This window comes from Pseudomonas oplopanacis, assembly GCF_057128725.1.
Window position 1 is genome coordinate 1 of the sequence record NZ_JBSKHV010000012.1, and the last position, 114,277, is coordinate 114,277.

At 59.3% G+C, this 114,277-nt stretch carries 105 protein-coding genes, 4 tRNA genes and 2 pseudogenes (1 of these 111 cut by a window edge); 53 read left to right on the forward strand and 58 right to left on the reverse strand.

Going from position 1 to position 114,277, the window contains the following annotated elements; genetic code table 11:
• Window positions 1-84 precede the first annotated feature (84 nt).
• From msrQ to ACWKV5_RS21660, 6 genes are all read right to left on the reverse strand, one after another.
• A complete protein-coding gene (gene msrQ, locus ACWKV5_RS21635; RefSeq protein WP_483842924.1) occupies window positions 85-705 on the reverse strand; it encodes a protein-methionine-sulfoxide reductase heme-binding subunit MsrQ in 621 nt (206 codons plus the stop codon).
• Window positions 705-1,718: a protein-methionine-sulfoxide reductase catalytic subunit MsrP gene (msrP, locus tag ACWKV5_RS21640; RefSeq protein WP_483842925.1), complete on the reverse strand. Its 1,014-nt coding sequence runs from the start codon at window positions 1,716-1,718 to the stop codon at window positions 705-707. Before msrP ends, msrQ begins: the two co-directional genes overlap by 1 nt.
• Before the next feature lie 63 nt (window positions 1,719-1,781).
• Window positions 1,782-2,639, reverse strand: coding sequence for a CDP-diacylglycerol--serine O-phosphatidyltransferase (pssA, locus tag ACWKV5_RS21645; RefSeq protein WP_007948646.1), 858 nt, complete (start codon window positions 2,637-2,639; stop codon window positions 1,782-1,784).
• A 145-nt stretch (window positions 2,640-2,784) separates the two neighbouring features.
• On the reverse strand, window positions 2,785-3,801 hold the full coding sequence (gene ilvC, locus ACWKV5_RS21650; protein WP_007948647.1) for a ketol-acid reductoisomerase: 1,017 nt from the start codon (window positions 3,799-3,801) through the stop codon (window positions 2,785-2,787).
• Between the two features lie 48 nt (window positions 3,802-3,849).
• Window positions 3,850-4,341 carry an acetolactate synthase small subunit gene (gene ilvN, locus ACWKV5_RS21655; protein ID WP_003176102.1) on the reverse strand — a complete coding sequence of 164 codons (492 nt, stop codon included), beginning with the start codon at window positions 4,339-4,341 and terminating at the stop codon, window positions 3,850-3,852.
• 2 nt (window positions 4,342-4,343) lie between these two features.
• Window positions 4,344-6,068: an acetolactate synthase 3 large subunit gene (locus tag ACWKV5_RS21660; RefSeq protein WP_483842926.1), complete on the reverse strand. Its 1,725-nt coding sequence runs from the start codon at window positions 6,066-6,068 to the stop codon at window positions 4,344-4,346.
• A 400-nt stretch (window positions 6,069-6,468) separates the two neighbouring features.
• Here ACWKV5_RS21660 and ACWKV5_RS21665 point away from each other — a divergent pair, with 400 nt between their 5' ends.
• On the forward strand, window positions 6,469-6,885 hold the full coding sequence (locus ACWKV5_RS21665) for a DUF4124 domain-containing protein (protein ID WP_483842927.1): 417 nt from the start codon (window positions 6,469-6,471) through the stop codon (window positions 6,883-6,885).
• An 18-nt stretch (window positions 6,886-6,903) separates the two neighbouring features.
• Here ACWKV5_RS21665 and ACWKV5_RS21670 read toward each other — a convergent pair whose 3' ends face one another.
• The 3 genes from ACWKV5_RS21670 to mrcB are packed head-to-tail and all read right to left on the reverse strand — an operon-like array spanning window position 6,904 to window position 10,320.
• Window positions 6,904-7,239 carry a YqcC family protein gene (locus ACWKV5_RS21670; RefSeq protein WP_483842928.1) on the reverse strand — a complete coding sequence of 112 codons (336 nt, stop codon included), beginning with the start codon at window positions 7,237-7,239 and terminating at the stop codon, window positions 6,904-6,906.
• Window positions 7,239-7,979 (reverse strand): tetratricopeptide repeat protein, encoded by a 741-nt coding sequence (locus ACWKV5_RS21675; protein WP_483842929.1) that lies wholly within the window; start codon window positions 7,977-7,979, stop codon window positions 7,239-7,241. Before ACWKV5_RS21675 ends, ACWKV5_RS21670 begins: the two co-directional genes overlap by 1 nt.
• A 16-nt stretch (window positions 7,980-7,995) precedes the next feature.
• Window positions 7,996-10,320, reverse strand: a complete 2,325-nt coding sequence (gene mrcB / locus ACWKV5_RS21680) for a penicillin-binding protein 1B (RefSeq protein ID WP_483842930.1) — start codon at window positions 10,318-10,320, stop codon at window positions 7,996-7,998.
• Between the two features lie 118 nt (window positions 10,321-10,438).
• Between mrcB and ACWKV5_RS21685 the strand changes: the two genes are divergently transcribed.
• From ACWKV5_RS21685 to ACWKV5_RS21695, 3 genes are all read left to right on the forward strand, one after another.
• Window positions 10,439-11,995 (forward strand): bifunctional aminoglycoside phosphotransferase/ATP-binding protein, encoded by a 1,557-nt coding sequence (locus tag ACWKV5_RS21685; protein ID WP_483842931.1) that lies wholly within the window; start codon window positions 10,439-10,441, stop codon window positions 11,993-11,995.
• Window positions 11,996-12,085: 90 nt separating this feature from the next.
• Window positions 12,086-12,430 carry a pentapeptide repeat-containing protein gene (locus ACWKV5_RS21690; RefSeq protein WP_483842932.1) on the forward strand — a complete coding sequence of 115 codons (345 nt, stop codon included), beginning with the start codon at window positions 12,086-12,088 and terminating at the stop codon, window positions 12,428-12,430.
• A 220-nt stretch (window positions 12,431-12,650) separates the two neighbouring features.
• The gene (locus ACWKV5_RS21695) at window positions 12,651-12,923 is read left to right on the forward strand and encodes a TfoX/Sxy family protein (protein ID WP_007948654.1); all 273 of its coding nucleotides are present in this window, start codon (window positions 12,651-12,653) and stop codon (window positions 12,921-12,923) included.
• Between the two features lie 238 nt (window positions 12,924-13,161).
• On the opposite strand, the gene ACWKV5_RS21700 is transcribed toward ACWKV5_RS21695, so the two are convergent.
• The 4 genes from ACWKV5_RS21700 to ACWKV5_RS21715 are packed head-to-tail and all read right to left on the reverse strand — an operon-like array spanning window position 13,162 to window position 16,706.
• Window positions 13,162-14,013 (reverse strand): ChaN family lipoprotein, encoded by an 852-nt coding sequence (locus ACWKV5_RS21700; protein WP_483842933.1) that lies wholly within the window; start codon window positions 14,011-14,013, stop codon window positions 13,162-13,164.
• 19 nt (window positions 14,014-14,032) lie between these two features.
• Window positions 14,033-14,800, reverse strand: coding sequence for a heme ABC transporter ATP-binding protein (locus ACWKV5_RS21705; protein ID WP_483842934.1), 768 nt, complete (start codon window positions 14,798-14,800; stop codon window positions 14,033-14,035).
• Entirely contained in the window at window positions 14,800-15,783 is a 984-nt protein-coding gene (locus ACWKV5_RS21710) for a FecCD family ABC transporter permease (protein ID WP_483843064.1), read from the reverse strand. The genes ACWKV5_RS21705 and ACWKV5_RS21710 overlap by 1 nt, the downstream gene beginning before the upstream one ends.
• Window positions 15,784-15,833: 50 nt before the next feature.
• Window positions 15,834-16,706 (reverse strand): heme/hemin ABC transporter substrate-binding protein, encoded by an 873-nt coding sequence (locus ACWKV5_RS21715; RefSeq protein ID WP_483842935.1) that lies wholly within the window; start codon window positions 16,704-16,706, stop codon window positions 15,834-15,836.
• Between the two features lie 165 nt (window positions 16,707-16,871).
• On the opposite strand from ACWKV5_RS21715, the gene ACWKV5_RS21720 reads away from it, so the two are divergent.
• The gene (locus ACWKV5_RS21720) at window positions 16,872-17,189 is read left to right on the forward strand and encodes a Rieske (2Fe-2S) protein (protein WP_194940741.1); all 318 of its coding nucleotides are present in this window, start codon (window positions 16,872-16,874) and stop codon (window positions 17,187-17,189) included.
• On the opposite strand, the gene sfsA is transcribed toward ACWKV5_RS21720, so the two are convergent.
• Together sfsA and ACWKV5_RS21730 are read right to left on the reverse strand one after the other, a co-directional pair.
• Window positions 17,186-17,899, reverse strand: coding sequence for a DNA/RNA nuclease SfsA (sfsA, locus tag ACWKV5_RS21725; RefSeq protein WP_483842936.1), 714 nt, complete (start codon window positions 17,897-17,899; stop codon window positions 17,186-17,188). The genes ACWKV5_RS21720 and sfsA overlap by 4 nt on opposite strands.
• Window positions 17,899-19,071: a pyridoxal phosphate-dependent aminotransferase gene (locus tag ACWKV5_RS21730; RefSeq protein WP_483842937.1), complete on the reverse strand. Its 1,173-nt coding sequence runs from the start codon at window positions 19,069-19,071 to the stop codon at window positions 17,899-17,901. Before ACWKV5_RS21730 ends, sfsA begins: the two co-directional genes overlap by 1 nt.
• Before the next feature lie 332 nt (window positions 19,072-19,403).
• Here ACWKV5_RS21730 and dksA point away from each other — a divergent pair, with 332 nt between their 5' ends.
• The 16 genes from dksA to ACWKV5_RS21810 all read left to right on the forward strand — a co-directional run bounded on the left by dksA (window position 19,404) and on the right by ACWKV5_RS21810 (window position 40,222).
• Window positions 19,404-19,844: an RNA polymerase-binding protein DksA gene (gene dksA / locus ACWKV5_RS21735; protein WP_027924150.1), complete on the forward strand. Its 441-nt coding sequence runs from the start codon at window positions 19,404-19,406 to the stop codon at window positions 19,842-19,844.
• Between the two features lie 198 nt (window positions 19,845-20,042).
• Window positions 20,043-20,939: a tRNA glutamyl-Q(34) synthetase GluQRS gene (gene gluQRS, locus ACWKV5_RS21740; protein WP_483842938.1), complete on the forward strand. Its 897-nt coding sequence runs from the start codon at window positions 20,043-20,045 to the stop codon at window positions 20,937-20,939.
• 77 nt (window positions 20,940-21,016) lie between these two features.
• The gene (locus ACWKV5_RS21745) at window positions 21,017-21,193 is read left to right on the forward strand and encodes a hypothetical protein (RefSeq protein ID WP_003176118.1); all 177 of its coding nucleotides are present in this window, start codon (window positions 21,017-21,019) and stop codon (window positions 21,191-21,193) included.
• The gene (locus ACWKV5_RS21750; protein WP_027924152.1) at window positions 21,177-24,131 is read left to right on the forward strand and encodes a sensor histidine kinase; all 2,955 of its coding nucleotides are present in this window, start codon (window positions 21,177-21,179) and stop codon (window positions 24,129-24,131) included. Before ACWKV5_RS21745 ends, ACWKV5_RS21750 begins: the two co-directional genes overlap by 17 nt.
• A gap of 22 nt (window positions 24,132-24,153) precedes the next feature.
• Window positions 24,154-25,590, forward strand: a complete 1,437-nt coding sequence (locus ACWKV5_RS21755; protein ID WP_483842939.1) for a sigma-54-dependent transcriptional regulator — start codon at window positions 24,154-24,156, stop codon at window positions 25,588-25,590.
• A gap of 711 nt (window positions 25,591-26,301) precedes the next feature.
• The gene (locus tag ACWKV5_RS21760) at window positions 26,302-27,702 is read left to right on the forward strand and encodes a polynucleotide adenylyltransferase PcnB (protein WP_170219149.1); all 1,401 of its coding nucleotides are present in this window, start codon (window positions 26,302-26,304) and stop codon (window positions 27,700-27,702) included.
• 3 nt (window positions 27,703-27,705) lie between these two features.
• On the forward strand, window positions 27,706-28,191 hold the full coding sequence (folK, locus tag ACWKV5_RS21765) for a 2-amino-4-hydroxy-6-hydroxymethyldihydropteridine diphosphokinase (protein ID WP_483842940.1): 486 nt from the start codon (window positions 27,706-27,708) through the stop codon (window positions 28,189-28,191).
• A 363-nt stretch (window positions 28,192-28,554) separates the two neighbouring features.
• The gene (gene panB, locus ACWKV5_RS21770; protein WP_483842941.1) at window positions 28,555-29,355 is read left to right on the forward strand and encodes a 3-methyl-2-oxobutanoate hydroxymethyltransferase; all 801 of its coding nucleotides are present in this window, start codon (window positions 28,555-28,557) and stop codon (window positions 29,353-29,355) included.
• On the forward strand, window positions 29,352-30,212 hold the full coding sequence (gene panC, locus ACWKV5_RS21775) for a pantoate--beta-alanine ligase (RefSeq protein ID WP_483842942.1): 861 nt from the start codon (window positions 29,352-29,354) through the stop codon (window positions 30,210-30,212). Before panB ends, panC begins: the two co-directional genes overlap by 4 nt.
• A 194-nt stretch (window positions 30,213-30,406) precedes the next feature.
• The gene (panD, locus tag ACWKV5_RS21780; protein ID WP_003228271.1) at window positions 30,407-30,787 is read left to right on the forward strand and encodes an aspartate 1-decarboxylase; all 381 of its coding nucleotides are present in this window, start codon (window positions 30,407-30,409) and stop codon (window positions 30,785-30,787) included.
• Between the two features lie 230 nt (window positions 30,788-31,017).
• The gene (pgi, locus tag ACWKV5_RS21785; RefSeq protein WP_483842943.1) at window positions 31,018-32,682 is read left to right on the forward strand and encodes a glucose-6-phosphate isomerase; all 1,665 of its coding nucleotides are present in this window, start codon (window positions 31,018-31,020) and stop codon (window positions 32,680-32,682) included.
• Window positions 32,683-32,852: 170 nt separating this feature from the next.
• Window positions 32,853-34,790, forward strand: a complete 1,938-nt coding sequence (gene acs, locus ACWKV5_RS21790) for an acetate--CoA ligase (protein WP_483842944.1) — start codon at window positions 32,853-32,855, stop codon at window positions 34,788-34,790.
• 50 nt (window positions 34,791-34,840) lie between these two features.
• A complete protein-coding gene (locus ACWKV5_RS21795) occupies window positions 34,841-35,713 on the forward strand; it encodes an oxygenase MpaB family protein (RefSeq protein WP_483842945.1) in 873 nt (290 codons plus the stop codon).
• A gap of 151 nt (window positions 35,714-35,864) precedes the next feature.
• The gene (locus ACWKV5_RS21800) at window positions 35,865-36,881 is read left to right on the forward strand and encodes a class I SAM-dependent rRNA methyltransferase (RefSeq protein WP_483842946.1); all 1,017 of its coding nucleotides are present in this window, start codon (window positions 35,865-35,867) and stop codon (window positions 36,879-36,881) included.
• A 93-nt stretch (window positions 36,882-36,974) separates the two neighbouring features.
• Window positions 36,975-39,926 (forward strand): DUF748 domain-containing protein, encoded by a 2,952-nt coding sequence (locus ACWKV5_RS21805; RefSeq protein ID WP_483842947.1) that lies wholly within the window; start codon window positions 36,975-36,977, stop codon window positions 39,924-39,926.
• Entirely contained in the window at window positions 39,926-40,222 is a 297-nt protein-coding gene (locus ACWKV5_RS21810) for a DUF2845 domain-containing protein (protein ID WP_483843065.1), read from the forward strand. The genes ACWKV5_RS21805 and ACWKV5_RS21810 overlap by 1 nt, the downstream gene beginning before the upstream one ends.
• Before the next feature lie 288 nt (window positions 40,223-40,510).
• Here ACWKV5_RS21810 and ACWKV5_RS21815 read toward each other — a convergent pair whose 3' ends face one another.
• Both ACWKV5_RS21815 and ACWKV5_RS21820 read right to left on the reverse strand, forming a co-directional pair.
• On the reverse strand, window positions 40,511-40,864 hold the full coding sequence (locus ACWKV5_RS21815; RefSeq protein WP_483842948.1) for a BON domain-containing protein: 354 nt from the start codon (window positions 40,862-40,864) through the stop codon (window positions 40,511-40,513).
• A 312-nt stretch (window positions 40,865-41,176) separates the two neighbouring features.
• Entirely contained in the window at window positions 41,177-41,599 is a 423-nt protein-coding gene (locus ACWKV5_RS21820) for a pilin (protein ID WP_483842949.1), read from the reverse strand.
• Window positions 41,600-41,824: 225 nt separating this feature from the next.
• Here ACWKV5_RS21820 and pilB point away from each other — a divergent pair, with 225 nt between their 5' ends.
• From pilB to yacG, 5 genes are read left to right on the forward strand one after another with little or no spacing between them, the layout of a single operon-like run.
• Window positions 41,825-43,525 (forward strand): type IV-A pilus assembly ATPase PilB, encoded by a 1,701-nt coding sequence (pilB, locus tag ACWKV5_RS21825; protein WP_483842950.1) that lies wholly within the window; start codon window positions 41,825-41,827, stop codon window positions 43,523-43,525.
• 2 nt (window positions 43,526-43,527) lie between these two features.
• Window positions 43,528-44,745, forward strand: a complete 1,218-nt coding sequence (locus tag ACWKV5_RS21830; RefSeq protein ID WP_483842951.1) for a type II secretion system F family protein — start codon at window positions 43,528-43,530, stop codon at window positions 44,743-44,745.
• Window position 44,746: 1 nt separating this feature from the next.
• Entirely contained in the window at window positions 44,747-45,619 is an 873-nt protein-coding gene (locus tag ACWKV5_RS21835; protein ID WP_483842952.1) for a prepilin peptidase, read from the forward strand.
• A complete protein-coding gene (coaE, locus tag ACWKV5_RS21840; protein ID WP_483842953.1) occupies window positions 45,616-46,239 on the forward strand; it encodes a dephospho-CoA kinase in 624 nt (207 codons plus the stop codon). The genes ACWKV5_RS21835 and coaE overlap by 4 nt, the downstream gene beginning before the upstream one ends.
• Entirely contained in the window at window positions 46,236-46,436 is a 201-nt protein-coding gene (gene yacG / locus ACWKV5_RS21845) for a DNA gyrase inhibitor YacG (RefSeq protein ID WP_094470598.1), read from the forward strand. The genes coaE and yacG overlap by 4 nt, the downstream gene beginning before the upstream one ends.
• Window positions 46,437-46,439: 3 nt before the next feature.
• Here yacG and ACWKV5_RS21850 read toward each other — a convergent pair whose 3' ends face one another.
• Entirely contained in the window at window positions 46,440-46,655 is a 216-nt protein-coding gene (locus tag ACWKV5_RS21850; protein ID WP_027924171.1) for a hypothetical protein, read from the reverse strand.
• 63 nt (window positions 46,656-46,718) lie between these two features.
• Window positions 46,719-47,408, reverse strand: coding sequence for an energy-coupling factor ABC transporter permease (locus tag ACWKV5_RS21855; RefSeq protein ID WP_483842954.1), 690 nt, complete (start codon window positions 47,406-47,408; stop codon window positions 46,719-46,721).
• Window positions 47,409-47,546: 138 nt separating this feature from the next.
• Here ACWKV5_RS21855 and ACWKV5_RS21860 point away from each other — a divergent pair, with 138 nt between their 5' ends.
• The 5 genes from ACWKV5_RS21860 to ACWKV5_RS21880 all read left to right on the forward strand — a co-directional run bounded on the left by ACWKV5_RS21860 (window position 47,547) and on the right by ACWKV5_RS21880 (window position 50,999).
• Window positions 47,547-48,173 carry a DUF1780 domain-containing protein gene (locus tag ACWKV5_RS21860; protein ID WP_007942303.1) on the forward strand — a complete coding sequence of 209 codons (627 nt, stop codon included), beginning with the start codon at window positions 47,547-47,549 and terminating at the stop codon, window positions 48,171-48,173.
• Entirely contained in the window at window positions 48,170-48,697 is a 528-nt protein-coding gene (locus ACWKV5_RS21865; RefSeq protein ID WP_483842955.1) for an MOSC domain-containing protein, read from the forward strand. Before ACWKV5_RS21860 ends, ACWKV5_RS21865 begins: the two co-directional genes overlap by 4 nt.
• Window positions 48,698-48,747: 50 nt before the next feature.
• On the forward strand, window positions 48,748-48,921 hold the full coding sequence (locus tag ACWKV5_RS21870) for a DUF3094 domain-containing protein (protein WP_032833555.1): 174 nt from the start codon (window positions 48,748-48,750) through the stop codon (window positions 48,919-48,921).
• A 60-nt stretch (window positions 48,922-48,981) separates the two neighbouring features.
• Complete coding sequence (locus tag ACWKV5_RS21875) at window positions 48,982-50,280, forward strand: NAD(P)/FAD-dependent oxidoreductase (RefSeq protein ID WP_483842956.1); 1,299 nt, start codon at window positions 48,982-48,984, stop codon at window positions 50,278-50,280.
• A 320-nt stretch (window positions 50,281-50,600) separates the two neighbouring features.
• Entirely contained in the window at window positions 50,601-50,999 is a 399-nt protein-coding gene (locus ACWKV5_RS21880; RefSeq protein WP_027924177.1) for an HvfA family oxazolone/thioamide-modified RiPP metallophore, read from the forward strand.
• A 63-nt stretch (window positions 51,000-51,062) separates the two neighbouring features.
• Here ACWKV5_RS21880 and ACWKV5_RS21885 read toward each other — a convergent pair whose 3' ends face one another.
• The 9 genes and pseudogenes from ACWKV5_RS21885 to rluD all read right to left on the reverse strand — a co-directional run bounded on the left by ACWKV5_RS21885 (window position 51,063) and on the right by rluD (window position 57,967).
• Window positions 51,063-51,926 (reverse strand): methyl-accepting chemotaxis protein, encoded by an 864-nt coding sequence (locus ACWKV5_RS21885; RefSeq protein WP_483843066.1) that lies wholly within the window; start codon window positions 51,924-51,926, stop codon window positions 51,063-51,065.
• Window positions 51,918-52,688 (reverse strand): annotated as a pseudogene (locus tag ACWKV5_RS21890) (MCP four helix bundle domain-containing protein); the annotation flags it as partial. The pseudogene ACWKV5_RS21890 and the gene ACWKV5_RS21885, both read right to left, overlap by 9 nt.
• A gap of 185 nt (window positions 52,689-52,873) precedes the next feature.
• Window positions 52,874-52,950: transfer RNA gene (locus ACWKV5_RS21895), tRNA-Pro, on the reverse strand.
• Between the two features lie 96 nt (window positions 52,951-53,046).
• A tRNA-Lys gene (locus ACWKV5_RS21900) sits at window positions 53,047-53,122 on the reverse strand.
• Between the two features lie 5 nt (window positions 53,123-53,127).
• Window positions 53,128-53,204: transfer RNA gene (locus ACWKV5_RS21905), tRNA-Pro, on the reverse strand.
• A gap of 9 nt (window positions 53,205-53,213) precedes the next feature.
• Window positions 53,214-53,289 (reverse strand) — tRNA-Asn (locus ACWKV5_RS21910).
• 298 nt (window positions 53,290-53,587) lie between these two features.
• Window positions 53,588-56,152, reverse strand: a complete 2,565-nt coding sequence (gene clpB / locus ACWKV5_RS21915) for an ATP-dependent chaperone ClpB (RefSeq protein WP_483842957.1) — start codon at window positions 56,150-56,152, stop codon at window positions 53,588-53,590.
• Between the two features lie 130 nt (window positions 56,153-56,282).
• The gene (gene pgeF / locus ACWKV5_RS21920) at window positions 56,283-57,008 is read right to left on the reverse strand and encodes a peptidoglycan editing factor PgeF (protein ID WP_483842958.1); all 726 of its coding nucleotides are present in this window, start codon (window positions 57,006-57,008) and stop codon (window positions 56,283-56,285) included.
• Window positions 57,005-57,967, reverse strand: coding sequence for a 23S rRNA pseudouridine(1911/1915/1917) synthase RluD (rluD, locus tag ACWKV5_RS21925; protein ID WP_007942311.1), 963 nt, complete (start codon window positions 57,965-57,967; stop codon window positions 57,005-57,007). The genes pgeF and rluD overlap by 4 nt, the downstream gene beginning before the upstream one ends.
• A 151-nt stretch (window positions 57,968-58,118) precedes the next feature.
• Here rluD and ACWKV5_RS21930 point away from each other — a divergent pair, with 151 nt between their 5' ends.
• The 4 genes from ACWKV5_RS21930 to ACWKV5_RS21945 all read left to right on the forward strand — a co-directional run bounded on the left by ACWKV5_RS21930 (window position 58,119) and on the right by ACWKV5_RS21945 (window position 62,419).
• Entirely contained in the window at window positions 58,119-59,141 is a 1,023-nt protein-coding gene (locus tag ACWKV5_RS21930; RefSeq protein WP_310270753.1) for an outer membrane protein assembly factor BamD, read from the forward strand.
• A 122-nt stretch (window positions 59,142-59,263) separates the two neighbouring features.
• A complete protein-coding gene (locus ACWKV5_RS21935; protein ID WP_027924182.1) occupies window positions 59,264-59,497 on the forward strand; it encodes a PP0621 family protein in 234 nt (77 codons plus the stop codon).
• Window positions 59,487-61,076 carry a sensor histidine kinase gene (locus tag ACWKV5_RS21940; protein ID WP_483842959.1) on the forward strand — a complete coding sequence of 530 codons (1,590 nt, stop codon included), beginning with the start codon at window positions 59,487-59,489 and terminating at the stop codon, window positions 61,074-61,076. The genes ACWKV5_RS21935 and ACWKV5_RS21940 overlap by 11 nt, the downstream gene beginning before the upstream one ends.
• A gap of 2 nt (window positions 61,077-61,078) precedes the next feature.
• A complete protein-coding gene (locus tag ACWKV5_RS21945) occupies window positions 61,079-62,419 on the forward strand; it encodes a sigma-54-dependent transcriptional regulator (RefSeq protein WP_483842960.1) in 1,341 nt (446 codons plus the stop codon).
• A 111-nt stretch (window positions 62,420-62,530) separates the two neighbouring features.
• On the opposite strand, the gene thiO is transcribed toward ACWKV5_RS21945, so the two are convergent.
• Genes thiO through ACWKV5_RS21980 form a run of 7 tightly spaced genes read right to left on the reverse strand, consistent with a single transcriptional unit; the run spans window position 62,531 to window position 69,278 of the window.
• Window positions 62,531-63,631, reverse strand: a complete 1,101-nt coding sequence (thiO, locus tag ACWKV5_RS21950; protein WP_483842961.1) for a glycine oxidase ThiO — start codon at window positions 63,629-63,631, stop codon at window positions 62,531-62,533.
• A gap of 55 nt (window positions 63,632-63,686) precedes the next feature.
• Entirely contained in the window at window positions 63,687-64,088 is a 402-nt protein-coding gene (locus ACWKV5_RS21955; protein ID WP_483842962.1) for a type IV pilin protein, read from the reverse strand.
• 14 nt (window positions 64,089-64,102) lie between these two features.
• Window positions 64,103-67,195, reverse strand: a complete 3,093-nt coding sequence (locus ACWKV5_RS21960; RefSeq protein ID WP_483842963.1) for a pilus assembly protein — start codon at window positions 67,193-67,195, stop codon at window positions 64,103-64,105.
• Complete coding sequence (locus tag ACWKV5_RS21965; RefSeq protein WP_483842964.1) at window positions 67,182-67,652, reverse strand: pilus assembly PilX family protein; 471 nt, start codon at window positions 67,650-67,652, stop codon at window positions 67,182-67,184. The genes ACWKV5_RS21960 and ACWKV5_RS21965 overlap by 14 nt, the downstream gene beginning before the upstream one ends.
• Window positions 67,649-68,362, reverse strand: a complete 714-nt coding sequence (locus ACWKV5_RS21970; protein WP_483842965.1) for a PilW family protein — start codon at window positions 68,360-68,362, stop codon at window positions 67,649-67,651. The genes ACWKV5_RS21965 and ACWKV5_RS21970 overlap by 4 nt, the downstream gene beginning before the upstream one ends.
• Window positions 68,359-68,808 (reverse strand): type IV pilus modification protein PilV, encoded by a 450-nt coding sequence (pilV, locus tag ACWKV5_RS21975; RefSeq protein ID WP_483842966.1) that lies wholly within the window; start codon window positions 68,806-68,808, stop codon window positions 68,359-68,361. Before pilV ends, ACWKV5_RS21970 begins: the two co-directional genes overlap by 4 nt.
• A complete protein-coding gene (locus ACWKV5_RS21980) occupies window positions 68,805-69,278 on the reverse strand; it encodes a GspH/FimT family pseudopilin (protein ID WP_483842967.1) in 474 nt (157 codons plus the stop codon). Before ACWKV5_RS21980 ends, pilV begins: the two co-directional genes overlap by 4 nt.
• Before the next feature lie 130 nt (window positions 69,279-69,408).
• On the opposite strand from ACWKV5_RS21980, the gene ACWKV5_RS21985 reads away from it, so the two are divergent.
• Complete coding sequence (locus ACWKV5_RS21985; RefSeq protein WP_483842968.1) at window positions 69,409-69,966, forward strand: GspH/FimT family pseudopilin; 558 nt, start codon at window positions 69,409-69,411, stop codon at window positions 69,964-69,966.
• Here the strand turns inward: ACWKV5_RS21985 and ispH are convergent.
• The 6 genes from ispH to murJ form a co-directional block, all read right to left on the reverse strand.
• On the reverse strand, window positions 69,935-70,882 hold the full coding sequence (gene ispH / locus ACWKV5_RS21990; protein ID WP_483842969.1) for a 4-hydroxy-3-methylbut-2-enyl diphosphate reductase: 948 nt from the start codon (window positions 70,880-70,882) through the stop codon (window positions 69,935-69,937). The genes ACWKV5_RS21985 and ispH overlap by 32 nt on opposite strands.
• A gap of 145 nt (window positions 70,883-71,027) precedes the next feature.
• Window positions 71,028-71,465 (reverse strand): FKBP-type peptidyl-prolyl cis-trans isomerase, encoded by a 438-nt coding sequence (gene fkpB / locus ACWKV5_RS21995; protein WP_010467538.1) that lies wholly within the window; start codon window positions 71,463-71,465, stop codon window positions 71,028-71,030.
• Window positions 71,466-71,472: 7 nt separating this feature from the next.
• On the reverse strand, window positions 71,473-71,985 hold the full coding sequence (gene lspA, locus ACWKV5_RS22000) for a signal peptidase II (RefSeq protein ID WP_123433514.1): 513 nt from the start codon (window positions 71,983-71,985) through the stop codon (window positions 71,473-71,475).
• Window positions 71,978-74,809, reverse strand: coding sequence for an isoleucine--tRNA ligase (gene ileS, locus ACWKV5_RS22005; RefSeq protein WP_483842970.1), 2,832 nt, complete (start codon window positions 74,807-74,809; stop codon window positions 71,978-71,980). The genes lspA and ileS overlap by 8 nt, the downstream gene beginning before the upstream one ends.
• The gene (gene ribF / locus ACWKV5_RS22010) at window positions 74,810-75,760 is read right to left on the reverse strand and encodes a bifunctional riboflavin kinase/FAD synthetase (protein WP_027924197.1); all 951 of its coding nucleotides are present in this window, start codon (window positions 75,758-75,760) and stop codon (window positions 74,810-74,812) included.
• Between the two features lie 128 nt (window positions 75,761-75,888).
• Entirely contained in the window at window positions 75,889-77,427 is a 1,539-nt protein-coding gene (gene murJ, locus ACWKV5_RS22015; protein WP_483842971.1) for a murein biosynthesis integral membrane protein MurJ, read from the reverse strand.
• A gap of 252 nt (window positions 77,428-77,679) precedes the next feature.
• Here murJ and rpsT point away from each other — a divergent pair, with 252 nt between their 5' ends.
• Entirely contained in the window at window positions 77,680-77,958 is a 279-nt protein-coding gene (gene rpsT / locus ACWKV5_RS22020) for a 30S ribosomal protein S20 (protein ID WP_007942340.1), read from the forward strand.
• Window positions 77,959-78,145: 187 nt separating this feature from the next.
• Here the strand turns inward: rpsT and ACWKV5_RS22025 are convergent, their stop codons facing one another.
• From ACWKV5_RS22025 to rplU, 5 genes are all read right to left on the reverse strand, one after another.
• Window positions 78,146-78,610: a CreA family protein gene (locus ACWKV5_RS22025; protein WP_008022496.1), complete on the reverse strand. Its 465-nt coding sequence runs from the start codon at window positions 78,608-78,610 to the stop codon at window positions 78,146-78,148.
• Between the two features lie 12 nt (window positions 78,611-78,622).
• Window positions 78,623-79,741 (reverse strand): glutamate 5-kinase, encoded by a 1,119-nt coding sequence (proB, locus tag ACWKV5_RS22030; RefSeq protein ID WP_027924199.1) that lies wholly within the window; start codon window positions 79,739-79,741, stop codon window positions 78,623-78,625.
• A gap of 137 nt (window positions 79,742-79,878) precedes the next feature.
• Window positions 79,879-81,102, reverse strand: coding sequence for an Obg family GTPase CgtA (cgtA, locus tag ACWKV5_RS22035; protein WP_027924200.1), 1,224 nt, complete (start codon window positions 81,100-81,102; stop codon window positions 79,879-79,881).
• Between the two features lie 194 nt (window positions 81,103-81,296).
• Entirely contained in the window at window positions 81,297-81,572 is a 276-nt protein-coding gene (gene rpmA / locus ACWKV5_RS22040; protein WP_007943982.1) for a 50S ribosomal protein L27, read from the reverse strand.
• Between the two features lie 34 nt (window positions 81,573-81,606).
• Window positions 81,607-81,921: a 50S ribosomal protein L21 gene (gene rplU / locus ACWKV5_RS22045; RefSeq protein WP_003176051.1), complete on the reverse strand. Its 315-nt coding sequence runs from the start codon at window positions 81,919-81,921 to the stop codon at window positions 81,607-81,609.
• 240 nt (window positions 81,922-82,161) lie between these two features.
• Between rplU and ACWKV5_RS22050 the strand changes: the two genes are divergently transcribed.
• From ACWKV5_RS22050 to ACWKV5_RS22060, 3 genes are all read left to right on the forward strand, one after another.
• Window positions 82,162-83,130, forward strand: coding sequence for a polyprenyl synthetase family protein (locus ACWKV5_RS22050; RefSeq protein ID WP_483842972.1), 969 nt, complete (start codon window positions 82,162-82,164; stop codon window positions 83,128-83,130).
• A gap of 119 nt (window positions 83,131-83,249) precedes the next feature.
• On the forward strand, window positions 83,250-83,591 hold the full coding sequence (locus ACWKV5_RS22055) for a zinc ribbon domain-containing protein YjdM (RefSeq protein WP_046028563.1): 342 nt from the start codon (window positions 83,250-83,252) through the stop codon (window positions 83,589-83,591).
• Between the two features lie 206 nt (window positions 83,592-83,797).
• Window positions 83,798-84,055 (forward strand): PA4570 family protein, encoded by a 258-nt coding sequence (locus ACWKV5_RS22060; protein ID WP_461953161.1) that lies wholly within the window; start codon window positions 83,798-83,800, stop codon window positions 84,053-84,055.
• Window positions 84,056-84,168: 113 nt separating this feature from the next.
• Here ACWKV5_RS22060 and bamJ read toward each other — a convergent pair whose 3' ends face one another.
• From bamJ to ACWKV5_RS22075, 3 genes are all read right to left on the reverse strand, one after another.
• Complete coding sequence (gene bamJ, locus ACWKV5_RS22065) at window positions 84,169-84,786, reverse strand: BamJ family beta-barrel-assembly machinery protein (RefSeq protein WP_483842973.1); 618 nt, start codon at window positions 84,784-84,786, stop codon at window positions 84,169-84,171.
• Window positions 84,787-84,907: 121 nt separating this feature from the next.
• Window positions 84,908-85,219, reverse strand: a complete 312-nt coding sequence (locus ACWKV5_RS22070; RefSeq protein WP_483842974.1) for a DUF6482 family protein — start codon at window positions 85,217-85,219, stop codon at window positions 84,908-84,910.
• A 211-nt stretch (window positions 85,220-85,430) separates the two neighbouring features.
• Entirely contained in the window at window positions 85,431-85,919 is a 489-nt protein-coding gene (locus ACWKV5_RS22075) for a TIGR00645 family protein (RefSeq protein ID WP_027924206.1), read from the reverse strand.
• Between the two features lie 170 nt (window positions 85,920-86,089).
• On the opposite strand from ACWKV5_RS22075, the gene ACWKV5_RS22080 reads away from it, so the two are divergent.
• The gene (locus tag ACWKV5_RS22080; protein WP_483842975.1) at window positions 86,090-87,919 is read left to right on the forward strand and encodes a hypothetical protein; all 1,830 of its coding nucleotides are present in this window, start codon (window positions 86,090-86,092) and stop codon (window positions 87,917-87,919) included.
• Window positions 87,920-87,923: 4 nt separating this feature from the next.
• Here the strand turns inward: ACWKV5_RS22080 and ACWKV5_RS22085 are convergent, their stop codons facing one another.
• Together ACWKV5_RS22085 and ACWKV5_RS22090 are read right to left on the reverse strand one after the other, a co-directional pair.
• Complete coding sequence (locus ACWKV5_RS22085) at window positions 87,924-88,253, reverse strand: PA4575 family protein (RefSeq protein ID WP_027924208.1); 330 nt, start codon at window positions 88,251-88,253, stop codon at window positions 87,924-87,926.
• 307 nt (window positions 88,254-88,560) lie between these two features.
• Window positions 88,561-90,999 (reverse strand): Lon protease family protein, encoded by a 2,439-nt coding sequence (locus tag ACWKV5_RS22090; protein WP_483842976.1) that lies wholly within the window; start codon window positions 90,997-90,999, stop codon window positions 88,561-88,563.
• Between the two features lie 280 nt (window positions 91,000-91,279).
• On the opposite strand from ACWKV5_RS22090, the gene ACWKV5_RS22095 reads away from it, so the two are divergent.
• The 4 genes from ACWKV5_RS22095 to ACWKV5_RS22110 all read left to right on the forward strand — a co-directional run bounded on the left by ACWKV5_RS22095 (window position 91,280) and on the right by ACWKV5_RS22110 (window position 94,788).
• Window positions 91,280-91,768: a DUF3015 domain-containing protein gene (locus ACWKV5_RS22095; RefSeq protein ID WP_123433504.1), complete on the forward strand. Its 489-nt coding sequence runs from the start codon at window positions 91,280-91,282 to the stop codon at window positions 91,766-91,768.
• A gap of 92 nt (window positions 91,769-91,860) precedes the next feature.
• Window positions 91,861-93,714: an Lnb N-terminal periplasmic domain-containing protein gene (locus ACWKV5_RS22100; RefSeq protein WP_483842977.1), complete on the forward strand. Its 1,854-nt coding sequence runs from the start codon at window positions 91,861-91,863 to the stop codon at window positions 93,712-93,714.
• A gap of 152 nt (window positions 93,715-93,866) precedes the next feature.
• Entirely contained in the window at window positions 93,867-94,223 is a 357-nt protein-coding gene (locus ACWKV5_RS22105; protein ID WP_483842978.1) for a hypothetical protein, read from the forward strand.
• Window positions 94,224-94,293: 70 nt separating this feature from the next.
• Entirely contained in the window at window positions 94,294-94,788 is a 495-nt protein-coding gene (locus ACWKV5_RS22110) for a GreA/GreB family elongation factor (RefSeq protein WP_483842979.1), read from the forward strand.
• A gap of 188 nt (window positions 94,789-94,976) precedes the next feature.
• Here ACWKV5_RS22110 and ettA read toward each other — a convergent pair whose 3' ends face one another.
• Window positions 94,977-96,641 (reverse strand): energy-dependent translational throttle protein EttA, encoded by a 1,665-nt coding sequence (gene ettA / locus ACWKV5_RS22115; RefSeq protein ID WP_123433500.1) that lies wholly within the window; start codon window positions 96,639-96,641, stop codon window positions 94,977-94,979.
• Between the two features lie 285 nt (window positions 96,642-96,926).
• Here ettA and ACWKV5_RS22120 point away from each other — a divergent pair.
• The 6 genes and pseudogenes from ACWKV5_RS22120 to ACWKV5_RS22145 all read left to right on the forward strand — a co-directional run bounded on the left by ACWKV5_RS22120 (window position 96,927) and on the right by ACWKV5_RS22145 (window position 106,100).
• Window positions 96,927-100,776: pseudogene (locus tag ACWKV5_RS22120) on the forward strand (bifunctional diguanylate cyclase/phosphodiesterase).
• Window positions 100,777-100,999: 223 nt separating this feature from the next.
• Window positions 101,000-102,253, forward strand: a complete 1,254-nt coding sequence (glyA, locus tag ACWKV5_RS22125; RefSeq protein WP_059182128.1) for a serine hydroxymethyltransferase — start codon at window positions 101,000-101,002, stop codon at window positions 102,251-102,253.
• 246 nt (window positions 102,254-102,499) lie between these two features.
• On the forward strand, window positions 102,500-103,063 hold the full coding sequence (locus ACWKV5_RS22130) for a hypothetical protein (protein ID WP_483842980.1): 564 nt from the start codon (window positions 102,500-102,502) through the stop codon (window positions 103,061-103,063).
• A 247-nt stretch (window positions 103,064-103,310) separates the two neighbouring features.
• Window positions 103,311-104,624 (forward strand): C4-dicarboxylate transporter DctA, encoded by a 1,314-nt coding sequence (gene dctA / locus ACWKV5_RS22135; RefSeq protein WP_483842981.1) that lies wholly within the window; start codon window positions 103,311-103,313, stop codon window positions 104,622-104,624.
• A gap of 57 nt (window positions 104,625-104,681) precedes the next feature.
• Complete coding sequence (locus ACWKV5_RS22140; protein ID WP_483842982.1) at window positions 104,682-105,386, forward strand: FadR/GntR family transcriptional regulator; 705 nt, start codon at window positions 104,682-104,684, stop codon at window positions 105,384-105,386.
• 24 nt (window positions 105,387-105,410) lie between these two features.
• Window positions 105,411-106,100: a GntR family transcriptional regulator gene (locus ACWKV5_RS22145; protein ID WP_483842983.1), complete on the forward strand. Its 690-nt coding sequence runs from the start codon at window positions 105,411-105,413 to the stop codon at window positions 106,098-106,100.
• 96 nt (window positions 106,101-106,196) lie between these two features.
• On the opposite strand, the gene yjiA is transcribed toward ACWKV5_RS22145, so the two are convergent.
• The 3 genes from yjiA to ACWKV5_RS22160 form a co-directional block, all read right to left on the reverse strand.
• Complete coding sequence (gene yjiA / locus ACWKV5_RS22150; RefSeq protein ID WP_483842984.1) at window positions 106,197-107,171, reverse strand: GTPase; 975 nt, start codon at window positions 107,169-107,171, stop codon at window positions 106,197-106,199.
• Between the two features lie 170 nt (window positions 107,172-107,341).
• Window positions 107,342-107,539 (reverse strand): YbdD/YjiX family protein, encoded by a 198-nt coding sequence (locus tag ACWKV5_RS22155; RefSeq protein ID WP_007895266.1) that lies wholly within the window; start codon window positions 107,537-107,539, stop codon window positions 107,342-107,344.
• 15 nt (window positions 107,540-107,554) lie between these two features.
• Window positions 107,555-109,621: a carbon starvation CstA family protein gene (locus tag ACWKV5_RS22160; RefSeq protein WP_483842985.1), complete on the reverse strand. Its 2,067-nt coding sequence runs from the start codon at window positions 109,619-109,621 to the stop codon at window positions 107,555-107,557.
• A 160-nt stretch (window positions 109,622-109,781) separates the two neighbouring features.
• On the opposite strand from ACWKV5_RS22160, the gene ACWKV5_RS22165 reads away from it, so the two are divergent.
• The gene (locus ACWKV5_RS22165; protein ID WP_483842986.1) at window positions 109,782-110,150 is read left to right on the forward strand and encodes a PilZ domain-containing protein; all 369 of its coding nucleotides are present in this window, start codon (window positions 109,782-109,784) and stop codon (window positions 110,148-110,150) included.
• Window positions 110,151-110,271: 121 nt separating this feature from the next.
• On the opposite strand, the gene radA is transcribed toward ACWKV5_RS22165, so the two are convergent.
• From radA to katB, 3 genes are read right to left on the reverse strand one after another with little or no spacing between them, the layout of a single operon-like run.
• Entirely contained in the window at window positions 110,272-111,639 is a 1,368-nt protein-coding gene (gene radA, locus ACWKV5_RS22170; RefSeq protein WP_483842987.1) for a DNA repair protein RadA, read from the reverse strand.
• A 45-nt stretch (window positions 111,640-111,684) separates the two neighbouring features.
• Window positions 111,685-112,227 (reverse strand): ankyrin repeat domain-containing protein, encoded by a 543-nt coding sequence (locus ACWKV5_RS22175; protein ID WP_483842988.1) that lies wholly within the window; start codon window positions 112,225-112,227, stop codon window positions 111,685-111,687.
• 59 nt (window positions 112,228-112,286) lie between these two features.
• Entirely contained in the window at window positions 112,287-113,828 is a 1,542-nt protein-coding gene (gene katB, locus ACWKV5_RS22180; protein WP_483843067.1) for a catalase KatB, read from the reverse strand.
• Window positions 113,829-114,113: 285 nt separating this feature from the next.
• Between katB and mscL the strand changes: the two genes are divergently transcribed.
• Window positions 114,114-114,277 carry the beginning of a large-conductance mechanosensitive channel protein MscL gene (gene mscL / locus ACWKV5_RS22185; protein ID WP_483842989.1) on the forward strand. The gene runs 250 nt beyond the window's last position, so the window shows 164 of its 414 coding nt (coding positions 1-164); it begins with the start codon at window positions 114,114-114,116; its stop codon lies off the right edge, out of view.

A 114,277-nucleotide genomic window follows, 5' to 3' on the forward strand; every position in this document is an offset into this window, starting at 1 on the left:
TTTGTTTACCAAGGAGTTTTCCGTTTCGACTGCGCCGGAAGTGGGGCGAATTATAGACATCCAGAATCTGCCGTCAACCTTTAATTACGCCTTTCGTACAGATGGTGCCTTTTTAGCCACTAAACGCGGGATTCGACGGGCAACCGCCGGTATACGCGTCACTAATAGCAACGCCCCTATAGAGGCATACACCGCCCACTCCTTCAGATCGGCGCGAACGATCCACAACATATGCAGCAACCCAAGCCCGATAATCACATACACCAGGCGATGCAGCTTCTTCCAGCGCGCCCCCAAACGCCGCTGACTGTAGCGATTGGAAGTCACCGCCAACGCCAGCAAACATAGAAAGCCCAATGTGCCGACAATAATGTACGGCCGCTTGCGCAACTCAACTCCCAGCTGCGACCAGTCAAACCCGAGAATGAACGCCGTATAGCCACTTAAATGCAGAACCACATACGCGAAGCACCACAACCCCAACTGCCTGCGCACAGCAATCCACCCCGCCCACCCGGTGAGCTTTTGCAAAGGCGTCATGCTGAGTGTGATGAGTAGTAGAACAAGAGTACCCAACCCCAATCGATCGACCAGCACCTTGCCCGGATCAGGTCCCAACACATCTGCCCAGGCCTGATACAACCAAAGCAGCGGCCACACCGCTATCACGATGAAGACGCCAATACGCCAAACCGGAAATCGCATCAGTAGTTCTTCCGCAGATCGAGCCCTGTATAGAGAGAGGCAACTTCATCGGAGTAGCCATTGAACATCTGCGTGTCCCGCACATTGGGCTTGAACAGACCACTTGGCAATCGACGCTCCCGCGCCTGAGTCCAGCGCGGGTGATCTACCGTAGGATTCACGTTCGCATAAAAACCATACTCATCTGCAGCAATGCTCTGCCAGGTGGTCTTCGGCTGCTCGCTGACCAGGCTGATGCGCACAATGGATTTGATGCTCTTGAAGCCGTACTTCCAGGGCACCACCAGACGCAGCGGAGCGCCATTCTGATTAGGCAGTTCACGCCCGTACATGCCCACCGCAAGAATCGCCAAAGGATTCATCGCTTCATCCAGACGCAGCCCTTCTACATATGGCCAGTCGATCAAGGCGAACCCGGAACGCTGCCCCGGCATACTCTTGGGATCTTCCAGGGTTTCGAAACGAATGTACTTTGCCTTCGAGGTCGGCTCGACTTCCTTGAGCAACGCCGAGATAGGAAAGCCGATCCACGGAATGACCATCGACCAGGCCTCAACACAGCGGAGACGATAGATCCGCTCCTCCAGCTGATAAGGCTTCATGAAGTCTTCCAGCGCATATCGCCCCGGCTTACCCACCTCGCCATCCACTACCACGCTCCACGGTTCGGTCTTTAGCGCGCTTGCGTTGGCAGCAGGGTCGCCTTTATCAGTGCCGAACTCATAGAAGTTGTTGTAGTGGGTTGCGTCCTTGAACGGCGTGATCGCTTCGTCCTTGACGTTGACCGCCCCCCATTTAGTAGAAGGAAGCTTTTCGGAAAACCAGGAAGGCGCCTTGCCAGGCTCGACATCGGCATAGCGCGCAGCTTCTTCGGCACTGGCCCAGCGCGGCAGGCTACTGACAGCCAAACCAGCAACGGCAGCGCCGAGAACACTACGACGGGATAGATAGAAGGATTCAGGCGTGATGTCCGACTCATGGCAGTCAGACGCTTTGGGGACTTTGATCAGCATGGCAACTCCGCAGCATTGGAGAACAGTTGCACCAATAGACTGCGGAGTATGAGGGAAATTACATCACTCGGCGTTTTTGTGCCGACGAAGACGCAACAGGTATTGCACCGGGCCGGAGGCCGCATAGGCGAGGAAAACCAGCAGCAGAATGCGTGGCGGATCACTGAAGACCACGGCAAACACCAGCACCACCGCAAGAATCGCCACGAAAGGTACGCGCCCTTTCAAGTCCAGCTCCTTGAAGCTGTTGTACTTGATGTTGCTGACCATCAGCATGCCGGCCGCCGCCACCATCAGTGCGACCAGGAAAGACATCTTCGATCCCTGGATTCCGTAGTCGCTGAACGCCCAGACGATCCCCGCGACCACACCCGCCGCTGCCGGACTGGCCAGGCCGATGAAGTAGCGTTTGTCTGCGGTGCCAACCTGAGTGTTGAAGCGCGCCAGACGCAGCGCAGCGCCAGCCACATAGATGAAGGCGACCATCCAGCCGACCTTGCCCATATCACCCAAGGCCCAGCCAAACGCCAACAATGCCGGCGCGACACCAAAGGCGACCATGTCCGACAACGAGTCGTACTCGGCACCAAAAGCGCTTTGGGTATTGGTCATGCGCGCCACGCGGCCATCGAGACCGTCGAGCACCATTGCTACGAAGATCGCGATCGCGGCGAAAGCAAAGTACTTGCTCGCATTGACCGAATCACCAGCACTCAAGGCCGCCTGGGCACTCATCGAGTTGATGATGGAATAAAACCCTGCGAACAGGTTCGCAGTGGTGAACAGATTCGGCAGAAGATAGATACCACGATGCCGGACTTTGCGGCCTTCGGCGTCATGCCCTTCCTCGATGTGTTCATCGATGGGCAGCAGGCTTTCGGCGTCAGAAGCCTGGTTTGGCTCTTCGGGGCGTTCGCTCATGGACATTACCTTGCAACAGGATGGAAAGTTTTCGACAGGTGTCTGGGACGACGGTTCGGCCACAAACGATGCAGCTTTATACCAGAAGCGGCGTTCCAAACGAAAAAACGCGGCCTAGGCCGCGTTTTCCGTACAAGGACGTGACTTAGTTTTTGGCTTTGTCGACGATCTTGTTGGCACCGATCCACGGCATCATGGAGCGCAGTTGCTCGCCGATGATCTCGATACCGTGAGCGGCGTTGTTACGACGCTTGGCGGTCATCGAAGGATAGCCGGTTGCACCTTCGCTGATGAACATCTTGGCGTATTCGCCGTCCTGAATACGTTTCAGGGCGTTGCGCATGGCCTGACGGGATTCGGCGTTGATCACTTCCGGACCGGTCACGTACTCGCCGTACTCAGCGTTGTTGGAGATCGAGTAGTTCATGTTGGCGATACCGCCTTCGTACATGAGGTCAACGATCAGTTTCAGTTCGTGCAGGCACTCGAAGTAGGCCATTTCTGGCGCGTAGCCAGCTTCAACCAGGGTTTCGAAACCGGCTTTGACCAGTTCAACGGTACCGCCGCACAGAACGGCTTGTTCGCCGAACAGGTCGGTTTCGGTCTCGTCCTTGAAGGTGGTTTCGATGATGCCGGTACGACCGCCACCAACGCCAGCGGCGTAGGACAGTGCAACGTTTTTGGCGTTGCCGGAAGCATCCTGGTAGATAGCGATCAGGTCAGGGATACCGCCGCCTTTGACGAACTCGGAACGCACGGTGTGGCCCGGTGCTTTCGGCGCGATCATGATCACGTCGAGGTCAGCGCGCGGAACAACCTGGTTGTAGTGGATCGCGAAGCCGTGGGAGAAGGCCAGGGTGGCGCCTTTCTTGATGTTCGGCTCGATTTCGTTCTTGTACAGGGCAGACTGGAACTCGTCCGGGGTCAGGATCATGACCAGGTCGGCAGCTGCAACAGCGGAAGCAACGTCGGTCACTTTCAGGCCGTGAGCTTCGGCTTTGGCAACGGTAGCCGAACCTTTACGCAGGCCAACGGTAACGTCAACGCCGGAGTCTTTCAGGTTGCACGCTTGAGCGTGACCCTGGGAACCGTAACCGATGATGGCAACTTTCTTGCCCTGGATGATGGACAGGTCGCAGTCTTTTTCGTAATAAACTTTCATGAAATTCCCCTATATATCCAGGCCGTTCAGGCCATTCACTAATTTGGTTTAGATGCTGAGTACTTTGTCGCCGCGTGCAATACCGGTTACGCCGCTACGGACGGTTTCCAGAATCGACGCAGTGCCAATGGACTGAATGAAGCTGTCGAGCTTGTCGCTGGTACCGGTCAGTTGAACGGTATACACGCTAGCGCTGACATCGACGATCTGCCCACGGTAAATATCGGTGGTGCGTTTGATCTCGGCGCGCTGGGCGCCGGTGGCCTTGACCTTGACCAGCATCAGTTCGCGCTCGATGTGAGCACTCTCCGACAGGTCGACCAGTTTGACCACTTCGATCAACTTGTTCAGGTTCTTGGTGATCTGCTCGATCACTTCATCATGGCCAACCGTGGTCAGCGTCAGACGCGACAGGGTCGGGTCCTCGGTTGGCGCCACGGTCAGGCTTTCGATGTTGTAGTTGCGCTGCGAGAACAGGCCGACTACACGAGACAGAGCGCCCGGTTCGTTTTCCAGAAGCAAGGAAATAATGTGTCGCATGATTAAGTACGCTCCGTCTTGCTCAGCCACATATCGCGCATGGAGCCGTCTTTGATCTGCATCGGATAGACGTGCTCGCTGGTGTCGACCGAAACATCGATGATCACCAAACGATCCTTCATGGCGAACGCTTCTTCCATCTGCGACTTCAAGTCTTTCGAGTCGGTGATGCGCACGCCAACGTGACCATAGGCTTCAGCCAGCTTGACGAAGTCAGGCAGCGATTCCATGTACGAGTGCGAGTGACGGCTGCCGTAACTCATGTCTTGCCACTGGCGAACCATACCCAGAACACCGTTGTTCAGGATGACGATTTTGACCGGCAAGCCATATTGCAGACAGGTGGACAGTTCCTGAATGTTCATCTGGATGCTGCCCTCGCCCGTCACGCAGACGACGTCGGCATCCGGGAAGCTCAACTTGATGCCCATGGCCGCCGGAAAACCGAAGCCCATGGTGCCCAGGCCACCGGAGTTGATCCAGCGATTAGGCTTGTTGAACTTGTAGTACTGCGCGGCGAACATCTGGTGCTGGCCCACGTCCGAAGCGACATAAGCATCGCCCTTGGTGACTTCGCACAGGGTTTCAATCACCGTCTGCGGTTTGATGACGCTGCCGTCGCCCTTGTCGTAAGGGAACAGGCCACGATCACCGCGCCACTCATCAACTTGCTTCCACCAGCTGGCAACGGACTCCTTGTTCGGGGTCTCGCCGATTTCCTTGAGGATCGCGACCATTTCGGTCAGGACGCTCTCGACCGGGCCGACGATTGGGACGTCTGCCTTGATGGTCTTGGAGATCGAAGCCGGGTCGATGTCGATGTGAATGATCTTGGCATTCGGGCAGAACTTCGCCGGGCCGTTGATCACGCGATCATCGAAACGCGCGCCGACCGCAAGGATCACGTCGGCGTGGTGCATCGCCAGGTTTGCGGTGTAGCTGCCGTGCATGCCGAGCATGCCGATGAACTGACGGTCGGTGCCAGGGTAGGCACCCAGGCCCATCAGGGTATTGGTCACTGGCAGGTTGAGCATCTTCGCCAATTCGGTCAGCGGCGCGGAGCCACCACCCAGAATCACGCCGCCGCCGGCGTACATCACCGGACGCTTGGCCGCCAGGAGCATTTCTGCTGCCTTGCGGATTTGCCCGGAGTGACCGCGAACGGCCGGGCTGTAAGAACGCAGCTTGGCTTTTTTCGGGAAGATGTATTCGTACTTCTCGGCCGGGTTGGTCATGTCTTTCGGGATATCGACAACGACCGGGCCCGGACGACCGGATTGCGCCAGGTAGAACGCTTTCTTCATGACTTCCGGGATTTCCGACGCGTGCTTGATCATGAAGCTGTGCTTCACGATCGGCCGGGAGATACCGATCATGTCGGTTTCCTGGAACGCATCGGTGCCGACCATGCTGCTAGGCACCTGGCCGGAAATGACCACCATCGGAATCGAGTCCATGTAGGCGGTGGCAATACCGGTGATGGCGTTTGTTGCGCCAGGACCGGAAGTAACCAGTACCACACCGGCTTTACCGGTGGCACGGGCATAGCCGTCAGCCATATGGGTAGCCGCTTGTTCGTGACGAACCAGGATGTGGGTCACTTCCGGTTCTTTGAACAGGGCATCGTAAACATGAAGAAGAGCACCACCCGGGTACCCGTAGATATATTTGACGCCTTCGTCACGCAAGAAGCGGACGAGCATCTCACCGCCAGATAAAAGCTCCACGTTGTTCACCTCTAAAACGCCAGAATACCGCCCACATAAACGGGGACGGGTCTTAATAGGTTTACTTCTCAGCAGAGCATGAGCGACGGTGGTCGCCGACTACGTCAGCACTGACTGAGCAAGTATTGGGATCGTCCCAAGTGTTGCGGGCCTTTCCCACCCAGCGCGAGGTAACGCGTTGCGGGTGTAACAGGTCGGCGCGGATGTGCGCCTCATGATCTGCTGAGTGGGTCTGCTTCTGGCAGTCCCTCTACAGCGGACTTTGGATTCTTCTGTTTCGTCCCCTGCAAGTCAAGTCGTCTATGTGCTTTATTGAAGTAAGCACATGAGAAAGCAAGAAAAAATCGCCAAACCGCGACTGTGTTAGCTTCGATTGCGCAACTCATGACAAGGAAATGGCATGCGAACGATCTTCTTCATGGTCAGCCTGCTGATCAGCCCTTTGTGCACGGCCGCCCAGATCTACAAATGGGTCGATGCCCAGGGCGTGACTCACTTCGACGCACAACCACCCCAAGGCCAGCAAGCCACCACCGTGGTGACGCCCTCCTCTTCTGTGAGCCAACCGGCCCCGTTGCCCGGCAGTAAAACCATCGGCAATCAGCAGGACATCGACAACACGGTGAAAAAGCAGGTCGCCGAGCAGCAGGCTCAGCTCAAGGCATTTTGCGTGCAGGCGCGCACGAACCTGGCGCAATTGCAGAACAATCCGCGACTTCGGGAGGATGTGGAGGGCGAAATGCGTCGCCTGACCGATCAACAACGTCAGGAACGCATCAGCGAAACGCAGAAACAGATTGCGCAGAACTGCCAGTAGGCACTGGCAGGTTCCGATTCAGCGGGAGGCGGTGATCAGCAGGTCGAACTCTTTGAGCAGCACTTGCAGCTGTCGATCCCGGCCCTGGACATTGCGGGCGGCGAAGACCATTTCGGCCATCTCCTGAATCCCGGAGACGGCGGGCAACGGCAGGTCCTGCTCGAGGATCAGCTTCATCCGGGGCAGGAAGATCCATTGCAGCCACTGCTCGAAATCCAGCGTGTCGACCGAAAACGGCTCGACGCTGGAAAGCGCTTCAGCGGAGGGCGAGACTTCATCCCACCACCCCTGAACCCGCAGTTCACGTTCAATCAGCAACAACTGCTTGGCAATCTTCGGGAAGCGCGCGTCCATCACAGCGAAACCTTGGCCTTCTGACGGGCCAATGCTGCGCCGGCAGAATCACCTTGCTTCTCGCGTGCCTGGGCAATCAATTCCCACAGGCTGGCCTGAAGGTCCGGACGGCCATTGGCGAACGTCAGGCCCCGACGAGCGAATTGTTCAGCCTGCGGCGCATCGCCTTGGGCCATGCGCACCTGAGCCAGACGATAAAGCACTTGCGGCTCACGCGGTGCAACGCGCTGAGCGCGTTCCAGGCTGGACGAAGCACCGTTGAGGTCGCCGCTCGCCTGTTGCTGTTGAGCCGTGGTCAACAGCGCCAGCACCGGACCATCCAGTTGCTCGTCGGCGGACAGACCGCCGGCGTTGGCCGATGGAATCCCGCTCGGCGTCGACGGCATGCTGTAGCTGCCCTGATTGATCGGTGCCGACTGGACCGGCGAGGTATCGATCGGCCCCGGTGTGATTGGGCCTGGTGTGATCGGCGAGGTGCTGATCGGTGCCGAGGCGACAGCGCCACCACCCGGAACCATCACCACCACACCGGTATCGCCTTGCGGGATCGCCTGGGTTTGCGATTGAGCTTGCGCAGGACGCTTCACGGTCGACTTGCGGAAACCGCCATTCGCCGAAATCCGCTCACTGTTGGACACAGCCGTGCCGGAATCTTCAACCGGAATCGAACCGCGTTGTACGGTGGAGCAACCGCTGAGCAACGCCACGGCGGCAACCGCTGGAATCAACCACTTGTTCACGTAAATCCCTCTTTGCTTAATTCATCCAGCCCTTGACCCAATCCATCACGGTTTCGCCGGAAGCAGGGCTTTCGCCACCGCAAGCCGCACCGGGAGGTGGTTCGCTGCCGCGAATATACGGCATCTGTACGGCGCCTGGGCAGTTGGCGTCGGAGCCTTGTCCGGTACGCGAATCGACCCAGGCCTGAACAACATTATCCGGCTGCGGCATGTCCAGCGGCAGCGGATCGGCTTTGCGCATGAAGCTGGTCCAGACCTGCAACGCACCGGTAGCGCCGGTGAACGGCGTCTTGCCGTTGTCATCGCGACCCAGCCACACCACCGCCAGCAAGTCCTGACTGAAACCGGCGAACCAGCTGTCTCGGGAATCGTTACTGGTACCGGTCTTGCCGGCCAGGGTCAGGGTTTTCGGCAACACGTTGTAAACCGAGCTGCCGGTACCTTCACGCATGACCCGTTGCATGGCGCTCTGGATCAGGTAAATCGAGGCAGGATCAAAACGCTGCTCGATCTGGAACGGATAACGCTTGAGCGGTTCGCCCTCGGCGGTCAAAACGCTACGAATCCCGCGCATCGGCGTGTTGAAACCACCGTTGGCCAGCGTCTGGTACATGGTCGCCACTTCAATCGGCGTCATGCCGCCTGCGCCCAGCAACATCGACGGGAATGCCGGGAATTCGCGCGTCACGCCCAGGCGAGCGAGGGTCTTGAGGACATTCGGTACACCCACTGCCAGACCAAGACGCGCGGTCGACAGGTTGTAGGAATGCGCCAGGCCTTGATACAGGAACACCGTCCCGTGGGAACGACGATCGTAGTTCTGTGGTTTCCAGACCTGACCGTCCGCGCCTTTGACCGAGAAGGATTCGTCCGACAGCCAACTGGTCAAGGTGTACTGGGTCGGTTTCTCAAGGGCCGTCAGATAAACCGCCGGCTTGATCAACGAGCCCACAGGTCGCACTGCATCCAGCGCACGGTTGAAGCCGGCAAAACTCGCCTGACGACTGCCGATCATGGCCTGGACCTCACCGGTTTCCGGGTTGGTCACGACCATGGCCGCTTCAACGTCGTCGGAACCCTTGCGACCTGACAGGCGCTTGAAGGTGTCGTTGACGGAAGCTTCGGCTTTCATCTGCAAAATCGGGTCGAAGCTGGTGAAGATCCGCAGGCCTTCTTCGGTCAAGTCTTCGTCACGGTAGTCTTCGCGCAACTGGCGCTTAACCAGATCGAGGAAACCCGGGAACGAGCTGTCGGCCAATTTCCCGCGTGTCGTCACACCCAGTGGCATTTTCTTCGCCGCGGCAACTTGCTCGGCGGTGGCGACGCCCTGCTGCTCAAGGACATCGAGCACCAGGTTGCGTCGTTCAAGCGCCCGCTCGGGATTGCGGCGCGGGTTGTAGTAGGACGGCCCTTTGACCATCCCCACCAGCAAGGCAACCTGATGCAATTTCAGTTCGGACAATGGCTGCGCGAAGAAGAACTGGCTGGCCAGACCGAAACCGTGCACCGCGCGCTGGCCGTCCTGACCGACGAACACTTCGTTGAGGTAAGCCTCAAGAATTTCCCGTTTGTCGTAATGCAGCTCAAGCAACATCGCCATCATGGCTTCGGTGAGTTTGCGGGTCAGGCTGCGTTCGCTGGTCAGGTAGAAGTTCTTGACCAACTGTTGCGTCAGCGTACTGCCGCCCTGGGTCATCTTGCCGCCAGAGGTGTTGACGTAGACCGCACGGGCAATCGACTTCGGCGACACACCCCAGTGGCTATAGAAATCCCGGTCTTCCACAGCGACCAGGGTCTCCAGCAGATACGGCGGCACCTGATCGATTTTGATCAGAATGCGGTCTTCGAGGTTTTTCGGGTAAATCCCGCCGATCAGCAGCGGCTCAAGGCGTACCACCGACAGCTTCGAACCGTTGGTCGCCGAAAGCTCGGCGACATAGTCGCCGGAGAATCGCACGCGTACAGGCTGGGGCTTTTCCAGGCCTTCATAAAACTGGAAGCCACGGGTATTCAAATCAACGGTATTACCGTTGACCGACGCAGCGCCGGGGCCGTTACTTACGCTTTCGCGTCGGTAGCCCAAGGCGTCGAGCTCGGTGAGGAAGTCATCCTTGCTCAGCTTCTGGCCGGTAAACAGCTCCAGCGGGCGCGCATACACCTTGGCCGGGATCGTCCAGCGCTTGCCGGAGAATTTTTCCTGGACGATAGCGTCGAGGTAAACCGCGAATCCGGCGAGCACCACGAGGCCGACCAGACTGAGTTTAAGGGCCCAGCCCAGCCAAGGGTGCAAGCCCCTGGAAGGTGGTTTTTTTGGAGTGCGGGGGGATCGAGTACGAGTCATGGCGGCGGATTATACGCACTTTATTCATACTCAACAGGCGCCCTCCGAGGTTTGCGTCAGGCGGACTTGCGGCCATAATGGCGGCCTTGAATTTTTCCCAGTCTTTGAAGGATCGCCTGTGAGCCAGTCCCTGATCGCCGCTCTGCAAAACCCGGCCCTCTACCCGCATCCGGTAGACGGGTTCCAGGTCATCGAAACCCATATTTCCTGGGTCATCCTCACAGGCCCCTTTGCTTATAAAGTGAAGAAGCCGGTGAATTTCGGCTTCCTCGACTTCACCAGCCTCGACGCCCGCGAGCACTTCTGCGGCGAAGAACTGCGCTTGAACCAGCGCCTGACCAACGATTTGTATCTGGAAGTGTTGCCAATCACCGGCAGCGCCGAAGCCCCTCAATTCGGTGGCGATGGCCCGGTCGTCGATTTCGCCCTGAAAATGCGTCAATTCCCACAAAGCCAATTGCTCAGCACCTTGCAGGCCAATGGCGAACTGACTACCGCGCACATTGACGAGATGGCCGCGCAGATCGCTCAATTCCATCTCACCGCACCGAAAGTGCCAGCCGAACACGAAGCCGGCACCCCGGACAGCGTGATGGCGCCGGTACGCCAGAACTTTGAGCAGATCCGCCCGTTCCTCAGTGACAAGGCCGATCTTGTGCAACTCGACGCCCTGCAAGCCTGGGCCGAAAGCAGCTTCGAACGCCTCAAGCCACTGTTCGCCCAGCGCAAGGCCGAAGGCTTCATTCGTGAATGCCACGGTGATATCCACTTGGGTAACGCTACCGTGATCGATGGCAAGGTCGTGATCTTCGACTGCATCGAATTCAACGAACCGTTCCGTTTCACCGACGTCTATGCCGATACCGGTTTCCTGGCGATGGACCTGGAAGACCGCGGTTTGAAATGCCTCGCGCGCCGCTTCGTCAGCCAATACCTGGAGCTGACCGGCGACTATCAAGGCCTTGAACTGCTGAACTTCTACAAAGCCTACCGCGCACTGGTTCGCGCCAAGGTCAGCCTGTTCAGCATGCCCGCCGAAGCCGATCCGGTGCAGCGCGCCACGACCCTGCGCCAGTACCGCAACTACGCCAACCTGGCGGAAAGCTACAGCACCATTCCTTCGCGCTTCATGGCGATCACCCACGGCGTGTCCGCTGTTGGTAAAAGCCACGTGGCCATGCGTCTGGTCGAAGCACTGGGCGCCATTCGCCTGCGCTCGGATGTCGAACGCAAACGTCTGTTCGGTGAACAAACCGTCGCGAATGATCCGCAGGCCGGCATTTATAACGCGGACGCCACTGCCGCCACCTACAGCCGCCTGCATGAAATCGCCGGGATCATCCTGCGCGCCGGTTTCCCGGTGGTGATCGACGCCACTTACCTCAAGCGCGACCAGCGCGACGGCGCGGCGAAAATCGCCGAGGCCACCGGTGCGCCGTTCCTGATCCTCGATTGCCATGCGCCGCAAGCCGTTGTCGAGAGCTGGCTGGCCCTGCGTCAGGCAGACAAAAAGGATCCGTCCGACGCCAACCTGGCCGTTATCGAAGCCCAGCAAGCCAATCGTGAAGCGCTGACGCCAGCCGAGATTCTGTGCAGCAAACGCGTCCAGACCAACGAAAGCGGGACCCTCGACACCGTCGTTGCGCAAATCCGCCAACGCATGCCAGGCCTGTAAAAACTATTTCAGCCGTGAAGCCTTCCCTGGCTTCACGGCTGTCAAATAGTGGCACTATACTGGCGTCATAAAACCATCAGGTGATGTGACATGAGCCAGCCCAAACTTCTCGACACCCAGCTGTATGCCTTGCTGCACAAAGACGACATCGCAGGATTCAACAATGAGCGGCCCAAAGACGGACCTATCGATATGGTTGGTGGTGATTTCCGGGGCTTGGACTTGCGTGAACTGAATGCCGATGGCGTCGACTTCACCGATGCTTATTTCCGCTCCGCCGATTTGCGCGGCATCGATTTCCGCAGCGCATCGCTGGAAGGCGCCAGCCTGGCTCACGCACAGATCTCCGGCGCCTACTTCCCGGCAGAGCTGAGCGCGGACGAGATCCTGATGTCGATGAACTTCGGCACGCGCCTGCGTTACCGCACTCGCTAAAAACGACGCTTCACCCTGACACGTCCAGCGCCCCCGCTTTGCGCTGGATGCCGTGTGATCGCCCGAAAACTGCTTCTGGCGCCCCCTCCCGACCTGTCGTTGCCTCGTCCTCTTAGAAGCTTTTGCGTCGAAACCGACCAAACAATCACGCTTTTCCTACTGATGGCTACACTCCTGAGAAGCTCGCCCACGCACCGTTCGGCCGTCGCAAGGAGGCTTGATGAATGATGAACTGCAACACCTGAAGAATCTTGGCAAGACGTCGGCGCAGTGGCTGCATGCCGTGGGCATCCACAGCGCCTCGGATTTGCGTCGCCTCGGGGCGGTGGATGCTTATCGGGCCGTGCGTACGCGCGGGTTTCGGGCGTCAAAGGTGTTGTTGTATGCGATCGAAGGTGCACTGATGGATGTGCACTGGAACGACATTCCGGCCGAGCGCAAAGAAGCCTTGAACAAACAGCTGGAGGCGATTTCCTCGCGCCACAAGGCTTGAAGGCATTGGCTTTGAACCGAATTGACGAGGCATCTCAAAGAAACTGAAAAACAGCGGTTGACATGGTAATGAGAATCGCTATGATTACCACCAACTGGTCGCGAGACTGGTCGATATTTGAAAAGCCCTTGGTTCGGACTCTCAGATATCTCCTCATCAGGCTAATCACGGTTATTTGACCCGGCTCTTGCCGGGTCTTTTTTTGCCTGTGAGTTTTTGCCTATGAAAGCGCCAGTCGTTACTTGCCGAATTGCTTACGCATCTGTTCGCAGTAATCCTGAGGCGGTGAAGCCGGCGTGTACCAGACGTAATCGGCCATTGCCGCTGTCACCTCGGCCCCCTGCTCTGCCAGCAGCAACACCGTCGGCGCTTGCGCCTGCCCCAAATCCAGCACATGGATTGGCACACCAACGTCCTTGCGCGCGTGGTAGGCACCGGCAAACAGCAATGAAGGCGTCGGAGCCGCCAGCAAAAGCTCGGCCATTCGCCGGTCTCGTTGCTGCTGGACTGCCAGCATGGCGGGCATTTGTGAAGTGGGCAGCAAGCCGCAATGGGAGTCGTTGATCTCTGCCAGCAACTCATCCTTGACCGAAGCCGCATTGGAGCGCGAGCCGCTCAATGCCGGCGGTTTGGCGTAGACCGCACGAACATCGAGGTTGTCCAGATTGGCCGCCAGCAGCGGATAGGGCTGAGTCAGCGCAAAACGCACGATCGGCCCGTAAAGCGCCCAGTCCCACCCTTCCTGCCAAGCCAAAGCCGTCGGCAAGTTGGACGGAGGGGTCGGCGCATGGCGAACATCATCAACCCGTGGCTGTTGATCCGGCGTGAGCATTTCCAGGAGCAAACTGCCTTGTGGCCGTTGCTCACCCAATGACTGCAACAACCACAGTTCCAGCTGATGGTGATCGCGATTGTCATGCTGCTCGCCAACAATGAGCCGAGAAGGCTTGGCCAGTCGCTCAAGCAGCTCCTGCGCCGTCAGGACCTGACCGTCTTGCAGGTCGCGGATTTCACCGTTGACCGGGGGCGGCACCGAAACATGCTGGCAGGCACTCAAGAGCAGTACGGCCAGCAGCAAAATCCCACGCATGTTCACCTCGATGACAGTCTCAGCGGGCGATGATCAGCGGATGCCCACGCTCCGGGTGTTGCTGGACTAACACTTCCAGCCCGAACACCGCTTTGAGCGGCTCGGGTTTCAGGACCTGCTGCGGTGTGTCCAATGCCACCGGACGCCCGCCCTCAAGAAGCAACAGACGATCACAATAACGCGCCGCCAGATTCAGATCATGCAGGATGACCAATACAGCAGCGCCGCGATCGGCAAACTCGCGCACCGCTTGCAGGGTGGTGTGCTGATGCAGCGGGTCGAGCATCGACGTCGGCTCATCGAGCAATAGCGTCTGCCCCGCCTCACCCGGCCAGAGCTGCGCCAGCACCCGGGCCAGATGTACCCGCTGACGCTCGCCACCGGACAAGGCCAGATAGCTGCGACCACTCAGGTGGCCGGCATCGGCGGCGTGCAACGCGGCGGCGACAATCTCGTCATCGCGCACTCTCCCGCTTTGATGGGGCAAACGCCCCATCCCCACCACTTCTTCGACGCGAAAGGCAAAGTCCAGGGTCGACACCTGCGGTAGCACCGCCAGTCGCTGCGCGCGCAGCGGTGCGGGCCAGTGACGCAATTCGCGATCATCGAGCCAGACGCTTCCATGGTCACCGTGCAATTCGCCGCACAAGGCACCGAGCAAGGTACTTTTGCCGGCGCCATTGGGGCCTAGCACGCCCAGCACTTCGCCCGGTCGGAGCTCAAGCGTGATGTCCGACAGCACAGTCTTGGTGCCTCGACGGATATGCAGGTTCTGCGTGCGCAACATCAGGCGCGCCTCCGGAGCAACAAGAACAGAAAAAACGGCGCACCGATAAAGGCTGTAACAATGCCGATCGGCAGTTCGGCCGGTGCCAGGGCCAGTCGCGCCACCAGATCGGCAAACAACAGAAGACTGGCACCGGCGAGTACCGAAGCGGGCAATAACACTCGGTGATCAGGACCCGCGAGCAAGCGCACGAGGTGCGGCACCACCAGACCGACAAATCCGATCATCCCCGCCGCCGCCACCGCCGCGCCAACCCCCAGCGCCGTACAGAACACCAATTCGCGCTTGAGCCCTTCGACGTCGATGCCCAGATGACCCGCCTCCGATTCCCCCAGCAACAACGCATTCAGGGCCTTGGCCCGACGCGGCAACCAGAGCGCCACACCCGCGCTGACCAGCAGCAACGGCCACAGCCGCGCGTAACTCGCGCCATTGAGGCTGCCCAGATTCCAGAACGTCAGCGTCCGCAGGGTCGCGTCGTCAGCCAGATAAGTGAACAACCCCACCGCCGAGCCTGCCAGCGCGGTCAATGCGATACCGGCCAACAGCATCGTCGCGACGTTGGTCTGACCGTTGCGTCGACCCAGTCGATACACCAGCGCCGTGACGCCGAGCCCACCCAGAAACGCGCACACCGATAACAGATAAGGCCCAAAGGATTCTGGCAAACCGCCAAACGCCGAGCCGCCAACAATCGCGATGGCGGCACCCAATGCCGCACCGCTGGACACCCCTACCAACCCCGGGTCGGCCAGCGGGTTACGAAACAGGCCCTGCATCGCCACACCGGACAGCGCCAGCACGCCACCCACCGCCAAACCCAGCAAGGTGCGCGGCAGGCGAATTTGCCCGACGATCAATTCGGCTTGCTCCAGCCCGTGCGGCGCAATCGGCAACCCGGCCAGGCGCAATGCGGCGTGCAAGGTGTCGAGCAACGGCAAACTGACCGGCCCCAGCGCCAGCGACAGCCATATCGCCAGCACACACAGAAGGCTCAGGCCAATGAACAACGTACGAGGCTTAACCAGGACGGTCATTGGCCGGCTGTGCCAGGAAAGAATCCGTCAGACAGCTTTTTCAGGCTGTCCGGCAACCTAGGACCGAGCCCGCCCACCAACAACGTCGGATCCAGCTCCATCACCCGTCCATCCTTCGCCGCACGCGTCGAGGACAGCATCGGGTTTTCCTTGAACAACGCGGCGCGCGCCGCCTCTCCCGTCAGCGCCCGGTCGGCAAACACCAGCACCTCGGGATCGAGACTGATCAGCGACTCGACAGAAAACGGTTTGTAGCCGGTATGCGTAGCCAGGTTGTGGCCGCCGGCCTGGCGCAGCATCCAATCGGCGGCGGTGTCCTTGCCAGCAATGAGCGGCTTGCCACCCGCGTGCCCGAGCAGCAACAGCACACCCGGCGATGGTTGCGTCAGCTGCGCCTTGGTCACGCGGACTTTTTGCTGCTCGAGTTGCTCCTGGTAACGCTGGTATGCCTGAACAGCTTGCTCTTCAGCGCCCAGCAGCTTGCCCAGATGCTGCAAGTTGCCCTGCAACGTCGGCAGATCCGGCTGTGCCGAGAACAGCTCGACCTGCACCCCCGCGTTACGAATCTGCGAGAGCACGGGCGGCGGGCCCATTTCTTCGGTGCCGATCAGGATCTGCGGGCGTAAGCTCAAGATGCCTTCCGCCGACAATTGCCGCTGATAGCCAATGCTGGGCAGCGCCTTGAGGCTTTCAGGGTGCTGACTGGTAGTGTCGACGCCGACCAGTTTCGATTCGCCGCCCAGTGCGCTCACCCACTCGGACAACGCGCCACCGGCACTGACCCAACGTTGCAGCAACTCGGCCGCTGCAGCGTGGTGACTGACGAGGAGTCCGACACAGAGCGCAGCAACGCGGGTACTCAGGCGCATAAACAGCTTCCTTAATAGTTTTCCCAGGCATCGAGATGACAGGCCAAGTATCCTCGGCGCCTGGCACCTGCACCCGACGGGCAAGGCGGCCATTTGATAATTGTTTGCATTTGAACGTCAAGCTCGGACATATCTGGTCACGAGACGCAGGACTAGAGGATAGACATGAAGTTTCTTTGTACAGGTGCCGAATTGGCTGACGCCAGCAGTCGCGGTTTCGACATCGACGGGCAGAAGCTCTTCGCCGTACGCCGGGGCGGCCAGGTCTACGTCTACATCAATCGCTGCCCGCACCGTGGCGTCGGCCTGGAATGGACACCGGACAGCTTTCTCGACCCCAGCAACAGCCTGATCCAGTGCGCCACCCACGGCGCACTGTTTCTGATCGAAGACGGCGAGTGCGTTTCGGGCCCCTGCGCCGGTCAATCCCTGACCGCCGTGCCCTGCCGCGAAGATGCGCAAGGCCTCTGGGTCAGCCTTTAACCGTTGAGCAACACGTCCAGACGTCGGTCGACGACCATCTCTTCATGGCTCAAACGCACGCCATAAGCCAGCACCTCGACCCCGCACGCCACCGCCTCACGCAAGGCTGCCGCGTAGGCCGAATCGATTTCTTCTGCAGGACGCACAGCATCGATGCCGGTCAGGTTGACGCAATACAACTGCACCGCACGAATCCCGTCCCGGGCCAGGTGCGCCAACTCGCGCAAATGCTTGGCCCCGCGCTGAGTCACTGCATCGGGAAACGCGGCCACCGACGACCCGTCGAAGCCCAGGGTGACGCTTTTGACCTCTATATAAGCCGGGCCGCTGGGGTATTCCAGGCGAAAGTCTATGCGGCTACTTTCCTGCCCGTAGGCAACTTCGCGCTTCAGTTCAGTAAAACCGTTCAGTTCGCTGATGACACCGGCACGCAGCGCCTCTTCAATCAACCCGTTGGCGCGGGCGGTGTTCACGCAAAACAAGCGCCCTTGCGGGGTTTCGCCGACCTCCCAAGTGCCGGGCAACTTGCGCTTGGGGTCGTTTGAGCGACTGAACCAGACTTGCCCACCTTCGACCTGGCAATTAAGCATCGAGCCGGTGTTGGGACAATGAATGGTCAGCAACTCGCCGCTAACGGTTTCGATATCGGCAAGAAAACGCTTGTAACGACGGATCAGGCGACCTTCTTCGAGGGGAGGATGAAAACGCATCAGCCTTGCCAGCTCTTCAGTCCGCGAGCAATGCGCTCGACCGCTTCCTGCAAGCGCGGCAGGCTTTGGGTGTAGGCAAAACGGACGTGGTGCCCGGCCTGATAGCGCCCGAAATCCAGCCCAGGGGTAATGGCCACGTGTTCGGTTTCGAGGAAATGCCGGCAGAACGCGAAGGCATCTCCGCCGAACTTGCTGATATCGGCGTACAAATAGAATGCGCCTTCCGGTTCCACGGCAATCCCGAAACCCAACTCGCGCAGGGCCGGCAGGAGGAAATCGCGACGACGACCAAATTCGGCACGGCGCTCCTCGAGAATGCTGATGGTCGCTGGCTCAAAGCAGGCCAGAGCAGCGTGCTGAGCCATACTCGGCGCGCTGATGTAGAGGTTTTGCGCAAGTTTTTCCAGCTCGCCGACGGCCGCTTCCGGCGCCACCAGCCAGCCGAGACGCCAACCGGTCATGCCGAAATACTTGGAAAAGCTATTCAGCACGAACGCACTGTCATCGACTTCCAGCACGCTGGCGGCATCGGTGCCGTAGGTCAGGCCGTGATAGATCTCGTCCACCACCAGATGGCCGTGACGAATCTTGATAGCCGCAGACAGCCCCGCCAGTTCGTCGCGGGTCAGGATCGTCCCGGTCGGATTGGCCGGGGACGCCACCAATGCACCGACGCTGTCGTGGTCCCAATGCCGGGCGACCAGATCAGGGGTCAGTTGATAACGCACGTCCGGACCGACAGGAACCAGTTGCGCCGCGCCTTCCACCAGGCGCAGAAAGTGTCGGTTGCACGGATAGCCCGGATCCGCCAACAGCCAGTGTTTGCCCGGGTCCACCAACAAGGCGCTGGCCAGCAACAAGGCGCCCGAACCGCCGGGGGTGATGAGGATTCGCTGGGGGTCAATGTTCAACCCGTACCGTTGCTGATAGAACCTGGAAATCGCCTCGCGCAACTCGGGAATGCCCCGCGCGGCGGTGTAACGGGTCTTCCCCGCCGTCAAAGCGGCCTGGCCGGCCTGGATGATCGGCTCGGCGGTGGTGAAGTCCGGCTCGCCGATTTCCAGGTGGATCACGTCGTGGCCAGCGGCCTGCAATTCATTGGCCCGCGCCAGCAGCGCCATGACATGGAAAGGTTCGATCGCACGACTGCGAGCACTGTAGGACTGGGCCATTAGCCTTCCTTCGACGGGAAAAGAACCGATTCTACCCAAGCGCAGGAACGAGCGAGAACCTAAAGCGGTCACACCCCTAAGAACCCTGGCCATAAACGACTCGAACGAGTACCCCAGGTTTGACTAAAATCAATATTTGATCAGGCCTCCAACACCACCAGGCAAGGCTTTGCAACGATTTGCAAGCTCCGCGGGCCACTACCTCGACATCCGGGAGTAGCGCGCCCCGATTTGATCTGGTAAGTTCGCCCGCTTGCAGCCGCAGGGCCGGCAGGTGTCGGTGATGGAGCAATCCTGCGCAATGGATTACAAGAGTAGAGGCGGTCTATTTCATGTCCACCCAAGCAAAGCAGCAAACCACGACGATCAGCGGCTTCGAACCCTACAAAGAAGTCAAGGGCGAGGAGTACATGGGCAAGCCCATGCGCGCTCACTTCACCAAGATCCTGAACAAGTGGAAACAGGACTTGATGCAGGAAGTCGACCGTACGGTTGATCACATGAAGGACGAAGCGGCCAACTTCCCGGACCCGGCAGACCGTGCCAGCCAGGAAGAAGAGTTCAGCCTCGAGCTGCGTGCCCGCGACCGCGAGCGCAAGCTGATCAAGAAGATCGACAAGACGCTTCAGCTGATCGAAGACGAAGAATATGGCTGGTGCGAGTCCTGCGGCGTCGAAATTGGCGTCAAGCGACTGGAAGCCCGCCCTACCGCCGACATGTGCGTTGACTGCAAGACCCTGGCGGAAATCAAGGAAAAGCAAGTCGGCAAGTAACATCGACTTGAACGAAAAACGGAGCGTGCGAACGCTCCGTTTTTGTTTCTGAATTTCGCCTCGGCAGAAAAACTGTGGGAGCGAGCCTGCTCGCGATGGGGCCTTCAGATCCAATATTGATACTGGCTGACCCACCGCTTTCGCGAGCAGGCTCGCTCCCACAGGGGCTCGCGCACGACCAGAGATGTAACATCGTCCATGACCGCCACGACTTCCACCTCCTACATCGGGCGCTTCGCCCCCACGCCCAGCGGCCACTTGCATTTCGGTTCGCTGGTCGCCGCGCTGGCCTCGTACCTCGACGCCCGCTCCGTGGGTGGACGCTGGCTGATGCGCATGGAAGACCTCGACCCTCCACGGGAAGAGCCCGGCGCCCAGGCAGCGATTCTCAAGGCACTGGAGAGCTACGGTTTCGAGTGGGACGGTGAAATGGTTCGCCAGAGCGACCGCCACGAGGCGTACGCCGAAGTGCTCAATCGCCTGTTCAATCACGGCCTCGCTTACGCCTGCACGTGTTCACGCAAGCAATTGGAGCCGTATCACGGTATTTATCCGGGACTGTGCCGCAATGCCGGCCATGACACCGAAGACGCGGCCATTCGCCTGCGCGTACCCGAACTGGAATACCACTTCATCGACCGCGTGCAAGGCGAATACCGCCAACATCTGGGCCGTGAAGTCGGCGATTTCGTGATTCGTCGTCGCTACGGGCTCTACGCTTATCAACTGGCCGTGGTGCTGGACGATGCCTGGCAAGGCATCACCGACATCGTGCGCGGTGCCGATCTGCTGGACTCCACGCCACGACAGCTCTATCTGCAAGAATTGCTCGGCCTGCGGCAACCGCGTTACCTGCACATCCCGCTGATTACCCAGCCCGATGGCAACAAACTCGGCAAGTCCTACCGCTCGCCACCGCTGACCGAAGATCAGGCGACGCCTTTGTTGCTGCGGGCATTGCGCGCGCTCGGGCAAAAACCCGGCACCGAACTGGCTTACGCCAGCCCGCGGGAAGTGTTGAACTGGGGCATTGCCCACTGGGATGCGTCGCTTATCCCGCGCACACTGAACCTGCCCGAGGCGCAACTGCAGTGATCGCACTTGCAGTGGCGCGCCCATCCGTTACCATCGCCGCACGTTTTCGGGCACGCGCATAAAAAAGAGAGGCCGGGATGTACATCTATCGCTTGGTCCTGCTCCTGGTAGTGGGGATTTATCTGTTTTCCCCGGCCATCATGGATTGGTGGATCGACGCCACAGGCGCCTGGTATCGCCCTTATCTGCTCTGGCTGATTCTGATCGTCGTGACCTTCATCCTGCAGAGCCAAAAAGATGCCGATGAGCTTTAGCCTGACCCAGATGATCCTGATCAGCGCCGCCTACCTGGCGGTGCTGTTCGGCGTGGCCTGGGTCAGTGAACGGGGCATGATTCCCCGGGCGATCATTCGCCACCCGTTGACCTACACCCTGTCATTGGGCGTTTACGCCAGTGCCTGGGCGTTTTACGGCACGGTGGGCCTGGCCTATCAGTACGGCTACGGCTTCTTGTCCAGCTACCTCGGGGTCTCCGGCGCATTCTTGCTGGCGCCGGTGTTGCTGTACCCGATCCTGAAAATTACCCGCACCTATCAACTGTCGTCGCTGGCCGACCTGTTCGCGTTCCGGTTCCGCAGCACATGGGCCGGCGCGCTGACCACGATTTTCATGCTGATCGGTGTGCTGCCCCTGCTGGCCTTGCAGATTCAAGCGGTCGCCGACTCCATCGGCATCCTCACCCGCGAACCGGTGCAGCATCGGGTCGCCTTGAGCTTCTGCGCACTGATAACCCTGTTCACCATCTTCTTTGGCTCGCGCCACATCGCGACCCGCGAGAAACATGAAGGCCTGGTGTTCGCCATTGCCTTCGAGTCGGTGATCAAGCTGATCGCCATCGGCGGCGTCGGCCTGTATGCCTTGTACGGCGTGTTCGACGGCCCGCAACAGCTGGAACTGTGGCTGCTGCAAAACCAGACCGCCCTCGCCGCCCTGCACACGCCGCTGCAAGAAGGGCCGTGGCGGACGTTGCTGCTGGTGTTCTTCGCTTCTGCGATTGTGATGCCGCACATGTATCACATGACCTTTACCGAAAACCTCAACCCGCGCTCGCTGGTCAGCGCGAGCTGGGGCCTGCCGCTGTTCCTGCTGCTGATGAGCCTGGCGGTGCCGCTGATTCTCTGGGCTGGCCTGAAACTCGGTGCTACCACCAATCCTGAATACTTCACGCTCGGCATCGGCATCGCCGCCAACAGCAAGGCCTTGGCGCTGCTGGCATACGTCGGCGGCCTGTCGGCGGCGAGTGGCCTGATCATCGTCACCACCCTGGCACTGTCCGGGATGGCCCTGAACCACCTGGTGCTGCCGCTCTATCAGCCACCGGCCGAAGGCAATATCTACCGCTGGCTGAAGTGGACCCGTCGGGCACTGATCGTCGCGATCATCATGGCCGGTTACGGCTTCTACCTGCTGCTGGGCGCGGAGCAGGATCTGGCAAATCTGGGCATCGTCGCATTTGTTGCCACGCTGCAGTTCCTGCCGGGTGTCCTCTCGGTCCTGTACTGGCCGACCGCCAACCGCCGCGGCTTCATTGCCGGTTTGCTCGCCGGGATCCTGGTGTGGCTGGTAACGATGTTGTTGCCGCTGGTTGGCAATCTGCAGGGTTTTTACATCCCGCTGTTGAACATGATCTACGTGTTGGACGACACCAGTTGGCACATGGCGGCGATTGCCTCGCTGGCCGCCAACGTGCTGATGTTCACCCTGATCTCGCTGTTCACCAACGCCAGCCCGGAAGAAGCCAGCGCCGCCGAAGCCTGCGCCGTGGACAACGTGCGTCGCCCGCAACGTCGCGAATTGCACGCCGCGTCGCCTCAGGAGTTCGCCACACAACTGGCAAAACCCTTGGGCGCCAAGGCGGCACAGAAAGAAGTCGAACAGGCTCTGCGTGATCTCTATCTGCCCTTCGACGAGCGCCGGCCTTACGCCTTGCGCCGTTTGCGGGACCGCATCGAAGCCAACCTGTCAGGCCTGATGGGCCCGAGTGTGGCGCAGGACATGGTCGAAACCTTCCTGCCCTATAAGGCCGGCGGCGAAAACTATGTCACTGAAGACATTCACTTCATCGAAAGTCGACTTGAGGATTACCACTCGCGCCTGACCGGCCTGGCCGCCGAACTCGATGCCCTGCGCCGCTATCACCGCCAGACCTTGCAGGAACTGCCAATGGGCGTCTGCTCACTGGCCAAGGATCAGGAAATCCTCATGTGGAACAAAGCCATGGAGGAGTTGACCGGGATTGCCGCGCAACGTGTTGTGGGTTCGCGCCTGAGCACCATTGCCGATCCGTGGAAAGAACTGCTGCAAGGCTTTATCAATCTGCCGGATGAGCATTTGCACAAACAGCACCTGGCCCTCGACGGCCAGACCCGCTGGCTGAACCTGCACAAAGCGGCGATCGATGAACCGCTCGCACCGGGTAACAGCGGCCTGGTGTTACTGGTGGAAGACCTGACCGAAACCCAGATGCTCGAAGACAAACTGGTGCACTCCGAGCGTCTGGCCAGCATCGGTCGACTCGCGGCAGGTGTGGCCCATGAAATCGGCAACCCGATCACCGGCATCGCCTGCCTGGCGCAGAACCTGCGCGAAGAACGCGAAGACGATGGCGAGTTGAAGGAAATCAGCGGGCAGATTCTCGAGCAGACCAAGCGCGTATCGCGCATCGTTCAATCGCTGATGAGCTTCGCCCACGCCGGCAGTCACCAGCACAGCGATGAGCCCGTCTGTCTGGCCGAAGTGGCGCAGGATGCCATCGGTTTGCTGGCCCTGAACCGACGCAATTTCGAAGTGCAGTTCTATAATCTGTGCGACCCCGATCACTGGGTCGAAGGCGATCCGCAGCGACTCGCCCAAGTACTGATCAACCTGCTCTCAAACGCCCGTGACGCCTCGCCTCCAGGCAGCGCAGTGCGAGTGAAAAGCGAAGCCGGCGAACACACGGTCGATCTGATCGTGGAAGACGAAGGCAGCGGTATTCCGAAGAACATCATGGACCGATTGTTCGAACCTTTCTTCACCACCAAGGATCCTGGCGAAGGCACCGGTCTGGGCCTTGCACTGGTCTATTCCATCGTTGAAGAGCATTATGGACAAATCACCATCGACAGCCCGGCTGATGTTCAAAGCCAACGCGGCACCCGTATCAGGGTGACCTTGCCGCGTCATGTCGAAGCGACGTCCGCTGTGAACTGAGACCGTCGAGAGTATCGAATCAATGCCGCACATTTTGATCGTCGAAGACGAAACAATTATCCGCTCCGCCTTGCGCCGCCTGCTGGAACGTAACCAGTACCAGGTCAGCGAAGCCGGTTCAGTGCAGGAAGCACAAGAACGCTTCACCATTCCCACGTTCGACCTGATCGTCAGTGACCTGCGTCTGCCGGGCGCTCCGGGCACCGAGTTGATCAAACTCGGCCAGGGCACGCCGGTGCTGATCATGACCAGCTACGCCAGCCTGCGTTCGGCGGTCGACTCGATGAAGATGGGCGCGGTGGATTACATCGCCAAGCCTTTCGATCACGATGAAATGCTCCAGGCTGTCGCCCGTATCCTGCGTGATCGGCAATCGTTGCCGGCCAGTGGCGAAGCGCCTGTAGGCAAAGCCACCAACGGCGCTGCGAAAGCGGGCGTCGATAACAGCAACGGCGAAATCGGCATCATCGGCTCGTGCCCGCCGATGCAGGACCTTTACAGCAAAATCCGTAAAGTCGCGCCGACCGATTCCAACGTGTTGATCCAGGGCGAATCCGGCACCGGTAAAGAACTGGTGGCGCGTGCCCTGCACAACCTGTCCAAGCGCGCCAAGGCGCCGATGATTTCGGTGAACTGCGCGGCCATTCCGGAAAGCCTGATCGAGTCCGAGCTGTTCGGTCACGAAAAAGGCGCGTTCACCGGCGCCAGCGCCGGGCGTGCCGGTCTGGTGGAAGCAGCGGACGGTGGCACCCTGTTCCTTGACGAGATCGGCGAACTGCCTCTGGAAGCCCAGGCCCGTTTGCTGCGCGTATTGCAGGAAGGCGAAATTCGCCGGGTGGGTTCGGTGCAATCGCAGAAGGTCGACGTTCGGTTGATCGCCGCGACGCACCGGGACCTCAAGAGCCTGGCAAAAATCGGCCAGTTCCGTGAAGACTTGTATTACCGCCTCCATGTAATCGCCCTGAAACTGCCGGCCTTGCGTGAACGTGGTGCGGACGTCAACGAAATCGCCAATGCCTTCCTGGCGCGACAGAGCGCGCGGGTCAACCGCACCGATCTGAAATTCGCCCCGGATGCCGAGCAGGCGATTCGTCATTACTCCTGGCCCGGTAACGTTCGCGAGCTGGAAAACGCTGTCGAGCGCGCGGTCATCCTGTGCGAGAGCCCGGAGATTTCTGCCGAGCTGCTGGGTATCGACATCGAGTTGAGCGGCCTGGAAGAGGACGAGTTCATCGGCCTGGCACCGCAACAGGGCAGCAATGGCAGTAACTCCAGCCATGAGCCGACCGAAGACTTGTCACTGGAAGACTACTTCCAGCATTTCGTCCTCGAGCATCAGGACCACATGACCGAAACCGAGCTGGCGCGCAAACTCGGGGTCAGCCGCAAATGCCTGTGGGAGCGTCGTCAGCGCTTGGGCATCCCACGGCGCAAGACCGGGGTCGCCAGCGAAAGCTGAATGTCACCTGTCCGAGGTGTGGGTAACACGTGACATCGTGAAAAAACTGTTACCCCAGATTTTTCACGTAACAGAAGCCGGGGCTTACGGTAACGAAGCCCCGGTTTTTTTGGGCCTGGAAAAACCCCACCGACCGACCTAACCCCTTGTTTTACTGGGGCTCGCAAAAGTTGGCACGCACCCTGCTATATGTTTGGTACAAGAACAATAACAAGCAATGCATAACATAATAAAAATAAGACGAATCGACTCACGCACAATAAAAACAAGACGGCGAGAGGCGCAGCTAACTGATTCTTTTGGAGAGGCGTTGTATTTGGGGCTTGCCCCACGACCAGGCCGAGAATAATAAAAAACTGTCCTAAGACAGTGCCTGAACTGGTTGGATCGCAAGATCACTGCAGCACAGCGACCAAAGCAATCCGTTTGCTCTTGGCTCCCGATTGGGAGGGTCATGAAGGAAAAGCTTCATGACGAGGGCACTTAACAAAAACAAAAAGCCCGAAACCAATAATAAAAATAGAGCATGCAACTACTTCTTGGGGAGCTTCGGCTCCCCTTGTAGTTTCTGGCGTTTAGCCCTGCCAGAGATATCCCCTTCAGCTGCTTGCGCAGCTTCCTACACCATCCCTCGACTAAATGCTAGAATCCCCGCCCATCATGCGGTCATTCTTCTGTTATGGCCGAACATTCCTTCAAACAGTGCATCCCATGCTGAAGAAGCTGTTCCAGTCATTCCGTTCTCCCAAGCGTCATACGCAACACATTCGCAGTACGCCTGAAGTGCTCAACAGCGGCCAACACTCGCTGCAAAAGGCCCAATTCAGCCGTTACGCGGTGAATATCGTCGAACGCCTGCAGAACGCCGGTTACCAGGCTTACCTGGTCGGCGGCTGCGTGCGTGACATGCTGCTCGGCATCACGCCGAAAGATTTCGACGTCGCCACCAGTGCCACACCTGAACAGGTGCGTGCCGAATTCCGCAATGCGCGGATCATCGGTCGCCGATTCAAACTGGTGCACATTCACTTCGGTCGCGAAATCATCGAAGTGGCGACCTTCCGCGCCAATCACCCGCAAAACGACGAGGAAGAAGACAGCAACCAGTCTTCACGTAATGAAAGCGGGCGTATCCTGCGCGATAACGTCTACGGCACCCTGGAAGAAGACGCGCAACGCCGCGACTTCACCATCAACGCCCTGTATTACGATCCGGTCAGCGAGCGCATTCTCGATTACGCCAATGGCGTACACGACATCCGCAATCACCTGATCCGCCTGATTGGCGACCCGAAACAGCGCTACCAGGAAGACCCGGTGCGGATGCTGCGGGCCGTGCGTTTTGCCGCCAAGCTGAATTTCGGTATCGAAAAACACAGCGCCGCGCCGATCCGCGAGCTGGCACCGATGCTGCGTGAGATCCCGTCGGCCCGCCTGTTCGAAGAAGTGCTCAAGCTGTTCCTCTCCGGCCACGCCGCGGACACCTTCGAGATGCTGGTCGACTTGCAGCTGTTCGATCCACTGTTCCCGGCCAGTGCCGAGGCGCTGGAATACAACCCGACGTACACCCACACCCTGATCAGCGATGCGCTGGTCAACACGGACCTGCGCATCAAGCAGAACAAACCGGTAACCCCGGCGTTCCTGTTTGCCGCCCTGTTGTGGCCTGCCCTGCCGGCTCGCGTGCTGCGCCTGCAAGAACGCGGCATGCCGCCGATACCGGCCATGCAGGAAGCGGCTCACGAGCTGATTGCCGAACAGTGCCAACGCATCGCCATCCCGAAACGCTTCACCATGCCGATCCGCGAAATCTGGGACATGCAGGAGCGCCTGCCACGCCGTAGCGGCAAGCGCGCTGATCTGTTGCTGGAGAATCCGCGATTCCGTGCCGGCTACGACTTCCTGCTGCTGCGCGAAAGCGCCGGTGAGCAGACCGATGGCCTGGGCGAATGGTGGACGGATTATCAGGACGCCAACGACAGCGAACGTCGCGACATGATCCGCGACCTCAGCGGCAAGGAAGACGGCACCGGCGCACCGCGCAAACGTCGCCGCAGCGGTGGCGCCAAGCGTAAACGCGCCGCCGGCGCACCGAGTGTCTCGGGCGAGTAATCCATGGAACGCATCTACATCGGCATGGGCAGCAATCTGGCTGACCCCGCCGAACAATTGCGCAGCGCCGTCGAAGCGCTGGCGCGATTACCACAGACCGAGCTGGTCGGTGTGTCCGCTTTCTATCAAAGCGATTCGCTGCTACCCGGCCAACCGCGTTACACCAACGCGGTCGCCGCCCTCGACAGCACACTCGCCCCGCTGGACCTGCTCGATGCGCTGCAAGCCATTGAGAATGGCCAGGGTCGCGAGCGCCTTGAGCGTTGGGGCCCTCGTACGCTGGATCTGGACATCGTGCTGTTTGGCGATCGGCTGATCGATGAGCCGCGCCTCAAGGTTCCGCATTACCACCTGCAGGAACGGGCCTTTGTCCTGTATCCACTGGCCGAACTGGCGCCTGCGGATTTGCGCCTGGCCGATGGCCGCAATCTGAAGGATCTAGTCGCAGCCTGCCCGTTCGTCGGCCTGGAACGCCTCCCCAAAAGTTGACGCAAATCCCCTGTGGGAGCGAGCCTGCTCGCGAATGCGGTGTGTCATTGAACTTAAAGTTGACTGATCCACCGCATTCGCGAGCAGGCTCGCTCCCACATTGTTTTTGTGTCGAACACAAAATCCGCTGCTGAATCGCATCAGTTACCCCGGTAACACCCCTGTCGTAACAATGCGGTAACACATGCAATTGACTTCCCGAGTTCTCCTCACGACTATAGGCGTCCCGCTGCCGCCAACACGGCATTGAAGGGCGCAATCCAGGCCGTAAAAGCACGACAACAGACCGTGCGCCTGTATTTAACGAAGAATCACGCGCGTTACTCGCAGTAGTTTCCACAGCGCCTGAATGAGGATCTTTTCATGCCAGCCATCACCCTGACCACTCTGCAAGGTCTGAAGCAAAAAGGTGAAAAAATCACCATGCTGACCTGCTATGACGCGACCTTCGCCCACGCCTGTAATGAGGCTGGCGTCGAAGTGCTGCTGGTGGGCGACTCCCTCGGCATGGTTTTGCAAGGTCACGACAGCACCCTGCCCGTAACGACGGCCGAAATGGCTTATCACGTCGCAGCCGTCAAACGCGGCAACACTGATGCGCTCATCCTTGCCGACCTGCCGTTCATGGCCTACGCCACCACCGAACAAGCCATGACCAACAGCGCCCTGTTGATGCAGGCCGGTGCGCACATGGTCAAGGTTGAAGGCGCACTGTGGCTGGCAGACTCGATTCGCCTGCTGGCCGAGCGCGGCATCCCGGTGTGCGCGCACATGGGCCTGACGCCGCAATCGGTGAACATCCTGGGCGGTTACAAGGTCCAGGGTCGCAGCGAGAACCAGGCACGACAAATGCGCGCTGACGCCATCGCGCTGGAGCAAGCCGGGGCCGCCATGTTGCTGCTTGAGTGCGTACCAAGCGAACTGGCTCAGGAAATTACCCAGGCGGTGGGCATTCCGGTGATCGGAATTGGCGCCGGCAGTGACACCGACGGCCAGGTGCTGGTCCTGCACGACATGCTGGGCTTGTCGATTACCGGTCGCGTGCCAAAATTCGTGAAGAATTTCATGACCGACCAGCACACCATTCAAGCAGCCCTGAGTGCTTACGTGACTGAAGTCAAAGCGGCGACTTTCCCAGGTATCGAACACGGATTCTCTGCATGAACACCGTAAAAACCGTACGCGAACTGCGGGCCGCCGTGGCCCGTGCCCGCAGCGAAGGCAAGCGCATCGGCTTCGTGCCGACCATGGGCAACCTGCACAGCGGCCATGTTGCGCTGATTACCAAAGCCTCCCAACGGGTGGATTTCGTGGTCGCGAGCATTTTCGTCAACCCGCTGCAATTCGGCGCCGGCGAAGACCTCGACAAGTACCCGCGCACCCTCGCCGCCGACCAGGAGAAACTGCTCCAGGCCGGTTGCCACCTGCTGTTTGCGCCGACCGTTGAAGAAATGTATCCGGACGACATGGCCGGCCAGACGCGTGTCAGCGTTCCGCTGCTGTCTGAAGGCCTGTGCGGCGCCAGCCGTCCTGGGCATTTTGAAGGCGTGGCGACGGTGGTCAGCAAGTTGTTCAACATGGTCCAGCCGGACCTGGCGATCTTCGGCCAGAAAGACTTCCAGCAACTGGCGGTGATCAAGTCCCTGGTGCATGACCTGAACATGCCGGTCCAGATCATTGGCGAACCGACCGTCCGTGCGGCCGATGGCCTGGCGCTGTCGTCGCGCAATGGCTTCCTCAGCGAAGAACAGCGTGCCGTGGCACCGGTGGTCTATCGCACCCTGAGTTCAATTGCCGACGCGATCAAACTGGGTGACCGGGACTTCCCGGCGCTGATCGACGCGCAGATCAAGCAGCTCGAAGCCGCAGGATTGCGCACCGACTACCTGGAAATTCGCCATGCGCTGACCTTGCGCCCGGCGACACCGGAAGATCGTGACCTGGTGATTCTGGTCGCGGCATTCCTGGGCACTACGCGGTTGATCGACAACCTGCACCTGAACCTCGACGCGCTCGCATAAACACCACCAAACCCTGTGGGAGCGAGCCTGCTCGCGATTGCGGTGGATCAGCCAACATCAATGTTGAATGTTGATCCGCTTTCGCGAGCAGGCTCGCTCCCACAGTGGTTAAACAGTGGCCACACGCTGTATTGCTGCCTCCAAAGCCTTCGGGCAAACTGCCCGCCGTTCGATTCCGACCTGGGGAAACACTCATGCACGCCATCATGCTCAAGGCCAAGCTGCATCGCGCCGAAGTTACCCACGCTGTACTTGATTACGAAGGTTCCTGCGCCATCGACGGCGAATGGCTGGACTTGTCCGGCATCCGCGAATACGAGCAAATCCAGATCTATAACGTCGACAACGGCGAACGCTTCACCACCTACGCCATCCGTGGCGAAGAAGGCTCGCGCATGATCTCGGTCAACGGCGCCGCCGCCCACAAGGCCAAGGTCGGTGACCGCGTGATCATCTGCGCTTACGCTCATTACAGCGAAGCCGAGCTGCTCAACTTCAAGCCGCGCATGCTCTACATGGCACCGGGCAATGAATTGAGCCACACCAGCAATGCCATCCCGGTCCAGGTTGCCTGATCGAGCCGCAGTCCTGTCTTTGTTCCGTTTGTCGGCCGCTTCTGACTTTGATGTTAAAAAAGTACCGGAAACAGGTCAGACAAAGTCAAGACAGATCAAGGCGCGGGGTTTACTGTATTCGCCCTGCGCCATGAAATCGTGTCGACGCAGTTGACCGGACGCCGACCCGCAGCGCTCCGGGATTTTTTAGTGATCAAAAAGCCGTTCAAGTAAAAAGGAAACCCGCAGCGATGGCGTACTACCGCACTCCTCACGACGTGACCGCCCTGCCCGCCTGGCAGGCGTTGAATGATCACCGCCAAGCCATGCAGGATTTCAGCATGCGCGAAGCCTTTAATGCCGACCCGCAGCGCTTTACCCAATTCACCCTGAGCAGCTGCGGGCTGTTTCTTGATTACTCGAAGAACCTGATCAACGCCGAGACCCTCAACCTGCTGGTGGGCCTGGCCAATGAAGTCGACCTCAAGGGCGCGATCAAGTCGCTGTTCGAAGGCGAAATCGTCAACGCCTCCGAAGGTCGTCCGGCCCTGCACACCGCACTGCGCCGCCCGGTGGGCGACAAGCTGTCGGTCAACGGTGTCAACGTGATGCCGGAAGTACACAAAGTGCTGAACCAGATCACCGACCTCGTGGGCCGCATCCACGACGGTTTGTGGCGCGGTTACACCGAGAAGCCGATCACCGACGTGGTGAACATCGGCATCGGTGGCTCGTTCCTCGGCCCGGAATTGGTGTCCGAAGCGCTGCTGTCCTACGCCCAGAAAGGCGTGCGCTGCCACTACCTGGCGAACATCGACGGCAGCGAGTTCCACGAGCTGACCCAGAAGTTGCGCGCTGAAACCACGCTGTTCATCGTGTCGTCGAAGTCTTTCAACACCCTCGAAACCCTGAAGAATGCCCAGGCCGCTCGCGCCTGGTACCTGGCCCAGGGCGGTTCGGAAGCCGAGCTGTATCGTCACTTCATCGCCGTATCGAGCAACAACGCGGCAGCCGTGGCGTTCGGTATTCGTGAAGAAAACATCTTCCCGATGTGGGACTGGGTCGGCGGTCGTTACTCGCTGTGGTCGGCCATCGGTTTGCCGATTGCCCTGGCCATCGGCATGTCGAACTTCAAGGAACTGCTGTCCGGTGCCTACACCATGGACCAGCATTTCCAGACCGCGCCGTTCGAACAGAACATGCCGGTGCTGCTGGCCCTGCTCGGCGTGTGGTACGGCAACTTCTGGGGCGCGCAAAGCCACGCGATCCTGCCGTACGACCACTACCTGCGCAACATCACCAAGCACTTGCAACAGCTGGACATGGAATCCAACGGCAAGAGCGTGCGTCAGGACGGCACCCCGGTGTCCACCGACACAGGTCCCGTGATCTGGGGCGGCGTCGGTTGCAACGGTCAACACGCCTATCACCAGTTGCTGCACCAGGGCACCCAACTGATCCCGGCCGACTTCATCGTGCCGATCGTCAGCTTCAACCCGGTGTCCGACCACCACCAGTGGCTGTACGCCAACTGCCTGTCGCAGAGTCAGGCGCTGATGCTCGGCAAGACCCTTGCCGAAGCGGAAGCCGAACTGCGTGACAAAGGCATGAGCGAAGAAGACGTGCACAAACTTGCGCCGCACAAGGTGATCCCGGGCAACCGTCCGAGCAACACGCTGGTGGTCGAACGCATCAGCCCGCGTCGCCTCGGCGCACTGGTCGCGATGTACGAACACAAAGTCTTCGTGCAAAGCGTGATCTGGGGCATCAACGCCTTCGATCAGTGGGGCGTGGAGCTGGGCAAAGAGCTGGGCAAAGGCGTCTACAACCGCCTGGTCGGCAGCGAAGAAACCCCCGCTGACGATGCTTCGACCCAAGGCTTGATCAACTACTTCCGCGGGCGTCACCGCGGTTGATCTGACGCAATTCCTGCGGGGGTACTAACCTTGTAGGAGCCGGCTTGCTGGCGAAAGCGGTGTGTCATTCAACATTTTTGTCGACTGATACGCCGCGTTCGCCAGCAAGCCGGCTCCTACGAGGGTCGCGCACCTCCCCTCTTGTCGCAAAACAAGAATAAGGAACCGTCATGTTCGATATCAGCACGTTCCCCAAAGCCGATGCCGTCCGCCGGGCTGCGCATTTGAGTCAAGACGACTATCACCGCCTGTACCGCGAATCCATCGAGCACCCCACCACTTTCTGGGCCGAACAAGCCTCGCGCTTTCTCGACTGGAGCACGCCGTGGGACACCGTTCAGCGCTATAACCTGAAAACCGGTGAAGCCAGCTGGTTTGCCGGCGGCAAGCTGAACGTCAGTTACAACTGCATCGACCGTCATCTGGAACAGCGCGGCGATCAAATCGCAATTATCTGGGAAGGCGACGATCCCGCCGAATCCGCACAGATCACCTACAAAAAACTCCACCACAACGTCTGTCGCCTGGCCAACGTGCTCAAAAGCCGTGGCGTGAAGAAAGGCGACCGCGTCTGCATCTACATGCCGATGATCCCTGAAGCCGCTTACGCCATGCTCGCCTGCACGCGAATCGGCGCGGTGCATTCGGTGGTCTTCGGCGGTTTTTCCCCGGACTCGGTGCGCGACCGGATTCTCGATGCCGATTGCCGCACCGTGATCACCGCCGATGAAGGCGTGCGCGGTGGCAAATTCGTACCGCTCAAAGAGAAAGTCGACAAAGCGCTGGAGAGTTGTCCGAATGTCAGCACCGTCATCGTGGTCGAGCGCACGCAAGGCAAAGTGAATTGGGTTGAAGGCCGCGACCTCTGGTATCACCAGGCGTTGCGCGACGTCAGCGACGATTGCCCGCCGGAGCCGATGGACGCCGAAGACCCGCTGTTCATCCTCTACACCTCAGGCAGCACCGGCAAGCCCAAAGGCGTGTTGCACACCACCGGCGGTTATCTGCTGCAAGCGGCGATGACCTTCAAGTACGTGCTCGACTACCGTGAAAACGAAGTGTTCTGGTGCACCGCCGATGTCGGCTGGGTCACCGGCCACAGCTACATCGTCTACGGCCCGCTGGCCAATGGCGCGACCACGCTGATCTTTGAAGGCGTGCCGAGTTACCCGACCAGCTCGCGGTTCTGGCAGGTCATCGACAAGCACCACGTGAACATTTTCTACACCGCACCAACAGCGTTGCGTTCGCTGATGCGCGAAGGCCCGGAACCGTTGAAGGAAACGTCCCGCGCCAGCCTCAGATTACTCGGCAGCGTCGGTGAGCCGATCAACCCGGAAGCGTGGGATTGGTACTTCAATGCGGTCGGCGAACAGCGTTGCCCGATTGTCGACACCTGGTGGCAGACTGAAACCGGCGGCATCATGCTCAGCCCGCTGGTCAGCGCACAACGGATCAAACCGGGCTGCGCCACGCAACCCATGTTCGGTGTGCAACCGGTGTTGCTCGATGAGACGGGCAAGGAAATCAAAGGCGCAGGCAGCGGCGTGCTGGCGATCAAATCCAGCTGGCCAGCGCAGATCCGCAGCGTCTACGGCGACCCGCAACGGATGGTCGACACCTACTTCAAACCCTACCCCGGTTATTACTTCACCGGCGACGGCGCGCGACGCGATGAGGACGGCGACTACTGGATCACCGGGCGCATCGACGACGTGATCAACGTCTCCGGGCACCGCATCGGCACCGCCGAAGTGGAAAGTGCCCTGGTGCTGCATGACAGCATTGCCGAAGCCGCCGTGGTCGGTTACCCCCACGATCTCAAGGGCCAGGGCATCTACGCCTTCGTCACGCCCATGAACGGCACCGAGCCCAACGACGAGTTGAAGAAAGAACTGCTGGCCCACGTCAGCAAGGAAATCGGCAGCTTCGCCAAACCGGACTTGATCCAATGGGCCCCGGCCTTGCCGAAAACCCGCTCGGGCAAGATCATGCGGCGTATCCTGCGCAAGATCGCCTGCAACGAACTGGACACCCTGGGTGACACGTCGACCCTGGCCGACCCGAGCGTTGTTCAGGACCTGGTCGATAAACGCCTGAACCAATAAGCCCGACGCGGCCAGCCATGGCCGCGTTTCATTTTCGCCACTGAGTCGCCATGGAATTTATCCGCACCCGCATCGAAACCCAAGTCATGAGCCTGACCGGTCTGTCCCTCGGCAAGCTCGACCTGGAAAACCCCAAGGGCGACCCGGGCCTTTTCGGCCCCGACTCGGTGAGCTGGCAAGTGCATGGCGACTTCAGCAGCATGCTCATCGGCGGCATCAGTGCCCTGATGCTGCAAGCCTTGCATCCGCTGGCCCTGGCCGGTGTCTGGGACCATTCGAATTTCCGCGAGGACATGCTCGGCCGACTGCGCCGCACCGGGCAGTTCATCTCCGGCACCACGTTTGGCTCACGAAAAGACGCCGACTGGCTGATCGAGAAAGTCCGCACCATCCATCTGCAAGTGACCGGCACCGCGCCGGACGGGCGCCCCTATGCGGCCAGCGATCCGGACCTTCTGACCTGGGTGCACGTGGCCGAGGTCAGCAACTTCCTCGCCGCGCATTTGCGTTATCGCAATCCGCATCTGTCACTGGCCGACCAGGACCGTTACTACGAAGAAATCGCAATGATCGCCGAACGACTGGGCGCCCGTGACGTGCCCCGCTCGCGACAACAAATCGCTGATTACCTTGAGCGCATTCGCCCACAGTTGCTGTGCGACGAGCGCAGCCGCGAAGTCTTGCGACTGTTGTTGAATGCGCCATCGCCCAGCCGTCTGGCCAAGCCTTTTGGTGGGCTGATGATGCAGGCCGGGATCGATCTGTTGCCGGACTGGGCCAGTGACATGCTGGGCGTCAGCCAGAACCCGTTGCAACGCAAACTGATCCGCGCCAGCGTCAATCGCAGCGCGCCGATGCTGCGCTGGGCGGTGCGTAATGGCTCGGTGCAGCGGGCGAAGCGGCGGATGGGGTTGCTCACCTGAAAAGCTAAAAGCTTCGCGAGCAGGCTCGCTCCCACCTTTGATCGGTGTCGAACACAAAATCCCTGTGGAGCCTGCTCGCGAAGGCAGCACCTCGGTATGGCGCCAAGCTGTTAAACTCCCGCGCCAAATTCCCTCCTGCAAGGCGCCCAGCATGTCTTCCTTGAATCAGGCGCTGCGCGCCGCCCTAGAACATCGCCAGGACCTGCTTGCCGAACTGCATCAGCAAGGCACCGATTGCTATCGCCTGTTCCACGGCAGCCAGGAAGGCGCCGGCGGCCTGACCATCGACCGCTACGGTCCGCAACTGCTGGTGCAAAGCTTTCACCAGGCGCTGGAACGCGATGCCCTGCTGCAATTGTACGAGACTATCAATCAGCATTTGGCCCTCGAGACCCTGCTGGTCTACAACGACCGCTCCCGGGGCAATTCGCGCATCGACCGCGAAGACACCGTCTACCGTGCCGATGAAGCCGCGCTGGCGGATCTGGTCGGCCACGAATGGGGCCTGAACTATCGGGTTCGCGGGCGTCATGCCGGCCAAGACCCGCTGCTGTTCCTCGACCTGCGCAACACCCGCGGCTGGGTCAAGGCGCACAGCCAAGACAAAAGCGTGCTCAACCTGTTTGCCTACACCTGTGGCGTCGGCCTGAGTGCGGCGGCCGGTGGCGCCCGTGAGGTGTGCAACCTGGACTTCGCCGAGGGCAATTTGGCGGTCGGCCGTGAGAACGGGCTGCTCAATCCACAACTGCCCGCCATGGAGTTCATCCAGTCCGATTACTTCCCGGCGATCCGCCAGTTGGCAGGCCTGCCGATCAGTCAGCGGCGCGGGCAGAAACTGCCGAGCTACCAGCGTTTGGAACAGCGTCAGTACGACCTGGTGCTGCTCGACCCACCCGCCTGGGCCAAGAGCGCTTTCGGCACCGTCGACCTGCTGCGCGACTACCAGAGCCTGCTCAAACCCGCGCTGCTGACCACCGCCGACAACGGCGTGCTGATCTGCTGCAACAACCTGGCAAAGGTCAGCATGGACGACTGGCGCGAACAGGTGTTGCGCTGCGCAGAGAAGGCCGGGCGACCGGTGCGCGAGTGGACCGTGATGAAGCCGGGCGGGGATTTTCCGTCGATGGATCAGCAACCTCCGCTGAAAACGCTGATCCTGCAGCTCTGATATTCCCCCTGACTTTCAGATAAGTCCTGCAAAGGCCGGTCACTTCGGAACTGCAATCGCGTGCCATACTCCAAGGCACTCCGATTCAGACAGATGAAGCCGCACATGCCCAAAGGATTGATTCGCGCTATCGGCGCCTTGTTGACTGCTCTGGCTCTCTACAGCTTGCTGGGGTTTCTGATTTTGCCGGGCATCGCGTTGCGGGTTGCCAACCAGCAATTGGCCAACTACGCCACGGTGCCCGCCCACCTTCAACGGATCGAACTCAACCCGTTCAGCCTTGAAGTCACCCTTTGGGGGCTGATCATCGGCGAGCCGGGCAAGGAGCAGATCGGTTTCGAACGCCTGTACGCCAACGTGCAAGTCGACAGTCTCTGGACCAAGGCCGTGCATCTGTCCGACATCGAACTGGACAAACCCAAGACTGAAATTCTCTTCGGCAAGGACGGCCAGCTCAACCTGCTCGGGCTGTTCAAACTGCCCGCGAGCGAGCCGACACCTGCCGACCCGAACGCCAAGCCGTTTCCGCTGCGCGTGGACCGGATCAATCTCGCTGGCGGCGCGGTGCACTTCGAGGACTCGCGCCCCAGCGAACCCATTGAGTTTCTCTACGACAAACTCGACTTCGAGCTGAAAAACCTCAGCACCCTGCCCGACGACAGCGCCGACATGACCCTGGTGGCCATCGGCCCCAACGGCGGACAGGTCGACTGGACCGGCAACTTCAGCCTGATCCCGCTCGCCTCCGAAGGTAAGCTGAAAATCACCGATGGCAAGATGAAAGCCTTCTGGCCCTATGTGCGCGACGCCGTGCCCCTGGACCTCGAAAGCGGCATCATGAGCCTCAGTACCGACTACAAACTCAACCTGTCCAAAGAAACCGAACTGCTGCTGAACAACCTCGCGGCCAGCATCGCGCCTTTTGCGATCAAGGCCCCTGACGGCCGAGCGCTGGCGAAGCTGGAACGACTGGACATCAGTGAAACCACGGTCGACCTGGCCAAGCAGCAAGTGGTAGTCGGCAAGATTCGCAGCCAGAAACTCGAAACCTGGGCAGCCCTCGAAGCCGACGGGCAACTCGACTGGCAGAAACTGTTCGCCAGCCAACCGTCCAAACCCGCTGCCAAAGCCAAGGCCGAACCCGCCAGTACACCAGCAGCCGCCGACTCACCCAAACCTGAACCAGCGCCACCGAGCAAACCGTGGCAGGTGTTGCTCAAAGACGTGCAACTGCGCGATTACCAGGTGCACCTGGCCGACCGCAAGGCACAACCCGCCGTAGCGCTGGAAGTCGGCCCGTTGAACCTGGACTTGCAGAACTTCGACAGCCTCAATGGTTCGCCTTTTAATCTCAAACTCGACACCGGCGTGGGCAAACAGGGCAAGATCATGGCCGATGGCGTGGTCAATCTCGCCCCGGTCAGCGCCAAACTGAAGGTGCAGACCAAAGACATCGACCTGCGTGTCGCACAGTCCTACATCACCCCGTTCATTCGCCTGGAACTTCGCAGCGGCATGCTCGGCAGTGATCTGGCGGTCGATCTGAAAAGCACCGAGCCATTGGCATTCAGCGTCACCGGTCGTGCTCAGGTCGATCAGTTGCACACCCTCGACACCCTTAAAACCCGCGACTTCCTCAAGTGGCAACAATTGGTGCTCGAAGGCCTGAATTATCAGCACGGCGACAGCCTGTCGATCGACAAGGTCAATCTGTTCCAGCCCTATGCGCGCTTCATGATCAATGATGATCGCACCACCAACATCGATGACCTGCTGATCCCGCAACCGCCCGATAGCGGCGCCAAAACCACCGCGGCCAAACCGGCCAGCAAAGACAAACCACTGGGCGTTCACATCGGCGCAATAGCCATCAATGACGGTTCGGCGAACTTCGCCGACTTCAGCCTGACACCGAACTTCGCCACCGCCATCCAACAGCTCAACGGGCAGATCGGTACCATCGACAGCCGCCAGGCGAAACCGGCCAGCGTGGACGTCAAAGGCAAGGTTGACCGTTATGCGCCGGTGACCATCAAGGGCGCGGTCAATCCGTTCGACCCGATGGCCAGCCTCGACATCGCCACCAGTTTCAAACGGGTGGAACTGACCACGCTCACGCCCTACTCCGGCAAATTCGCCGGGTATCGCATCCGCAAGGGCCGGCTCAATCTCGATGTGCATTACCTGATCACCAAAGGCCAGCTCAAGGCCGAAAACAAAGTGGTGATCGAGCAATTGCAACTCGGTGAAAAGGTCGACAGCCCGGATGCCGTGAGCCTGCCGCTGAAACTGGCGATTGCCTTGCTCAAGGATGTCGATGGCAAGATTTCCATTGAGTTGCCGGTCACCGGCGACCTCAATAATCCTCAGTTCAGCATCATGCCGATTGTCTGGCAAACCTTGCGCAACCTGATCGTCAAAGCGGCCGCTGCGCCGTTCAAACTGATCGGCGGACTGGTGAGTGGCGGCGGCTCCGAAGACTTGGGCACCGTGTCGTTCGCGCCGGGTTCAAGCGACTTGAGCAAAGACGCCGAAGGCGCACTGGTCAAACTGTCTCAGGCCCTGAAGGAACGTCCGGCCCTGCGCCTGGAAATCGAAGGCACGGCCGCCGCCAGCAGTGACGGCCCGCTGATTGCCGAGCAACGCCTGGAACGTGAATACCAGTACAACTACTACAAAATGCTCCAGCGTCGCGGTGACAAGGTGCCGGCCCAGGCTTCATTGCTGCAGGTCCCGGAGAACGAGAAAGGCCCGCTGCTGGAAGGCATCTACCGCACACGTCTGAAGACCCAGCCGCCGGCCGAATGGAAGGACCTGGGCAAGGAAGAACGCACCGCGAAAATGCGCGCCGACGTGATCAAGTTCTGGAGCACCAGCGACGTGCTGTTGCGTCAGTTGGGGCAGGAGCGCGCCAGCAGCATCAAGGATTATCTGGTGGATAAGGGTCAGTTGGCCGATGACCGCGTGTACTTCGTCGACGCCAACCTGGGTGAAGCAGAAAGTGACGGCCGGGTGGTGACGCCGCTGCATCTGGACGCGGAGTGATCGTGGGACGATTGCTGATTGGTCTGGGCCTGGTGATCGTTGTCAGCCAGGCCTCGGCGGCCGATACGCTGCGCTGCGGCAGTCAATTGATCAGCGTTGGGGACAGGTCCAGCGAAGTGCTGCAGAAATGCGGAGAACCGGTCAGCCGCGATGTGCTGGGCTACAAACGTAGCGCCAACCGACGCGAAGAGTTTCAGGTGGAGGAATGGACGTACGGTCCCAATGGCGGGATGTACCAGTTCCTGCGGTTTGAAGGGAATCGCCTGACGCAGATCACCAGCAAACGCGGTAACTGAACTCACCACAGTCTCAAACGGCCACAATCAAAAATGTGGGAGCGGGCTTGCTCGCGAATGCGGTCTCTCATTCAGCATCTGTGTTGACTGAACCACCGCATTCGCGAGCAAGCCCGCTCCCACATTTGATCTTGTTGCTGTTCCAAATAGAACAGGCCCCCGACACGAATGTCGGAGGCCTGTAATGGCCACATCCTTATGGCCGTTCGCATGAACTCCAAGAAGCGGCAGGCGTATTGCTCAGCCCGTCTGCCACACCTTCTCCCGGTCCAGGCGAGAAGTCTTGCCTTACTCGGCTTTCAGGCCGTCAGCGGAGACCGCTTTGACGCCTTTGATTTTCTTGGTGATCGCCACGGCGGTGGCTTTCTGGGAATCAGTCACTGCAACAGTGGACGACAGCGACACAACACCTTTGTTGGTTTCGACTTTGATGTCGGTACCAGGAATGCCTTTTTCAGTCAGCAGATCACTTTTGACTTTGGTGGTGATCCAGGTGTCGGAAGTAGCTTCCTCAGCCTTGGTCACTTCACCAGCAGCCAAGGTCATCGGCGCTTGAGTGGTGGTGGTCTGTGCGAATGCTACGTTGGCCATGGTCAGGGTCAGCGCGGTAGCAGTAGCGGCAGCGATAGCGAACTTCTTCATACGAGTAACTCCTGTTTTTCTAGAAAGTCTGCTGGTTGTCTTTTCAGCAGGGTTACTGGGTATAGTGCGAACGCTGTGCCAACTTTGAGACAACCAGTAAATCGTTATAAAACAACAACTTATAAATTCAGCTCATTTTCGAAATCATGCAAAATGCATGACCCGGGAAATCTCTGCATGCAACATGCGGGTTTTCACAAAGTTCCTAACACGCTGAATTTTTTGGCTTTTTTTCTGTGTCTGGAAGACATTCGCAAGCAAAAAAAGCCCCGCGTCCTTTGGACACGGGGCTGCGCTGGAAGTCAGCCTTTATTAAGTAGCGGAACCCGTGCAACCTTTAGGCACGTAGTCCTGTTGAGCGGTGCTGGCGCACGACCAACCAGTGGTCGCATCGCGGGTCAACGTAATGGTCTTGCTCAGCACTGGCGCCGGTGCATTCAGAATCGTGCACACAATCGTGCCCGCGCCTGTGGACGCCGTGCCGGTCACTGCGACCGTGCAATTGCTGGTCGTGGCATTACCGGCCGGCGCCACGTTGGCAACCGTCGGCGCAGTGCCTTGGTTGATCACATCTTCATATGGCACCTTCATCGCGGAAATCTCGGCCAGACCTGCCGTTACTTTCGCCCGCGCCTGATATTTGGAATACATCGGCAACGCAAACGTCGCCAGAATCCCGATGATCGCCACCACGATCAGCAGTTCGATCAGGGTAAAACCTTTCTGAGTCTTCATAGACAAGCTCCATGCATGAGTCGGAATCTCATGATCTGAAAGAGCTCCAGCACAGCCCGTGCCAAGCGCTACAGCCCCTGCTGGCGGGGCGCCGGGGCGATCAAAAGACCTTTCCTACACCCAGCAACCGCACTATCTGACGCTTTTTGTCACCTCAACGCCGCTGGTTGGGCTCGGGTCCTTGACTAGGCTATAAGTCATGAACTGTCTGCGTCCGGTATCCCAATGAATGACATCGCCCTTAGCGGTCTGGCCAAGCAATTGGTCCTGGCCGAGCTGCTCACTGACAAAAGCGCGCAACAGGCGTATCAGCAAGCCCAACGCAATAAAATCTCCCTGGTCAGTTACCTGGTGCAGAACAAACTGGTGAAGAGTCGCCAGATCGCCGAGATCGCCTCGGAGCATTTCGGCATGGCGCTGCTCGACCTCAATGGCCTGGACAAGGAAACCCAGCCCAAGGGACTGGTCAGCGAAAAACTGATCCGCCAGCACCACGCCCTGCCCCTCTGGCGGCGCGGCAACAAGTTGTTCGTAGGTATCTCCGACCCGACCAATCATCAGGCGATCAATGACATCCAGTTCAGCACCGGGCTGAACACCGAAGCCATTCTGGTGGAGGACGACAAACTCAGCGAGGCCATCGAGAAGTTCTTCGACAGCCACGCCAGCGGCCTGGAAGACATGGCGGACGTTGACCTCGATGGGTTGGACATCGAGTCGGTCGACGACAGTAAAAATGACGCCATCGCCGGGCAGGATGCCGATGACGCGCCCGTGGTGCGGTTCGTCCACAAAATGCTGCTCGACGCGATCAAGAGCGGCTCGTCCGACCTGCATTTCGAGCCCTACGAAAAAACCTACCGCGTGCGGATGCGCACCGACGGCATGTTGCGCGAAGTGGCCAAGCCCCCTATCCAGTTGGCCAGCCGCATTGCGGCGCGGCTTAAAGTCATGGCCAGCCTGGACATCTCCGAGCGACGCAAACCTCAGGATGGGCGGATCAAGATGCGCCTGTCCAAAAGCAAGTCCATCGACTTTCGGGTCAATACCCTGCCGACCTTGTGGGGCGAAAAAGTGGTGATCCGCATCCTCGACCCGGCCAGCGCGCAAATGGGCATCGACGCGCTCGGCTACGAACCCGACCAGAAAGACCTGTACATGGCCGCCCTGAAGCAGCCACAGGGGATGATTCTGGTCACCGGGCCCACCGGCTCGGGCAAGACTGTGTCGCTCTACACTGGCCTGAATATTCTCAACACCGTGGACATCAACATTTCCACCGCCGAAGACCCGGTGGAGATCAACATGGAAGGCATCAACCAGGTCAACGTCAATCCCAAGCAAGGGCTGGATTTCGCCCAGGCACTGCGTTCGTTCCTGCGCCAGGACCCGGACGTGATCATGGTCGGCGAAATCCGCGACCTCGAAACTGCCGAAATCGCCATCAAGGCCGCCCAGACCGGACACCTGGTGCTGTCCACCCTGCACACCAACAGCGCCGCCGAAACCCTGACCCGTTTGCACAACATGGGCATTCAGGGCTTCAACATCGCCACCTCGGTCACCCTGATCATCGCCCAGCGCCTGGCGCGTAAATTGTGCAGCCATTGCAAGCGACCCATCGAGATCCCCCGCGAAACGCTGCTCAAGGAAGGCTTCCCCGAGGAACGCATTGGCACATTCACGATCTATGAACCGGTCGGTTGCGATCAGTGCAACGGCGGCTACAAAGGGCGAGTCGGGATTTATGAAGTGGTGAAGAACACACCGGACCTGCAACGCCTGATCATGGCCGAAGGCAATTCGCTGGAAATCGACAGCCAGATGCGCAAGGACGGTTTCAACGACTTGCGCACCTCGGGCCTGATCAAGGCCATGCACGGCCTCACCAGCCTTGAAGAAATCAACCGGGTCACCAAGGACTGAACATGGCGGTCAAAGCAGCAAAAATCAGCGTCTATGCCTGGGAAGGCACAGATCGCAAAGGCACGAAAATGACCGGCGAGTTGAGCGGCCAGAACCCGGCGTTGATCAAGGCCCAACTGCGCAAGCAAGGCATCAACCCCGGCAAGGTGCGCAAGAAATCCGCGTCGTTTTTCAACCTCGGCAAACGCATCAAGGCTCAGGACATTGCCCTGTTCACCCGGCAGATGGCGACCATGATGAAAGCCGGCGTACCGCTGCTGCAGTCGTTCGACATCATCGGCGAAGGCTTCGATAACCCGGCCATGCGCAAGCTGGTGGACGAGGTGAAACAGGAAGTCGCGGCGGGTAACAGCTTCGCCGCGTCCCTGCGCAAGAAGCCGCAGTATTTCGATGAGCTCTACTGCAACCTGGTGGACGCCGGCGAGCAGGCCGGTGCCCTCGATACCCTGTTGGAACGGGTCGCGACCTACAAGGAAAAGAGTGAAAGCCTCAAGGCCAAGATCAAGAAAGCCATGACCTACCCGCTGGCCGTGGTCTTCGTCGCGATCATTGTCACCGGGATTTTGCTGGTCAAGGTCGTGCCGCAGTTCGAGTCGGTGTTCAAGGGCTTTGGTGCTGAACTGCCGGCGTTTACGGTGATGGTCATCGGCCTGTCGGAATTCATGCAGCAGTGGTGGTGGGCAATGCTCGGCGGGTTGTTCGCGGGCATTTTCGGCGTGCGTCACGCCTTCAGGACATCCCCGGGGTTTCGCGACTGGCTCGACACCTGGCTGTTGAAACTGCCGCTGATTGGCACGCTGATGTACAAGTCTGCCGTGGCCCGCTACGCCCGCACGCTGTCGACCACCTTCGCCGCCGGCGTGCCTCTGGTCGAAGCGCTGGATTCAGTGGCCGGCGCCACTGGCAACATCGTGTTCAAGCGTGCGGTGCTGCGTATCAAGCAGGACGTGTCGACCGGCATGCAGCTGAATTTCTCCATGCGCACCTCCGGCATCTTTCCCAACATGGCGATTCAGATGACGGCCATTGGCGAAGAGTCCGGCGCGCTGGACGACATGCTCGACAAGGTCGCGAGTTTCTACGAAGACGAAGTGGACAACATGGTCGATAACCTCACCAGCCTGATGGAGCCATTCATCATGGTCGTGCTCGGTGTTATCGTCGGAGGCCTTGTGGTTGCGATGTACTTGCCCATCTTCCAACTCGGCTCAGCGATCTGACATGCCATTGACTCAAATCCTCACGGTTTACCCGGCGTTCTTCGTGGTCTTCGCCTTGGCGGTGGGCCTGGTGGTGGGCAGTTTTCTCAATGTGGTGGTCTGGCGCTTGCCGAAAATGCTCCAGCGCGAATGGCGGCTGCAAGCCCATCACGTGCTGGGCGTGCCGCCCGAAGTGCCGGGCCCGACCTACAACTTGATGCTGCCCCACTCCCACTGCCCGCACTGCGACCATCGAATACGCGCGTGGGAAAACATCCCGGTGCTCAGCTACCTGTTTTTACGCGGTCGCTGCTCCAGCTGCGCCGCACCGATCAGCAAGCGCTATCCGCTGACCGAGCTGGCCTGCGGCCTGCTCTCGGGGTTTATCGCCTGGCATTTCGGTTTTGGTTGGCCGGCATGCACGGTGTTGATCCTGACCTGGGGTTTGCTGGCGATGAGCCTGATCGACGCCGAGCACCAACTGCTGCCAGATGTGCTGGTATTACCGCTGCTGTGGTTGGGTTTGATCATCAACAGCTTCGGCGTTTTCGTCTCACTGCATGAAGCGCTCTGGGGGGCTGTGGCCGGGTACATGGCGTTGTGGTCGGTGTACTGGCTGTTCAAGTTGATCACCGGCAAAGACGGGATCGGCCACGGTGATTTCAAATTATTGGCCATGCTCGGTGCCTGGGGCGGCTGGCAGATTTTGCCCCTGACGATCCTGCTGTCATCGCTGGTAGGCGCCATTCTCGGGGTGATTTTGTTGCGTCTGCGCGACGCGAAAACCTCGTCGCCAATCCCCTTTGGCCCCTATCTGGCGATTGCCGGCTGGATTGCCTTGCTCTGGGGTGGTCAAATAACCGACTTCTATTGGCAGTTTGTCGGTTTGAAATGAATACCCCTGTGGAAAAACCCTGGATTCTCGGCCTGACCGGCGGCATCGGCAGCGGCAAAAGCGCGGCGGCCCAACACTTCATCGACCTCGGCATTCACGTCGTCGACGCTGATCACGCGGCGCGCTGGGTGGTGGAACCGGGGCGCCCGGCGCTGGCCGCCATCGCCGAGCACTTCGGACCCGGCGTGTTGCAAGCCGATGGGCAACTGGACCGCGCCGCTCTTCGAAAATTGATTTTTGAAGTGCCGCAGGAACGCCTGTGGCTCGAAGGCCTGCTGCATCCGTTGATCGGTGAAGAAATCGCACACAATCTGGCGAAGGCACAATCGCCTTACGCGATTCTGGTTTCGCCACTGCTGATCGAGTCCGGGCAGTACTCCATGACCCATCGGGTTTTGGTGATCGATGCCCCGCAACAGTTACAAATCGAACGCACCTTGCAGCGTGACCAGACCAGCGAGCAACAGGTCCAGGCGATCCTCAAGGCCCAGTCCAGCCGCGAGGACCGTGTGAGCCATGCCGACGATGTGGTGGTCAACGACCGCGACCTCGCCTGGCTGCACAGCGAGGTCGAACGCCTGCATCACTTTTACCTTACTTTGCGTGGAGGCCAGTCATGAGCCAGACCCCAACCGTCAATTGCCCAACCTGTGGCGCCCCTGTTGAATGGAGTGCCGACAGCACCTTCCGGCCGTTCTGCTCGGATCGCTGCAAACTGATCGACCTGGGCGCCTGGGCATCGGAAGAACACAAGATTCCGGTCAGCCCGGACGCTGAAGACGAAATGTTCAGCGAAGACTTCGAACCGCGCCACTGAGGTTCAGGGCCGCATAAAACCGTAGTCCTGGTCGTCATCGAGGTTTTCCGCGAGAAAGCGCAACTCGTCGGCCAGGTCCTCGATACTGCGCACCGCCTTGCTTTGTTGCACCACTGCGCTGAGCAAGGCGCGCAGGCTCAACCCCGGGTCAAACCCCACCTCCTGCGCCCCATCCAGACTCTGACGCAGCTCCTGTCTTGCCCATTCGTACACACTCATGCCCATGCTCCTCAAGGTTTGCTCGAGCATGAGTTCGCCGGCGTTTAGTTGATTTGATGTGGATCAAGACTTCGGATCGTCGTCTTTCCAGGGAGCCGACAGGTAGCGTGTGCGGTTGAACGTCTCCAGCCATTCCGGACAAAACACCACCAGCGCGCTGACGATCATGCCGTTGATGAACGCTTCCGGAAAAATCAGCAGCCACAGATAGCCGATAAAGTCTTCCAGCCAATATGGCATGACAAAAATTTCGTCGTACCACAGCACCCACAGCGCCAGCAGCAGGCACAACAACGCCGACAGCGCGGCGGCAAAAAAGCCCGAACAGAAGATATACACAAAGGGATTTCGCGGTTGCGCGCGCTCTACCAGGATGGCGACGCACTCGGTGACCAGCACTGGCAACAAGATCAGCAGCGCCCCGTTCACCCCCACGGCGATCAGGTCCTGACGTCCGAGCAGCACCAGCCCGAGCTGCGCAATCAAGCCGCCGACGATTGCCAGCGGCCAGTCCAGCAGCAAGGTCACGGCGGTCATGCCGATGAAGTGATAAGACACGCCAGTATCGAAATCCCGCCGCACCAGCCACAGCATGAACAGCGCGAACACCGTGCCGAACAGCAAATGCTGGCGCCGACTGTCGGTGAACAACTCAACCCATGGCGCACGCCAGATCGCCCAGAGCAGCACGGGCGCATAGATCAGCCAGCCGACCGTCAGCGTTTCAGGTGACAGCAACTCTGCGCCAATCATGTGGGCAACCCCTTGAACTCCACCGCAGACTCCTTGTGTGATAACGGCTCTGTGCCCAGCAGTCTACACCGGCACAAAAGTCGCTCTAGCCGATGCAAAGCTTTCTGCTTGTCGCATTTGAACGCTAAGCTTGGGCCTATGGATGACTCAGATTACTTACGCCTGCTGACCATCGCGGCCGAGCAAGCCAACGCGTTCCTCTCCAATGCCCGCAAATGGGAGCGTGAGCGTTGGGTGTGCCAGCGCCTGCTGCAAGGCCTGAACATTCCCTACCGCGCCGACGAATTCGCCCCGGCCGGCGAGCCGCCGGACGTGTTGTTTCGCGAGGCGAATTTCGAAGTGTTCTTCGTGCTCGATGAGGGCCGGCGCCTGAACGACGAATGGCGCGACGAGCTACAACGTCGGCGCAGCGCGTTTTCCCTGAGCCAGTTGGTGCGACGCGAAGCCAAACCCAAACGCATTCCCGCTAATGAGTTTTTGCTGCGACTGGCGCCGACCTTGCGCAAAAAAGCGCACAACTACAAAGAACGCGGCATGGACCTGGGGGAGCTCGACATCATCGCCTTCGCCAGCCTCAAGCGCGAAGTGCTGGACCTCAACAGTCACTTTCCGCCGCCCACCGAATATTTGCGCCAGGGCTGGCGTTCGTTGTCGCTGGTCGGCCCGACATTCGCCCGAGTGCTGTTCGCGCACCCGGATGCCCCGGATTTCCTGCGCAGTAACCTGGGGCGCAGCATCGTCTTCGATGTCGGTATCAGCCTGTGAGCCCATTGCAGGAATTGATCGCACACGTCCCGCAAACCGGCCGTGTCCGCTGGATCGGTGTGCGCCCCGAACCTCACATACCGATGATCGAGCTGGATGCCGTGGAAGCACGACTCGAGGCCGGTTTGACTGGCGATCGAGCCCGTCCCGGCGTGCGTAATGCACGGCAGGTGACATTGATTCAATGGGAACACTTGGCCGTCATCAGTTCGCTGATGGGCCGCCCGGACGATCAACCGGTTTTACCTAATGATTTGCGGCGCAACCTCGTTATCAGCGGTATCAACCTGTTCAGCCTCAAGGGCCGGCGCTTCCGGATCGGCCAGGCGATTTTCGAAACCACCGGTTGGTGCCAGCCTTGCGCGCGCCTGCAGAACAACCTCGGCCCCGGGACTTTTCAGGCTGTGCGCGGCCATGGCGGAATCACCGCCCGGGTGATACAAAGTGGAATCATTCGACTGGACGACACGGTGAGCGTCGAGCCCATCCCGGACAGCGGCTATGCTCCGTTCAACGTGCGTTAAATCCGCCTGTAGCTTCTACACATTCAGCAACGTCTACTGACGAGGCCTTTATGACCAGCCGCCTGAACCCCGACGACCAAAAGCATGTCGAAGAGTACCTGCACTTGTCCCAGCACCAAGTCGAGCGCCGGCCTTTCCGGCCGTGGATGCTCCTGGTGGTGGTGTTGGCAGTGACCATAGGCCTGGGCCTGTTGAGCCGATTTATCAGTTATCTGACGCTATGAGCTGCCTTGCGCTCGCTCGGATAACCGTACCGATTTCTTTTAGCCTTGCGAGTTATCCCCATGTCCCATCGTATTGTTATTGTCGGCGGCGGCGCCGGCGGTCTGGAGTTGGCTACCCGTCTGGGTAAGACTCTGGGCAAGCGTGGCACGGCCAGTGTGATGCTGGTCGACGCGAACCTGACCCACATCTGGAAACCGCTGCTGCACGAAGTGGCGGCCGGGTCGCTGAACTCTTCCGAAGACGAACTCAACTATGTTGCCCAAGCCAAATGGAACCACTTCGAGTTCCAGCTGGGGCGCATGAGCGGGCTCGATCGCACGCAGAAAAAAATCCAGCTGGCCGCCACTTACGACGAAGCAGGCCTGGAATTGGTGCCGGCCCGTGAAGTGGGTTACGACTCGCTGGTGATCTCGGTCGGCAGCACCACCAACGATTTCGGCACCCAGGGCGCGGCTCAGCATTGCCTGTTCCTCGACACCCGCAAACAGGCCGAGCGTTTCCACCAGCAACTGCTCAACCATTATCTGCGTGCCCATGCCGGGCAGACCGACAAGGTCGAACAGATCAGCGTGGCCATCGTCGGCGCCGGTGCCACCGGTGTTGAACTGGCCGCCGAGCTGCACAACGCGGCGCATGAATTGGCCGCTTACGGTCTTGACCGGATCAAACCGGAAAACATGCACATTACCTTGATCGAAGCCGGTCCTCGGGTATTGCCGGCCCTGCCGGAACGTATTGGCGGGCCTGTGCATAAAACCCTGGAGAAACTCGGGGTCAACGTCATGACCAATGCGGCGGTCAGTGAAGTGACGGCCGATAGCCTGATCACCGCCGATGGCCAAGTGATCAACGCTAGCCTGAAGGTCTGGGCTGCGGGGATTCGTGCACCGGGCTTCCTCAAGGATATCGATGGCCTGGAAACCAACCGCATCAACCAGCTACAAGTGCTGCCGACCCTGCAAACCACCCGCGACGAGAACATCTTCGCGTTCGGCGATTGCGCGGCCTGCCCGCAACCGGGTACCGATCGCAATGTGCCGCCGCGCGCTCAGGCGGCGCATCAGCAGGCGTCGTTGCTGGCCAAATCGCTGAAGCTGCGGATCGAAGGCAAGGCGTTGCCGGAGTACAAGTACACCGATTACGGCTCGTTGATCTCGCTGTCGCGTTTTTCGGCTGTGGGTAACTTGATGGGTAACCTGACGGGCAGCGTGATGCTGGAAGGCTGGCTGGCACGGATGTTTTACGTGTCGCTGTACCGCATGCACCAGATGGCGCTGTATGGCGCGTTCCGTACGGCGATGCTGATGCTGGGCAGCAAAATCGGGCGCGGGACTGAGCCGCGACTCAAATTGCACTGATACACATCCCCTGTGGGAGCGAGCCTGCTCGCGAAGAGGCCATTACATTCAACCTCTATGTTGACTGTTACACCGCTTTCGCGAGCAGGCTCGCTCCCACATTTGTTATTCAGTGCCCTGTAAATCTGTGTCTCACTGTATCCCGCCCCGCGTTTCGCCCCTTCGCTTACAAACTCCCCCCTTGCGCGACACAGTAGCGATACACCCATCCCGCTAAATGGCCACACCCGAGCAAGGCAACCCGCCCGCTTCGGTTGTCGCCGCACTTACGTGGCAACCCTTTATCAAGTGGTTGTGTCGTGCAACCCAGGAGAATTGAAATGTCCCGTACTACCAAAAACACTATCGGTCTGCTTGGCGCTGTTCTGGCAGGCGGCATGATGTTGACCGGCTCTGTATTCGCTTCGCAGCCGCTGACTCAAGGTTATCTGCTGGCCTCGGCTGAACAGGTGGTGAAAACCCCTGAAGGCAAATGTGGCGAAGGCAAGTGTGGCGATGCGTCGATGGCCAAGACCGACACTGATGGCGACGGCAAGGTCTCCCGCGCTGAATTCCAGGCTGTCGCGCCGAAGTCCAACTTCGACAAGATCGACACCAACCACGATGGCTTCATCGACGAGCAAGAAGCGTTCGATAACGTGAAAGCCAACTACGAAGCCAACGGCAAGAAAATGCCAAAAGGTTTGTTCGAACACCTGAAAGACCAAGACGGCGCCTAAGCCTCTGAGCACCACGCCCCGCTTTCTCCACCGAGAAGCGGGGCTTTTTTTCGTCTGGCGAATTTACACCTGGAAGCGCTGCACCATGGTGCTCAACGAATTGGCCAGGCGTGAGAGCTCATGGCTGGAGGCACTGGTCTGATTGGCCCCGGCAGCGGAGCGCACGGACAGGTCGCGAATGTTCACCAGATTGCGGTCCACTTCTCGCGCCACCTGGGCTTGTTCTTCAGCCGCGCTGGCGATCACCAGATTGCGTTCATGGATCTGGTGAACCGAGTCCGTGATCGTCTGCAACGCCTCGCCTGCACGCTCGGCCAAGGCCAGAGTCGTCGCTGCGCGAGTTGAGCTCGCCTGCATCGAATCCAGCGCCTGGGTCGAGCCACTGCGCATGCCTTGCACCATTTGTTCGATTTCCTGTGTCGATTGCTGCGTGCGATAAGCCAGTGCGCGAACTTCATCAGCCACCACCGCAAATCCTCGACCGCTTTCCCCGGCGCGTGCCGCTTCGATGGCCGCATTAAGTGCCAGCAGATTGGTCTGCTCGGCAATCGCGCGAATCACATCCAGCACCTTGCCAATGTCTTGCGACTGGTTGGCCAAGGACTGCACCAGACCTCCCGTCACTTGCACATCACTGGCCAGCGCACCGATGGCCGTGACCGTTTCGCTGACGCGCGCCTGACCGGCATGGGCGGATTCGCTGGATTGTCGCGTAGCGTCGGACGTCGACACCGCATTGCGAGCAACCTCCTCCACTGCCGTGGTCATTTCGTTGACGGCGGTGGCGGCCTGTTCGATCTCGTTGTTCTGTTGCTGAAGGTTCTGCGTGCTGTCGAGGGTGACCGCGTTCAACTCGTCCGCTGCCGTGGCCAGTTGCGCCGCCGAGCCGCTGATGCCTTGCAAGGTTTCGCGCAGGTTCTGCTGCATGGTCGCCAGCGCCTTGAGCAAGCGGCTGACTTCGTCGTTGCCATGGGTTTCGATCGGACGCGTGAGGTCGCCACGGGCCACGTTTTCCGCAGCCTGCAACGCTTCGCTCAAGGGTTTGACGATGCTGCGGGTCAGCAGCATGGCCAGGCCGACGGTGGCCAGTGCCGCCAACGCGATGAACAGGCTGACGATCATTCGCGAGGTGTCGTAATGCACGGCGGATTTCTCGCTTTCAGCGGCGACTTGCCTGGCGAACAGGTCTGCCAGGTCATTGAGCTGTTTGCCGGAGCCATCGACCACGGTTTTCATGTCGATCAGCAGCAGTTTGGTCAGCTCGTCACGGCGACCTTGTTCCGCGAGGGAAAACGATTGGGCAATACCGGAACGGTAAGCCGCGAAGGTGGTTTTGAACTGGTCATACAACGCCTTGCCTTCGGCAGTGTTTACCAGCTTGTCGTACGCGGCGATCCGATCGCTGAGTTCCTTGTCCCGGGTATCCATCTGGCTGCGGTATTGAGGAATGTTCTTGGGGTCCTGATCCAGGGCCATGCGCAGGGAAATGGTGCGGATGCGCAGCATGAGCTCGCGGATCTCGTCGCCACCGCGAATGCTCGGCAACCATTGCTTCTCCACCGCCACCTCACTCTCGCGAATGCTCGACATCTGCCCCAGCGCAAACACGCCGAGCAAGGCGACCAACACGGCAATCAGGGCAAACCCCAAGGCCGCCCGAGGAGCAATATTCAACTGACGAAGCAACATAACGAACGCCCTTTTCTTGTAATGGCCTGGATAAGGGGCGTGTGTCGGCAGAACCCCGTCGCTTCGCTATCGGCAAGTTGTACGATGACTTGAAGGGAATCGCATTTTCGGTAAACAAAAAGCGGTAGATAAAAAGCGGCAGACAAAAAAAATCCCCGTATCTTTCGATACGAGGATTTTTAATATGGTCGGGGTAAGGGGATTCGAACTCCTGACATCCTGCTCCCAAAGCAGGCGCGCTACCGGACTGCGCTATACCCCGGTAAAAAAAAGGCGACCTTTACAAGTCGCCTTCTTCGATCAGGACTTTTGGCCTCTGATCTTAAGATCTGATCCCAGCGTTAACTGGTTTCAAAAATGGTGGGTCGTGTGGGATTCGAACCTACGACCAATTGGTTAAAAGCCAACTGCTCTACCAACTGAGCTAACGACCCAAAAATGGTCGGGGTAAGGGGATTCGAACTCCTGACATCCTGCTCCCAAAGCAGGCGCGCTACCGGACTGCGCTATACCCCGGTTTGAAATTGGCTCCGTGACCAGGACTCGAACCTGGGACCCAATGATTAACAGTCATTTGCTCTACCGACTGAGCTATCACGGAACTACATATTTCAATTTACAACGGTGAAGCTTTTGCGTTCTCTTCGACCCGTTCGCATCGCTGCGTTCGTGTGTCTGAGGCGCGCTATTCTACAATCTTCAGCACCTCTGTCAACCCCCTAAATTGCTTTCAAGTTAATGATTTGCAACTTATTTTGGATTCCTGCTTGGGGAGCGGAAACCCTGGCGGGTGACTGACTGCGGGGCGCACTTTACAAGCCTTTTCCTTAGAGTTCAACAGCCTGGCGAAAAAAAGGCCTCGCAATGCGAGGCCTCGTCAGTTTTGTTGCCTGGATGGGTCAGACGAATACGATTTCGTCGTTTTCCACCACACCCTTGGCGGTATCGCCGGGCAAGAAACGACCCGACAGAATCAACTGAGCCAGCGGGTTCTCGATCCAGCGCTGAATCGCTCGTTTGAGCGGACGTGCGCCGTACACCGGGTCGTAACCCACCGCGATCAGCTTATCCATGGCCTCAGGACTCAGCTCCAGTTTCAGCTCACGCTCGGTCAGGCGACTGCGCAGGCGACCCAACTGGATCTCGGTAATGCCCGCGATCTGATCCCGCGCCAATGGCTCGAAGATCACCACTTCGTCGACCCTGTTGATGAACTCCGGCCGGAAGTGGGTGGAAATCGCATCCATCACCGCCGCGCGCTGTGCCTCACGATCACCGACCAGTTCCTGGATCTGCACCGAGCCCAGGTTGGACGTCATGACGATCACGGTGTTCTTGAAATCCACCGTGCGGCCATGGCTGTCGGTCAGGCGGCCATCTTCCAGCACTTGCAGCAAGATGTTGAACACATCCGGGTGGGCCTTCTCGACCTCGTCCAGGAGGATCACCGAGTAAGGCTTGCGACGCACCGCCTCGGTCAGGTAACCGCCCTCTTCATAGCCCACATAGCCTGGTGGCGCACCAATCAGCCGGGCCACGGAATGTTTTTCCATGAACTCGGACATGTCGATCCGCACCATCGCCTCTTCAGTATCAAAGAGGAACTCGGCGAGTGCCTTGCACAGCTCGGTTTTACCGACACCGGTCGGGCCGAGGAACATGAACGAACCGCTCGGGCGATTCGGGTCGGACAACCCGGCCCGCGAACGGCGCACCGCGTTGGAAACCGCGATCACCGCTTCGTCCTGGCCGATCACACGCTGGTGCAACAGGCTTTCCATCTTCATCAGCTTGTCGCGCTCGCCTTCGAGCATTTTCGACACGGGGATGCCGGTCCACTTCGACACGACTTCAGCGATTTCTTCCTCAGTCACCTTGCTGCGCAGCAACTGGTTCTCGCTTTTACCGTGCTGGTCGACCATTTGCAGGCTGCGCTCCAGGTCCGGGATTACCCCGTATTGCAGCTCGGCCATGCGGTTCAGGTCGCCTTTACGGCGCGCGGCTTCCAGTTCCTGACGGGACTGTTCGATTTTCTGCTGGATCTGCGCAGAACCCTGGACTTCGGCTTTTTCCGAATTCCAGATTTCTTCGAGGTCCGAATACTCACGTTCGAGGCGGACGATTTCTTCCTGGAGTTTTTCCAGGCGCTTGATCGCCGCTTCATCGCTTTCTTTCTTCAGCGCCTGGGATTCCACCTTCAACTGAATCAGGCGACGTTCCAGACGGTCGAGCACTTCCGGCTTGGAGTCGATCTCCATGCGGATGCGGCTGGCCGCTTCGTCGATCAGGTCGATGGCCTTGTCCGGCAACTGACGGTCCGTGATGTAGCGATGACTGAGTTTGGCCGCGGCAATGATCGCGCCGTCGGTGATCGCCACCTTGTGGTGAACCTCGTAACGTTCTTTGAGGCCACGCAGAATCGCGATGGTGTCCTCTTCACTCGGCTCGTCCACCAACACTTTCTGGAAGCGCCGCTCGAGGGCCGCGTCCTTCTCTATATATTGGCGGTACTCGTTGAGCGTGGTCGCGCCGACGCAATGCAGCTCGCCGCGCGCCAGCGCAGGCTTGAGCATGTTGCCCGCATCCATCGAACCTTCGCCTTTACCGGCGCCGACCATGGTGTGCAGTTCGTCGATGAACAGAATGATCTGACCTTCCTGCTTCGACAGCTCGTTGAGCAGCGATTTCAGGCGCTCTTCAAACTCACCGCGATACTTGGCACCGGCGATCAGCGCACCCATATCGAGGGACAGCAGGCGCTTGCCTTTCAGGCCGTCCGGCACTTCGCCGTTGATGATGCGCTGGGCCAGGCCTTCGGCGATGGCGGTTTTACCCACGCCAGGCTCACCGATCAGCACCGGGTTGTTCTTGGTACGGCGTTGCAGGACCTGAATGGTCCGGCGAATTTCGTCGTCACGGCCGATCACCGGATCGAGCTTGCCTTCTTCGGCGCGCTTGGTCAGGTCGACGGTGTATTTATCCAGCGCCTGGCGCGACTCTTCGTGGTTGGCATCGTTGACCGCTTCGCCACCACGCAGGTTGTTGATCGCGTTTTCCAGGGCCTTCTTGCTCACGCCCTGCCCCAGCAACAATTTGCCGAGCTTGCTGTTCTCGTCCATGGCGGCGAGCAGCACGAGTTCGCTGGAGATGAACTGGTCGCCCTTCTGCTGGGCCAGGCGATCAGCCTGATTGAGCAGACGCGCCAGATCCTGCGACATGTTCACGTCGCCGGTCGGGTTCTGGATTTTCGGCAGCTGGTCGAGCTCTTTGGTCAGCTCTTTACGCAGGCTGTTGACGTCGAAACCGACCTGCATCAGCAGGGGTTTGATCGAACCACCCTGCTGTTCGAGCATGGCCTGCATCAAGTGTGCCGGCTCGATGCCGGGATGGTCGAGGCCGACAGCCAGGGATTGGGCGTCGGAGAGTGCTAACTGCAATTTGCTGGTTAAACGATCTATACGCATGGGTCACCTTCCTTTTGAGCAGGCCGGACCTATAAAACATCCTGAATGAAGAAACCTGCCAGATACCGTTATAGATGCGGTCGATTCTGGGAGTTTCAAGCGTCGATCAGTTGATGCAGATCAGGGAAGTCTAGCGTTCCAACCAGACAAGGGAGGCAAACCGACCGGTGCGTGGACTGCGGCGGTAAGAAAAGAAGCGCGGATCGGTCACGGTGCAGAAACCGCCACCGTAAACAGCCGTGACACCACGAGCTGCGAGGCGCAAACGCGCCAGCTCGTAGATATCGGCCATGAACTTGCCGGCGTTTTGACTTGGCTCGAAAGCTTTCGCGGTTTCAGGCAATTGCTCGACAAAGGTTTCGCGCACTTCCGGGCCGACTTCAAAGGCTTTGGGGCCAATGGCCGGGCCGAGCCAGACCCGCACGTCTGCGGGCGGGACGTCCAGACTGTCGAGCGTCGCTTCCAGCACACCCGCCGCCAGCCCGCGCCAGCCGGCATGGGCGGCCGCAACGCGCGTGCCGGCACGGTCGCAGAACAGCGCCGGCAAACAGTCAGCGGTCATTGAAGCGCAGGCAATACCGGGCGTGGCTGTCCAACTGGCGTCAGCAGTGACGACCTGGCCTGGGTCCGCGTGGGCCACGGCAATGCCGTGAACCTGTTGCAGCCAGGCCGGTTGAATAGAGAAATGATCGGTGAGACGACGGCGATTTTCGGCCACAGCTTCGGGGCTGTCGTCGACGTGATCGCCTAGATTGAGGCTGTCGAACGGCGCCAGACTGACGCCGCCCGCACGGGTGGTCACGCAGGCTTTCACCCCGGCAGGCGCAGGCCAGTCGGGAATCAGCCAGTCACTCATCCGATGAACGCCTCACGGTCTTGCTTGAGCAGAGTCAGCAACCAGACGAAATCGTCCGGCAGTGGCGATTCCCAGCTCATGCGTTTACCGGTGGTCGGGTGATCCAGCTCCAGGAACCGCGCATGCAGGGCCTGACGCGGGAACGCCTTCAACGACTCGACCATGGTCACACTGGCTGCCGGCGGGATACGGAAGCGACCGCCGTAGGCAGGGTCTCCGACCAACGGGTAGTTGATGTGGGCCATGTGCACACGAATCTGGTGGGTACGACCGGTTTCCAGCTTCACCCGCACGTGAGTGTGGGAGCGGAAACGCTCAAGCACGCGGTAGTGGCTGACGGCTTGCTTGCCGCCTTCCATCACCGCCATGCGCTGGCGTTGCTGGCCGTGACGACCGATCGGCGCGTTGATCTTGCCGCCTGCCGTCACCACGCCGATCACGATGCATTCGTAGATCCGGCTTACGCTGCGGCTCTGCAATTGCGTGACAAGCTGTGTCTGCGCCTGAATGGTCTTGGCCACCACCATCAGACCGGTGGTGTCCTTGTCCAGGCGATGCACGATACCGGCGCGGGGCACATTGATAATGTCCGGCACGTGGTGCAGCAAGGCGTTGAGCAAGGTGCCATCAGCGTGGCCGGCAGCCGGATGCACCACCAGACCCGCAGGTTTGTTGATCACCAGGATGTCGTCGTCTTCATAGACGATGTCCAGTTCGATGTCTTGAGCGATCCATTCGCCCTGAGCTTCCTGCTCGGCGGTCAGTTCAAGAATGGCGCCACCGTGAACGATGTCTCGCGGGCGGATAACCGCCCCATCCACAGTCAGGCGGCCGTCTTTGATCCAGGCGGAAAGGCGCGAGCGCGAGTGCTCAGCGAATAATTGTGCGGCGACTTGATCGAGGCGTTGGCCGCCCAATTCGGACGGCACCTCTGCGCGAAGTTCAATTTTATCGGACATGCTCAGACTAGGCGTCGGCACAGCCTTTGGTTTCGGCTGCGCGCTTGTGGTTAAATACGGCGTCTTTTGCCCCGAGGCTATTCAACGGGGCGCTCATCATAACAGGACGGCCCCGCCCAAGACAGCGGCCGTCATAGGGACGCAAGCCGCCATGCAAGTGAAACACCTGCTGCTGATCGCCATCCTCGCATTGACCGCTGCTTGCTCATCGAAGGAAGTCGTAGACGAAAACCTTAGCGAAGTCGAGCTGTACCAGCAGGCTCAGAACGATCTGGACAATAGTAGCTATACCAGCGCCATTGCCAAGTTGAAGGCTCTGGAATCGCGCTATCCGTTCGGTCGCTACGCTGATCAGGCTCAACTCGAGCTCATTTACGCCAACTACAAGAACACCGAGCCTGAAGCCGCCAAGTCTGCTGCCGAGCGTTTCATTCGCTTGCACCCACAGCATCCGAACGTGGACTACGCCTACTATCTGAAAGGTTTGACATCTTTCGACCAGGACGTCGGCCTGCTGGCGCGCTTCCTGCCGCTGGACATGACCAAGCGTGACCCGGGTGCCGCTCGCGACTCCTACAACGAGTTCGCCCAGCTGACCAGCCGCTTCCCCAACAGCCGCTACTCGCCGGATGCCAAGCAGCGCATGATTTACCTGCGCAACCTGCTGGCCTCCTACGAGATTCACGTTGCCGACTACTACCTGACCCGTCAGGCCTATGTCGCCGCCGCGAACCGTGGCCGTTACGTGGTGGAAAACTTCCAGGAAACCCCGTCCGTCGGTGACGGCCTGGCGGTCATGACTGAAGCCTACCAGCGTCTGCACCTGGACGAATTGGCAGCCACCAGCCTCGAAACCCTGAAGCTCAACTACCCGAACCACCCAAGCCTGGTGGACGGTCAGTTCCAGCCTTCGGTTGCCGAAGCCGACAACCGTTCGTGGTTGAGCAAGGCCACCCTGGGCCTGATCGAATCCCGTCCGCCGCTGCCGCCGGGTGAAACCCGCGCCAACCAGGACGTGCAGAAGCAGTTCCAGGATGCCAAGGACGCGATTCCGAGCGAGCTCAAGCCTAAAGATGGCAATGGCGACGCCGTCGAAGAAGAGCAACACGAGTCCGAAGGCAACAACAGCGACCGTTCGTGGTTCAGCTACATGACCTTTGGCGTGTTCGACTGACACCTCAGGTTGTACAAAAAGGAGCCTCGCGAGGCTCCTTTTTTGTGGGCGTGATGATTACGCTGTGCGCTCGGCATGACCTTGGCTAAACTGCTGAATCACTCGTCATAAAGCAGCTCACCATGCTTCGTTTACTGTTCTGGATCGCCCTGATTGCCGCTGCAGTATGGTTCTGGCGCAAGTTCAAGGGCGCGGCTAACGCCCCAAGGTCCTCCGCCGAACTGGAGGCTGCTCCCATGGTCCGTTGCGCCCATTGCGGCGTGCACCTGCCCCGCGACCGCGCGCTGAGCCTTCAACAACAGTGGTATTGCAGCCAGGCTCACCTCGAGCAAGGCCCGGGCCCCAGTGGTCGCTGAGACCTCCAGTCCCGGCGGCAAACAGGCGCAGCGACTGCTGCGTCTCTATCACCTCTACCGTTTAAGCATCGGCATCACCCTGGTGCTGTTGATGACCAGCAACCTGGACAACCAGTTGCTGGCGTTCGCCAATGACGACCTGTTGCGCAATGGCAGCTGGCTGTATCTGGTACTGAACATTCTGCTGGTGGTGTTTCTGGAAAACACCCGACGGCCGGCGCAGCTGTTCAGCCTGGCGCTAGTCGATGTCTTGCTGCTCTGCGGTTTGTTCTACGCCGCGGGCGGAGTGGCCAGCGCCATCGGCAATCTGTTGATTGTGTCGGTGGCCATCAGCAATACCCTGCTGCGTGGACGTATCGGCCTGTTGATCGCCGCGGTCGGCGCGCTGGGCATCGTCGGTTTGAGTTTCCTCCTGAGTTTCAGCCATCCGGCCAGCCCCAACGATTACCTGCAAGTCGGCATGCTCGGCGCCCTGTGTTTTGCCGCGGCTTTGCTGGTGCAAGGGCTGAGCAGTCGCCTGGAAGTCAGCGAGCACCTCGCCGAACAACGGGCCAGCGAAGTGATGGGGCTCGAAACGCTCAACGCGTTGATCCTGCAGCGCATGCGCACGGGCATTCTGGTGCTCGACGAACAGCGACGGGTGCAACTGGCCAATCACAGCGCCTTGATCCTGCTAGGGCACAAAGCACTCGATGGACGGCTGATCGACGACTTTTCCCCGACGCTGGTCGAACGTCTTCAGCTGTGGTTCAACAACCCGACCTTACGCCCGCAAAGCCTGAAAATCCCCGGCAGCGGCCTGGAGTTGCAACCCAGCTTCATTGCCCTGGACCAAAGCCCGAGTCCTCAGACCCTGGTTTTCCTCGAAGACATCGCTCAGGTCGCACAACAGGCACAGCAACTGAAACTCGCCGCCCTCGGTCGACTGACCGCGGGTATTGCCCATGAAATCCGCAATCCATTGGGTGCCATTAGTCATGCCGCGCAATTGCTGCGCGAATCCGAGGAACTCAACGGGGCGGATCGGCGTCTGACCCAGATTATTCAAGACCACTCTCAGCGAATGAATCGGGTTATCGAAAACGTCCTGCAACTGTCCCGCCGCCAGCAAACCATCCCGCAACGGCTGGACCTGAAGCCGTGGCTGGAACGGTTCGTCGCTGAAACCCGTGAGAACGCGAACGACGCCCGGCAGATCCACCTGTGTATGGGTTCCGGCGACTTCAACACCTTGATGGACCCGAACCAGCTCACTCAGGTCCTGGACAATTTGTTGCGAAATGCCTGGCGCCACAGCGCCCTGAATCACCACACGGCTCAGGTCTGGCTCAAGTTGTTTGTCGATGCCGACAGCCAATTGCCGATTCTCGAGGTTGTGGACGACGGCCCCGGCGTGGCGCCAGACCAGCAGGGGCATTTGTTCGAACCGTTTTTCACCACCAGTAGCCAAGGCACAGGCCTGGGGCTTTATCTGTCCCGTGAGCTGTGCGAAAGCAACCAGGCCCGCCTAGACTTCAAACCACGCCAAGGCGGCGGCTGCTTTCGCATCACTTTTGCTCACGGACGGAAACAAAGTTGAACATGAGCCCACGGCCCAAAGTCCTGATCGTCGACGACGAACCGGATATCCGCGAACTCCTGGAAATCACCCTGGGACGGATGAAACTCGATACCTTCAGTGCCCGTAACCTGGGCGATGCGCAAGCGTTGCTGGCCCGGGAAACCTTCGATCTGTGCCTGACCGACATGCGCCTGCCCGACGGTACCGGCCTTGAGCTGGTGCAGCACATCCAACAGCGTTACGCACAGGTGCCGGTGGCGATGATCACCGCCTACGGCAGCCTTGAAACAGCGATCAACGCGCTCAAGGCCGGCGCCTTCGATTTCCTGACCAAACCGGTCGACCTCACTCGCCTGCGGGAGTTGGTCACCAGCGCCCTGCGCCTGCCCGCCCCTACCGACGCCAGTACGGCGATTGATCGCCGGCTGCTGGGCAACTCACTGCCCATGCGTAACCTGCGCAAACACATCGACAAACTCGCCCGCAGCCAAGCGCCGGTGTACATTAGCGGCGAATCCGGCAGCGGCAAGGAGCTGGTTGCAAGACTGATCCACGAACAAGGCCCGCGAGCCCATCACCCCTTCGTCCCGGTCAATTGTGGGGCGATTCCGTCAGAGCTGATGGAAAGCGAGTTCTTCGGGCATCGCAAAGGCAGTTTCAGCGGCGCCATCGAAGACAAGCGCGGACTGTTCCAGGCCGCCCAGGGCGGCACGCTGTTCCTCGATGAGGTCGCGGATTTGCCGTTGGCGATGCAGGTCAAACTGCTGCGTGCGATTCAGGAAAAAGCCGTGCGCAGTATTGGTGAGCAACAGGAAACCGTGGTCGACGTGCGCATCCTTTGCGCCACCCACAAAGACCTTGAGGCCGAAATCGCCGCCGAGCGTTTTCGTCAGGATTTGTACTACCGGCTCAATGTCATCGAACTGCGGGTTCCGCCCTTGCGCGAACGCCGTGACGACATCGAGGCATTGGCCAGCCATGTGCTCAGGCGCTTGGCGGCCGACAGTGGCCGACCTGCCGCGACACTCCATCCGCTCGCACTGGATGCGCTGAAAAGTTATCGGTTTCCAGGCAATGTGCGGGAACTGGAGAACGTGCTCGAACGGGCTCACACCTTGTGCGAGAACAAGCAGATCGAAGCCAGCGACTTACGACTGGCCGAGGGTAATTGCGCGGCAGAAGGCGGGGTTCCGGACCTGACGCAGATCGACAATCTGGAAGACTATCTGGAAAACGTCGAGCGCAAAGTCATTCTCCAGGCGCTGGAGGAAACCCGCTGGAACCGTACTGCGGCGGCTCAGCGGTTGAATCTTTCGTTCAGGTCGATGCGTTACAGGCTCAAGAAACTAGGGTTGGATTGAGGGCCCCTTCGCGAGCGGGCTCGCTCCCACAAGGATTTTGCATAGCTCACAGATCCAGTGTGGGAGCGAGCCTGCTCGCGAAGGCAATGACAGTCGCCGAAGATCCTGCGACTAGATCCGCCCGGTCGGCGCGTACGGCTTGGGATCAATAATCGGCTCACGCCCCAGCATCACATCCGCAAACAACTGACACGACGCCGGCGCCAACACCAACCCATTGCGGTAATGCCCGCAATTGAGCCAAAGCCCCTCAAACCCGGGCACCTGACCAATGTAAGGAATGCCTTCCGGCGAGCCCGGCCGCAACCCGGCCCAGTGCCCGACGACTTCGGCATCCGCCAATGCGGGAATCAACTCCACCGCCGATGCCTTCAGGCTTTCCAACGCCGAATCGGTCGGCGTCTTGTCGTAGCCTTCATGCTCCAGCGTGCTGCCGATCAAAATGTGCCCGTCGCGGCGGGGAATCGCGTAACGCCCCTTGGCCAGCACCATGCTCGGCAGAAAATCTGCCGCGCACTTGTACAAAATCATCTGCCCTTTCACCGGTTCGACCGGCAGCGCCAGGCCCAGGCCTTTGAGTAAATCACCGCTCCAGGCACCAGCGGTCAGCACCACTTGATCACCCTGAATGGCCCCCGTCGACGTCTGCACGCCAACGACTTGATCGCCTTCACGAATAAACCCGCTGACTTCGCACTGCTCGTGGATGGTCACATTCGGCAGCGCCAGCAACGCAGCCTTCAGCGACTTCACCAGCCGCGGATTGCGCACATTGGCCACATCGGCCATGTAGATCGCCCGCGAGAACCCCGCGGCCAACACTGGCACTGCATCGTGAGCCGCCGAGATATCCACAGCCCGCAGCGGACGGTTTTCCCGTTTGGCCCACGCCAGTGCCTCAGCTTCGTCATCCAGGTCCAGCCAGTACAGGCCGGTGGTGTGAACTTCAGGATCGACTCCGGTCGCAGCGAACAATCGCTCACCGAGCTGTGGATAAAAATCCTGGGACCAATGGGCCAGAGCAGTGACCGCCGGGTTGTAGCGCCACGGATAGAGCGGCGAAACAATCCCGCCCCCGGCCCATGACGACTCCTGCCCAACGTTCGAACGATCCAGCAGCACCACGCTGCGCACTTCAGACGCGAGATTGAACGCCGTCAGCAGCCCGATCACGCCGCCGCCGACAATCACCACTTGCTGTTGCCTGGTCATGTTCAGATCCAACCGTTAAATAGACAAAGGGCGCAAAAGGCGCCCGAAAGAAAACTCAGCGACCCCAGCAATCCTTGGCGGTCAAACCGGCTGAGGCGTTGACCATGTTCCGAACACCGGTATTGGTGAGGGTGAAATCCCCGCACTTGTCGGTGGCCATGCTCGAGCCAGCCTTGCGCACGGCCGTCAGCAGGAAGGTCTGGTCAGTGATTGTCGGGGTGATGGTGTAATAGTCATTGCCGGCGCTCAGGCCGGTGGCGTTGGTGTAGACATTGCTCTTGGTGTAGAACCGTTCAAGGATCTGCGCCTGCTCCGACAACACCCCGGCGATTTCGCTGCGCCGGCCCTTCTTCAGGTACTCGGTGAAGCTCGGGGCGGCAATGGTCATGACGATCCCGATGATCGCAATCACGATCATGATTTCGATCAGGGTAAAACCTCGGTTGGATCTACGCATGCCTCAACTCTCACTTACTGTATTTGTCGCCACATGATGCGACGGCTGCCGCCGCCACCTTTTTCTACTAGCGTTTTGATGTTGCCACTGGAATCGTTAAGAATCTTACCGGTTCCGCCGTTGACGATGGCGTTCACGGTCGAAATGCCGCCGGCGGAAACCACACCGCTCGACACCATGTCGGCGCTGTCGACCACACCGTCGCTGTTGGTATCAAGCACCGCATAGTTGAGCATCTTACCGCTGAACGCCTCCAGTTCGACCAGTTTGCCGGTGCCGAAGCTGGCGCACGGGTCGGTGGTGTCCACACTCGCCGTGGTAAAAACAATCCGCCCCAGCACCAGACTCGCCTGATTGATCACCCGCTCACCTGTCAGCACGTTGTTGTACACCAGTGGCAAGTACCAGCCCTTCTCTGCCGGGTAAGTCACATCGTTCTGGCTGGTGGTGATGAATTGATCCGCGCTCCCCGCAAACACACCGGTTACCGCCTGCGCCTGCAAACTGGCCACGGTGATCTGACCCGCCCCCCCGTCCGCGTCCCACACCGCATAAAACGCCTGCAGATCCTTGTTGGTCTTGTCGGCCGTCTCGTTGAATTTACCGGTGCCGACAAACACTTCCTTGCCGCCCAGTGCATTATCCGCCAGCAAGGGTTGCGCGGTGATCGGCTGAGTGGCGCCGCCTGCCGTGGTAAACAACGGTTTGCCGGAAAAGGCCACGCCCCAGGTATCGGGCGCCGTGGCGCTCAGGTCGAACTTCCACAACCGCCCTTTCAAGTCGCCGCCATAGGCAGCCTGCACCACGTTCTGCGAGTTGACCCTCAGTTTCACCGACGACAGCCCATTGGTGGTTTCAGTGCTGTCGACCACGATTTTTTTGATCAACGAGCCGTCACGCACATCGACCACGTACAACGCCGCAACGCCGGAGTTGCTGCCATAGCCGTTGGAAATGAACGCAGCCCATCGACCATCGGCCAAGCGTGCCACTTCCGGCCGCGCGTAGGCATAACCCAGGTCATTGAAAACGTTCGCCGTGCTCGGCGTGGTGGGCGCAGCGATTTCCCACAGCGCCTTGAACGCGTTACCCAACGAGGCATCGAACAGTTGCAGCGCATAGAAGACTTTGCCGCCCGCACCGGTGCCGCCGATAGCCAGGGTTTTCCAGGCACCGCTGAGTTGGGCATCGAACACACCGACCTGACCGTCGACCAGGTACTTGTGGCTCACACCGTTGATGTAGGTCGGATCGGCGATATAGCGCAGTGCGGGCAAAACGCTGGACGGCATATAGGCATAGCGCCTGACCCCGTTGGCCGAGTTGATGACATTCACAAAACCGTCGTTGGCGTTCACCACCAGGCTGGCACTCATATTGGTGGCTTTGGTGGCCAGGTAGGTGCTGTAAGTGCTGTCGCCCAGCAGATCGGAAGCGGTTTTATCCACAGGGGATGCCAGTACAAGCGGCGAGTTGATGATGTCGCCGAGCAATACGCTGCGCACCTTGAGCCCGGTTTTATTGGTGCCCTTGCTCCACTCCACCAGATCGCTGCCGGTGATGCCGGTGGGCAGGCTTTGACTCAACGATGCCTGCTGCGCCGGCGAGAAACTGCTGTAGGCCAGCGTGACGGCAGTGTTACTCAGGGTGTTCCAGGATTGAAAGGTCGGTGCGGTCGCGCCGGGGACGATGGTGGTGTCGGTGGTCCATTGCACAGCAGCAGTGTTCACCGCTCCAGCAGAAGTGAAACCGAAGGACTTGATGGTGCCGCGCCAGTCCTTCGGGTCATAACTGGTCTGGAAATAGCTGGATCCGCTGGTCAGGGTGGTGCCACTGGTGACACCGCCTCCCCCGGAACCGGCCTTGGAAGTGATCTCACTCAACGCCGAAGACAATGCGCTGTTGAGCCCCACACTATCGGTCGCCTGATAGTACTTGCCCTGCCCGTAGCTGGCCGCATCCGACAGCATCTGATTCGCAGCGGTAAACCCCACGGTGTAGGTGTTCATGTTCTGTTTCGGGAAGTCCACTGCGTTCCAGCTCTTGCCCGCCGCGTCGGTGCCGGTGGAGCGCATATCGATGTCGAACGCGAACTTGGCGATATCGTCGAGGTAAAGCGTGTCACCTTCGCCGTCACCATTGAGGTTGTTGCCGTCGTTGTTCACGCCATCCCAGTTCGGCAGGCGAGCACCTCCCAGCGGATCGTTGGTCGGGAAGCTCCGGTCAAAGGTCGGCAGGCCATCGGTGATGACCACGCCGTAATTTTTCTGACAACGGTACTGGATCGGGCTGGTGTACGTGGCTGGCGTCGAGTTGTAGTAAGGCGCCAGGCCCCGAAAGTAGCGGGTGATTTCGTAATAGGTTTCCGCCAGCGGCGTATTGGCCACGGCGCTCAAGCCGTTGATGGAGCTGATCAGGTTGTTGTAATTGTTGTCGGCCTGCGACTGGGTCACGCTGCCACTCACCACTGACAGATCACTGATCGAGCGGGCGATGAAGCCGCCATTGCCAGAGTTGCTGCTGTTCACCGGATTGAACGTCGCAAGCCCCATGCGCAGGCCGCGGTTACTGCTCACCAGTGCGGTGGACACATTTCGCGCCACGTTCATGCGGTAGTCGTTGGGGATCGAACCCGTGGTGAAGTCCCGGTTGCTGCCGTTGGCCAGACCCACCAGGTACGACAGGTAATCGTCGGAGTACCGGGTGTTTTCATTGCCCACCGGGTCCGGCAACTTCAGGCACAACGGCGCCAGGCTGTTGTTGTAAAACGCGTAGGCCCCACTGGAGCATCCGGACTGCGGCAGACTGGACAGGAAGATCGAATCACCGACGATGTCGCTGCCGCTCAAACATAGCCCGAGGAATAAATTGCATTGTCTGGCGGGCGTGCGCCCTGTAACGGTCGGATCGAACCCGGCGGCATAAATGATGCTGTTCATGCTCCCCGAATCGTCGATCAGCAACATCACGTTCGGCGCAACAGCAGCAGCGCTTAACAGCGGGGAATCCGAAGGCGTGAAGGCATACGCCGGGGCCGACAGATAAAGGCCCAACAACGCACCGTAAAACGACCGCCAAACGCGCGCGCGCCATTCAGTACTTCGCATAAATACTCTCCACGACGCTGCGCGAGTTGCCCGCGATGCCGACGGCGGTCACCCGGTAAAGCGTCGCCGAGGTATTGCTCGGCACATTGACGGCGTTGAGCGTGGTGCCGATGTTTTGCACCCCGTAAAAGCCACTGCCGGAAGCGATCCACGTCACACCAGAGCTGGAGTTGAGACCGGCGGCCGTGATGCTCGTGGCTTCGGCCGGTGGCGCGCACTGGCCGCAGACCGGCAATGAATAGCTGTCGAGTTGCACCGCGCTTTCACCCACGCGCAACGCCGCTTCGGCACCCTGAAACGACTGATTACGCAGGCTCACGCTGCCGGCCATTTTTTCCTGCAGGGTGGCGTTCTGCATCGAAGAAAGGCCGATCAGTGTCAGCAACAGCAGAAACACCAGACTGACCAGCAGCGCCATGCCACGTTGCGCGCAGTACGTCATGTTGGCCACCCTCATGGCAGGCGGTTGCGCAAGGCGGCAACCACGCTGAAGGTCTGGTTGCGCACCCGATTGTTCGGGTCGGTGAGGGTCAGGGACAGGCGTACGCTGCGAATGCGCGCCGGGTCCGACGGGTTGCTGCTGTAGCTGGAAGCCGCCACGTCGGTGGCGGAACTGGCGAGGCCGAAACTCACGTTAAACGCACTGACGTTATTCACCAGCACGTACTGGGTGGGCGTGCCGGCGCCGGCCCCCATCAATATCTGGTTATTGCTGAAGCTGTAGATCAATCGCCGGATCGGAAAGGCCAGAAACCCTGTCGCGGGTGTTCGCGCGCCGGTATACGCCGTCGCCGAGTTGCGACAGTCAGACACCACCGTCCAGGTCGGCGCCCCGCCGTTGCTGCCGACATCCGCTGTCACCAGGGTCAACTTGAGGTTGGCGTTGTCCCAGTTGATGGGGGTGATCTGACTGGCGTTGAAGTCACCCGACGAGCTCGAATCGGTGATGGTGCCCAGACAGCCGAACATGCCGACCATACGGATTTCCTGAATCATTTTGCTCAACACAAAACGCGCGTCCTCCTGCATCGCCGCGGAGACGTTCTGGCTGACGTAGGTATTTTTCGCCGCGATGAAAATCTGCGCCACGCCCAGGACCACGATCAGACTCAACGCCAGCGCAATCAGCAACTCGATCAAACCGAACCCTCGGCTGGAGCGGTTCATGGCGTGGACACCGGGTCGACCGAGGCGCGGCTGGTCAGGACAAAGCTGCGGCGCGAGCTGGCGATATTGGCGGCGCGTGAGTCATCCCAATTGATAGTGATGGTGTAGACCCGCTGGTTCAGCGTCACGCTGCCAGTGGCCGTCGCGCCGCCGAAATTGGCGATGTTGGTGGTGAAATCGTAGAGGTCCTGGTCCCGGGCGACACTCAGGTTGCCCGAGGTCGGAGGCGTGACGGTGTAATCGGCGGCGGAATTGGCGCGGATGCGGTCCATCATGTCGTAGGCGATAAAACTCGCCTGGCTGGTCATCCGCGAACTGTCGGTGTACTTCAGCGCATTGAGCTGAATCGCCGTCGCCCCCAATAGCCCCACGGTCAGTATCAACAACGCCACCAAGACTTCGATCAGCGTCATGCCCTCCTGTGCACGCTTGCTCCATCCCCTCATCCGCAACTTCCACCCAATAGAATTCGTCCGTTCAAACACACGTTCAGCGTCCTGCTTTGCGTCCCCGATACATAGTTGATGACCACGGCGGTAGACGGTGCCGACAAACCGCCCAGGTTGTTGAAGTCCAGCGCGGTCACTCCTGAGGTTAGCGTCAGAGTGGCGCCGCTGCTCATCGCTGGAACAACCCGCAATACATTGGCCGGTGTGCCAGTACCGTCATAGACCGTCAGTTCACCGGTCCACACACTGCCGCCCGCCGTCGGACGGACCCGGGTGGTGATGCCACGGTCGATGGCCTCCAGCCGGGCGAAATTGAGTCCACGCTGCAAGTCGCCGATTTCGGTATCGGCCCGGGTGGTTTGCACCGAACGGGTAAACGCCGGCACGGCCAGGGTGATGAGGATCAGAAACACCGCGAGCGTGATCAACAACTCGATCAGCGTGAAACCTTTTGTACGATGATCCATCGGTGCCCTCCGTTGCCGTCGGCTATACCTGCTTCTACACGCTAGAACATTCGACCGGCCCAGGCAGGTTGATTTGCCATTACTCGCGCAAGGATTGCGCGGGTCACACCACTCCAGGGAGGGAAATGCCATGCATCAGCAAGGATTCAGCCTGATCGAACTGCTTATGGGACTGGCGATTGCCGCAATTGTTCTGCTGTTGGTCAGTCCGGCGTTCGCGGCACTCACTGAATCGAACCATCGCGAGGCGGCGGCGAACGCGCTGGTCAGTGGTATTCGCAACGCCAGAACCCTGGCCATCACACGCAATCAAGCCGTGGTGATTCATGGCATCAACGGGGATTGGGGTCAGGGTTGGCGGATCATTCTGGACATCAGTGGCAAAGGGCCGAAGGACAGCAGCAATCCGCTGCTGGTTGAGCGCGTCAGTGGCGCTCGAGGGGCGATTGTCGGCAATGGGCCGGTCAGGCGTTACATACGATTCAGCGGGATAGGCGAACCTCAGATGCCCGGACGGGCGTTTCAAGCGGGGACAGTGCACTTTTGCGCAGCCCGCGAACCGATCAGCCAGCTCCAGGTGGTGCTGGCCGCTACGGGTCGCGTCAGCCTGCGCAGCAAAAAAGCCGAGCAGGCGCTATGTCCGGGTGGGAAACGCTTCAGAGCAACGAGCGCACGCGCAGCTCTTTAGGCATGGAGAACGTGATGTTCTCCTCGCGACCGGCCAGTTCATCGGCACCGGTGGCGCCCCACGCCTGCAATTGCTGGATCACGCCGCGCACCAACACTTCCGGAGCCGAGGCACCGGCGGTAATGCCGATACGCTCGACACCCTCAAACCAGCTCTTTTGCAGGTCTTCGGCGCCGTCGATCAGGTAAGCCGGAGTGGCCATGCGCTCGGCCAGTTCACGCAAGCGATTGGAGTTGGAGCTGTTCGGGCTGCCAACCACCAACACCACGTCGCATTCGTCGGCCAGTTGCTTGACCGCGTCCTGACGGTTTTGCGTGGCATAGCAGATGTCGTCCTTGCGCGGCCCACCAATCGCAGGGAAACGGGCACGCAGTGCGTCGATCACGCGGCTGGTGTCGTCCATGGACAGGGTGGTCTGGGTCACGAAGGCTAGTTTTTCAGGGTTGTTTACCTGCAACGCGGCGACGTCTTTCTCGTCTTCGACCAGGTAAATCGCACCACCATTGCTGCCATCGTACTGGCCCATGGTGCCTTCGACTTCCGGGTGACCTGCGTGGCCGATGAGGATGCACTCACGACCATCGCGGCTGTAGCGCGCGACTTCGATGTGCACCTTGGTCACCAGCGGGCAGGTCGCGTCGAACACCTTGAGGCCACGGCCGGCGGCTTCGGTACGCACCGCCTGGGAAACGCCGTGGGCACTGAAGATCACGATGACGTCGTCCGGCACCTGATCCAGTTCCTCAACGAAGATCGCCCCGCGAGCACGCAAGTCTTCGACGACGAATTTGTTGTGGACCACTTCGTGACGCACATAGATCGGCGGCCCGAACACTTCCAGGGCGCGGTTGACGATTTCGATCGCACGGTCCACGCCGGCGCAGAAGCCACGGGGGTTGGCGAGTTTGATTTGCATGCTGTGCCTCGTGTCTTGCGCGCAAGAAATAGCGAAAACAGTGAATAACTTAATGTGGGAGCGAGCCTGCTCGCGAAAGCGGTGTGTCAGTCATCATTGATGTTGATTGTGATGACGCATTCGCGAGCAGGCTCGCTCCCACAAGTTACAACGATTTGACGCTGATGATCTCGACGTCAAAGGTCAATGTCTTGCCGGCCAGCGGGTGGTTGAAGTCGATGGTCACTTGCTCGTCATCGAATTCTTTCACCACACCAGGCAGCTCAGTATTCGCCGCATCGTTGAAGATCACCAGCAAACCCGGTGACAGCTCCATGTCCTTGAACTGCGAACGCGGGATGATCTGTACGTTTTGCGGGTTCGGCTGGCCGAAAGCGTTTTCTGGCTGAATCGTCAGCGTACGCTTGTCGCCCGCCTTGAAGCCGAACAGTGCCGCTTCGAAACCTGGCAACAGGTTGCCGTCACCGACCTGGAAGGTCGCCGGGGCTTTGTCGAAGGTGCTGTCGACGGTATCGCCGTTCTCCAGGCGCAGTGCAAAGTGCAAGGTGACTTCCGTGTTCTGGCGGATGCGTTGCTCAGCCAATACCTGTTCAGTCATGAACGGCTTCTCCGGTCTTCTTACTTTTGAACATATCCAGTGCCAGCATCACCGCACCGACAGTAATTGCGCTGTCGGCAAAGTTGAACGCCGGGAAATACCAGCGGTTCTGCCAATGCACCAGAATGAAATCGATCACATGGCCCAACGCGATGCGGTCATACAAATTGCCCAGCGCGCCGCCCAGCACGAGTGCCAGGGCGACGGCCAGCCAGGTTTCGTTGCGCCCAAGACGCTTGAGCCACACCACCAGCACCGCACTGACCACCACGGCAATCAGTGCGAACAGCCAGCGCTGCCAGCCGGAGCTGTCAGCCAGGAAGCTGAACGCCGCGCCGGTGTTGTAGGCCAGGGTCCAGCTGAACAAATCGGGGATCACCACGATTTGCTGATACATCTGGAGCTTGCCTTCAAAGTAGAACTTGCTGGCCTGGTCGATGACCAGGACCAGCAAACTCAACCAGAGCCAGCTCAGCCGTCCGAAACGGCCAACGGCATTAGGCATAGTGACGAACCTCACCAGCGCCGCTGATGTTGTCGACGCAACGACCGCAGATTTCCGGATGCTCCGGGTTCACGCCGACGTCTTCACGGCAGTGCCAGCAACGGGCGCACTTGGCGTGGCTGGACTTGACCACTTGCAGCTTCAAGCCGCTGACTTCGGTGACCACGGCATCAGCCGGTGCCTGCACGAACGGCGCGACGGTTGCGGTGGAAGTGATCAGGACGAAGCGCAGTTCGTTGCTCAGCTTGGCCAGGTCGGCGCTCAACGCTTCTTCGGCGAACAGCGTCACTTCGGCTTGCAGGTTGCCACCGACGGCCTTGGCCGCGCGCTGGATTTCCATTTCCTTGTTGACGGCTACTTTGACGGCCATGATCCGCTCCCAGTAGGCGCGGTCCAGCTCGACGCCTTCCGGCAGCTCGGTCAAACCTTCGTACCAGGTGTTGAGCATCACCGACTCGTTACGCTCGCCCGGCAGGTATTCCCACAGTTCGTCAGCAGTGAAGGCGAGGATCGGCGCGATCCAGCGCACCAGCGCTTCGGAGATGTGATACAGCGCGGTTTGCGCCGAGCGGCGGGCCTTGCTGTTGGCGCCAGTGGTGTACTGACGGTCCTTGATGATGTCGAGGTAGAAACCGCCCAGCTCCTGCACGCAGAAGTTGTGGATCTTGGAGTAGACGTTCCAGAAGCGGTATTCGCCGTAATGCTCTTGCAGCTCGCGTTGCAGCAGCAAGGTGCGGTCCACGGCCCAACGGTCCAGCGCGAGCATTTCTTCGGCCGGCAGGATGTCGGTGGCCGGGTTGAAGCCGGTCAGGTTCGAGAGCAGGAAGCGCGCGGTGTTACGGATACGCCGGTAGGCGTCCGCACTGCGTTGCAGGATCTGCTCGGAAACCGCCATTTCACCCGAGTAATCGGTGGAAGCCACCCACAGGCGCATGATGTCGGCGCCCAGAGTGTCGTTGACCTTTTGCGGCGCGATCACGTTGCCCAGCGATTTGGACATTTTGCGGCCGGACTCATCGACGGTGAAACCGTGGGTCAGCAGTTCGCGGTACGGCGCGTGGTTGTCGATGGCGCAACCGGTCAGCAGCGACGAGTGGAACCAGCCACGGTGTTGGTCCGAGCCTTCCAGGTACAGGTCGGCGCGTGGACCGGTTTCGTGGCCCATCGGGTGCGAACCACGAAGGACGTGCCAGTGCGTGGTGCCCGAATCGAACCAGACATCCAGGGTGTCGCTGATCTTGTCGTACTGCGGCGCTTCGTCACCGAGCAGTTCGGCGGCGTCCATCTTGAACCAGGCTTCGATGCCTTCGACTTCGACGCGCTTGGCGACTTCTTCCATCAGCTCGGCAGTGCGTGGGTGCAGTTCGCCGCTTTCCTTGTTCAGGAAGAACGGGATCGGCACGCCCCAGTTGCGCTGACGGGAGATGCACCAGTCCGGACGGTTGGCGATCATCGAGTGCAGGCGCGCCTGGCCCCAGGCCGGAACGAACTTGGTGTCTTCGATGGCTTTGATCGCCCGCTTGCGCAGGGTCTCGCCGGTCGCAGGCTCTTTGTCCATGCCGATGAACCACTGCGCGGTGGCGCGGTAGATCAACGGGGTCTTGTGACGCCAGCAGTGCATGTAGCTGTGTTCGATGATGGTGGTGTGCAGCAGCGCACCGACTTCAGTCAGTTTGTCGACGATGGCCGGGTTGGCTTTCCAGATGAACTGGCCGCCGAAAAACTCCAGCGAGGTCGCGTAAACACCGTTGCTTTGCACTGGATTGAGGATGTCGTCGTTGACCATGCCGTACTTCTTGCAGGTCACGAAGTCGTCCACGCCGTAGGCCGGTGCGGAGTGAACCACGCCAGTGCCAGCGCCCAGTTCAACGTACTCGGCCAGGTAAACCGGCGACAGGCGATCGTAGAACGGGTGACGGAAATTGATCAGTTCCAGCTCTTTACCGGTGGTGGTCGCAATGACCGAACCTTCCAGGCTGTAACGGGCCAGGCAAGACTCGACCAGCTCTTCAGCCAGTACCAGCAGTTTGTCGCCGACGTCGACCAGGGCGTAGTTGAATTCCGGGTGAACGTTCAATGCCTGGTTGGCCGGGATGGTCCACGGGGTGGTGGTCCAGATCACGATCGAAGCAGGCTTGGCCAGCGACGGCAGACCGAATGCGGCAGCCAGTTTGGCTTCGTCGGCAATCGGGAACGCTACGTCGATGGTCGAGGACTTCTTGTTCTCGTATTCGACTTCCGCTTCAGCCAAAGCCGAACCGCAGTCGAAGCACCAGTTCACAGGCTTGAGGCCCTTGAACACGAAGCCGCCCTTGACGATTTCCGCCAGGGCACGGATTTCACCGGCTTCGTTCTTGAAGTCCATGGTCTTGTACGGGTTGGCGAAGTCGCCCAACACGCCCAGACGGATGAATTCGGATTTTTGCCCTTCGATCTGCTCGGTGGCGTAGGCACGGCACAGTTCGCGGGTCTTGTCCGCGCCCAGGTTCTTGCCGTGGGTCACTTCGACTTTGTGCTCGATCGGCAGGCCGTGGCAGTCCCAGCCCGGAACATAAGGCGCGTCGAAACCCGACAGGGTCTTCGAGCGGATGATCATGTCCTTGAGAATCTTGTTCAACGCATGACCGATGTGAATCGTGCCGTTGGCGTACGGAGGACCGTCGTGCAGGACGAACTTCGGACGATCCTTGCCAATCTCGCGCAACTTACCGTACAGGCCAATGCTGTCCCAGCGCTGCAGAATCTGCGGTTCGCGCTGAGGCAGGCCGGCCTTCATTGGGAAGGCGGTGTCCGGAAGGTTTAGCGTGGCTTTATAGTCGGTCATTTAAGGCTCTTCATTAGCGATTGGCGCTAGGTGCGACAGGGCACGGGCGGCGGCGACATCCGCATTGATCGCCGTCTTAAGCGCCTCCAGAGAGGCGAAACGCTGCTCTTCACGCAGCTTGTGGTGGAAGACCACCGTCAAACGCCGGTCATACAGATCGCCGGCAAAATCTAAAAGATGCACTTCGAGGTGGGCTTTGCCATCACCTTGGACCGTTGGCCGCACGCCGATATTGGCGACGCCTGGCCAGGTCTTGCCGTCGATGTCGACGTTGACCAGGTAAACCCCGGTCAGCGGCACGCGACGGCGCTTGAGTTGTATGTTGGCCGTGGGCGTACCCAACTGCCGCGCCAGCTTCTGGCCATGCAGCACCCGCCCGGTAATCTGGAACGGCCGCCCGAGCAATCGCTCGGCCAGGACAAAATCGGCAGCGGCCAGGGCATTGCGGACCTGGGTGCTGCTGACGCGAATACCGTCCAGCTCTACGGTTTGCGCAGCTTCCACGGTAAAGCCCTGAACGATGCCGGCCTGTTGCAGGAAATCGAAATCGCCGACGCGGTCACAGCCGAAGCGGAAGTCGTCACCGACTTCGAGGTGCTGCACGCCAAGGCCGTCAACCAGAATGGTATCGACAAATTCGCTGGCGCTGAGCTTGCTCAACCGCTGGTTGAAGGCCAGGCACAGGACGCGGTCGACCCCTTCGTCGGCCAGCAGCTGCAGTTTGTCCCGCAGCCGGGCCAGACGGGCCGGCGCCGTGTCCGGGGCGAAGAATTCTCGCGGCTGCGGCTCAAAAATCACCACGCAGCTAGGCACGCCCAACTCGAGCGCACGTTCACGCAGCCTCGCCAGGATAGCCTGGTGGCCACGGTGAACACCGTCAAAGTTGCCAATAGTGGCGACACAGCCCCGATGCTGGGGGCGCAGATTTTGGAGGCCTCGAACCAGCTGCATAACGCGCTTCTTGCTCATAAAGTGGTCGATTATAACCACACCCGGCGGCCGACGACAGGCAACACCGTAACCAAAGTGATCGAGCCGACAAAACCACCGGCTCGCCCGTGTTTATCAAGGCTGCAACCTCAGCTCAATGCCTTGCGATTGAAGTCGCGCAAACGGAAGCCCATCAGCAGCAACATCCCGAAGTAAGCGACGATACCGGCGCCGATCAAAGCACCCAGGCGCAGGAACCGCTCCAGCATATGCCCTTGATCCCATGCCGGCATGAAGTGCATCCCCACCAGCAATACGGCGGACATCACCAGCACGGCGATAACGAGCTTGGCACCGAACTTCGCCCAGCCCGGCTGCGGCTGGTACATCTGCTGCTTGCGCAGTTGATAGAACAACAGCCCGGCGTTGATGCAGGCACCGGCACTGATGGCCAAGGCCAGGCCGGCGTGGGCCAAAGGACCGATGAGCATCAGGTTGAACAACTGAGTCACCACCAGGGTGAAAATTGCGATTTTCACCGGGGTGCGGATGTTTTGTTGCGCATAAAAGCCCGGCGCCAGCACTTTGATCACGATAATCCCAAGCAAACCGACGGAATAAGCGATCAGAGCGCGCTGGGTCATCGACGCATCAAAGGCACTGAACTGGCCGTACTGGAACAGCGAAACGGTCAGCGGCTCAGCCAGAATCCCCAGCGCCAGCGAACACGGCAACACCAGGACGAAGCACAGGCGCAGGCCCCAGTCGAGGATGCGCGAATATTCGTGACGGTCCTTGCTGGCGTAGGTTTTGGCCAGGGTCGGCAACAGAATCGTGCCCAGCGCCACGCCCAATACGCCGGACGGCAATTCCATCAAGCGGTCGGCGTAGTACATCCAGGACACCGAACCGGCCACCAGGAAGGACGCGAAAATGGTGTTGATGATCAGGGAAATCTGGCTGACCGATACGCCGAGAATCGCAGGCAGCATCTGCTTCATGACCCGCCACACACCGCTGTCGCGCAGGTTCAGGCGCGGCAACACCAGCATGCCGATCTTTTTCAGGTGCGGCAGCTGATAAAGCAATTGCGCCAGGCCACCCACCAGGACCGCCCACCCCAACGCCATGACCGGCGGATCGAAGTACGGCGTCAGGAACACCGAAAAGACGATCATGCTGACGTTGAGCAGGGTCGGCACGAAGGCCGGCACCGAGAAACGGTTGTAGGTATTGAGGATCGCACCGGCCAGGGACGACAGGGAAATCAGCAATATGTAGGGAAAGGTTACCCGCAACAGGCTGGAGGTCAGCTCGAATTTTTCCGGCGTATCGGTAAAACCCGGCGCAGTCGCCCAGATCACCCAGGGCGCTGCAATCATCCCCAACGCAGTGACCAGCGCCAGCACCAGTGTCAGCAGGCCTGAGACATAGGCAATGAATGTTCGCGTCGCCTCCTCGCCTTTCTGGCTTTTGTATTCGGCCAGAATCGGCACGAAGGCCTGGGAAAATGCCCCCTCGGCGAAGATTCGCCGCAACAGATTGGGCAATTTGAAGGCGATAAAGAAGGCGTCCGTCGCCATCCCGGCACCAAATGTACGTGCGATCAGCGTGTCACGAACAAACCCCAAAACCCGGGAAATCATCGTGATAGAGCTGACGGCGGCCAACGATTTGAGCAGATTCATTGAAAGAGTTTGTGCCTGTCGATAAACAGCAGGCGAACAAAGCGCCTACTTATGCGATACTCCGCGCCGCAGCAGCACAGAGCCAAAGCTCGCGAGTTTACAGGTCAAGCGCCGGAAATAAATATCCCGCCTCTTTATACCTACCACTTAGCGGAACGTCTCAACCGCCCTTGACAAGACATCAACTCATCGGCATGATTCGCGGCCTATTTTGTTTGCTATTTCCTAAAAAGTCTTTCGAGGAGCTCGACGGTGGCCAACACACCTTCCGCCAAAAAACGTGCAAAACAGGCTGAGAAGCGTCGCAGCCACAACGCCAGCCTGCGTTCCATGGTTCGTACCTACATCAAGAATGTAGTTAAAGCCATCGACGCAAAAGACGCTGCTAAAGCTCAAGCTGCTTACGTTCTGGCCGTGCCAGTTATCGACCGTATGGCCGATAAAGGCATCATCCACAAGAACAAGGCTGCTCGTCATAAGAGCCGCCTGAACGGTCACGTCAAGGCTCTGAACCTTGCTGTAGCCGCATAAGCGATAAGCTTGTTAAAAAACCGACCTCAGGGTCGGTTTTTTATTGCCTGCGATTTGGCAAAGACAGCGCGCAAAAAAATGTGGGAGCGAGCCTGCTCGCAAAGACGTCGTCACATTCAACATCATCGTTGACTGTTACAACGCTTTCGCGAGCAGGCTCGCTTCCACAGTTTGGATCTTCGCCTGATTACTGAGCGTGCGCCCACGGCAGGATCGGAATCGCCGTCACCGCATTCTGCGGGCTACCCTCAATCAAGCGATCGCTGTAGACCAGGTACACCAGCGTATTGCGCTTCTTGTCGAGGAAGCGCACCACCTGCATGGTCTTGAATACCAGCGACGTGCGCTCCTTGAACACCTCATCACCATCCTTCAGCTCACCCTTGAAACTGATGGGGCCGACCTGACGACAAGCGATAGAGGCTTCGGCGCGATCTTCCGCCAGACCCAAACCACCCTTCACACCGCCCGTCTTGGCGCGCGACAGGTAGCACGTCACGCCGTCGACCTTAGGATCATCAAACGCCTCGACGACGATGCGGTCGTTCGGCCCGACGAATTTGAACACCGTCGACACCTGGCCAATTTCCTCAGCCGAAGCCAGCAGCGGCATCGCCAGCAGCAGACCCAACAATCCTTTTGCCACACGCATTCAAATATTCCTTCAGACCAGAATCAGGTTATCGCGGTGAACCAGTTCCGGCTCAGCCATGTAACCCAACAGACCGACAATCGCCTCAGACGACTGACCGATGATTTTTTGCGCTTCCAGCGCGCTGTAGTTGGCCAGGCCACGAGCGATCTCGCGACCATCCGGCGCCACGCACACCACCATTTCGCCGCGACGGAAGCTGCCCTGCACCAGCTTGACACCCACCGGCAGCAAACTTTTATGATCCTGGGCCAGCGCTTTCACCGCACCACCGTCCAGCACCAGCGTGCCACGGGTTTGCAAATGCCCGGCCAGCCATTGCTTGCGCGCCGCCAGCATGCCGCGCTCAGGCGAGAGCAAGGTGCCGATGCGCTCACCCGCCTTCAGGCGATCCAGCACGCGCTCAATGCGCCCACCGACGATGATGGTGTGTGCCCCGGAACGAGCAGCCAGACGCGCCGCACGCAATTTGGTCTGCATACCGCCACGCCCCAGCGCACCACCCGTACCGCCCGCCACCGCATCCAGCGCCGGATCATCAGCGCGCGCTTCGTAAATCAGGTTGGCATCGGGGTTGTTGCGCGGGTCCGCGTCGAACATGCCATCGCGATCCGTGAGGATCACCAGCAAATCAGCTTCGACCAGGTTGGCCACCAGCGCCGCCAGGGTGTCGTTGTCGCCGAAACGGATTTCGTCAGTCACCACGGTGTCGTTTTCGTTGATCACCGGGATCACTTTCAGCTCAACCAGAGCGCGCAAGGTACTGCGGGCGTTCAGGTAGCGCTTGCGATCGGACAAGTCATCGTGCGTCAGGAGAATCTGCGCGGTGTGCCGGCCATGCTCGGCAAAGCTCGACTCCCAGGCCTGCACCAGGCCCATCTGACCGATGGCGGCGGCGGCCTGCAACTCATGCATCGCACTGGGTCGTACGGTCCAGCCCAAGCGGCTCATGCCCGCGGCCACAGCCCCGGAAGACACCAACACCAACTCGACGCCAGCTTCATGCAAAGCCACCATCTGCTCGACCCAGACACCCATTGCCGCGCGATCCAGGCCCTTGCCGTCCGCCGTCAGCAAAGCGCTGCCGATCTTCACGACCCAACGCTGCGCACCTGTCACCTTGCTCCGCATCATCTTCAACCTTAGCTTGAGGACAGCGCGACCTGGCACTGCCCGTGACGTTAATCGTGGCTACTACTGACCAACGATCGATTTCCAGATACTAAAACGCCGCTCGATTGAGCGGCGCTTAAGTTTACTGCAACGAATCAGTCACGCACGTAAATGATTTCCGGACCGTCTTCGTCATCCACATCTTCTTCGTCCCAATCATCGTCGCCGATGTCATGGACCGACTTCACGCCGCTACGGCGCAGGGCACGCTGGTCATCCAGGGCCTGCAGCTGAGCACGGGCTTCGTCTTCGATGCGCTGATCGAGTTCTGCCAGCTCTTCCTTGTAGGCCGGGTCGGCAGCCAGGCGATCGGCACGGTCTTCCATGTAACGCATGATGTCGTGACACAGACGCTCGGTACCGAGCTTGGAGATGGCCGAGATCACGTAGACCGGACCGGTCCATTCCAGGCGATCAACGATTTCCTTGACGCGAGCATCGTGCTCTTCTTCAAGGATCTGGTCGCACTTGTTCAGTACCAACCAACGATCACGCTCAGCCAGGGACGGGCTGAACTTGGTCAGCTCGCTGACGATTACTTCAGCGGCATCCGGTGCGCTGGTGTCATCCAGTGGCGCCATGTCCACGAGGTGCAACAGCAAACGGGTACGCGACAAGTGCTTGAGGAAGCGAATCCCCAGGCCTGCACCATCGGAAGCACCTTCGATCAGACCCGGAATGTCCGCGACCACGAAGCTCTTCCAGCGATCGACGCTGACCACACCCAGGTTCGGCACCAAGGTGGTGAACGGGTAGTCGGCGACTTTCGGCTTGGCGGCCGATACCGAGCGAATGAAGGTACTTTTACCGGCGTTCGGCAAGCCCAGCAGACCGACGTCTGCCAGCACTTTCATTTCCAGCTTGAGGTCACGCGCCTCACCCGGCTTACCCGGAGTGGTCTGACGCGGAGCACGGTTGGTACTGGATTTGAAACGGGTGTTACCCAGACCGTGCCAGCCGCCGTGAGCCACCAGCAGCTTCTGGCCGGCCTTGGTCAGGTCGCCGATCACTTCTTGAGTGGCCGCATCGATGACGGTGGTGCCAACCGGTACGCGCAGCACCAGTTCTTCACCTTTCTTGCCGGTGCAGTCGGTGCTGCCGCCGTTCGAACCGCGCTCGGCATCGAAGTGACGGGTGTAACGGTAGTCGACCAGGGTGTTGAGGTTTTCGTCGGCGATCATGTAGACCGAGCCGCCATCACCACCGTCACCGCCGTTCGGGCCGCCGTTTTCAATGAATTTCTCGCGACGGAAGCTCATGCAACCGTTGCCGCCGTCGCCGGCCTTTACTCGAATCGATACTTCATCAACAAACTTCATAACAAAACGCCTCTCGCCATACGGACGAGCCGAAAAAATCTAGACATAAGACTCTTGCAAAAATGAGCGCAGCGACCTCAATCAACGACCGCAAAAACCTGCGCTGGAGCCCATCACAAACAGCTTTGCAAGAGACTCACCCCACAAACGAAAAAGCCCCGTCGCAAGACAGGGCTTTTCCAGCAACCACGTAATTATGCCGCGACGACGTCAGTCTTCGGGACAATGCTTACGTAACGGCGATTGAAAGCGCCTTTTACTTCAAACTTGATCACGCCGTCGATTTTAGCGAACAGAGTGTGATCTTTACCCATGCCAACACCGTAACCGGCGTGGAATTGGGTGCCGCGCTGACGCACGATGATGTTGCCCGGAATGATAACCTGGCCGCCATACATCTTCACGCCAAGGCGTTTGGCTTCTGAGTCGCGACCGTTACGGGTACTACCACCAGCTTTTTTGTGTGCCATGAGTCAATTCTCCTAGTGAGGAATTAGGCTGAAATTAAGCCTGAATACCGGTGATTTTGATCTCGGTGTACCACTGGCGGTGGCCCATACGCTTCATGTGGTGCTTACGACGACGGAACTTGATGATGCGGACTTTATCGTGACGACCTTGGGAGATCACTTCAGCCACAACGGTAGCGCCAGCAACAACTGGAGCGCCGATGTTCACGTCATCGCCATTGGCGACCAACAGAACGCGATCAAAAGTAACGGATTCGCCGGTAGCGATTTCCAGTTTTTCGATCTTCAGGTATTCACCTGGGGCGACCTTGTATTGCTTGCCACCAGTAACAATTACTGCGTACGACATGGTATTTCTCCGATAATCCTGCTCACCCAGCTCTTTATAAGAAGAGGTATTGGCTGGCATGGCTGCATAGGGCTGGAAGGCCGGTTTGCAATTGCGTAAGGCAGGTGCTGCCCAGGAAGTTCAGGGTGCGCGATTGTACGCAAGCTGCCGGAGCGATGCAAGTGGCCGTCCATCGCGCCTTGACACTCGCCGACGTGGGTCCTAGCATGCCGCGCAACCCTTCTGGAGCAACTGTCGCTGATGCAACCCCAAGCTTTCTACCGCGCGGTGGCGGACGATTTTAGCGCCGTCGACGGCATCATCAAGAAGCAGCTGACTTCCCGAGTGCCGCTGGTATCGAAAATCGGCGATTACATTACCTCGGCTGGCGGTAAACGCCTGCGTCCTTTATTAGTGCTGCTGTGTGGCAAGGCGCTGGGCCGCGAAGGCGACGACCTGCGTCTGCTGGCCGCGACCATCGAGTTCCTGCACACCGCCACCCTGCTGCACGACGACGTGGTCGACATGTCCGGCATGCGCCGTGGCCGCTCGACCGCCAACGCCATGTGGGGCAACGCCCCGAGCGTACTGGTCGGCGACTTCCTGTATTCGCGTTCCTTCGAAATGATGGTCGAACTGGGCTCCATGCCGGTGATGAAGATCCTTTCGCAAGCGACCCGCATCATCGCCGAAGGCGAAGTGTTGCAGCTGTCGAAGGTCCGTGACGCCAGCACCACCGAAGAAACCTACATGGAAGTCATCCGCGGCAAGACCGCGATGCTCTTCGAGGCTTCGACCCACAGTGCTGCCGCGCTCTGCGAAGCCACGGCGGAACAGGCCGAAGCCCTGCGCACCTTTGGCGACCACCTGGGCGTGGCCTTCCAACTGGTCGACGACCTGCTGGATTACAAAGGCGACGCGGAAACCCTGGGCAAGAACGTCGGCGACGACCTGGCCGAAGGCAAGCCGACCCTGCCGTTGATCTACACCATGCGCGAAGGCACGCAGGAACAGGCAGCCCTGGTGCGCAAGGCGATCCAGAAAGGCGGCATCGAGGATCTGGAAAGCATTCGCGAAGCGGTAGAAGCCTCCGGTTCGCTGGAATACACCGCGAAACTGGCCCGTGATTACGTGGCCCGCGCGATCAAGTGCCTCGACGCACTGCCTGCCAGTGAATATCGCGACGCACTGGTTGAGTTGAGTGAGTTTGCGGTAGCCCGCACTCACTAACTGCGCCGCAATTCCCTGTGGGAGGGCCTCTCCCACAGGTTTATCAGCATCAAGCACTCTCCCGCCTAAAACCCTATATAATGTGCGCTTTTTAGCGGTCCTGAATCCAAGGAGCTTTAGTGAGCACGTTGCCACCCTGCCCAAAATGCAATTCCGAATACACCTATGAAGACGGCGCACAGCTGATCTGCCCCGAGTGCGCGCACGAATGGTCCGCCAGCGGCGAAGCCGATGTGGCGTCCGATGACACCGTGAAAAAGGATTCGGTCGGCAATGTCCTGCAGGACGGCGATACCATCACCGTGATCAAGGACCTCAAGGTCAAGGGCACGTCGCTGGTGGTCAAGGTCGGCACCAAGGTCAAGAACATCCGCCTGTGCGATGGCGACCACGACATCGATTGCAAGATCGACGGCATCGGCCCGATGAAGCTCAAGTCCGAGTTCGTCAGAAAAGTCTGAATCCGCTGTATTCCATCCTGCGCCATGCGTGGGATGGTGCTTCGCCCTCCCCCGTTTCAACCCGCCTGCACGCGCAATAGCCAAACGCCAGCCGAATTGACCTTACGCAACCTTTACCCGGAAAAAAGCACAAACCGCCAATAGGTCCTTGCTATTTGATGAATAAGAATTATTCTCATTGAAACCCAAATCAATGGAGATGAGACATGACTTATTTGATCGATGCCTGGCTGGACCGGCCACACCCTTACCTCAGGATCCTGCATCGGGAAACCGGGGAAGTCTGTGCGGTGCTTGAAGAAGAAGCCTTGAACGAGCTGCAGGATCAGGGGGATCTGGACGTCAACGGCCTGAGTTCCAGCGAGCCGGTGGTGCTCAAGGAACTGGTGCGTAATCTGTTTCTGTTCTGTTATGCCCGGGCGTTGCGCCCGTCGAGTGAACTGCACCACAAGATCGAAATATGAAGATCACTGTAAAAAACTGTGGGAGCGAGCCTGCTCGCGAAAGCGGTCTGACATTCAACATTGAAGCTGACTGACATTTCGTCTTCGCGAGCAGGCTCCCTCCCACATGGGTATTACAGAACGTCGAGCAGCTCGACGTCGAATACCAGTACGCTGTGCGGCGGAATGCCGCCAACGCCTTGAGCGCCGTAAGCCAGTTCGCTCGGCACGTACAGACGCCATTTGCTGCCGGCATTCATCAGTTGCAGGGCTTCGGTCCAGCCAGCGATCACGCCACCAACCGGGAATTCTGCAGGCTGGCCGCGCTCGTAGGAGCTGTCGAACACAGTGCCGTCGATCAGGGTGCCGTGGTAGTGAGTACGCACTTGATCTTCACGGGTCGGCTTGGCGCCTTCACCAGCAGTCAGCACTTCGAATTGCAGGCCGGAAGCCAGGGTGGTGATGCCTTCACGCTTGGCGTTTTCAGCCAGGAAAGCCAGGCCTTCGCCAGCAGCCGCTTCAGCTTTGGCAGCTGCTTCGGCTTGCATGATTTCGCGAATCACCTTGAAGCTCGCGGACATTTCTTCCTGGCCAACACGGCTTTCCTTGCCCGCGAAGGCATCGGTCAGACCGGCCAGGATCGCGTCCAGGCTAACGCCCGGTGGCGGGTTGTCGCGCAGTTGGTCGCCCAGCTGACGGCCAATACCGTAGCTGACGCGGGTTTCGTCGGTGGACAGATTTACTTCGGACATGACACTGCTCCGCTGTGCGGACGGCCCAGGAACTTGCCGTGCGTGCACAGCGCGTCCCGGAGCGCCCGGAACCAAAAGGGCCAGCAGACTAGCACAGATGACATCGTCCTGATGAGGGCTGTCAGTGATGCCAGGAGGAGCGGAAGGCGATCGGCACCTTCAGGCTTTCCCCGACGCTGGCACCCAGCCCGCACATCTCATCATGAACCAAGGCGTGAACAAGGTTGAAGGGTAAGGAAGGAAAGTCATGCAACACTTGACGAGCATGCTCGACCGAGCGCACGTGGAACATATGGTCGTGGGCATCGCCCAAGGGATACGCGGCACCATGCATGCGCGCCTCCAGCAGATAGATTCCGCCTTCCATGGAGATCAGGTTCAACTCATCGACTTTCCCTGCGATGGCATAAGCGCGTAGTTCAACAAGGTTCATGAAGGCACCTCATACAATGGCCAGCCAAGACTACTTACAGGGATAGGCCCCGGCGCATCAAAGTACAAGCCAGCAACGCCACCGCCCGTCCGGTTCAACCTAATCCCCCTTGTGGAAGCGTGGCTTGCCCGCGATGGCATCACCGCGGTTTACCGTCAGACCGCGGTGATGCCATCGCGAGCGAGCTTGCTCCTACAGGGGTTCGTTCGAATCAGTGCTTGGTCAGCTTGTCCAGATAACCCATGGCGAAGGCCGACACGACGAACGTCATGTGGATGATCACGTACCACTTCAAATGCTCGGGATCGACGTTCTTGGCGTCCATGAAGATCCGCAGCAGATGGATCGAGGAAATCGCCACGATGGAAGCGGCCACTTTCATCTTCAGGGAAGAAGAATCCATGGTGCCCAGCCAGTTGAGCTTTTCCTTATGGTCATCGATGTCCAGCTCGGAGACGAAGTTCTCGTAACCGGAAATCATCACCATCACCAGCAAACCGCCCACCAGCGCCATGTCGATCAGCGACAGCAGCACCAGGATCAAGTCCGATTCCGCCATCGAGAACACGTTGGGAATAACGTGGAAAACCTCCTGGAAGAACTTCAGCGCCAGCGCCAACAGCCCAAGCGACAATCCGAAGTAGATCGGCGCCAGCAACCAGCGGGAGGCGTACATTGCGTTTTCGATAAAGCGTTCCATTGAATCTCACACAGGGGTTGAAAATGGCCGCGAGTATATCAGCCACCTGTCGCTATCCAGAAGCTGCCAGAAACCATCGGGAAATCCGCCACCTGCGCGTGTGTCACAAAGTTTTTCTGCTAGTGTCCAGACTATTGACCTCCCAGCGACATCGGACAGGAAGACTGGAAATGGATGTGCGATTGCCTTTAACGAGTGTCGGCATTTGCCTGACGTTGCTGATGAGCGGCTGCTCGCCCGGCGAGGACAAGCATCAGGTCAGCCTCGAGGAAAAAACCGCGCAGTTCGAACAATCGCTGGATCAGATCCAGGACCCGAAACTCAAGGACGCCGTGTCCGAGCTCGGCGGCTCACTGCTGTTGCTCGAACGTGCGCAACTCAAGCTCGACAGCAAACCGGTGGAAACCGAATACGGCGAAGACGCCCTCGCCGTGCTCAAGCACTACCCGACGCCCCAGGCCCTGGTGGACACCTACATCAATGGCCTGTTCGTGCTGCACAAGGATTCCAGCTCCGATTACCTGACCGACCTGCAACCGGTATTCCCCTTCAACTTCAATATTCCGGCGGCATTCCTTTTCCCCCATGGACTGGAATGGCAATCGGTGACGCTGAGCAATAAACGCGTCATCCCCTTCCAGCCCGAATGGTCGGAAACCGATCCCGGCATTCAGCTCAGCCCGTCGAGTTCCAACCTGACCAACCCCGACGACCTGACGGTGACCTACCCGTTCATCGACGGCCTGGATGTCGACAAGAAGAACCAGCCGCAACCGGTGAGCCTGCAAGGCAAAGTCGAAGTGATTGCGCCTCGCCGGCTCTACAGCTTCGACCTGCGCAAAAAGGACGTTGGCCAGACCCGCACCAACGACAACCTCAGCGTCACCCTGCTGAAGCTTGGAAAGAACTACGCCGAAATCGAGTACACCAACAGTGCACCAGAGGCCCCAGAGGTCGGTGAAACCCCGTTGAACCCATTGATCGTCCAGGCCAAGGACGGCACCGGGCAATTTCTCTCGCGTTCCGGTTCGATCAACGAGACGGCCACGCAAATTGCTTTCTACCAAAAACAACTGGCGAAAATGCAGCAACAGAAAACCTGGAGCGAGGCGTTCGAACAACAGCTCAATCACGAACAGCGCACGTTCGAACAGCAGCAGGGTCAGCATTATTCCAAGGTGTATTTCAACGGGCCGATCGAGACCCTTGAAGTCAGTCTGCTGGATTTCTCGACCGCTACCGTCACACGCAAGGACTTGAACTTGCCGGTACGCCGCTTCGACCCACACACCACGGAAAAAACCGTCCAGCCGCTGACCTTGCCGGTGGTGGTGTATGACGATCAGACGCCAAACTGGCTCAAGGGCGCGACACTGAGTGAGGAGCAGCTGAAAAAAAGCATCAACGTCAATCAGTCGGTGGAAGACCCGAGCGCCGCGCGCATCGAATTCGATCACCCCAGAAGCTTCAACGACGAGTTGCTCGGCACGTCATTCAGCCCCGGCAATAGCCCGGTCAGTTTCTTTACCGCGGACAGTAACGGTAAACGCGATGAGCCGATCGAATTGCCACCGGAGGCCTATCAGGTCGACCCTCTGCGGGGCACGATCACCTATGACCTGAACCTGTTTCCGCAAACGCCGGCGTTCGCCGTGGGCTCCATGCCGTTGTTCCTGGCCACGGTCGACAAGCAAACGCTCAACGCACAGAAATTGCCCAAGGGTCTTGAGCTCAAAGGCAACGCGCTGGTGGTGGATGCAAAACTGTTTCCTGCACAGGACTGGCGATTTTTTGCCAGGGACGACAGCGGGAACTACCTGAAAGAGATTCTTGCGGTCACCCATGATGCAAGCGCCGAAGGCCCGGCGTTATTTGACGTGCACTACTTCTATGGCCAGCCCACACGTCTGGAAACCTATCAGCGAACCGACCTCGCCACTGTGCAATATGGTTTCGAGGTCAAACTGGCCAAGGCTGATCTGAGCCAGCTCGATCAATAACCCATCAGTGCTCGAAGCCACCCAGATTGCGGCAACGGCCGCCGTTGATTTCCCGCAGCTGGGCTTGCAGGTGCAGGCACCAGATTTGTGGATCATCGGCCAGTTCGTAACCGTGCAGCGTCAGGCTTTCAACGATGGTGTCGAGGATTGATTCGGCCACAAAAGGGCCATGAAACGGGCCTTGTGCCTTGATGGCTGAAGGTTGTTCGCCAGCCATTCCGGCGGCGAAGAGCAAGGTCCACATGCCCGTATCTCCCGCCAAAGGACGGATGGCGCACTCGATACGGGTCACTAGGCCCAGGCATTGACGGGTGAGACAGAGGTTGCGCGACATGGCGGCGACCCTCGGTAGATCCGGTATTCAGCCCCCGTGGGAAGGCTGTTTCGATCCTGTGATGACTGTCGATATCCTTGAACCAGAGAATAGAAGAAAAGTCTGCCCAGCACGTCAGGCGAGACCAGAAGGCGCCGAATGGTCATAGTGTGAATATTGACGTCAGAGTGATGGCACTTTTTCTTCGGTTCACACATAAAAATGTGGGAGCGAGCCTGCTCGCGAAAGCCGTGTGCCAGGCGACAATGATGTCAACTGACACTCCCCCTTCAAGAGCAAGCCCGCTCCCACATTAGACCGAGAGTCCTTAGGCCGGCTTGGCCTCCACCAACGCTTCCTGCGCCGCTTCTTTCTCGGCTTCCTTGAGGTCTTCCTCACTGATCATTTCCGCGATCACCCGCAGGCGCTCCACCACCCGCGCATTGACGCTGCCTTCAGGGAATTCGCCATTCTCATCCGGCGCACCCGCCGGCTCGCCGACCAACAGGCTCAGCGCCTCGTCCGCCTGACGCACCGCGTACACATGGAACTGCCCCGCGCGCACGGCAGCCAGCACCTTCTCGTCGAGCATCAAAGTGGCAACGTTCGCCTGCGGAATGATCGCCCCCTGTTTGCCGGTCAGCCCGCGCGCTTCGCAGAGGCGGAAGAAACCTTCGATCTTCTCGTTGACCCCGCCCACTGCCTGTACTTCGCCGAACTGGTTGATCGAACCGGTGATCGCAAAGCACTGCTTGAGCGGTGTTTTCGACAAGGCTGAAATCAGCGTACAAGCCTCACCCAGCGACGCACTGTCGCCATCGACGTAACCGTAGGATTGCTCCAGGGCGATGCTCGCGGAAATCGCCAGCGGGAACTCCTGGGCGTAGCGACTGCCCAGATACCCGGTGAGGATCATCACGCCTTTGGAGTGAATCGGCTGCCCGAGGTTGACCTCGCGCTCGATGTCGACAATGCCGCTGCCGCCCGGGTACACCGTGGCGGAAATCCGCGCCGGCACACCAAAGGCCGAATCGCCGACTTCCAGCACCGTCAGACCGTTGCACTTGCCGACGGCGGCACCATCGGTGTCGATCAGGATGATCCCGGCCAGCATGTCATCAAGAATCCGCGCCGAGACACGCCCGGTGCGGGTGGCCTTGGCCTTGAGCGCACGCTCGATGTGCCCGGCGTCGGTCATCTCGTCGCCCGCCAGGTGGCGAATGAAATCCGCCTCGCTGACCAGTTGGAACAGATCGCCGATGCGCGCCGACAAACGCCCCTGGTGTTCAGCCAGACGTGCGCTGTACGTCGCCAGACGTGCGACGGCATCTGCCGTCAGCGGCGCCATGCCTTCTTCGGAGGTGCGGGTTTTGAGCAACTGGGCGAACTGCTCCAGGCTCTCGTCGACCATCGGGATGTCTTCATCGAAGTCCACCAGGACGCGAAACATCTCCTGGAAGTCCGGATCGAGGTCTTGCAGCGTGTAATACAGCTGACGGGCACCGATGATGATGACTTTGACCGCCAACGGAATGTGTTGCGGCGTCAGGGTCACCGTGGCCAGTCGGCCCAGCTCACCCAACGGTGATTCCATCTTCAGCTTGCGCGACTGCAGGGCGCGCTTGAGCGCATCCCAGACGAACGGCTCGCTGAGCATTTTTTCCGCTTCAAGAATCAGGAAACCGCCGTTGGCCCGGTGCAAGGCGCCCGGTCGCAGTTGCCGGTAGGTCGTGTACAGCGCGCCCTGATCGGTGCTGTATTCAATGCGGCCGAACAGGTTTTCGTACGTCGGGTGCGGCTCGAACACCACCGGCGCACCGCCGCTGGCCGAGTGCCCGACCACCAGGCTCGGCGCGTATTGCTCTTCCAGCAGCTTGCGGGCAATGGCGTCGGTCTTGCTGTCGTCGACCAGTTGCTCGACCACGGTCTTCAACAGGTAAACCTGCATCGCTTGCAGGTAGCCGCACACGGCTGCGTTCTCGGCGTACTTCTCCGACAACGGCGACAACAACGGCTGCAAGGCCAGGGTGATGGTTTCTTCGTTGAGGTGGCGCAGTTGATTGCTCGACTCACGCTTCCATTGCGGCAGGCTGGCGAGTTCCTCGTTCAGACGCTCTTCCAGGCCGGAGATGTCTTCGTGAAAACGCTCGCGATCGGCTTCCGGCAACTGGGCGAATTCCGCCTCATCCAGTGCCTTGCCTTCGCTCATCGGGGTAAACGCGATGTTGCTGGCGTCGCGATACAGGGCGACTTCTTTCTCCAGGGCCAGGCGCTCGATGACGTCCAGCGCCTTGTCGTAGCGCTGATTGAAGGCGCGGTCGATGGCGCTTTTCTTCTGCTGGTAGGACGGGTGTTCGAACACCGCAGGAAAGGTCGACAACAGGTTATCGATCAAGCCGTTGATGTCGCCGATGAAGGCACCGGCGGTGCCCGACGGCAATTCCAGTGCGCGAGGCTCGCGCGGTTCATCGAAATTGTTGACGTAGACCCAGTCCGCCGGGGTCTGCAGGCGCTTGCCTTCGGCTTTCAGATAGCGTTTGACGAACGAGAACCGGCCGGTGCCAGGCTCACCCATGACAAACACGTTGTAACCGGGGCGTGGCATGGCCACACCGAACTGCAAGGCTTCGACCGCACGTTCCTGGCCAAGCACACCGCGGAAGGGCTCCAGATCATTGGTGGTAGAGAAGCTGAACTGTTCAGCGGAAAACGGACGGGTCAGCGCTTCAGGCGCTAGACGCAAGCTGGCAGCAACAGGATCAGGCATCGGGCTTCCTTACATCAGGCGGGGCAGATAGCGGCATTCTGGCGCTGCCCATACCCCACTTGCAAGGCGCGCCTCCAGCCAAAGCATAGACAAGCTGCCATCTCCCAGTGGGCCGGGGCTAAATCAATGATTTCGGCGAATGTTTTGCAAAAAATCACGGAACCCCGTGATCGTGCCTAAACTCCAAACTGCGCGGCTGGACTAATAACCGGCCCAACTGGCGCCGACACGGGCCAAAACACCCCTTGTTCATCGGTATGCACACAAAGAGAACATAGCTATGAAACGGATTCTTCTCGGTACTCTTTTCACCGTTGTATCCCTCAACGCCATGGCGCAAGCCCCAGGCGGGCCGGATTGCGGTTGGGGCAACATGCTGTTCGAAGGTCAGCGTGGCACCCCGGCTCACTTCATGGCCTCCACCACCAACGGCACCTCCGGCAATGCAACCTTCGGTATGACCTCCGGTACCAACGGCTGCGCAACGAATGCGTCGCTGACCTATGGCGGCAAATCCTGGTTTGCCATGAATGGCATGATGAACGAGCTGTCCGAAGACATGGCCAAAGGTCAGGGCGAAGCGCTGACCACTTACGCCGTGGTCCTGGGCGTGGCGCCGGAAGACCGTGCGCATTTCGCCGCCGTCACTCACGAGCACTTCCAGCAAATCTTCAGCAAGGCTGACGTGACCGCTGAAGACGTGCATACCAATACCCTGGCCGTTCTGAAGAGCGATCCGCGTCTGGCCAAGTACGCCACTCAAGCTTAAGCTCGAAGCACCCGCTCCTTTCGGGGAGCGGATTTATTTTTTGGCCCGCCCCTTCTTTGGGTCTTTGTTTTTTTCGACTTAAGTTGCCCACTATGCTCAAACGCCTTGCCTGGCTGGCGCTCTGTGTCTGCGCCCCGCTATCCGCCGCGCCGCACATCGACCCTCAACGTTTGCAGCAACTGGCCAATGACCCCTTCTGGATTTCCCTGGGCCACTACGAAACCGCCAAGCTCGGTGGCTGGCGCAGCTATGTCAGCGACAAGAAATTCTTCCTCGCGCCCGACGGCAATGAACACCCCGACCATGAGTTGGCCGCTACCGTGCAAGCGTTGTACGCCCCGGCCAGCGCCGGCGAACACCACGCTCAATGTGTTTACCCGGCCCGTACCCGCTGGCTGAAAGCGAAGATCAATTTGACCGATCTGCCGACACTGAACTGCAGCGAATTCAAGCAATGGTTCAAGGACGTCTCGCCCCACAGTGCGGTGATGATTTTCCCGGCGGCGTATTTGAACAGTCCGTCTTCGATGTTTGGCCACACCTTGCTGCGCATCGACCAGGCCGATGTACAGAGCGACCACACGGCCCTGCTCAGTTACGCGATCAACTTCGGCGCGTATATCGAAGGTTCGGACAACAGCATTCTCTACGCCTGGAAAGGCTTGATGGGCGGCTATCCGGGGCTGTTCGCGCTGGTGCCCTATCAGGAAAAACTCTCGGAATACCGCAGCCTCGAAAACCGTGACTTGTGGGAATACCGGCTGAACCTGACCCAGGAAGAAACCGCACGCATGGTCGAGCACGTCTGGGAGCTGAAACAGATCAAGTTCGACTATTTCTTCTTCGACGAAAACTGCTCCTACCGCCTGCTGGAATTGCTGCAAGTGGCGCGCCCGAGCCTGCGGCTGACCGAGCAATTCCCGTTGACTGCGATTCCGACCGACACCGTCAAAGCCGTGAAAGAAGCCGGTCTGGTGGAATCCATTGAATATCGCCCGTCCCGTGAACGTGAGTTGTTGAGTCGCGCCGAACCGCTGAACCCTGAAGAACAGCAATGGGTGCTGAAAGTCAGCGCCGATCAGAAACAATTGCAGGAACCCGCGTTCAAGGCGCAACCCAAGGATCGCCAGGCGCTGATCATCGACGCGGCCTATCGCCTGGAACGCTACCGCGCCAATGGCCAGGAACGTGACCCGGCGCGGGCTCAGCGCAGTTTCGAACTGTTGCGGGCGATCAATCAGAACCCGGCGCCGGAGCTGGACATTCCGCAACCCGGCCTGCCCGAGGATGGCCATGAATCCCGTACCTGGCAGGCCGGCATCGGCACCCGCGGAGACAAGGCGTTTGGCGAGTACGGCCTGCGCATGGCCTATCACGATCTCAACGACAACGCCGAGAGCTTCCCGCTCGGCGCCCAGATTGAAATCCTGCAAATGAAATTGCGCCAGTACGAAGGCAATCACTGGCAATTCCAGCAGCTGGATCTGGCGACGATTCGCTCCCTGACCCCGCGCAACGAGCTGCTGCAGCCGCTGTCGTGGCAGGTGACGGGTGGCCTGGAACGGGTACCGGGCAAGCATGACGACGAAACCCTGGTCAGCCACGTCAATGGCGGTGGCGGCGGCACCTGGCAATTGGGTGAGGACATGCTCGGTTTTGCGCTGGGCACGGTGCGTATCGAGCACAACAATGACTTCGCCGAATTCATCGCCCCGGCGGCGGGCTTCAACACCGGCGTGCTGTGGAAAAACCCGCTGGGTAACTTCAGCCTGGAGACCAAGGGCGACTTCTTCACCAATGGCGAAGTGCGCCGCAACATCAGCCTGAATCAACAATGGGAGCTGTCGCGCAACCTGGGCCTGCGCCTGAGCGCCCAGCGCGACTTCAGCCACCTCGCCACCCCCGAGAACGAAGTGATGCTTGAAGTGAAGTGGTATCACTACTGACCTGACACACCACCGCTCCCACATTGGATTTGTGGTGCTCAAGAAATCTCAGTCGCAGGCTCCGACAGATTCATCACAGGCCTTTCACACACGCCTCACGAATCCACTTCTAGACTTCCCTTATAGGCCGTTGCACGGCCCGGGAGTTTGAGATGTGGCGGTGTGTGGCGTTTGTGGGTGTATTGATGTTGATTTCGGGTTGCCAGACAACCCACGAAGAATTGATCTCCAAAGGTTATCCACCGGCATTCGCCGACGGCTTCGATGACGGTTGCAGCAGTGGCCGGCAAGCTGCCGGGGCGATGAGTGGCGAGTTTCGCAAAAACGTCCCGCGCTATCTCAAGGACAAGCAGTACGCCGAAGGCTGGAGTGATGGCTTTCGTCAGTGTCAGGCCATGCTCGAAAACCAGGATCGCGCCGACTATCGCAGCCACCATTGGGACGACCGGGACAAAGCCTGGCAGCAACAGAAAGATCAGGACGCCGCCCGTGCCTATCACTCGCCATGAGTCGTTTGCAGACATCCGCCGAAACTAAAAGCCTGCAACCATGGCCCAAACCCTATAACGGGAGAAGACCATGAGCCGGGCATTCGTCAACGAAGATAACGCCGCCGAGCAAGCCGACCAGCCAGTTGAACGGCAGGTCAGCACGCAACCCAACTACGTCACGCCAGCGGGGCTTGCGCAGTTGCAGGCGAAAGTCGCCGAGGTGCAAAACCTGATCAATGAACAGAGCGCGAAAGGTGAACTGGCCGACAAACAGCGCCAGGCCGACCTTGAGCGTGACTGGCGGTATTTCAATCAACGCCTGCAAAGCGCTCAACTGGTCGTACCGGCCTCCTCGACCCACAAGGTACAGATTGGCGCCTGGGTGACCTTTGCCGACGAACAGGGCAGCGAGCAGCGTGTGCAGTTGGTGGGCGAGGATCAGGCGGATGCCGCCAGCGGGTTGATCAATTGGGGCTCGCCGTTGGGGCGGGCGTTGTTGGGTGCGCAGGTGGGGGATGAGGTGGTGTGGAAGCGGCCGGTGGGGGATTTGGTGATTGAGGTTTTGAGCATAGAGATTGGGTGAGCTTCAGGCCGCCTTCGCGAGCAGGCTCGCTCCCACAGAGGATTTGGGTTGGCTGCATATTTGAAGTCCACCGAAGATCAATTGTGGGAGCGAGCCTGCTCGCGAAGGCCGCGCCGCGGACTACCTGAATGCCCCCCATAAAAAAACGGAGCCGCGAAGGCTCCGTTTTTCATGCAACCAACCTGATATCAGGCCAGTTTCTTGTGCCGTACACGATGCGGCTGGGTAGCCGCTTCGCCGAGACGCTTGCGGCGGTCGGCTTCGTATTCGGTGTAGTTACCTTCGAAGAACACCGCTTGCGAGTCGTCTTCGTACGCCAGGATGTGCGTCGCGACGCGGTCAAGGAACCACCGATCGTGAGAGATCACAATGGCGGCGCCCGGGAAGTCCAGCAGGGCTTCTTCCAGGGAACGCAGGGTTTCAACGTCGAGGTCGTTGGACGGTTCGTCGAGCAGCAGGACGTTGCCGCCCTCCTTCAGGGTCAGGGCCAGGTGCAAACGACCGCGCTCACCACCGGACAGGTCCTTGACGAACTTCTGCTGATCGCCGCCCTTGAAGTTGAAACGACCGACGTAGGTACGCGACGGAATCTCATAGTTACCAATGCGGATCTGGTCCGAACCGTCGGAGATCTGCTGGAACACGGTCTTGCTGCCGTCCAGGTCTTCGCGGCTCTGATCGACGCACGCCAGTTGCACGGTTTCGCCGACTTCGATGCTGCCCGAATCCGGTTGTTCCTTGCCCATCAGCATGCGGAACAAGGTCGATTTACCGGCACCGTTACCGCCGATTACGCCAACGATCGCGCCTTTAGGCATGGAGAACGACAGGTTGTCGATCAACACGCGATCGCCGTAGCCCTTGCTGACGTTCTTGAATTCGATGACCTTGTCGCCCAGGCGCGGACCGGCCGGGATGTAGATCTCGTTGGTTTCGCTGCGCTTCTGGAATTCCTGCGATTGCATTTCTTCGAAGCGTTGCAGACGTGCCTTGGATTTGGACTGGCGGGCCTTGGCGCCTTTGCGCACCCATTCCAGTTCTTCCTTCATGGCTTTTTCGTGAGCCGATTGCTGCTTGGATTCGGCGGCCAGACGATCGGACTTGGCTTCGAGCCAGCCCGAATAGTTGCCCTCGTACGGAATACCGGCGCCGCGGTCGAGTTCCAGAATCCAGCCGGCAACGTTGTCCAGGAAGTAACGGTCGTGCGTGATCGCGACCACAGTGCCCGGGAAGTCGTGCAGGAAGTGCTCCAGCCAGGCGACGGAATCGGCGTCCAGGTGGTTGGTCGGTTCGTCGAGCAGCAGCATGTCAGGGGCGGACAGCAGCAGGCGGCACAGGGCCACACGACGCTTTTCACCACCGGACAGGAATTCGACCTTGGCATCCCACGCCGGCAGGCGCAGCGCATCGGCGGCGACTTCCAGCTGGCGATCCAGGTTGTGACCGTCGCTGGCTTGCAGGATGGCTTCGAGCTTGGCCTGTTCTGCCGCCAGTTTGTCGAAGTCGGCATCTTCTTCAGCGTAAGCCGCGTAGACCTCGTCCAGGCGCGCCTGGGCGTTCTTGATCACGCTGACCGCTTCCTCGACCACTTCACGCACGGTCTTGGTCGGATCCAGGATCGGTTCCTGCGGCAGGTAGCCGATGTTCAGCTCCGGCATCGGACGGGCTTCGCCCTCGAACTCGGTGTCGACGCCGGCCATGATTTTCAGCAGCGTGGATTTACCCGAACCGTTGAGGCCGAGCACGCCGATCTTGGCGCCAGGGAAGAACGACAGAGAAATGTTTTTCAGGATTTCCCGCTTCGGCGGAACAACTTTGCCCAGCCGATGCATGGTGAAGACGTATTGAGCCATGGAGAACCTTGGGTCAGTGACAGATGAATGATTGGAGCGCAGGCGAGGCCTGGCCAGACTGTGCGCGTCGTCCGATTGATGGCTATCAATACGTGCACGCTGAAAAAGTCTGATTCTAGGAGCTGGAACGCTCCCGCGTAACCGGCAAAGCTACCTGAATGACGGAAGGCAGTCCAGCCGACAGGGGCTGGCACTTAGCCACAACTCAAGGCATGCTAGCCGCCCTTCGGGCGTCAGGCTTATAGTGCACGTCGCGCCAGTCCAGTCAAACCGCAGGATTCCAGTTTGCCTAATGCCACTCCGCCCGTTTCCGTGAGCGCTCCCAGTCCTGCGACCGGCTCGCCCCTGCGCGGAACCTTGAAAGGCGCACTGGCCACCCTCGTCCTGATGCTGCTCGCGCTGCTGTTCTGGCAGTTGCTGGATCAGCTTCGCGAAACCCAGAAACACCAGCGCCAATACACCATCGACTACACCGCCGACCTGGCCGCGCAAGTCAGCCTGAACATGGCGCTCAACGCGCAGATCGCCCTCAACTTGCTACCGATCGTCGAACAACCGCAAAGCGCCGATGAACAACAGGCGTTGCTGCGCAAACTGCAACAGTCATTACCCGAGCTGCGCAGCCTGGCGTTGCTCAGTCCTTCCGGCAAAATCCTCAGCGACAGCGCCACTGGCAGCCAGGACGCCGACTACCTGAGTGATCTGGTGCGGCGCAGTCACGCCCAGGCGCACTATTTCAGTAATGCCGATGACGGTTCCGTGGTGCATCTTCTATTGCATCAGGCCAGCGGCAGCACCAGAGGCTATTGGGCACTGCGCCTGGCACCGACCTTTTTCTCGGCCCTGACCAAACAAAACGAAGCCGGCATCCGCCCGCTGTGGCTGGTGGAGAACCGGGTCAATCGCCAGATCATCAGCCGCGATGACGCATTGCCCTCCAGCACGCCCGCCGTGCTGACGCCGGATGAACTGGCCAGCAGTGTGCTGACCGTTCCCCTGAGCAGCAGCGACTGGCAGCTGCGCGGATTGTTCGATCGGCAACGCGTGCTCGAAGACCTGCTGCCGGCCTTCATCGGCAAATGCCTGCTGGGCCTGGCGCTCTCTTTGCTGCCCTTCATTGCGCTGCTGAACATGCGTCGGCGTCAACGCCAGGTGCACGAGGGCCGTCGACGCTATCAGGACATTTTCGAAGGCACCGGTGTTGCCCTCTGTGTTCTCGACGTTTCCGGGCTCAAGGGCGTTTTCGACAAGACGCAGTTGCACAGCAACGAACAACTGCATGCCTGGCTCGAGGACCCGGAACAACGCCGGCAACTGCTTCGGGAATTGCGCATCACCGAGGTCAATCAGGTTGCCCTGCAACTGCTTAACGTCAATTCCTGCGATCAAGCCTGGAACCTGCTGATCGATGGCAATCCGCTGGATGGCACGGCCATCGGCAATCAAGTGCTTGAAGCGGTGTTCAACCAGCAAAGCCAGCTTGAGCTGGAAATCAAATTGCAGGGTGCCAATGAGCGCGATCAGCATTTGTGGCTGGTACTGCGCCTGCCGGCCGATCAGGACGACTATAAAGCGGTGATCCTGAGCATCACCGACATCACCAGCCGCAAGCTGATCGAGCTGTCGCTGCTGGAACGTGAAGGATTCTGGTCCGATGTGGTGCGCACGGTGCCGGATCATCTGTACGTGCAGGACGTGATCAGCCAGCGGATGATTTTCAGCAACCACCACCTGGGCCAGACCCTGGGTTACGACCGCACCGAACTGCATCAAATGGGTGAGTACTTCTGGGAAATCCTGCTGCACCCCGAAGACGCCGATTTCTACCACCGTTCGCGCCAGACCCAGCGTCAGGCCGGTTACAGCCAATTGATGCAGTGCCAGCTGCGCTTCCGTCATCGCGACGGCAAATGGCGGCGGTTCGAGATACGCGAACAGGCTTTGGCGCGGGACAAGCACAATCAAGTCACGCGCATCATTGGCGTCGCCAAGGACATCACCGATCAGATCGAAGCCAGCGAATCGTTGCGCGACAGCGAGCAGCGTTACCGGATGCTCGCCGAAAGCATCAGCGATGTGATTTTTTCCACCGACAGCAAGCTGTCGCTCAACTACGTCAGCCCCTCGGTGCAAGCCGTGCTGGGTTATGACGCAGACTGGATCTTCCAGAACGGCTGGCAATCGATCGTCGCCAACCCGCAACAACTGAGCGGCATTTTCGCCCTGATGGATCGGGTCAGCAAAGCGCTGGATAAACCCGAGCAACTGGCGCTGCTACGCAGCCAGGTGCAGACCCAACTGTTCCTGTTCGATTGCCTGCGGGCCGACGGTCGCAAGATTCCCATCGAGCTGCGGCTGGTGCTGGTCTGGGACGAACACGGCGGTTTCGAAGGCGTGCTCGGTGTCGGTCGCGACATCAGCCAGCAGCGCCGCGCCGAGAAAGACTTGCGCATGGCGGCGACGGTATTTGAACACTCGACCTCGGCGATTCTGATCACCGACCCGGCCGGTTACATCGTTCAGGCCAACGAAGCCTTCAGTCGTGTCAGCGGATACGCCGTGGAACAGGTGCTCGACCAGTTGCCGAGCATGCTGACCGTCGACGAGCAGCAGGAAGCGCACCTGCGCTACGTGCTCAAGCAACTTCATCAGAACAACACTTGGGAAGGTGAAGTCTGGCTCAAGCGCCGCAGCGGCGAACACTACCCGGCCTGGGTCGGTATCACGGCGGTCCTCGACGACGAAGGCGACCTGGCCAGCTATGTGTGCTTCTTCAGCGACATCAGCGAACGCAAGGCCAGTGAGCAGCGGATCCACCGCCTCGCCTACTACGACGCCCTGACGCACCTGCCCAACCGCACGCTGTTCCAGGATCGACTGCACACCGCGCTGCAATCGGCGGAACGGCAGAAGTCGTGGGTAGTGCTGATGTTCCTCGACCTCGACCGATTCAAACCGATCAACGACTCCCTCGGTCACGCTGCCGGCGACCGCATGCTCCAGGAAATGGCCACGCGCCTGCTCGGCTGCGTCGACGATGACGACACCGTGGCACGTATGGGCGGTGATGAGTTCACGTTGCTGCTGCAGCCGAAGGTCAACCGTGAAGTCGCCCTGAACCGGGCGATCCACGTGGCGGAACAGATCCTCGCCAGCCTGGTGAAACCCTTTGTGCTCGAAGGCCGCGAGTTCTTCGTCACGGCCAGTATCGGCATCGCCCTGAGCCCTCAGGACGGCAACGAACTCAGTCAGTTGATGAAGAACGCCGACACGGCGATGTACCACGCCAAGGAACGCGGCAAGAACAACTTCCAGTTTTATCAGGCAGACATGAACGCCAGCGCCCTTGAGCGTCTGGAGCTGGAAAGCGACTTGCGCCACGCCTTGGAACAGAACGAATTCTGTGCTGTATTACCAACCGCAGTTCAGCGGCGACGGTAAACGGCTGACCGGTGCCGAAGCCTTGCTGCGCTGGCGTCATCCGCGGCGCGGACTGGTGCCGCCGGGGGATTTCATTCCGGTGCTCGAAGAGCTCGGGCTGGTGGTGGATGTCGGCGACTGGGTAATCGGTGAAGCCTGCCGTCAGCTCAAGACCTGGCACCAGACCAAGGTCCGCGTGCCGAAGGTGTCGGTGAACATCTCGGCGCGGCAGTTCTCCGATGGCCAGTTGGGCACGCGGATTGCCAATATCCTCAAGGAAACCGGCCTGCCGCCGGCGTGCCTGGAGCTGGAACTGACCGAAAGTATCCTGATGCGCGAAGTCAGCGAGGCGATGCAGATTCTTGCCGGGTTGAAAAATCTTGGCCTGAGCATCGCCGTCGACGACTTTGGCACCGGCTATTCATCACTCAACTACCTCAAGCAATTCCCGATCGACGTGCTGAAAATCGACCGCACGTTCGTCGATGGCCTGCCGTCCGGCGAACAGGACGCGCAAATCGCCCGGGCGATCATCGCCATGGCCCACAGCCTGAACCTGGCGGTAATCGCCGAGGGCGTGGAAACCCACGAACAGCTCGACTTCCTGCGTGAGCATGGGTGCGATGAGGTTCAGGGGTATCTGTTCGGCCGGCCGATGCCGCCTGCCCGGTTTGAGGCGCAGTTCAGCAATGATGCGCTGTTCATGTTCGACTGATTCTTTCAGTGGGGCAGATGGCCCCTTCGCGAGCAGGCTCGCTCCCACAGGGAAATGCATTTCAAAATGTGGGAGCGAGCCTGCTCGCGAAGGGGTCGGCATGATCACCGCTGATCCCGTCATGAAGCCCACTTGTCTGCGACATGATGTCCTTTCATATGCCATCTAAAACCCGTTGGGTTAGAATGCCCCCCTTTTCTGCCCCCGATCCTTGAGGACCGCCATGTTCAGCCGTGATTTGACTATTGCCAAGTACGACGCCGATCTTTTTGCCGCCATGGAGCAAGAAGCTCAGCGCCAGGAAGAACACATCGAGCTGATCGCTTCGGAAAACTACACCAGCCCAGCGGTGATGGAGGCTCAAGGCTCGGTACTGACCAACAAGTACGCCGAAGGCTACCCGGGCAAGCGCTACTACGGTGGTTGCGAGTTCGTTGACGTCGTCGAGCAGCTTGCAATTGATCGAGCCAAAGAACTGTTCGGCGCCGATTACGCCAACGTTCAACCGCACGCCGGTTCGCAAGCCAACAGCGCCGTTTACCTGGCCCTGCTGTCGGCTGGCGACACTATCCTGGGCATGAGCCTGGCCCACGGTGGTCACCTGACCCACGGTGCCAGCGTTTCGTCCTCCGGCAAGCTGTACAACGCCATCCAGTACGGCATCGACGCCAACGGCTTGATCGACTACGACGAAGTCGAGCGTCTGGCCGTTGAGCACAAGCCGAAAATGATCGTGGCCGGTTTCTCTGCCTACTCGCAGATTCTGGACTTCCCACGCTTCCGCGAAATCGCTGACAAAGTCGGCGCTTATCTCTTTGTTGATATGGCTCACGTTGCGGGGCTGGTCGCCGCTGGCGTCTATCCGAACCCGGTGCCTTTCGCTGACGTCGTGACCACTACCACGCACAAGACCCTGCGCGGTCCACGTGGCGGCCTGATCCTGGCTCGCGCCAACGCCGACATCGAGAAGAAGCTGAACTCCGCAGTATTCCCGGGCGCCCAAGGCGGCCCGCTGGAGCACGTGATCGCCGCTAAAGCGATCTGCTTCAAGGAAGCGCTGCAGCCTGAGTTCAAGACCTACCAGCAACAAGTGGTGAAAAACGCCAAGGCCATGGCCGGCGTATTCATCGAGCGCGGTTTCGACGTGGTTTCCGGTGGTACCGAGAACCACCTGTTCCTGCTGTCGCTGATCAAACAGGAAATCTCCGGTAAAGACGCCGACGCCGCCCTGGGCAAAGCGTTCATCACCGTGAACAAAAACTCCGTTCCAAACGACCCACGCTCCCCGTTCGTCACCTCCGGCCTGCGCTTCGGCACCCCGGCTGTGACCACTCGCGGCTTCAAGGAAGCAGAGTGCAAGGAACTGGCCGGCTGGATCTGCGACATCCTGGCTGACCTGAACAACGAAGCGGTGATCGACGCCGTTCGTGAGAAGGTCAAGGCCATCTGCAAGAAGCTGCCGGTATACGGCGCTTAATTGCACCGCTAGATCTGCAGTATGAAAACCGGCCAGAGATGGCCGGTTTTTTATTGCTCAGAATTTAACTGGCGACACTTCCAAATAGCAACATCACAACGTACATCTCACCCGCGACATCCGCAAAATTCCCTATACAACCTTACCAACTTAAACTCTTGCAACACACACAAAGCCCAACACTAATAAAAACCGCTTAGTCTAAAACCCGACTCAACAAACAACATCTAAGGTTCGGGTTACACCATGACTAACAGCATTGAAAAATCTTTCACCGCGACACTAAGAATGCTCGACCACAAAGTAGGGGTTCTTGAACAACTCCATGGCAAGCCGGCGCTGGCCACCATCACCCTCTTCAGCGGTGGCTTCTTTACCGGGAGCCCGCAAACACGGGATCACTCCCACCTGCTCGGCCTACGACCCAACGAGCAAATCGGAAAGGTGATTCCATTAAAACTGCATTTCCGACATACCCCTGACGGCTACATCCTCACAATAAAAAACAAGGGTGACTATTACAATCAGGTCATTAGCAAGAACGGACTGGATACTTTTGAAGCCATGGATTCAGACACCGACGACCCGATAACCTTTACCCTTATTGATCATCAAGGCGCTGCTATTACGCTGGACAACTTACAGGCCGCTCACTCACCGATCTCTCTCAGAATAAAAGACAAACATTACTTGGGCGGCGTCAAGATCAAAGGCTCGCCGTATATTTATCTTGGCAAAGCCGAAGAACGCTCAAAGATAACGTTCATCCTGAGCATTCTTGAAAGGAAAGTACCTCACACCAAAAATTGACACGCCACACTCTGAAAAAAAAATCGGCATTCAGTGCCGATTTTTTTGGACAAGCGCTCAAGACCGGGACATTCAGCCCAACTGGTAAGACCGGTCATGCCAATTTCAAAATTTCCCCTTGCGATCACCCAAAACCTGCGCCTAGACTGCGCCTGCACTGGACATACCGGTAAGACCACAATAATTAAGTCCTGAATCTGCTGCGCTCAAGCATCAGGCCGCCAGGACACCGACCAGGATTCCTCCCATGCTCAGATGGTGCTCGCGTTCAATCTTCCTTCAAGTGGTTCTCGGACTGGTGCTCGGCATCGTCTGCGGGCTGACCCTTCCTGAATACTCGGCCCAGCTCAAACCGCTCGGCGACGGTTTCATCAAACTGATCAAGATGCTCATCGGCCTGATCGTGTTTTGTGTGGTGGTCAGCGGCATCAGCGGTGCCGGCGACCTGAAGAAGGTCGGACGCATCGGCCTGAAATCAGTGATTTACTTCGAAGTGTTGACCACCATCGCCTTGGTGATCGGCCTGGTGTTCGCCTTCAGCACCGGCATCGGCAGCGGCGCGAATATTCATCTGGAGCAGCTCTCCGCCGCCGACATGGGCGACATCGCCCAACGCGGCCAGCACATGCACACCACCACGCAATTCCTGATGGACCTGATCCCGACCTCGGTGATTGGCGCCTTCGCCGACAACAACATCCTGCAAGTGCTGCTGTTTTCAGTACTGTTCGGCAGCGCGTTGAACCTGGTGGGCGAAGCGGCCTCGGGCATCTCCCGGTTGATCAATGAGCTGAGCCACGTGATCTTTCGGATCATGGGCATGATCGTGCGCCTGGCGCCGATTGGCGTGTTCGGCGCCATCGCCTTCACCACCAGCAAATATGGCCTGGATTCGCTGCAGCATCTGGGCAGCCTGGTCGGCCTGTTTTACCTGACCTGCGCCGCTTTTGTGTCGCTGATCCTCGGTCTGGTGATGCGCCTGTCCGGCCTGCGCATGTGGCCGTTGCTCAAGTACCTGCGTGAAGAACTGCTGATCGTCATGGGCACCGCTTCGTCTGACGCGGTGCTGCCGCAAATCATGCGCAAACTTGAGCATCTGGGCATCGGCAGCTCGACGGTCGGGCTGGTGATCCCCACCGGTTACTCGTTCAACCTCGACGGTTTCTCGATCTACCTGACCCTCGCCATCGTGTTCATCGCCAACGCCACCGGCACGCCGCTGGCCATGACCGACCTGCTGACCATTTTGCTGGTGTCGCTGATCACCTCCAAAGGCGCCCACGGGATTCCCGGCTCGGCGCTGGTGATCCTCGCGGCCACGCTGACGGCGATCCCGGCGATTCCGGTGGTTGGCCTGGTGTTGGTGCTCGCGGTGGACTGGTTCATGGGCATCGGCCGCGCGCTGACCAACCTGATCGGCAACTGCGTCGCCACCGTGGCCATCGCCCGTTGGGAGAAAGACATCGATATCCAGCGCGCGAACAAGGTGCTTTCCGGTCAGGTGGGTTATACCTTCCAGCCGAGAAAACCGGTCGCGCCGGCGCATCAGCAGGAATTTTGAATCAAGTGGGAGCCTGCCAGACGGCGGGTTCCCCTGCCTTTATCCATGGAGCAACCCGTGATTACCACTTCAACGGTCGTCAATTCAGTTGTAGAAAAACTTCGGGCCGCATTGGCCCGTGGTCAGTGGCGCTCCGGCGAGATGTTGCCGGGGCAGCGTGAACTGGCCGAACAACTGGGCATCAGCCGCCCGAGCCTGCGCGAAGCCGTGATCGTGCTGGAAACCCTCGGCCTGGTGCGTTCAATGCCGGGCAAAGGCGTGGTGGTGCTGGACGCCCACCTCAGCGACAGCCAAAGCCACGACAGCGCGGTGGCCGGCGCGAGCCTGGAAGATGTGCTGCAGCTGCGCTACACCCTTGAGCCGTTCATTGTCGGCCTGGTGGCGCAGTCGATCAGCAGCAAGGAAGTCGGGCAACTGCGCCTGACCCTGATGGACATGCGCGAAGCACTGGAAGCCAACGACGCCGAGGCCGGGGTCAACGCCTACATCGCCTTCCACGAAGAATTGTTCACGCTGACGTCCAATCCCATTTTCCAGAGCGTGGTGCAGCAGACCAGTAATGCACTCAAGCAAAGTGCTGAAGTGCTGCGCAACTCGCCGGAACATCTGGCCGAGCGCCTGGAAGAAAACGAAGCCGTGGTGCGCGCAATCCGTAGCAAGAACAGCGCACAGGCCAGTGCCGAAATGCGCCGCCACATCCTTCGCGAAGGACGGCGAATGGGCATCGAATTGAACATCCCGGACGACAACCTCGGCAGTTGAAACCTTTGGAACCGGAGACCGGCCATGAACAGCTTCGCTTCACCGCAGATGCTTGTTGCCCTGCCCTTTCCCGACCGGGAGGAGGATCTGTATTCACGGGTTTTCGACGCCATTCTCGAACAGCGCATTGATGCGGGCAGTCGTTTTACCGAAGACAGCCTGGCGCAGATGTTCAACGCTAGACGCGGTGATATCCGGAGTGTGCTGACGCGATTGGCTCATCAGCAGATCATCGTACTTCGGGCGAATCATCGGCCGCGTGTGGCTGCGCTGGATGTCGAACAGGTCCGGCAAACGTTGCATGCACGGCGGCTGGCCGAGGTCACGTTGGTGCGGTTGGCTTGTCAGCACCCGTGCCCGCACGCGTTGAAACGTCTGGGAGCGTTGATCGACAGCGAGCGCGAAAGTGCCCGGCGCGATTCAGCGATTCGGTTGTCGGGGGAGTTTCATCTACAACTGGCGAAAATGGCTGGGAATGCTCCATTGGCGCATTTTCTGGACAGCCTGGTGCCACTGACGGCGCTGGCCGTTGCGCAGTTTGATGGATGGCTGGAGGGTTATTGCGATTGGCAGGTTCATCAACGGATTTTGGCGGCGGTGGAGCATCGGGATGAGGGAATGGCGGTCGCGTTGCTGAATCAGCATCTGGATCATTTGGAAGAGGTGTTGCTGAATTCCGGGCCGACACTCCGCCAGAATCGGGTTGCCGGTTAGGCCGCCTTCGCGAGCAAGCCCGCTCCCACATTTGGAATGCATTCCCCTGTGGGAGCGGGCTTGCTCGCGAAGAGGCCCTTTCAGTCACCGAAAATATCAGGGCTGCGCCGCCACCCGCGCAAACCCCTCACGAATCTTCTCTTCCGGCAAATCATCGGCAATAAACACGATCACACTTTCCCGCGCCTCGCCCTCCGCCCATTCCGTGTCCCAGTCGAATCCGTACAACTTCAGGACACCCTGGAACACCATGCGTCGCGGCTCGCCGGCAATGTTCAACACGCCTTTGTAGCGCAGCAACTGCTTGCCATGGTCTTCCAGCAGTTCGTTCATGAACTCGCTGAGCTTGTCGATATCCAGCGGCTGGTCGGTACGCAGCACCAGGCTGGAGATACGGTCAATAGACGGCGCTTTGCTGACCGGACGCAAACTCACGCCACCGCCAAGATCCGCATTCAGGTTAAAACCGCGCACGTCGAGCAATTCGGCCAGGTCGATATTGCCGTGATCGACCACGCGGATCGGTGCACGCCGGTTGATGCGCGTCAGGCGCTCACTCAATGCGGTAAACGTCGGCTCGTCCACCAGATCACGCTTGCTCACCAGCAAGCGGTCGGCGAAACCGATTTGCGCCTGGGCGATGGTTTGGGTCAGGTGAGTCTCGGCGTGCGCGGCGTCCACCAGAGTGATAATGCCGTCGAGGATGTAGCGCTCGCGCAGTTCTTCGTCGATGAAAAAGGTTTGCGCCACCGGTGCTGGATCGGCCAGGCCGGTGCATTCGATCACCAGACGATCAAAGGCGATGTCGCCGCTGTCCAGGCGTTCGAGCAACAGGTACAGCGCTTTGGTCAGGTCGGTGTGGATGGTGCAGCAGACGCAGCCGTTGGACAGCGTCATGACTTGTACCGGCTCGTCGCCCAACAGTTGGGTGTCGATACCGGCATCGCTGAATTCGTTTTCGATCACGGCGATTTTCAGCCCGTGCTCGGCTTTGAGCAGGTGGCGCAACAGCGTGGTCTTGCCGGCGCCGAGGAAGCCGCTGAGGATTGTTACCGGGATGGGAGAGGACAAACTGGATCTCCTGACTCACAAAATTAAAGTATCAACACAAAACAACTGTGGGAGCGAGCCTGCTCGCGAAAGCGGTGTGTCAGTCAACATAAGTGTCAAATGACAGATTGCCTTCGCGAGCAGGCTCGCTCCCACAGGTTTTACTTCACAGCATGACCTGACTCAGCAGATCAACAGCACTTCGGCCCACCCTTGCCACCGTAACGAGCTTCCTGGCGTTCGCGGAAGAACATTTCGTAGCTCATCACCGGTTTGTCCGGGTGTTTGGTTTGCATATGCTCGACGTAGTTGTCGTAGTCGGGCATGCCGACCATCAGGCGCGCGGCCTGACCGAGGTATTTACCGAGGCGACTCAGGTCATTGAACATGTTTGCAATCCTCGATTACGCGTCCGGCAGGGCCTGGAATGGCGCTTCTTTATCCGTACGCTCTTTCGTACCCCAGGCGGCGATGCCGACCTTGAGTGCGTAGAACAGAATACTGAAGACCACGAACAGGAACAGCGCCGTCAGCGTTGCGTTGGTGTAGGCGTTGAAGATCACGTGCTGCATCTGCGTGATGTCCTTGGCCGGGGCGAGGAGCTGACCATTGGCCAGCGCATCGCTGTATTTCTTCGCCAGCGACAGGAAGCCGATCGCCGGGTTGGCGTCGAACAGCTTGATGAAGCCTGCGGTTACGGTGCAGATCAGCAGCCAGACCGCCGGCAGCATGGTCACCCAAATGTAGCGTTGGCGCTTCATTTTGATCAGCACCACCGTTGCCAACATCAGCGCTATACCGGCGAGCATCTGGTTGGAGATGCCGAACAGCGGCCACAAGGTGTTGATGCCGCCCAACGGGTCGATCACGCCCTGATACAGCAACCAGCCCCACATCGCCACGCAACCGCCGGTGGCGATCAGGTTGGCGGTCCAGGATTCGGTACGTTTCAGCGCCGGCACGAAGGAGCCGAGCAAATCCTGAAGCATGAAACGACCGGCACGGGTGCCGGCGTCGACTGCGGTCAGGATGAACAGCGCTTCGAACAGGATCGCGAAGTGGTACCAGAACGCCATGGTGTTTTCACCCGGCAGGACACTGTGCAGGATCTGCGCGATACCGACCGCCAGGGTCGGCGCACCGCCGGCACGGGCCAGGATGGTGGTTTCGCCGATGTCATGGGCCACCGCTTGCAGGGCTTCCGGGGTAATCGCAAAACCCCAGCTGCTGACGGTTTGCGCGACCGCTACGATGTCACCACCGACTACAGCAGCCGGGCTGTTCATGGCGAAGTACACGCCCGGCTCGATCACCGAGGCGGCAACCATGGCCATGATGGCAACGAAGGATTCCATCAACATCGCGCCGTAACCGATGTAACGGGAATTGACTTCGTTATCCAGCAGCTTCGGCGTGGTGCCGGAAGAGATCAGCGCGTGGAAACCCGAGACCGCGCCGCAAGCGATGGTGATGAACAGGAACGGGAACAGACCGCCCTTCCACACCGGGCCAGTGCCGTCGATGAACTGGGTCAGGGCCGGCATTTTCAGCTCGGGCATGGTCACCAGAATACCGATCGCCAAAGCGACGATGGTGCCGATTTTCAAGAACGTCGACAGGTAGTCACGGGGGGCCAGGATCAGCCACACCGGCAATACCGCCGCGACAAAACCGTAGCCGATCAGCATCCAGGTAATCTGGATCCCGGTGAAGCTGAACGCCTTGGCCCAGACCGGATCCGCCGCAATCTGCCCACCGAGCCAGATCGAACCGAGCAGCAACGCCACGCCGACCACGGAGATTTCGCCAATGCGACCCGGACGGATGTAGCGCATGTAAATGCCCATGAACATCGCGATCGGGATGGTCGCCATCACCGTGAAAATGCCCCAAGGGCTCTCGGCCAGGGCTTTCACCACGATCAGCGCCAGCACCGCGAGGATGATGATCATGATCAGGAAGCAGCCAAACAGCGCGATGGTGCCGGGGATGCGGCCCATTTCTTCACGGACCATGTCGCCCAGGGAGCGGCCATTGCGGCGGGTCGACATGAACAACACCATGAAGTCCTGAACCGCGCCGGCCAGCACCACACCAGCGATCAGCCACAATGTGCCGGGCAGATACCCCATCTGCGCCGCCAACACCGGCCCGACCAGCGGCCCCGCGCCAGCGATGGCCGCGAAGTGGTGCCCGAAGAGGATGTGTTTGTTGGTCGGAACGTAGTCCAGACCGTCATTATTGAGTACGGCGGGGGTGGCCCGTCGCGGGTCGAGTTGCATCACATTGTTCGCGATGAACAGACTGTAGTATCGATACGCAACCAGATAGATGGCCACGGCAGCGACCACAATCCATAAGGCGTTGATCGCCTCACCTCGGCGCAATGCCACTACACCCAGGGCGCACGCACCGACGATTGCCAGCAGCAGCCAGGGTAAATGGCGTAGCAGGCTATTATTATTTTTCATTTTATGATTCCAGCCAGAGTGGACAAGAAAGACAGCCACCCCGAGTTTAGCTCTCCTGACGGCAAAGGCCATACCCCGACATTGGTCTAGACGCCTGCCTGCGCCGGCAGGCTTCAATAATGCCGGTCTATAGTCAGCGTACCTTTCCGAGGATTACGCCATGAGCGAACAAGCAGCCGACCGCCGCCGCTTCAAACGTATCGCGTTCGATGCCCAAACCGAACTGCGCCAGGACGAATACATCTGGCAGGTGAAGTTGATTGATCTGTCGCTCAAGGGGCTGTTGGTCGAGAAGCCCGAGCCGTGGCTGGGCAATCGGGAGCATCACTTTTGCGTTGATGTTCATCTGACGCCTGAAGTCGCGATCAAGATGGATGTTCTATTGACCCACGATGACCATGGCCAACTCGGCTTCGTCTGCAAGCACATCAGCCTGGAATCGATCGAGCGCCTGCGGCGGTTGATCGAACTCAACCTGGGGGATCCGCAGGAGCTGGAACGCGAGCTGGGCGCCCTGATCGAAGTCTGAAGGTTTGCCGCAATTCCAATGTGGGAGCGAGCCTGCTCGCGAATGCGGCGTGACATTCAACATTTAAGTCGACAGGCATACCGCTATCGCGAGCAGGCTCGCTCCCACAGGGATTGGTTCGTTATTCGAACAAGGCGTCGAGGGCCTGCTCCAGACGGGTGACGGCAATAATCTGCAACCCCGGCGGCGCCTCTTTCGGTGCATTGCCCTTGGGCACGATGGCGCGCTTGAAGCCGTGCTTGGCGGCTTCTTTCAGGCGTTCCTGACCGCTTGGCACCGGGCGCACTTCGCCGGACAGGCCAACTTCGCCAAACACCAACAGATCATGGGGCAATGGCCGGTTGCGCAAACTGGACATGACGGCGGCCATCAATGCCAGGTCAGACGCGGTCTCCAACACCTTCACACCACCGACCACGTTGAGAAACACGTCCTGATCGTGGGTGGGAATGCCGCCGTGCCGGTGCAGGACCGCCAGCAACATCGCCAGGCGATTCTGATCCAGCCCCAGCGTGACCCGGCGCGGGTTAGCCAAATGGCTGTCATCCACCAGGGCCTGGACTTCCACCAGCATGGGCCGCGTCCCTTCCCACGTCGCCATGACCACACTGCCCGGGACTTCCTCCTGAGCGCGGGTGAGAAAAATCGCCGACGGGTTAGAGACTTCTTTCAGTCCCTTGTCCGTCATGCCAAACACGCCCAATTCGTTGACTGCGCCAAAACGGTTTTTCACCGCACGCAGCAAACGCAAACGTCCATCGGATTCGCCTTCGAAATACAGCACGGTATCGACCATGTGCTCCAGCACACGGGGACCGGCGAGCGCGCCTTCCTTGGTCACGTGACCGACGAGGAAAATCGCGGTGCCACTCTGCTTGGCATAACGCACTAGCAAGGCCGCACTCTCGCGCACCTGAGAGACGCCGCCCGGGGCCGATTGCAATTGTTCGGTGAAGATCGTCTGGATCGAGTCGATCACCATGACCTTGGGCTTTTCCACCCGGGCCGTGGCGATAATGGTTTCGATGCAGGTTTCGGTCATCACCCGCAATTGGTCCTGCGGCAAGCCCAAGCGGCGGGCGCGCATGGCTACTTGTTGCTGCGACTCTTCGCCGGTGACGTACAGCGCCGGCATGCTCTTGGCGAGGTTGCACAAGGTTTGCAACAGAATGGTCGATTTACCGATGCCCGGGTCGCCGCCGATCAGCACCACCGAACCGTCGACCAGGCCACCGCCCAGCACCCGATCGAGTTCGCTGGAGGCCGTGGAAAAACGCGGGATTTCTTCGACACTGACTTCGGCCAGGGTCTTGATCTGGGCCTGTTGGCCGGTCCATCCGGTGCGACCGCTGGGGGCGGCGGCGCCACCGCTTTCACCCATGGTTTCGGTCAGCGTGTTCCAGGCCCCGCACTCGCCGCACTGGCCGGCCCACTTGGGGAAGGTTGAGCCACACTCGGTGCAGCCGTACATGCGCTTGGCCTTGGCCATCTGAACTCCCGGCAAAAACCGCGATGATAGCTCAGCTGACGTCAATCAGCGCGGCGCGGCGGTACGGATTTCACCGTTGGCCAGACGCGCGGCGCTGTTGCCCAACGGATCCTCGGCGTCCAGGTCCGCGCCTTTGGCCTTGAGTGCGTCAAGCAGTTCGGCACGCTTGAACAATCCGGCGTACATCGCAGCCGTTTGCCCCGCGCCGTTGCGTTGGTCGGGGCTGCAATTGGCTAACAGCAAGGTCCGGGCAATCTGCACTTCCCCTTTGAAAATCGCCCCCATCAATGCCGTGTTGCCTCGCTGGTCCTGAGCACAGGCATCCGCGCCGGCGGCGAGCAACCGGTCCACTGCAGCGGTCTGGCCGTGATAGGCCGCCAGGATCAGCGCGGTGTAGCCCTTATTGTCGCGGGTGCCGAGTGAGTAGCCAGCCTCAATGAACGTGTCGAGCATGGGCACATCGCCACGGCGGGCGGCGTCGAAGTAGTAATCCTGCAGTTGAGCAGACAGCGCCGCCGAGTCGTCGCGGGTGGTGGAAAAGGCACTGGTCGTGAGCAACGCCAGCCACACAAACAGATAAATACGCATCGCAAACTCCTTGGCTGGACGGGACCTCAACGGAGGTCCCGCATTTCAGGCAAACGCGGTCAGTCGACCAGGTTGGCCGCCAGCGCCTTGACCCGGCTCAGGTCACCCTTGGCCACCTTGGTCACGCCTGTCCCGTACTCCGGGTCGGCCTTGTACAGGAACGACAGAATGATGTGCTTGCTCTCGTCATCGGTTGTCGCGAGCGAACCGCCAAAACTCTCGATCAGGTCGTTTCGCTCTTTTTTACTGAAGGAGCGATACAGATCACCGGCCTGCTTGAAGTTTTGCTCGCGCTGGATTTTCGCCTGCTGGGTGCTGCCCGTCAGCGCCGATTGGCTGTAACGCGCACTCTGTGGTTCCTCGCGAGGCATCAGACGGCTCGGCTGATAGTTCACGCCTGTGGTGCTGTGGCCAATGTTCATCGCGCCGTCCTGATTACCGTTGTTCACGGCAACTTTTGGCGCATTGATCGGCAATTGCTGTGCGTTGGCACCCAGGCGATAGAGTTGAGTATCGGCATAGGAGAACACTCGCCCTTGCAATAGGCGATCTTCCGAAGGCTCGATACCGGGAACCAGATTGGCCGGAGCCATCGCCACTTGTTCGGTTTCCTGGAAGACATTCGAAGGATTACGATCCAGGATCATTTGTCCAACTTTTCGTTCAGGAACTCCAGGCCAGATCTTCGTCGCATCCAATGGATCGAAATCAAATTTGTACAAGTCTTGAGATTTTACAACCTGGACGTACAAGTCCCATTTCGGGAAGTCACCCTTGTTAATATGAGCGACCAAATCATTGGTCATGTGGCTGTAATCTTTTCCTTGAACTTTTGATACCGACTCGGGATCGAGATTATTAATCCCCTGCAAACTTTTCCAGTGAAACTTCACATAATGTACATCGCCTTTGGCGTTAACTAACTTGTAGGCGTGTACACCGTTTCCGTCCATTTCCCGATAACTGGCTGGCGTGCCAGCATTGGAATACAACTCGGTCAGGGTGCGAGTGGCTTCAGGGACATGGGAGAAGAAATCAAATCGCCGCGAATCATCGTCGAGGTTGGTGCGCGGGTCTGGTTTAAACGCGTGAACCATGTCTGGAAACTTGATCGCATCACGGATGAAAAAGGTCGGGAAATTGTTTCCCACCAGGTCCCAGTTGCCGTCGGCGGTGTAGAACTTGGTGGCGAAACCACGAGGATCGCGCAGGGTTTCCGGCGAATGGTTGCCATGAACGACGGCGGAGAAACGCACGAACACCGGTGTGCTCTGACCGTCAGCAAACACTTTCGCCTTGGTCAGGTCGCTCAGGTCATTGGTCACGGTGAAAGTGCCGTGGGCGCCAGTGCCACGAGCATGCACCACACGTTCAGGAATGCGCTCCCGGTCAAAGCGCTGCAGCTTCTGGATCAGTTGCACGTCCTGCAACAGCACCGGGCCTGTAGCACCGGCCGTTTGTGAGTTCTGGTTATCGCCCACGGCAGCACCGTTATCACGGGTCAGGTTGGCAGCATGGACGGAGAAGGACAGCAGGCTGGCGGTTAAAACGCCGAGCGTACGCCAATGGGCAAAGGCCCCAAGGCCAAGGGTAGAAGTCATATCAGGTTCCTCTGTTTTCAAGGCGCACTCCCAGTGCGCTGAACCGAGGCTAGAGGCCGAACCGGCAAAACTTAAATAGAAAAAACGCAACATGATGATTTGGATATTTATGTCGCTAATCAGTCGGTTAGCGCGTATTTCGCGCGCGATTGCTGGCACTTTGCAAACTAATTGCCGGCAGACAGGTCGATAGTCACGAGCATTGTAATGAGGTGTTTCAAGCAGGAGCTGTTTTGCTGAATTACACTGCCTCCACCAACCTCATCTGTAACAAGGAAATAACCTATGGGCGTGATAAGTGAGTTCAAGGCCTTCGCGGTCAAAGGTAATGTGATCGACATGGCCGTCGGTATTATCATCGGCGCCGCCTTCGGCAAGATCGTGACGTCGTTTGTCGGCGACGTGGTCATGCCGCCCATTGGCTTGCTGATCGGCGGGGTGGACTTCAG

Coding starts and splice junctions, on each gene's coding strand:
- ACWKV5_RS21760 (WP_170219149.1), top strand. CDS start 26,302: ATGCTGAAGAAGCTGTTCCAGTCATTCCGTTCTCCCAAGCGTCATACG.
- ACWKV5_RS21970 (WP_483842965.1), bottom strand. CDS start 68,362: ATGAACCGCTCCAGCCGAGGGTTCGGTTTGATCGAGTTGCTGATTGCG.
- gluQRS (WP_483842938.1), top strand. CDS start 20,043: ATGACCGCCACGACTTCCACCTCCTACATCGGGCGCTTCGCCCCCACG.
- ispH (WP_483842969.1), bottom strand. CDS start 70,882: ATGCAAATCAAACTCGCCAACCCCCGTGGCTTCTGCGCCGGCGTGGAC.
- ACWKV5_RS21835 (WP_483842952.1), top strand. CDS start 44,747: ATGCCATTGACTCAAATCCTCACGGTTTACCCGGCGTTCTTCGTGGTC.
- ACWKV5_RS21705 (WP_483842934.1), bottom strand. CDS start 14,800: ATGTTGCGCACGCAGAACCTGCATATCCGTCGAGGCACCAAGACTGTG.
- pgi (WP_483842943.1), top strand. CDS start 31,018: ATGGCGTACTACCGCACTCCTCACGACGTGACCGCCCTGCCCGCCTGG.
- bamJ (WP_483842973.1), bottom strand. CDS start 84,786: ATGTCCGAAGTAAATCTGTCCACCGACGAAACCCGCGTCAGCTACGGT.
- sfsA (WP_483842936.1), bottom strand. CDS start 17,899: ATGCGTTTTCATCCTCCCCTCGAAGAAGGTCGCCTGATCCGTCGTTAC.
- ACWKV5_RS21745 (WP_003176118.1), top strand. CDS start 21,017: ATGTACATCTATCGCTTGGTCCTGCTCCTGGTAGTGGGGATTTATCTG.
- cgtA (WP_027924200.1), bottom strand. CDS start 81,102: ATGAAGTTTGTTGATGAAGTATCGATTCGAGTAAAGGCCGGCGACGGC.
- lspA (WP_123433514.1), bottom strand. CDS start 71,985: ATGCCTAATGCCGTTGGCCGTTTCGGACGGCTGAGCTGGCTCTGGTTG.
- ACWKV5_RS21800 (WP_483842946.1), top strand. CDS start 35,865: ATGTCTTCCTTGAATCAGGCGCTGCGCGCCGCCCTAGAACATCGCCAG.
- pgeF (WP_483842958.1), bottom strand. CDS start 57,008: ATGAGTGACTGGCTGATTCCCGACTGGCCTGCGCCTGCCGGGGTGAAA.
- ACWKV5_RS21755 (WP_483842939.1), top strand. CDS start 24,154: ATGCCGCACATTTTGATCGTCGAAGACGAAACAATTATCCGCTCCGCC.
- ACWKV5_RS21795 (WP_483842945.1), top strand. CDS start 34,841: ATGGAATTTATCCGCACCCGCATCGAAACCCAAGTCATGAGCCTGACC.
- ACWKV5_RS21665 (WP_483842927.1), top strand. CDS start 6,469: ATGCGAACGATCTTCTTCATGGTCAGCCTGCTGATCAGCCCTTTGTGC.
- ACWKV5_RS22175 (WP_483842988.1), bottom strand. CDS start 112,227: ATGCGTATTTATCTGTTTGTGTGGCTGGCGTTGCTCACGACCAGTGCC.
- ACWKV5_RS22050 (WP_483842972.1), top strand. CDS start 82,162: ATGCAACCCCAAGCTTTCTACCGCGCGGTGGCGGACGATTTTAGCGCC.
- ACWKV5_RS22160 (WP_483842985.1), bottom strand. CDS start 109,621: ATGAAAAATAATAATAGCCTGCTACGCCATTTACCCTGGCTGCTGCTG.
- ACWKV5_RS22130 (WP_483842980.1), top strand. CDS start 102,500: ATGACTAACAGCATTGAAAAATCTTTCACCGCGACACTAAGAATGCTC.
- ACWKV5_RS21965 (WP_483842964.1), bottom strand. CDS start 67,652: ATGAGGGTGGCCAACATGACGTACTGCGCGCAACGTGGCATGGCGCTG.
- ACWKV5_RS22090 (WP_483842976.1), bottom strand. CDS start 90,999: ATGCCTGATCCTGTTGCTGCCAGCTTGCGTCTAGCGCCTGAAGCGCTG.
- ACWKV5_RS21750 (WP_027924152.1), top strand. CDS start 21,177: ATGCCGATGAGCTTTAGCCTGACCCAGATGATCCTGATCAGCGCCGCC.
- acs (WP_483842944.1), top strand. CDS start 32,853: ATGTTCGATATCAGCACGTTCCCCAAAGCCGATGCCGTCCGCCGGGCT.
- rluD (WP_007942311.1), bottom strand. CDS start 57,967: ATGTCCGATAAAATTGAACTTCGCGCAGAGGTGCCGTCCGAATTGGGC.
- ACWKV5_RS21850 (WP_027924171.1), bottom strand. CDS start 46,655: ATGAGTGTGTACGAATGGGCAAGACAGGAGCTGCGTCAGAGTCTGGAT.
- ACWKV5_RS21980 (WP_483842967.1), bottom strand. CDS start 69,278: ATGGATCATCGTACAAAAGGTTTCACGCTGATCGAGTTGTTGATCACG.
- ettA (WP_123433500.1), bottom strand. CDS start 96,641: ATGGCTCAATACGTCTTCACCATGCATCGGCTGGGCAAAGTTGTTCCG.
- dksA (WP_027924150.1), top strand. CDS start 19,404: ATGTCCACCCAAGCAAAGCAGCAAACCACGACGATCAGCGGCTTCGAA.
- ACWKV5_RS21860 (WP_007942303.1), top strand. CDS start 47,547: ATGGATGACTCAGATTACTTACGCCTGCTGACCATCGCGGCCGAGCAA.
- rplU (WP_003176051.1), bottom strand. CDS start 81,921: ATGTCGTACGCAGTAATTGTTACTGGTGGCAAGCAATACAAGGTCGCC.
- ACWKV5_RS21935 (WP_027924182.1), top strand. CDS start 59,264: ATGCTTCGTTTACTGTTCTGGATCGCCCTGATTGCCGCTGCAGTATGG.
- ACWKV5_RS22165 (WP_483842986.1), top strand. CDS start 109,782: ATGAGCGAACAAGCAGCCGACCGCCGCCGCTTCAAACGTATCGCGTTC.
- ACWKV5_RS21720 (WP_194940741.1), top strand. CDS start 16,872: ATGAAGTTTCTTTGTACAGGTGCCGAATTGGCTGACGCCAGCAGTCGC.
- ACWKV5_RS21955 (WP_483842962.1), bottom strand. CDS start 64,088: ATGCGTAGATCCAACCGAGGTTTTACCCTGATCGAAATCATGATCGTG.
- pilV (WP_483842966.1), bottom strand. CDS start 68,808: ATGAGGGGATGGAGCAAGCGTGCACAGGAGGGCATGACGCTGATCGAA.
- ACWKV5_RS21820 (WP_483842949.1), bottom strand. CDS start 41,599: ATGAAGACTCAGAAAGGTTTTACCCTGATCGAACTGCTGATCGTGGTG.
- ACWKV5_RS22110 (WP_483842979.1), top strand. CDS start 94,294: ATGAGCCGGGCATTCGTCAACGAAGATAACGCCGCCGAGCAAGCCGAC.
- panB (WP_483842941.1), top strand. CDS start 28,555: ATGCCAGCCATCACCCTGACCACTCTGCAAGGTCTGAAGCAAAAAGGT.
- ACWKV5_RS21815 (WP_483842948.1), bottom strand. CDS start 40,864: ATGAAGAAGTTCGCTATCGCTGCCGCTACTGCTACCGCGCTGACCCTG.
- coaE (WP_483842953.1), top strand. CDS start 45,616: ATGAATACCCCTGTGGAAAAACCCTGGATTCTCGGCCTGACCGGCGGC.
- ACWKV5_RS22070 (WP_483842974.1), bottom strand. CDS start 85,219: ATGAACCTTGTTGAACTACGCGCTTATGCCATCGCAGGGAAAGTCGAT.
- ACWKV5_RS21700 (WP_483842933.1), bottom strand. CDS start 14,013: ATGCGTGGGATTTTGCTGCTGGCCGTACTGCTCTTGAGTGCCTGCCAG.
- ACWKV5_RS22060 (WP_461953161.1), top strand. CDS start 83,798: ATGACTTATTTGATCGATGCCTGGCTGGACCGGCCACACCCTTACCTC.
- ACWKV5_RS22155 (WP_007895266.1), bottom strand. CDS start 107,539: ATGTTCAATGACCTGAGTCGCCTCGGTAAATACCTCGGTCAGGCCGCG.
- ACWKV5_RS21945 (WP_483842960.1), top strand. CDS start 61,079: ATGAGCCCACGGCCCAAAGTCCTGATCGTCGACGACGAACCGGATATC.
- pssA (WP_007948646.1), bottom strand. CDS start 2,639: ATGAGCGAACGCCCCGAAGAGCCAAACCAGGCTTCTGACGCCGAAAGC.
- ACWKV5_RS21960 (WP_483842963.1), bottom strand. CDS start 67,195: ATGCGAAGTACTGAATGGCGCGCGCGCGTTTGGCGGTCGTTTTACGGT.
- ACWKV5_RS21855 (WP_483842954.1), bottom strand. CDS start 47,408: ATGATTGGCGCAGAGTTGCTGTCACCTGAAACGCTGACGGTCGGCTGG.
- rpmA (WP_007943982.1), bottom strand. CDS start 81,572: ATGGCACACAAAAAAGCTGGTGGTAGTACCCGTAACGGTCGCGACTCA.
- yacG (WP_094470598.1), top strand. CDS start 46,236: ATGAGCCAGACCCCAACCGTCAATTGCCCAACCTGTGGCGCCCCTGTT.
- ACWKV5_RS21880 (WP_027924177.1), top strand. CDS start 50,601: ATGTCCCGTACTACCAAAAACACTATCGGTCTGCTTGGCGCTGTTCTG.
- proB (WP_027924199.1), bottom strand. CDS start 79,741: ATGCGGAGCAAGGTGACAGGTGCGCAGCGTTGGGTCGTGAAGATCGGC.
- msrP (WP_483842925.1), bottom strand. CDS start 1,718: ATGCTGATCAAAGTCCCCAAAGCGTCTGACTGCCATGAGTCGGACATC.
- ribF (WP_027924197.1), bottom strand. CDS start 75,760: ATGCAGCTGGTTCGAGGCCTCCAAAATCTGCGCCCCCAGCATCGGGGC.
- glyA (WP_059182128.1), top strand. CDS start 101,000: ATGTTCAGCCGTGATTTGACTATTGCCAAGTACGACGCCGATCTTTTT.
- panD (WP_003228271.1), top strand. CDS start 30,407: ATGCACGCCATCATGCTCAAGGCCAAGCTGCATCGCGCCGAAGTTACC.
- ACWKV5_RS21690 (WP_483842932.1), top strand. CDS start 12,086: ATGAGCCAGCCCAAACTTCTCGACACCCAGCTGTATGCCTTGCTGCAC.
- radA (WP_483842987.1), bottom strand. CDS start 111,639: ATGGCCAAGGCCAAGCGCATGTACGGCTGCACCGAGTGTGGCTCAACC.
- ilvN (WP_003176102.1), bottom strand. CDS start 4,341: ATGCGACACATTATTTCCTTGCTTCTGGAAAACGAACCGGGCGCTCTG.
- ACWKV5_RS22095 (WP_123433504.1), top strand. CDS start 91,280: ATGAAACGGATTCTTCTCGGTACTCTTTTCACCGTTGTATCCCTCAAC.
- pilB (WP_483842950.1), top strand. CDS start 41,825: ATGAATGACATCGCCCTTAGCGGTCTGGCCAAGCAATTGGTCCTGGCC.
- folK (WP_483842940.1), top strand. CDS start 27,706: ATGGAACGCATCTACATCGGCATGGGCAGCAATCTGGCTGACCCCGCC.
- ACWKV5_RS21930 (WP_310270753.1), top strand. CDS start 58,119: ATGCAAGTGAAACACCTGCTGCTGATCGCCATCCTCGCATTGACCGCT.
- ACWKV5_RS21885 (WP_483843066.1), bottom strand. CDS start 51,926: ATGCAGCAGAACCTGCGCGAAACCTTGCAAGGCATCAGCGGCTCGGCG.
- katB (WP_483843067.1), bottom strand. CDS start 113,828: ATGACTTCTACCCTTGGCCTTGGGGCCTTTGCCCATTGGCGTACGCTC.
- ACWKV5_RS21875 (WP_483842956.1), top strand. CDS start 48,982: ATGTCCCATCGTATTGTTATTGTCGGCGGCGGCGCCGGCGGTCTGGAG.
- ACWKV5_RS21870 (WP_032833555.1), top strand. CDS start 48,748: ATGACCAGCCGCCTGAACCCCGACGACCAAAAGCATGTCGAAGAGTAC.
- ACWKV5_RS22025 (WP_008022496.1), bottom strand. CDS start 78,610: ATGCGTGTGGCAAAAGGATTGTTGGGTCTGCTGCTGGCGATGCCGCTG.
- ACWKV5_RS21670 (WP_483842928.1), bottom strand. CDS start 7,239: ATGGACGCGCGCTTCCCGAAGATTGCCAAGCAGTTGTTGCTGATTGAA.
- ACWKV5_RS22105 (WP_483842978.1), top strand. CDS start 93,867: ATGTGGCGGTGTGTGGCGTTTGTGGGTGTATTGATGTTGATTTCGGGT.
- clpB (WP_483842957.1), bottom strand. CDS start 56,152: ATGCGTATAGATCGTTTAACCAGCAAATTGCAGTTAGCACTCTCCGAC.
- ACWKV5_RS21985 (WP_483842968.1), top strand. CDS start 69,409: ATGCATCAGCAAGGATTCAGCCTGATCGAACTGCTTATGGGACTGGCG.
- ileS (WP_483842970.1), bottom strand. CDS start 74,809: ATGACCGACTATAAAGCCACGCTAAACCTTCCGGACACCGCCTTCCCA.
- ilvC (WP_007948647.1), bottom strand. CDS start 3,801: ATGAAAGTTTATTACGAAAAAGACTGCGACCTGTCCATCATCCAGGGC.
- ACWKV5_RS21715 (WP_483842935.1), bottom strand. CDS start 16,706: ATGCGCCTGAGTACCCGCGTTGCTGCGCTCTGTGTCGGACTCCTCGTC.
- thiO (WP_483842961.1), bottom strand. CDS start 63,631: ATGACCAGGCAACAGCAAGTGGTGATTGTCGGCGGCGGCGTGATCGGG.
- ACWKV5_RS21830 (WP_483842951.1), top strand. CDS start 43,528: ATGGCGGTCAAAGCAGCAAAAATCAGCGTCTATGCCTGGGAAGGCACA.
- ACWKV5_RS22085 (WP_027924208.1), bottom strand. CDS start 88,253: ATGTCGCGCAACCTCTGTCTCACCCGTCAATGCCTGGGCCTAGTGACC.
- ACWKV5_RS22100 (WP_483842977.1), top strand. CDS start 91,861: ATGCTCAAACGCCTTGCCTGGCTGGCGCTCTGTGTCTGCGCCCCGCTA.
- ACWKV5_RS22080 (WP_483842975.1), top strand. CDS start 86,090: ATGGATGTGCGATTGCCTTTAACGAGTGTCGGCATTTGCCTGACGTTG.
- ACWKV5_RS21695 (WP_007948654.1), top strand. CDS start 12,651: ATGAATGATGAACTGCAACACCTGAAGAATCTTGGCAAGACGTCGGCG.
- murJ (WP_483842971.1), bottom strand. CDS start 77,427: ATGAATCTGCTCAAATCGTTGGCCGCCGTCAGCTCTATCACGATGATT.
- dctA (WP_483842981.1), top strand. CDS start 103,311: ATGCTCAGATGGTGCTCGCGTTCAATCTTCCTTCAAGTGGTTCTCGGA.
- msrQ (WP_483842924.1), bottom strand. CDS start 705: ATGCGATTTCCGGTTTGGCGTATTGGCGTCTTCATCGTGATAGCGGTG.
- ACWKV5_RS22145 (WP_483842983.1), top strand. CDS start 105,411: ATGAACAGCTTCGCTTCACCGCAGATGCTTGTTGCCCTGCCCTTTCCC.
- mrcB (WP_483842930.1), bottom strand. CDS start 10,320: ATGACTCGTACTCGATCCCCCCGCACTCCAAAAAAACCACCTTCCAGG.
- panC (WP_483842942.1), top strand. CDS start 29,352: ATGAACACCGTAAAAACCGTACGCGAACTGCGGGCCGCCGTGGCCCGT.
- ACWKV5_RS21805 (WP_483842947.1), top strand. CDS start 36,975: ATGAAGCCGCACATGCCCAAAGGATTGATTCGCGCTATCGGCGCCTTG.
- ACWKV5_RS22075 (WP_027924206.1), bottom strand. CDS start 85,919: ATGGAACGCTTTATCGAAAACGCAATGTACGCCTCCCGCTGGTTGCTG.
- ACWKV5_RS21730 (WP_483842937.1), bottom strand. CDS start 19,071: ATGGCCCAGTCCTACAGTGCTCGCAGTCGTGCGATCGAACCTTTCCAT.